This is a genomic window from Pseudomonas sp. NPDC077408 (genome assembly GCF_050269105.1).
GTDB lineage: Bacteria > Pseudomonadota > Gammaproteobacteria > Pseudomonadales > Pseudomonadaceae > Stutzerimonas.
Genome location: NZ_JBNNHS010000008.1, coordinates 93,792 through 183,727, shown reverse-complemented (window position 1 = coordinate 183,727; position 89,936 = coordinate 93,792). Strand labels below are relative to the sequence as shown.

At 61.4% G+C, this 89,936-nt stretch carries 84 protein-coding genes; 46 read left to right on the top strand and 38 right to left on the bottom strand.

The window, feature by feature from the left end; genetic code table 11:
• On the top strand, positions 1 to 429 hold a 429-nt coding region (locus ACQKEK_RS18710), incomplete at its 5' end, for an FAD-dependent oxidoreductase (RefSeq protein ID WP_499167667.1).
• A 69-nt stretch (positions 430 to 498) separates the two neighbouring features.
• Here the strand turns inward: ACQKEK_RS18710 and ACQKEK_RS18705 are convergent.
• The 4 genes from ACQKEK_RS18705 to glyQ are packed head-to-tail and all read right to left on the bottom strand — an operon-like array spanning position 499 to position 4,778.
• Entirely contained in the window at positions 499 to 1,236 is a 738-nt protein-coding gene (locus tag ACQKEK_RS18705) for a lysophospholipid acyltransferase family protein (protein WP_499143978.1), read from the bottom strand.
• Positions 1,233 to 1,775 carry a D-glycero-beta-D-manno-heptose 1,7-bisphosphate 7-phosphatase gene (gene gmhB, locus ACQKEK_RS18700; protein ID WP_499144092.1) on the bottom strand — a complete coding sequence of 181 codons (543 nt, stop codon included), beginning with the start codon at positions 1,773 to 1,775 and terminating at the stop codon, positions 1,233 to 1,235. Before gmhB ends, ACQKEK_RS18705 begins: the two co-directional genes overlap by 4 nt.
• A 4-nt stretch (positions 1,776 to 1,779) precedes the next feature.
• Positions 1,780 to 3,834 (bottom strand): glycine--tRNA ligase subunit beta, encoded by a 2,055-nt coding sequence (gene glyS, locus ACQKEK_RS18695; RefSeq protein WP_499143979.1) that lies wholly within the window; start codon positions 3,832 to 3,834, stop codon positions 1,780 to 1,782.
• Positions 3,831 to 4,778 (bottom strand): glycine--tRNA ligase subunit alpha, encoded by a 948-nt coding sequence (glyQ, locus tag ACQKEK_RS18690; protein ID WP_128122034.1) that lies wholly within the window; start codon positions 4,776 to 4,778, stop codon positions 3,831 to 3,833. Before glyQ ends, glyS begins: the two co-directional genes overlap by 4 nt.
• 140 nt (positions 4,779 to 4,918) lie before the next feature.
• Here glyQ and ACQKEK_RS18685 point away from each other — a divergent pair, with 140 nt between their 5' ends.
• From ACQKEK_RS18685 to ACQKEK_RS18675, 3 genes are read left to right on the top strand one after another with little or no spacing between them, the layout of a single operon-like run.
• Positions 4,919 to 5,503 carry a DNA-3-methyladenine glycosylase I gene (locus ACQKEK_RS18685; RefSeq protein ID WP_499143980.1) on the top strand — a complete coding sequence of 195 codons (585 nt, stop codon included), beginning with the start codon at positions 4,919 to 4,921 and terminating at the stop codon, positions 5,501 to 5,503.
• Between the two features lie 57 nt (positions 5,504 to 5,560).
• Entirely contained in the window at positions 5,561 to 6,448 is an 888-nt protein-coding gene (locus tag ACQKEK_RS18680) for a lysophospholipid acyltransferase (protein WP_499143981.1), read from the top strand.
• A gap of 28 nt (positions 6,449 to 6,476) precedes the next feature.
• A complete protein-coding gene (locus tag ACQKEK_RS18675; protein ID WP_499143982.1) occupies positions 6,477 to 6,749 on the top strand; it encodes a PilZ domain-containing protein in 273 nt (90 codons plus the stop codon).
• A gap of 33 nt (positions 6,750 to 6,782) precedes the next feature.
• Here the strand turns inward: ACQKEK_RS18675 and ACQKEK_RS18670 are convergent, their stop codons facing one another.
• From ACQKEK_RS18670 to ehuB, 5 genes are all read right to left on the bottom strand, one after another.
• Positions 6,783 to 7,100, bottom strand: a complete 318-nt coding sequence (locus tag ACQKEK_RS18670; RefSeq protein ID WP_128122037.1) for a tetratricopeptide repeat protein — start codon at positions 7,098 to 7,100, stop codon at positions 6,783 to 6,785.
• A gap of 65 nt (positions 7,101 to 7,165) precedes the next feature.
• Entirely contained in the window at positions 7,166 to 7,999 is an 834-nt protein-coding gene (ehuA, locus tag ACQKEK_RS18665) for an ectoine/hydroxyectoine ABC transporter ATP-binding protein EhuA (protein ID WP_127838040.1), read from the bottom strand.
• Positions 7,996 to 8,655 (bottom strand): ectoine/hydroxyectoine ABC transporter permease subunit EhuD, encoded by a 660-nt coding sequence (ehuD, locus tag ACQKEK_RS18660; protein ID WP_127838041.1) that lies wholly within the window; start codon positions 8,653 to 8,655, stop codon positions 7,996 to 7,998. Before ehuD ends, ehuA begins: the two co-directional genes overlap by 4 nt.
• Positions 8,652 to 9,311, bottom strand: coding sequence for an ectoine/hydroxyectoine ABC transporter permease subunit EhuC (gene ehuC, locus ACQKEK_RS18655; protein ID WP_128122038.1), 660 nt, complete (start codon positions 9,309 to 9,311; stop codon positions 8,652 to 8,654). Before ehuC ends, ehuD begins: the two co-directional genes overlap by 4 nt.
• A gap of 243 nt (positions 9,312 to 9,554) precedes the next feature.
• Positions 9,555 to 10,409: an ectoine/hydroxyectoine ABC transporter substrate-binding protein EhuB gene (gene ehuB, locus ACQKEK_RS18650; RefSeq protein ID WP_499143983.1), complete on the bottom strand. Its 855-nt coding sequence runs from the start codon at positions 10,407 to 10,409 to the stop codon at positions 9,555 to 9,557.
• Positions 10,410 to 10,657: 248 nt separating this feature from the next.
• Between ehuB and ehuR the strand changes: the two genes are divergently transcribed.
• Positions 10,658 to 12,067 carry a MocR-like ectoine utilization transcription factor EhuR gene (ehuR, locus tag ACQKEK_RS18645; protein ID WP_499143984.1) on the top strand — a complete coding sequence of 470 codons (1,410 nt, stop codon included), beginning with the start codon at positions 10,658 to 10,660 and terminating at the stop codon, positions 12,065 to 12,067.
• A 196-nt stretch (positions 12,068 to 12,263) separates the two neighbouring features.
• Positions 12,264 to 12,917 carry a 7-cyano-7-deazaguanine/7-aminomethyl-7-deazaguanine transporter gene (locus ACQKEK_RS18640; RefSeq protein WP_499143985.1) on the top strand — a complete coding sequence of 218 codons (654 nt, stop codon included), beginning with the start codon at positions 12,264 to 12,266 and terminating at the stop codon, positions 12,915 to 12,917.
• Positions 12,918 to 12,982: 65 nt separating this feature from the next.
• On the opposite strand, the gene trkA is transcribed toward ACQKEK_RS18640, so the two are convergent.
• The 4 genes from trkA to def all read right to left on the bottom strand — a co-directional run bounded on the left by trkA (position 12,983) and on the right by def (position 17,247).
• Positions 12,983 to 14,356 carry a Trk system potassium transporter TrkA gene (gene trkA, locus ACQKEK_RS18635; protein ID WP_128122040.1) on the bottom strand — a complete coding sequence of 458 codons (1,374 nt, stop codon included), beginning with the start codon at positions 14,354 to 14,356 and terminating at the stop codon, positions 12,983 to 12,985.
• 72 nt (positions 14,357 to 14,428) lie between these two features.
• Positions 14,429 to 15,751 (bottom strand): 16S rRNA (cytosine(967)-C(5))-methyltransferase RsmB, encoded by a 1,323-nt coding sequence (rsmB, locus tag ACQKEK_RS18630; protein WP_499144093.1) that lies wholly within the window; start codon positions 15,749 to 15,751, stop codon positions 14,429 to 14,431.
• A gap of 5 nt (positions 15,752 to 15,756) precedes the next feature.
• Positions 15,757 to 16,698: a methionyl-tRNA formyltransferase gene (fmt, locus tag ACQKEK_RS18625; protein WP_499143986.1), complete on the bottom strand. Its 942-nt coding sequence runs from the start codon at positions 16,696 to 16,698 to the stop codon at positions 15,757 to 15,759.
• A gap of 42 nt (positions 16,699 to 16,740) precedes the next feature.
• Complete coding sequence (gene def, locus ACQKEK_RS18620; RefSeq protein WP_499143987.1) at positions 16,741 to 17,247, bottom strand: peptide deformylase; 507 nt, start codon at positions 17,245 to 17,247, stop codon at positions 16,741 to 16,743.
• Between the two features lie 148 nt (positions 17,248 to 17,395).
• Here def and ACQKEK_RS18615 point away from each other — a divergent pair, with 148 nt between their 5' ends.
• The 3 genes from ACQKEK_RS18615 (at position 17,396) to tsaC (ending at position 20,220) form a co-directional block, all read left to right on the top strand.
• Positions 17,396 to 18,421, top strand: a complete 1,026-nt coding sequence (locus ACQKEK_RS18615; protein ID WP_499143988.1) for a LysM peptidoglycan-binding domain-containing protein — start codon at positions 17,396 to 17,398, stop codon at positions 18,419 to 18,421.
• 86 nt (positions 18,422 to 18,507) lie between these two features.
• Positions 18,508 to 19,599, top strand: a complete 1,092-nt coding sequence (gene dprA, locus ACQKEK_RS18610; RefSeq protein WP_499143989.1) for a DNA-processing protein DprA — start codon at positions 18,508 to 18,510, stop codon at positions 19,597 to 19,599.
• 63 nt (positions 19,600 to 19,662) lie between these two features.
• Entirely contained in the window at positions 19,663 to 20,220 is a 558-nt protein-coding gene (tsaC, locus tag ACQKEK_RS18605; protein ID WP_499143990.1) for an L-threonylcarbamoyladenylate synthase type 1 TsaC, read from the top strand.
• 41 nt (positions 20,221 to 20,261) lie between these two features.
• Here tsaC and ACQKEK_RS18600 read toward each other — a convergent pair whose 3' ends face one another.
• Complete coding sequence (locus ACQKEK_RS18600; protein WP_499143991.1) at positions 20,262 to 21,239, bottom strand: quinone oxidoreductase family protein; 978 nt, start codon at positions 21,237 to 21,239, stop codon at positions 20,262 to 20,264.
• A gap of 150 nt (positions 21,240 to 21,389) precedes the next feature.
• Here ACQKEK_RS18600 and hemF point away from each other — a divergent pair, with 150 nt between their 5' ends.
• The gene (hemF, locus tag ACQKEK_RS18595; protein ID WP_499143992.1) at positions 21,390 to 22,301 is read left to right on the top strand and encodes an oxygen-dependent coproporphyrinogen oxidase; all 912 of its coding nucleotides are present in this window, start codon (positions 21,390 to 21,392) and stop codon (positions 22,299 to 22,301) included.
• Positions 22,302 to 22,352: 51 nt separating this feature from the next.
• Entirely contained in the window at positions 22,353 to 23,171 is an 819-nt protein-coding gene (aroE, locus tag ACQKEK_RS18590) for a shikimate dehydrogenase (protein WP_499143993.1), read from the top strand.
• Between the two features lie 7 nt (positions 23,172 to 23,178).
• On the opposite strand, the gene ACQKEK_RS18585 is transcribed toward aroE, so the two are convergent.
• Both ACQKEK_RS18585 and ACQKEK_RS18580 read right to left on the bottom strand, forming a co-directional pair.
• A complete protein-coding gene (locus ACQKEK_RS18585; RefSeq protein WP_499143994.1) occupies positions 23,179 to 23,790 on the bottom strand; it encodes an NAD(P)-dependent oxidoreductase in 612 nt (203 codons plus the stop codon).
• A 15-nt stretch (positions 23,791 to 23,805) separates the two neighbouring features.
• Positions 23,806 to 24,117 (bottom strand): glycine zipper domain-containing protein, encoded by a 312-nt coding sequence (locus tag ACQKEK_RS18580; RefSeq protein ID WP_045422911.1) that lies wholly within the window; start codon positions 24,115 to 24,117, stop codon positions 23,806 to 23,808.
• 416 nt (positions 24,118 to 24,533) lie between these two features.
• Here ACQKEK_RS18580 and pbpG point away from each other — a divergent pair, with 416 nt between their 5' ends.
• The gene (gene pbpG / locus ACQKEK_RS18575; RefSeq protein ID WP_241529723.1) at positions 24,534 to 25,475 is read left to right on the top strand and encodes a D-alanyl-D-alanine endopeptidase; all 942 of its coding nucleotides are present in this window, start codon (positions 24,534 to 24,536) and stop codon (positions 25,473 to 25,475) included.
• 56 nt (positions 25,476 to 25,531) lie between these two features.
• On the opposite strand, the gene ACQKEK_RS18570 is transcribed toward pbpG, so the two are convergent.
• On the bottom strand, positions 25,532 to 27,235 hold the full coding sequence (locus ACQKEK_RS18570; protein WP_499143995.1) for an alpha/beta hydrolase: 1,704 nt from the start codon (positions 27,233 to 27,235) through the stop codon (positions 25,532 to 25,534).
• Between the two features lie 770 nt (positions 27,236 to 28,005).
• Here ACQKEK_RS18570 and treS point away from each other — a divergent pair.
• Entirely contained in the window at positions 28,006 to 30,075 is a 2,070-nt protein-coding gene (treS, locus tag ACQKEK_RS18565) for a maltose alpha-D-glucosyltransferase (RefSeq protein WP_499143996.1), read from the top strand.
• A gap of 74 nt (positions 30,076 to 30,149) precedes the next feature.
• Here treS and ACQKEK_RS18560 read toward each other — a convergent pair whose 3' ends face one another.
• A complete protein-coding gene (locus ACQKEK_RS18560; protein ID WP_499143997.1) occupies positions 30,150 to 31,847 on the bottom strand; it encodes a hybrid sensor histidine kinase/response regulator in 1,698 nt (565 codons plus the stop codon).
• Positions 31,837 to 32,475, bottom strand: coding sequence for an MEDS domain-containing protein (locus ACQKEK_RS18555; RefSeq protein WP_499143998.1), 639 nt, complete (start codon positions 32,473 to 32,475; stop codon positions 31,837 to 31,839). Before ACQKEK_RS18555 ends, ACQKEK_RS18560 begins: the two co-directional genes overlap by 11 nt.
• Before the next feature lie 237 nt (positions 32,476 to 32,712).
• Between ACQKEK_RS18555 and ACQKEK_RS18550 the strand changes: the two genes are divergently transcribed.
• Positions 32,713 to 33,345: an eCIS core domain-containing protein gene (locus tag ACQKEK_RS18550; protein ID WP_499143999.1), complete on the top strand. Its 633-nt coding sequence runs from the start codon at positions 32,713 to 32,715 to the stop codon at positions 33,343 to 33,345.
• A 64-nt stretch (positions 33,346 to 33,409) separates the two neighbouring features.
• Positions 33,410 to 33,592, top strand: a complete 183-nt coding sequence (locus tag ACQKEK_RS18545; RefSeq protein ID WP_499144000.1) for a hypothetical protein — start codon at positions 33,410 to 33,412, stop codon at positions 33,590 to 33,592.
• A gap of 85 nt (positions 33,593 to 33,677) precedes the next feature.
• On the opposite strand, the gene ACQKEK_RS18540 is transcribed toward ACQKEK_RS18545, so the two are convergent.
• The gene (locus ACQKEK_RS18540; protein WP_499144001.1) at positions 33,678 to 35,384 is read right to left on the bottom strand and encodes a sensor domain-containing phosphodiesterase; all 1,707 of its coding nucleotides are present in this window, start codon (positions 35,382 to 35,384) and stop codon (positions 33,678 to 33,680) included.
• Positions 35,385 to 35,762: 378 nt separating this feature from the next.
• Here ACQKEK_RS18540 and ACQKEK_RS18535 point away from each other — a divergent pair, with 378 nt between their 5' ends.
• The 9 genes from ACQKEK_RS18535 to ACQKEK_RS18495 all read left to right on the top strand — a co-directional run bounded on the left by ACQKEK_RS18535 (position 35,763) and on the right by ACQKEK_RS18495 (position 46,431).
• A complete protein-coding gene (locus ACQKEK_RS18535; RefSeq protein ID WP_499144002.1) occupies positions 35,763 to 37,856 on the top strand; it encodes a hybrid sensor histidine kinase/response regulator in 2,094 nt (697 codons plus the stop codon).
• 157 nt (positions 37,857 to 38,013) lie between these two features.
• Positions 38,014 to 38,211: a DUF2934 domain-containing protein gene (locus ACQKEK_RS18530; RefSeq protein ID WP_128119787.1), complete on the top strand. Its 198-nt coding sequence runs from the start codon at positions 38,014 to 38,016 to the stop codon at positions 38,209 to 38,211.
• 159 nt (positions 38,212 to 38,370) lie between these two features.
• Complete coding sequence (locus tag ACQKEK_RS18525; RefSeq protein ID WP_499144003.1) at positions 38,371 to 40,410, top strand: ATP-binding protein; 2,040 nt, start codon at positions 38,371 to 38,373, stop codon at positions 40,408 to 40,410.
• 214 nt (positions 40,411 to 40,624) lie between these two features.
• Entirely contained in the window at positions 40,625 to 41,623 is a 999-nt protein-coding gene (locus ACQKEK_RS18520; protein ID WP_499144004.1) for an NAD(P)H-quinone oxidoreductase, read from the top strand.
• A gap of 296 nt (positions 41,624 to 41,919) precedes the next feature.
• Positions 41,920 to 42,879, top strand: coding sequence for a 5'-nucleotidase (locus tag ACQKEK_RS18515; protein ID WP_148925746.1), 960 nt, complete (start codon positions 41,920 to 41,922; stop codon positions 42,877 to 42,879).
• Between the two features lie 31 nt (positions 42,880 to 42,910).
• Entirely contained in the window at positions 42,911 to 44,530 is a 1,620-nt protein-coding gene (locus ACQKEK_RS18510; RefSeq protein ID WP_499144005.1) for an SIR2 family protein, read from the top strand.
• Entirely contained in the window at positions 44,520 to 44,975 is a 456-nt protein-coding gene (locus ACQKEK_RS18505) for a nucleoside 2-deoxyribosyltransferase (protein ID WP_499144006.1), read from the top strand. Before ACQKEK_RS18510 ends, ACQKEK_RS18505 begins: the two co-directional genes overlap by 11 nt.
• 395 nt (positions 44,976 to 45,370) lie before the next feature.
• Positions 45,371 to 45,754 (top strand): ACT domain-containing protein, encoded by a 384-nt coding sequence (locus tag ACQKEK_RS18500; RefSeq protein WP_499144007.1) that lies wholly within the window; start codon positions 45,371 to 45,373, stop codon positions 45,752 to 45,754.
• A 110-nt stretch (positions 45,755 to 45,864) separates the two neighbouring features.
• Positions 45,865 to 46,431, top strand: a complete 567-nt coding sequence (locus tag ACQKEK_RS18495) for a DUF1993 domain-containing protein (RefSeq protein WP_499144008.1) — start codon at positions 45,865 to 45,867, stop codon at positions 46,429 to 46,431.
• A 58-nt stretch (positions 46,432 to 46,489) separates the two neighbouring features.
• Here the strand turns inward: ACQKEK_RS18495 and ACQKEK_RS18490 are convergent, their stop codons facing one another.
• The 5 genes from ACQKEK_RS18490 to ACQKEK_RS18470 all read right to left on the bottom strand — a co-directional run bounded on the left by ACQKEK_RS18490 (position 46,490) and on the right by ACQKEK_RS18470 (position 49,994).
• Positions 46,490 to 46,876 carry a cupin domain-containing protein gene (locus ACQKEK_RS18490; RefSeq protein ID WP_499144009.1) on the bottom strand — a complete coding sequence of 129 codons (387 nt, stop codon included), beginning with the start codon at positions 46,874 to 46,876 and terminating at the stop codon, positions 46,490 to 46,492.
• 91 nt (positions 46,877 to 46,967) lie between these two features.
• Entirely contained in the window at positions 46,968 to 47,780 is an 813-nt protein-coding gene (locus tag ACQKEK_RS18485) for an AraC family transcriptional regulator (protein ID WP_499144010.1), read from the bottom strand.
• A gap of 101 nt (positions 47,781 to 47,881) precedes the next feature.
• Positions 47,882 to 48,079: a helix-turn-helix transcriptional regulator gene (locus ACQKEK_RS18480; protein WP_499144011.1), complete on the bottom strand. Its 198-nt coding sequence runs from the start codon at positions 48,077 to 48,079 to the stop codon at positions 47,882 to 47,884.
• A complete protein-coding gene (locus ACQKEK_RS18475; protein WP_499144012.1) occupies positions 48,076 to 48,450 on the bottom strand; it encodes a hypothetical protein in 375 nt (124 codons plus the stop codon). Before ACQKEK_RS18475 ends, ACQKEK_RS18480 begins: the two co-directional genes overlap by 4 nt.
• A 362-nt stretch (positions 48,451 to 48,812) precedes the next feature.
• The gene (locus ACQKEK_RS18470) at positions 48,813 to 49,994 is read right to left on the bottom strand and encodes a patatin-like phospholipase family protein (protein WP_499144013.1); all 1,182 of its coding nucleotides are present in this window, start codon (positions 49,992 to 49,994) and stop codon (positions 48,813 to 48,815) included.
• 307 nt (positions 49,995 to 50,301) lie between these two features.
• On the opposite strand from ACQKEK_RS18470, the gene pnuC reads away from it, so the two are divergent.
• From pnuC to ACQKEK_RS18450, 4 genes are all read left to right on the top strand, one after another.
• Entirely contained in the window at positions 50,302 to 50,889 is a 588-nt protein-coding gene (pnuC, locus tag ACQKEK_RS18465) for a nicotinamide riboside transporter PnuC (RefSeq protein WP_499144014.1), read from the top strand.
• Positions 50,890 to 51,266: 377 nt separating this feature from the next.
• Complete coding sequence (locus tag ACQKEK_RS18460) at positions 51,267 to 53,102, top strand: ABC transporter ATP-binding protein (RefSeq protein WP_499144015.1); 1,836 nt, start codon at positions 51,267 to 51,269, stop codon at positions 53,100 to 53,102.
• A 25-nt stretch (positions 53,103 to 53,127) separates the two neighbouring features.
• Positions 53,128 to 53,652, top strand: a complete 525-nt coding sequence (locus ACQKEK_RS18455; protein WP_499144016.1) for an AAA family ATPase — start codon at positions 53,128 to 53,130, stop codon at positions 53,650 to 53,652.
• A gap of 114 nt (positions 53,653 to 53,766) precedes the next feature.
• Positions 53,767 to 54,393, top strand: a complete 627-nt coding sequence (locus ACQKEK_RS18450) for a Type 1 glutamine amidotransferase-like domain-containing protein (protein ID WP_499144017.1) — start codon at positions 53,767 to 53,769, stop codon at positions 54,391 to 54,393.
• A gap of 178 nt (positions 54,394 to 54,571) precedes the next feature.
• Here the strand turns inward: ACQKEK_RS18450 and ACQKEK_RS18445 are convergent, their stop codons facing one another.
• Complete coding sequence (locus tag ACQKEK_RS18445) at positions 54,572 to 55,096, bottom strand: REP-associated tyrosine transposase (protein ID WP_499144018.1); 525 nt, start codon at positions 55,094 to 55,096, stop codon at positions 54,572 to 54,574.
• Positions 55,097 to 55,606: 510 nt separating this feature from the next.
• Between ACQKEK_RS18445 and ACQKEK_RS18440 the strand changes: the two genes are divergently transcribed.
• Entirely contained in the window at positions 55,607 to 57,085 is a 1,479-nt protein-coding gene (locus tag ACQKEK_RS18440; RefSeq protein ID WP_499144019.1) for a YdgA family protein, read from the top strand.
• 95 nt (positions 57,086 to 57,180) lie between these two features.
• On the opposite strand, the gene ACQKEK_RS18435 is transcribed toward ACQKEK_RS18440, so the two are convergent.
• Both ACQKEK_RS18435 and ACQKEK_RS18430 read right to left on the bottom strand, forming a co-directional pair.
• Positions 57,181 to 58,332, bottom strand: coding sequence for an ATP-binding protein (locus ACQKEK_RS18435; protein WP_499144020.1), 1,152 nt, complete (start codon positions 58,330 to 58,332; stop codon positions 57,181 to 57,183).
• Between the two features lie 256 nt (positions 58,333 to 58,588).
• Positions 58,589 to 60,406, bottom strand: coding sequence for a bifunctional metallophosphatase/5'-nucleotidase (locus tag ACQKEK_RS18430; protein WP_499144021.1), 1,818 nt, complete (start codon positions 60,404 to 60,406; stop codon positions 58,589 to 58,591).
• Between the two features lie 378 nt (positions 60,407 to 60,784).
• Here ACQKEK_RS18430 and ACQKEK_RS18425 point away from each other — a divergent pair, with 378 nt between their 5' ends.
• The 3 genes from ACQKEK_RS18425 (at position 60,785) to ACQKEK_RS18415 (ending at position 63,315) form a co-directional block, all read left to right on the top strand.
• Positions 60,785 to 62,053 carry a TrkH family potassium uptake protein gene (locus tag ACQKEK_RS18425; RefSeq protein ID WP_499144022.1) on the top strand — a complete coding sequence of 423 codons (1,269 nt, stop codon included), beginning with the start codon at positions 60,785 to 60,787 and terminating at the stop codon, positions 62,051 to 62,053.
• Positions 62,043 to 62,726 carry a potassium channel family protein gene (locus ACQKEK_RS18420; RefSeq protein WP_499144023.1) on the top strand — a complete coding sequence of 228 codons (684 nt, stop codon included), beginning with the start codon at positions 62,043 to 62,045 and terminating at the stop codon, positions 62,724 to 62,726. Before ACQKEK_RS18425 ends, ACQKEK_RS18420 begins: the two co-directional genes overlap by 11 nt.
• Before the next feature lie 97 nt (positions 62,727 to 62,823).
• Positions 62,824 to 63,315, top strand: a complete 492-nt coding sequence (locus ACQKEK_RS18415) for a DUF4126 domain-containing protein (protein WP_499144024.1) — start codon at positions 62,824 to 62,826, stop codon at positions 63,313 to 63,315.
• Positions 63,316 to 63,398: 83 nt separating this feature from the next.
• Here the strand turns inward: ACQKEK_RS18415 and ACQKEK_RS18410 are convergent, their stop codons facing one another.
• The 5 genes from ACQKEK_RS18410 to trpB form a co-directional block, all read right to left on the bottom strand.
• The gene (locus ACQKEK_RS18410) at positions 63,399 to 64,187 is read right to left on the bottom strand and encodes a hypothetical protein (protein WP_499144025.1); all 789 of its coding nucleotides are present in this window, start codon (positions 64,185 to 64,187) and stop codon (positions 63,399 to 63,401) included.
• 432 nt (positions 64,188 to 64,619) lie between these two features.
• Positions 64,620 to 65,462, bottom strand: coding sequence for a glutathione-dependent disulfide-bond oxidoreductase (gene yghU / locus ACQKEK_RS18405; RefSeq protein WP_499144026.1), 843 nt, complete (start codon positions 65,460 to 65,462; stop codon positions 64,620 to 64,622).
• Between the two features lie 184 nt (positions 65,463 to 65,646).
• Positions 65,647 to 66,831 (bottom strand): sensor histidine kinase, encoded by a 1,185-nt coding sequence (locus tag ACQKEK_RS18400; protein WP_499144027.1) that lies wholly within the window; start codon positions 66,829 to 66,831, stop codon positions 65,647 to 65,649.
• A 1,105-nt stretch (positions 66,832 to 67,936) separates the two neighbouring features.
• Entirely contained in the window at positions 67,937 to 68,746 is an 810-nt protein-coding gene (gene trpA / locus ACQKEK_RS18395) for a tryptophan synthase subunit alpha (RefSeq protein ID WP_499144028.1), read from the bottom strand.
• The gene (trpB, locus tag ACQKEK_RS18390) at positions 68,743 to 69,954 is read right to left on the bottom strand and encodes a tryptophan synthase subunit beta (RefSeq protein WP_196766722.1); all 1,212 of its coding nucleotides are present in this window, start codon (positions 69,952 to 69,954) and stop codon (positions 68,743 to 68,745) included. The genes trpA and trpB overlap by 4 nt, the downstream gene beginning before the upstream one ends.
• 132 nt (positions 69,955 to 70,086) lie before the next feature.
• Between trpB and ACQKEK_RS18385 the strand changes: the two genes are divergently transcribed.
• The 4 genes from ACQKEK_RS18385 to ACQKEK_RS18370 all read left to right on the top strand — a co-directional run bounded on the left by ACQKEK_RS18385 (position 70,087) and on the right by ACQKEK_RS18370 (position 74,048).
• Positions 70,087 to 70,971, top strand: coding sequence for a LysR family transcriptional regulator (locus tag ACQKEK_RS18385; protein ID WP_128119759.1), 885 nt, complete (start codon positions 70,087 to 70,089; stop codon positions 70,969 to 70,971).
• Between the two features lie 313 nt (positions 70,972 to 71,284).
• Complete coding sequence (locus tag ACQKEK_RS18380; RefSeq protein ID WP_128119758.1) at positions 71,285 to 71,614, top strand: EF-hand domain-containing protein; 330 nt, start codon at positions 71,285 to 71,287, stop codon at positions 71,612 to 71,614.
• Between the two features lie 140 nt (positions 71,615 to 71,754).
• Positions 71,755 to 72,417 (top strand): NirD/YgiW/YdeI family stress tolerance protein, encoded by a 663-nt coding sequence (locus ACQKEK_RS18375; RefSeq protein WP_128119757.1) that lies wholly within the window; start codon positions 71,755 to 71,757, stop codon positions 72,415 to 72,417.
• A gap of 239 nt (positions 72,418 to 72,656) precedes the next feature.
• Positions 72,657 to 74,048, top strand: a complete 1,392-nt coding sequence (locus ACQKEK_RS18370) for a S8 family peptidase (RefSeq protein ID WP_499144029.1) — start codon at positions 72,657 to 72,659, stop codon at positions 74,046 to 74,048.
• Between the two features lie 21 nt (positions 74,049 to 74,069).
• On the opposite strand, the gene galE is transcribed toward ACQKEK_RS18370, so the two are convergent.
• Positions 74,070 to 75,140 (bottom strand): UDP-glucose 4-epimerase GalE, encoded by a 1,071-nt coding sequence (gene galE, locus ACQKEK_RS18365; RefSeq protein ID WP_499144030.1) that lies wholly within the window; start codon positions 75,138 to 75,140, stop codon positions 74,070 to 74,072.
• Between the two features lie 406 nt (positions 75,141 to 75,546).
• On the opposite strand from galE, the gene ACQKEK_RS18360 reads away from it, so the two are divergent.
• The 6 genes from ACQKEK_RS18360 to ACQKEK_RS18335 all read left to right on the top strand — a co-directional run bounded on the left by ACQKEK_RS18360 (position 75,547) and on the right by ACQKEK_RS18335 (position 81,698).
• A complete protein-coding gene (locus ACQKEK_RS18360) occupies positions 75,547 to 76,731 on the top strand; it encodes a glycosyltransferase family 1 protein (protein ID WP_499144031.1) in 1,185 nt (394 codons plus the stop codon).
• The gene (gene glf, locus ACQKEK_RS18355; protein WP_499144032.1) at positions 76,719 to 77,960 is read left to right on the top strand and encodes a UDP-galactopyranose mutase; all 1,242 of its coding nucleotides are present in this window, start codon (positions 76,719 to 76,721) and stop codon (positions 77,958 to 77,960) included. The genes ACQKEK_RS18360 and glf overlap by 13 nt, the downstream gene beginning before the upstream one ends.
• Positions 77,961 to 77,973: 13 nt before the next feature.
• Positions 77,974 to 79,128, top strand: a complete 1,155-nt coding sequence (locus ACQKEK_RS18350) for a glycoside hydrolase family 1 protein (protein ID WP_499144033.1) — start codon at positions 77,974 to 77,976, stop codon at positions 79,126 to 79,128.
• A complete protein-coding gene (locus ACQKEK_RS18345) occupies positions 79,125 to 80,924 on the top strand; it encodes an ABC transporter ATP-binding protein (RefSeq protein WP_499144034.1) in 1,800 nt (599 codons plus the stop codon). The genes ACQKEK_RS18350 and ACQKEK_RS18345 overlap by 4 nt, the downstream gene beginning before the upstream one ends.
• The gene (locus tag ACQKEK_RS18340) at positions 80,921 to 81,136 is read left to right on the top strand and encodes a KTSC domain-containing protein (protein WP_046163415.1); all 216 of its coding nucleotides are present in this window, start codon (positions 80,921 to 80,923) and stop codon (positions 81,134 to 81,136) included. Before ACQKEK_RS18345 ends, ACQKEK_RS18340 begins: the two co-directional genes overlap by 4 nt.
• Positions 81,137 to 81,482: 346 nt before the next feature.
• Positions 81,483 to 81,698 (top strand): dodecin, encoded by a 216-nt coding sequence (locus tag ACQKEK_RS18335; protein WP_045422835.1) that lies wholly within the window; start codon positions 81,483 to 81,485, stop codon positions 81,696 to 81,698.
• A gap of 69 nt (positions 81,699 to 81,767) precedes the next feature.
• On the opposite strand, the gene ACQKEK_RS18330 is transcribed toward ACQKEK_RS18335, so the two are convergent.
• The 4 genes from ACQKEK_RS18330 to ACQKEK_RS18315 all read right to left on the bottom strand — a co-directional run bounded on the left by ACQKEK_RS18330 (position 81,768) and on the right by ACQKEK_RS18315 (position 85,469).
• Positions 81,768 to 83,132, bottom strand: a complete 1,365-nt coding sequence (locus ACQKEK_RS18330; protein WP_499144035.1) for a cation:proton antiporter — start codon at positions 83,130 to 83,132, stop codon at positions 81,768 to 81,770.
• Between the two features lie 359 nt (positions 83,133 to 83,491).
• Positions 83,492 to 84,487, bottom strand: a complete 996-nt coding sequence (locus ACQKEK_RS18325) for an LLM class flavin-dependent oxidoreductase (RefSeq protein WP_128119750.1) — start codon at positions 84,485 to 84,487, stop codon at positions 83,492 to 83,494.
• A gap of 25 nt (positions 84,488 to 84,512) precedes the next feature.
• Positions 84,513 to 84,923, bottom strand: a complete 411-nt coding sequence (locus tag ACQKEK_RS18320) for a PA0061/PA0062 family lipoprotein (RefSeq protein ID WP_216707019.1) — start codon at positions 84,921 to 84,923, stop codon at positions 84,513 to 84,515.
• A 120-nt stretch (positions 84,924 to 85,043) separates the two neighbouring features.
• On the bottom strand, positions 85,044 to 85,469 hold the full coding sequence (locus ACQKEK_RS18315; RefSeq protein WP_045422826.1) for a PA0061/PA0062 family lipoprotein: 426 nt from the start codon (positions 85,467 to 85,469) through the stop codon (positions 85,044 to 85,046).
• Between the two features lie 124 nt (positions 85,470 to 85,593).
• Between ACQKEK_RS18315 and ACQKEK_RS18310 the strand changes: the two genes are divergently transcribed.
• The 4 genes from ACQKEK_RS18310 (at position 85,594) to ACQKEK_RS18295 (ending at position 89,570) form a co-directional block, all read left to right on the top strand.
• Positions 85,594 to 86,652: an aminopeptidase gene (locus ACQKEK_RS18310; protein WP_499144094.1), complete on the top strand. Its 1,059-nt coding sequence runs from the start codon at positions 85,594 to 85,596 to the stop codon at positions 86,650 to 86,652.
• 251 nt (positions 86,653 to 86,903) lie between these two features.
• The gene (locus ACQKEK_RS18305) at positions 86,904 to 88,079 is read left to right on the top strand and encodes a hypothetical protein (RefSeq protein WP_499144036.1); all 1,176 of its coding nucleotides are present in this window, start codon (positions 86,904 to 86,906) and stop codon (positions 88,077 to 88,079) included.
• A gap of 11 nt (positions 88,080 to 88,090) precedes the next feature.
• Positions 88,091 to 88,813 (top strand): ferritin-like domain-containing protein, encoded by a 723-nt coding sequence (locus ACQKEK_RS18300; RefSeq protein ID WP_128119748.1) that lies wholly within the window; start codon positions 88,091 to 88,093, stop codon positions 88,811 to 88,813.
• Positions 88,814 to 88,988: 175 nt separating this feature from the next.
• Positions 88,989 to 89,570 (top strand): RBBP9/YdeN family alpha/beta hydrolase, encoded by a 582-nt coding sequence (locus ACQKEK_RS18295; RefSeq protein ID WP_499144037.1) that lies wholly within the window; start codon positions 88,989 to 88,991, stop codon positions 89,568 to 89,570.
• Positions 89,571 to 89,936 lie beyond the last annotated feature (366 nt).

Here is an 89,936-nt window from a genome sequence, read left to right as displayed (position 1 = left end):
GTCACGCTGATCGAATTCGACAGCCAGCTACGCGCCGATGCCGTGCTGCAGAAGAAGCTGCACAGCCTGCCCAACGTCACCGTGGTTACCAGTGCGCTGACCAGTGAAGTCATCGGCGATGGCAAGAAGGTCACTGGGCTGACCTACAAGGACCGTAACTCCAGCGAATTCCATGAGCTGGAGCTGGAAGGCATCTTCGTGCAGATCGGCCTGCTGCCGAACTCAGATTGGTTGAAGGGTACGGTAGAGCTGACGTCGCGCGGCGAGATCATCGTCGATGCGCGTGGGGAGACATCACTGCCGGGTATCTTCGCTGCAGGTGACGTCACCACCGTGCCGTACAAGCAGATCGTCATCGCTGTTGGCGAGGGCGCCAAGGCCTCGCTGAGTGCCTTCGATCACCTGATCCGCAGCTCCGTCGAAGACTGAGCGTCGAGGTAAAAAGAAAGGGGAGCAGGCCATGGTCTGCTCCCCTTTTTATTTGCTGCTTTTCTTGAATCAGACTTTGCGTTCGAGGTCCGCCACGGTCCCATTGATCCAGTCTTCGGCGCGCTGATTGAGCTCAGCTGCTGCACGAGGACCTTCGCTCTCAGCGTGCATGGCTGGGCCGATTACAACCTGGATGGTCCCAGGCCGTTTACCCCACCCTGACTTCGGCCAGAACGTACCGGCATTGTGTGCTACCGGCAAGATCGGGAGTTTGGCGTTGACTGCCAAGGCAGCACCGCTGCGCGAGAACTTGCCAACCTGCCCGACAGGAACGCGCGTCCCCTCTGGAAAAATCAGCACCCAGGCGCCTTGCTCTAGCCGCTCCAGTCCCTGTTTCGCAACTTGGCGCAATGCCTCTTTGGGGTTCTCACGGTCAATCGCAATCGGCTTGAGCAGCCGAATCGCCCAACCAAAAAACGGGACGTTGAGCAATTCACGTTTGAGTACCTGGCTCAACGGCTCGAAGTAGGCGGAAAGAAAAAACGTTTCCCAGGTGCTCTGGTGTTTGGAAAGAATCACGCAGGGCTTTTCCGGAATGTTCTCCGCGCCGCTCACCTCATAGCGCAGGCCTACGATGGTCTGCGCTAACCACACGGCGCTACGACACCAGGTCTGGACCACGAACCGGTAGCGCGTGCGGAACGACATGAAGGGTGCGAAAACCAGACTGACCAAACACCAGGCGAAGGCCGTGAACGACAGCAGCAAATAGAACAACAGGATGCGTATCGGCAGCAAAACGTTCATCGTTTGGCTCCCAACAGATGATCGACCACAGCTGCCAAATCATCGAACACCTGGGTGCCGGTTGGTAGCGGGCCTTTTGCAGTCTTCGAGCCCTTTCCGGTGCGAACCAGGTAAGGAATGCCGCCGAGGCGCATCCCTGCGTGCAGATCGCGCTGGCTGTCGCCCACCACAGGGACACCTGTGAGGCTTTCAAGATGAAAGTGCTCGGCGATCTGCTCGAACAACCCGGGCAGCGGCTTGCGGCAATCACAGCCATCATCGGGGCCATGCGGGCAATGCACGATCAGATCGACGCGGCCGCCCTCCTCCATCACCAGCTGCTGCATTTTGAAATGCATGTCGCCGAGTGTGGTGGCGTCGAACAGGCCGCGGGCAAGGCCGGACTGGTTGGTGGCAACTGCCACCGTCCAGCCAGCCTCGCATAGCCGTGCGATCGCCCTGATCGAGCCCGGGATCGGAATCCATTCTTCCACGCTCTTTACATAGGCGTCGGAGTCCTCGTTGATCACGCCATCGCGATCCAGCACGATCAGCTTCACCGGCTTAGCCAAGTGCGGAAATATCGGCAACGCCAAGGAACAATCCTCTCAACCGGGCAAGTAAGGCATAGCGGTTGGCGCGAACCGAAGCGTCTTCGGCGTTGACCAATACCGCCTCGAAAAAGGCATCCACCGGACCGCGCAGGTGCGCCAGACGCTCGAGCGCCTCGCGATACTGACGATCCGCAGCCAGGGGCTGCACGGCTTGTTCGGCCTGCTGCAGCGCAGAATACAAAGAGAACTCGGTGGCATTGTCGAAGTAACGGGGCTCGACGGTTTCCGGTAGCTTTGCTTCGAACTTGCTCAGCAGATTCGAGACGCGCTTGTTCGCAGCCGCCAAGGCTTCGGCTTCCGGCAGATTGCGGAACGCCTGTACGGCTTGCACGCGCTGATCGAAGTCCAACGCTGAGCCCGGCTGTACGGCACGAACCGATAGATAGGACGCTACCTCGACACCCTCGTCTTCGTACCGCGCACGCAAGCGATCAAAGATGAAATCGAGGACCTGATCGGCCAAGCCTTCAGTCTTGACCTGACTTCCGAACTGGTTAATAGAGAAGCGCACGGCAGCAACCAGATCCAGATCCAGACGCTTTTCAATCAGGATGCGCAGGATGCCCAGGGCCGCGCGGCGAAGCGCGTAAGGGTCCTTGCTGCCGGTGGGAAGCATGCCAATGCCAAAGATGCCTACCAGCGTATCCAGCTTGTCGGCTGCCGCGAGGATGGCACCTGTGTGGGTAGTCGGCAGCTCTGCACCCGCCCCGCGGGGCATGTACTGCTCATTCAATGCCAGGGCGACGTCAGTGGGTTCACCATCGTTGACGGCGTAGTAATAACCCGCAATTCCCTGCATTTCCGGGAATTCGCCGACCATCTCGGTGGCCAGGTCGCATTTGCTCAGCAGGCCCGCGCGCGCCGCCCACTGGGCATTGCCTTCGGTGCGTTCGGCGATGAATGCGGCCAGCCTGGAGACTCGCACCGCCTTGTCGTACACAGTCCCAAGCTGGGCCTGGAATACCACGTTTTTCAAGCGTTCATTGAAGCTGTCGAGCTTCTGTTTCTTGTCCTGCTTGAAGAAAAACTCGGCGTCGGTGAGGCGAGGACGCACCACTTTCTCGTTACCCGCAACGATCTGAGCCGGATCCTTGGATTCAATGTTGGCAACTGTGATGAAGCGCGGCAGCAGCTTGCCGTTGGCGTCCAGCAGGCAGAAGTACTTCTGGTTGTCCTGCATGGTCGTGATCAACGCTTCCTGTGGTACTTCCAGGAAGCGTTCCTCGAACGAACACACCAGCGGTACAGGCCATTCGACCAGCGCGGTCACTTCGTCCAACAGCGCTGGCGGCACGATAGCACTGCCGTTCTGCTCGCTGGCCAGCTGCTCGACACGCTTGGCGATCAGCTCGCGGCGTTCGGCAAAATCGGCAATGACATGAGCGCCGCGCAGGTCTTCCAGATAGCTCGTCGGCTTTGAAATGCGTACTGGGCTCGGGCTATGGAACCGGTGGCCGCGCGATTCGCGACCGGCGCGTTGAGTCAGGATGGTGCAGTCAACGACCTGATCACCGAATAGCATGACCAGCCACTGGGTTGGCCGGACGAATTCTTCCTTGCGAGCGCCCCAGCGCATGCGCTTGGGAATTGGCAGCTCGTTAAGCGATGTCTCGACGATTGCGGGCAGCAGCTCAGCAGTCGCCTGGCCAGGTATCGAGCGGCTGTACCGGAGTTTGGGGCCGCTGCGGTCGACTTCGGCAAGGTCCACGCCGCACTTGCGCGCAAAGCCCAGGGCGGCCTGGGTCGGTTCGCCTTCGGCGTCGAACGCCGCCTGCAGCGGCGGCCCGTCGAGGTTGATGCTGCGATCAGGCTGCTCGGTGTCGAGTTGCTCGATCAGCACGGCGAGGCGTCGGGGTGCGGCAAACGCCTGTACCCGGCCATGCTTGAGACCAGCGTCCTTCAAGCCTTTCTCGATGCCCGTGCGAAACGCGTCGGACAACTTGCCTAAGGCCTTGGGCGGCAGCTCTTCGGTGCCGAGCTCGACCAGGAAATCCAGTGCACTCATTCTGCAGCCTCCAGCTTGGCCAGTACTTCGTCACGCAGGTCCGGGGTGGCCATGGGGAAGCCGAGTTTGGCGCGTGCCTGCAAATAGCTCTGCGCCACCGAGCGAGCCAGTGCCCGCACGCGCAGGATGTACTGCTGCCGCGCAGTCACCGAGATGGCCCGGCGAGCATCCAGCAGGTTGAAAGTATGGGAGGCCTTCAGCACCATTTCATAGGTGGGCAGCGGCAGCTCCAGTTCGATCAACCGGTTGGCTTCCGATTCATAGAAGTCGAAGAGCTCGAACAGCTTGTCGACATTGGCGTGTTCGAAGTTATAGGTGGACTGCTCCACCTCGTTCTGATGGAACACATCGCCATAGGTGACGGTGCCGAACGGGCCGTCCGTCCAGATCAGGTCGTAGACCGAGTCGACGCCCTGCAGATACATCGCGAGTCGCTCGAGACCGTAGGTGATTTCGCCGGTAACGGGATAGCACTCAATGCCGCCGACCTGCTGGAAGTAGGTGAACTGGGTGACCTCCATACCGTTGAGCCAAACCTCCCAGCCGAGCCCCCAGGCGCCCAGCGTCGGCGATTCCCAGTTGTCTTCGACGAAGCGCACGTCGTGTACCGAGGTGTCGACGCCGATGCGACGCAGCGACTCCAGATACAGGTCCTGGATGTTGTCCGGGTTGGGCTTGAGCACGACCTGAAACTGGTAGTAGTGCTGCAGACGGTTGGGGTTCTCGCCATAACGACCATCGGCAGGGCGACGCGAAGGCTGAACATAGGCTGCGTTCCAAGTTTCAGGACCGACAGCACGCAAGAATGTGGCGGTGTGGAAGGTGCCGGCGCCCATTTCCATATCGTAGGGTTGCAGAACCACGCAACCCTGCTCTGCCCAGTAGCTTTGCAGGGCAAGGATCAGGTCTTGGAAGGTGCGCATGGCAGGCGTAGGCTGGGTCAAAAGTTCACCTGTGCTGGCTTCGACAGAAAGCCTCGGAGTATACCCGATAACGGCTCGAACCCGTGGCGACGCGTGCTCTACGGCGTAGCGCCGGTCGCACTTCCGATCTGCTTTTCGCCCCGTTCAAGGATCTGAAAACAATGCCGCGTTGCGCCTGGTGCAGTGACGACCCGTTATACATTGACTACCACGACAGCGAGTGGGGTGTTCCCACCCGTGATCCTCAGGTCCTCTTTGAATTTCTTATTCTTGAAGGCGCACAGGCGGGACTGTCCTGGATCACGGTGTTGCGCAAGCGAGAGCGTTATCGCCAGGTGTTGTTCGGCTTCGATCCGAAGCGTCTGGCACAGATGACCGATGCCGAGATCGACGAACGCATGCTCGACGCCGGCATCATCCGCAACCGTCGAAAACTCGAAGCCGCACGGCGCAACGCCCAGCTCTGGCTGGAGTTGGACGACCCGGTGGGTTGGTTATGGTCCTTCGTCGGGGGCGAGCCGAAGATCAACCATTTCGAGTCGATCAGCCAGATGCCGGCGGTGACCGCCGAAGCCGAGGCCATGAGCCGTGGGTTGAAGAAGGCCGGGTTCGGCTTTGTCGGCCCGACCATCTGTTACGCTTTTATGCAGGCGTGCGGCATGGTCATGGACCACACCACTGACTGTGATCGTTATCCCGCTCTGGCGCGTGTACCGGCCAGGCACCCAAACGGCTGTGATGCCTAAGGGGTAGCCAATCGCGCTAAGCAGTTACAATAGCGTCTTTGATTTCGGGAGAGATCCTTGGACAAGCTCAAAGGTGCGCTGGTGGTTGGCTTTCTGCGCCTGTTCGCCCTACTCCCCTGGCGCGCAGTTCAGGGGTCGGGTCGCTTCATTGGCTGGCTGATGTGGAAGCTGCCGAACCGTTCTCGCGAAGTCGCCCGGATCAATCTTTCCAAGTGTTTTCCAGAACTCGACGCTGCCGAACGCGAGCGTTTGCTCGGACAGAGCCTGCAGCAGATCGGCATGGCTTTTACGGAGAGTGCCTGCGCCTGGATCTGGCCAGCAGACAAGACGCTGCGGCTGGTCAAGGAAGTCGAGGGGCTGGAAGTGCTGGAGCAAGCTTTGGCTTCAGGTAAGGGAGTCGTAGGCATCACCAGCCATCTGGGCAACTGGGAAGTCCTCAATCACTTCTATTGCGCGCAATGCAAACCGATCATTTTCTATCGCCCGCCGAAGCTCAAGGCGGTCGATGATCTCCTGCAACGCCAGCGTGTCCAGCTGGGCAACAAGGTCGCGCCCTCGACCCGAGAGGGCATCATCAGCGTCATCAAGGAAGTCCGAAAGGGCGGTGCCGTGGGCATACCAGCGGATCCGGAACCCAGCGAGGGCGCCGGCGTTTTCGTGCCGTTCCTTGGCACACAAGCGCTGACGAGCAAGTTCGTGCCTGGCATGCTGACGGGCGGCAAAGCGGTAGGTGTGTTCCTTCACGCGTTGCGCTTGGATGATGGTTCGGGCTACAAGGTCATTCTCGAAGCGGCACCTACCGCCATGTACGACGAGGACATCGAGGTCGCAGTGGCAGCCATGAGCGGCGTCATCGAGCGCTACGTGCGGTCTTGGCCGAGCCAATACATGTGGACCATGAAACGCTTCAAAAAGCGGCCAACCGGCGAAAAACGCTGGTACTAACGACAGCTCACCCAGCAAAGGGACTTCCATGGGAAACCCGAATCAGCGGCAGCATCCACGCGCACCCATGAAGTGCCGTATCCGCATTGCCCACGAGTCATTTGGCGAGGTGTTCGCGCACACCCGCGATCTCTCGGATGGCGGTGTCTACGTCAAACATCCGCAGCTGACCGAGTTGCAGCCGGGCATGACGGTCAGTGGGCAGGTGCAGGATCTCCCCATACCCGCCCCTGTGCTGCAGATGGAAGTGATGCGTGTCGATGCTGAGGGTGTTGGCTTGCGCTTCGTCCAGCCCGATTAATAGAAGCTTGGCAGAGTGTGCGACCGGCTGGCGCTAGCTGCCGGCCTGTTTGTTCAGCTTGCGGAGAAACACATCCATTTCCTTCTCGGCCTGCTTGTCGCCGTGTGCCTGCGCCGCGAGCAGGCCTTGTTCCCAGGCACGCCTCGCGCCGTCGAGATCCCCACAGTCCTTTAACGCCTTGCCGAGCAGCTTCCAAGCGGCAGAGTATTTCGGATCCTGTTCGACGCAGCGTTGCAAATGAACCGCTGCTTCAGCTGAGTCCCCAAGATCCAGGTAGCCCTTGCCAAGCCCGAAGCGCAGCATTGGATTGTCCATGCCCTTGCCAAGCATCTTTTGCAGCGATTCGATCATTGCGTTCCCCTGGGAAATCTTTCCTAAAACAGCCGGTGAAGCAGTGACGTACTCTGACCACTAGCCTAGCTCGCCTGGGTTACCGCACTGAGAAACTCTTGTGTGCGGGTCTCCTGGGGGTTGCCGAACAGCTCGTCCGGCGTGCCCTGTTCGTGGATCCTGCCTTCATTGAAAAAGCATACCCGGTCAGCGAATTCCCGAGCGAAGCCCATCTGGTGGGTCACCATCAGCATGGTCAGGCTGTGCGCATCGCCCAGTCTACGGATGACATTGAGCACTTCGCCGCAGAGCTCCGGATCCAGCGCAGAGGTGACCTCGTCGAACAGCATCACCTTGGGTCGCATCGCCAGTGCTCGGGCAATGGCTACGCGCTGTTGCTGACCACCTGACAGTTGCGAGGGATAGTGCTCAAGTTTGTCTTCCAGCCCCACCATGGCCAGCAATTCCTCGGCGCGCTCGCGAGCTTCCTTCTTCGACAGGCCGAGCACCTGCACTGGTGCTTCCATCACGTTCTGCCGGGTGCTCATGTGCGGAAACAGGTTGAAGCTCTGGAATACCATGCCCACCTTGCCGCGGACCCTGCGCAGATGCCGCGCGTTGGCGCGGACCAGATTGCCACTTGCATTCGGCATGTGAGTCAAGGGTTCGTCATCGACCATGATTACGCCCTCGTCGATGTCTTCCAGGGTCATCAGTGCACGCAGCAGGGTTGATTTGCCGGAGCCGCTGGGGCCGATGATGGCGACCTTCTCACCCGTTCGGACATCCAGGTCGAGATGGTTGAGCACCGTCAGGTCGCCGAAGTGTTTGCTCACATCCCGAAACTGCACCATCAGTTCCGGCTCGTTGGCAGGGCTGGTTGAGTTCTGGGTTTCGCCGGCAGGCGTCGATGCGTTCATCGGGCTAGCTCCATACGGTTTTCCAGTCGGCGTACGAACCAGGCGAGGCCGAGGCTGAGAATGAGAAAGAACAGACCGACCATGGTGATCGGTTCCAGATAGCGAAAGTGCTCCGAGCCGATGTTCTTGGCCCGCTGCATGATTTCCACCACGGTGATGGCCGAGAGCACGGGCGTGTCCTTGAGCATCGAGATCATGTAATTGCCCAGTGCTGGCAGGATCGGTCGCAGCGCCTGTGGCAGGATCACCTTGCGGTAGGCGTTGAGCGGCTTCATGTTCAGCGCCGTCACCGCCTCCCATTGCGCGCGGGGTACTGCATCGAGCCCGGCGCGATAGACCTCCGCGGTGTAGCAGGCGTAATGCAGCGCGATGCCGATGATGCCCGCCTGCAACGCGGTCAGATTGAAACCATAATTCGGTAGGACGAAAAACAGGAAGTACACCTGAATCAACAGCGGTGTGCTGCGGATGAACTCGATCAAGCCAGTCATCGGCCAGGACAGCCAGCGATGCCGGCTGCGGCGTCCCACCGCGAGGAACAAGCCCAGCACGATGGCGATGGAAAACCCGGCGATGGTAATGCCGATGGTTTTCAGTGAGGCATCGAGCAATCTGGGCAGGATTTCCCAAGCGAACTCCCAATCGAAGAAATTCATGACATGCCTCCCCGCATACGACCGCGCGCCAGGCGCCGCTCAAGGGTGCGCATGGAGAAATTGATGATTTGGGCGAGAACGAAATACATCACCAGCGCCAGGCCAAAAATTTCAAGGGTCATCAGGGTTGCCTGGTCCAGCTGGCGTGCACGGAACGCCAGATCGGACAGCGTAATCAGCGACACCAACGAGGTGTTTTTCAGCAACTCGATCAGCAGGTTGGTGCCTGGCGGGATCGCCGCCAACAGCGCTTGCGGCAGGATGACCCTGCGCAGACGCTGCCCAGCGGTCATGTTCAGTGCCTGGCAGGCTTCGTACTGCCCTTCGTGCACCGACCGTATGGCACCGCGCAGCACCTCCGCGCCGTAGGCGCCGATGTTCAGCCCGAGGCCGATCACCGCAACATTGAATGCGCTCATGGCGATGTTGAACGGTGGCATCGGCAGCACGAAGTAGAGCCAGAACAGCTGCACCAGCAGCGAACTGCCGCGGAACACTTCAACGTAGACGATGGCCAGCCAGCGCAACGGCTTGATCGGCGACAGTCGACCCAGCGCGCCGATCAGCGCGGCGACTATGGCCAGAAGGGAGCCAAAAAAGGTGATTTGCACGGTCACCCAGGCTCCTTGCAGCATGAGCGGGAGTAGTTCGTTCATCGTGGATTTCCGGTTAGCGGCGCGGCGATAGGAGCAGGTCGCCCGTCAGGCTTGGCTGCTTGGTGGCGAAGATCGTGGCGCCGGGTAGCGTTACGCGACGGGCAACAGGCCAGTCGAAAGCGGTCGCATCGCAGGGTTGCGACGGAGCCGGAGAGAAGGGGTTGAGCTATCTGAAGGCTATTCACGTGGGAGCCCGGCAGGGCTCAAAAGCCCGCGCCGGTTCCTTGTTCATGCGCCATTGGATCAGGCGCTGCAGAGTTCCTCAGCGGTCTTGTCGGTGATGTTCGAGCGGTCGAAGCCAAAGGGCTCGACGGTTTTCAGATGATCATCGCTGCCAAGCCATTTCTTCAGCTCCGCGTTGACGGCGTCACGCAGCGCCTTGTCTTCTGGACGGAACGCCAGCGCGCCGTAACCGGTGTTGGCCGGATCGTCCTTGAAGTCATCCGTGGCCTCGACCTGATCCCCGGCTTTCTCGGCCAGGCCTCTCATGGTCAGCTGCGTGCCCACTGCCGCGTCGGCGCGACCGGTGCGCACAGCCTGCAGTTGCGAGGTGGTGTCTGGGACCTGAACGATCTGCGAATCCTTGATACCCGCCTTGCGCGCGTAGTTGAGGTTGACCGTGCCGGACATGATGGCCAGCTTGATCGACTCATCCTTGGCGATATCTTCGTAGCTCTGCAGTTGCTTGGGGTTGCCAGCCTCGACCAGCAGGGTGTCCTGCAGCTGATAGTGCGGATCGGTAAACAGCACCTGCTTGCAGCGCTCTGGGGTGATGTACATACCGGCGGCGATCAGGTCGAACCGGCTGGCACGAAGACCCGGGATCAGCGAGCCCCATTCGGTCAGCACAGGTTTGATGGTTTCGATACCCATCTTCTGAAAGATCTTCTCGACAATTTCCGGGGATTCGCCGGTCACGCTGCCATCAGTGGCGGTGTAGGCGAACGGTGTTTCGTTGGCATAACCGATCCGGACGCTGCTCTTTGCCTTGATGTCGTCGAGGGTATCGGCCTGGGCCAGGCCGCCGAGGGAAAAGCCGGTCAGTACGGCTGAGGCCAGCAAAAGCTTGCCGAAATGGAAAGGACGTGCGCGATTCATCGTGAATTCTCCTGTGCTTTTTATCATTCGCCGGCAACAGAACCAGCAGTTTGGAGGGCAGCTTCAAGAGCATCAGGACAGGGCATTCCCTGCCTCGACGCGACGTTGGACTTCTTTTTCTATATGAGGTGCGCCGCGTTTCGCTGTCCGAGCATAGCAAAAGCGGTTTTCCCCAAAGGATTGCACTAGGACAATTGCATGACATTGCGCTTCAGCTGATCCTGTCGCCTCGACAGAGGTGGAATGTCATGCACAACTGGAAACAGGCCTTGCTGGCTGCCCATGGCGGCGGATCGAAATACAAGCTGCTGGTCACGGCCATCGCAACCGACATTGAACAGGGCGAGCTCATCGACGGTCAGCGGCTGCCAACCCAACGCTTGCTGGCCGAGCAGCTGGGCATCAGCGTGCAAACGGTGACTAACGCCTACAAGGAACTGGAGCGCCAGGGCTGGGTGCGCTGCGAGGTCGGACGCGGCAGCTTCGTTAGCCGGCGCATCAGCGAGCGGGTCGCCACCTCCATGCTCGACCGCGGCGAACAATCACTGCTCGACTTTTCCACGGCCCGCATCGTTCGCAGCGAACGCCATGACCGCTACTGGCGGCAGACCTGCGCAGAACTGGCCGCCGAGCACGAGCAGCCGTGGATCCATGCCTGCCGGCCAATCGCCGGATTCGAACATCACCGCGAGGCCGGCGTGCAGTGGCTTGCCGGGTTGGGACTGGGTGTTGAGCCGCAGGACCTGCTGCTGACCAATGGCGCTTCTCAGGCGATCTTCCTGGCCCTCGCCTCGCTCGCCGGACCTGACGACCTGGTGCTCTGTGAAAGCTGTACAGATCACGGTGTGATTGGTACCGCTCAGGTGCTCGGCTTCAAACTCCAGGGTGTCGAGGCGGATTGCGACGGTCTCGACCCGGAGCATTTCGAGGATATCTGCGCCAACGAGCGGGTCACCGCGCTGGTCTGCACGCCGAACCTGAATAACCCCACCAGCAGCTTGATGCCCGACACGCGTCGCCGCGAGATTGCTAACATCGCGCGCCGTTATGGTGTCTACGTGATCGAAGACGACGTGTACGGCCCTTTGCTCGGCGGCGACCGAGCGGGCCCACCGCTCAGTCACTACCTGCCGGAGTTGTCGTTTTATTGCACCAGCCTGACCAAGTCGGTGCTGACCGGCTTGCGCCTCGGCTACCTGGCGATGCCTCGGCGGTTGGCGTTGCGTACCGAGAGCATCTTCAGGGTCAACAGCTGGATGGCAGCCCCGTTGCTGGGTGAGATCGCGACGCGCTGGATCGAGCGCGGCCGTGCCAGGGAGCTGGTGAGCCTGCAGCGCGAGCTGGTCGCTGGCCGACAGGCTGCGGTGACCGCCGAGCTGGGTGATTATCTGCGCGGCAGCCATCCTGCCTCGCTCAGTGCCTGGCTAGATGTGCCCGAACACTGGGATCTCGACGCCCTGCAGCATGAGTTGCGAGCGCGTGGGATCGCGCTGACGCTGCCTGATCCCTTTCTTCCCCCTGGCAGCCCGCGGCCCAGGGCAATGCGCTTGTGTATCGGCGCTGAATGCAGCGACCAGCGCTTGCGCACGGGGCTGGCAAGCATACGAGACGTGTTCGAGCAGTACCCGGAAATCCATGAGTTTCGCGGTGCTCGCTAGCCTGTCGGGTTAGATCGCAGCGAATTGAAGAGCATCGGATTCTTCGGCTCCACGGGTTCCCATGTGATGCAACGCGTCCGGCGTTCCGACCGGCGCGCTACCCTCCAGCCTGAAATGACACTAGAATGCGCGCCGCTCGGGCCATGTCGGCACGGCAATGGGTTCCCTAACCCCATCACGTCAAAAAGGAAATTCCATGTTGCAGCTCCCTTCATCGGTCCGCCGAGCCACCTTGGCCGGTCTGATCGCGTTCCACATCGTCATCATCATCGCCAGCAACTATCTGGTGCAGCTGCCGATCACCCTGTTCGGCTGGCACACCACCTGGGGCGCGTTCAGTTTCCCCTTCATCTTTCTCGCCACTGACCTGACTGTGCGCCTGCTCGGTAAGGGACCGGCGCGCCGGGTCATCGCCCAGGTGATGATTCCAGCGCTGGTCGCCTCCTACGTGGTTTCGGTGCTGTTTCAGCAGGGTGCGTTCGCTGGGCTTTCGGCACTGGGCGAGTTCAATCTGTTCGTGTTCCGCATTGCGATTGCCAGCTTCCTGGCCTATGCGTTCGGACAGATCCTCGACATCCAGGTATTCGACCGGCTGCGGCGCTTGCGCCAGTGGTGGATCGCCCCGAGCGCTTCGACCATCTTCGGCAACCTGCTGGACACCTTTCTGTTCTTCTCCATTGCCTTCTGGCACAGCGACGACCCGTTCATGGCGGCGAACTGGGTGGAGATTGCCAGCGTCGATTACGTCATCAAGCTGATCATCAGCCTGGCGTTGTTCGTTCCGCTCTACGGCATGCTGCTGAACTCGATCGTGCGTCTGCTGCCCGATCAGCGGACTGTGACGGCATAACGGTGGCCTGCCACCGCTCGGCCTGTGAGCCCAGGCCGAGCGGGCCGCTCATCAGAAACGGGTCGTCAGAAGAAGGTAAGCCCCGCCTGGAACAGCCGCTCCACGTCGCGGATATGTTTCTTGTCGACAAGAAACAGGATCACGTGATCGCCTGATTCGATGACCGTATTGTCATGGGCGATCAGCACCTCTTCGTCACGGATCACGGCGCCGATGGTGGTGCCGGGCGGCAATGCGATCTTGCCGATGGCCCGGCCAACCACCTTGCTGGAACGAGAGTCACCGTGGGCGATCACCTCGATCGCCTCGGCAGCACCGCGGCGCAAGGAGTGGGCGCTGACGATATCGCCGCGGCGCACGTGGGTCAGCAAGGTGCCGATGGTGGCCATCTGCGGGCTGATGGCGATATCGATCTCACCGCCCTGGACCAGATCGACATAGGCCGGGTTGTTGATGATGCACATCACCTTGCGCGCGCCGAGGCGCTTGGCCAGCAGCGAAGACATGATGTTCGCTTCGTCGTCGTTGGTCAGGGCCAGGAACACGTCCGCGTCGTTGATGTTCTCCTCCACCAGCAGGTCGCGATCAGAAGCGCTGCCCTGCAGGATGATGGTGCTGTCCAGCGTGTCGGACAGGTAGCGGCAGCGCGCCGGGTTCATTTCGATGATCTTGACTTGATAGCGGCTTTCGATGGCTTCGGCGAGGCGCTCCCCAATGTGGCCGCCGCCCGCGATGACGATGCGTTTGTAGTTGTCATCCAGCCGGCGCATCTCACTCATCACCGCGCGGATGTGGCCGCGTGCCGCGATGAAGAACACCTCGTCATCAGCTTCGATGACCGTATCGCCTTGCGGCAGGATCGCCTGGTTGCGGCGGAAGATCGCGGCCACGCGCGTGTCGACATTGGGCATGTGGTTGCGAATCTGGCGCAGCTCCTGGCCTACCAGCGGTCCGCCGTAGTAGGCCCGCACCGCGACCAGCTGCGCCTTGCCGCCCGCGAAGTCGATCACCTGCAGCGAGCCGGGATGTTCTATCAGACGCTTGATGTAGTTGGTCACCACCTGCTCGGGGCTGATCAGCACGTCGACCGGAATCGCCTCGTTGCTGAACAGGCCGGAGCGGGTGAGGTACACCGACTCACGGACTCGGGCAATCTTGGTCGGCGTATGGAACAGGGTGTAGGCGACCTGGCAGGCAACCATGTTGGTTTCGTCGCTGTTGGTTACGGCGACCAGCATGTCGGCGTCATCCGCACCCGCCTGGCGCAATACCGTCGGGAATGAACCGCGGCCCACCACAGTGCGGATGTCCAGCCGATCGCCGAGATCACGCAGGCGATCGGCGTCGGTGTCGACCACTGTGATGTCGTTGGCTTCGCTGGCGAGATTTTCGGCAAGCGTACCGCCCACCTGCCCTGCGCCGAGAATGATGATCTTCACGCGATCGCTCCTGTAAGGCGGCTTGTAACCGCCACAGCATGGGGTGGCCGAGACATTGGCGTCTGGCCCACCTTAGGATGGTCGGCCATTGGGTTGGGCCGCGACTTTTATCAATTTGGCGTAGTAGAAGCCGTCGTGGCCATTGTCCTGAGGCAACAGCTGACGTCCATGCGTCTGTTCGACGCCGAAACCCTTGGGCAGGTCCAATTCCCGGGCGCCGGTCGTGCGCGTCAGGAAGGCTTCGATCACCTCGCGGTTTTCGGTCGGCAGCACCGAACAGGTGGCGTACAGCAGCACCCCGCCCACTGCCAGGGTTGGCCACAGCGCGTCGAGCATCTCGCCCTGCAGCGTGGCCAGCGGCGCGATGTCATCGGCCTGGCGCGCCAGCTTGATGTCCGGATGGCGACGGATCACGCCGGTGGCCGAACACGGCGCGTCGAGCAGGATCCGCTGGAAGGGTTCGCCGTCCCACCAAACGTCGGTGGCTCGGGCATCGGCAGCCACCAGTTTGGCGTCGAGCTGCAAGCGGTTGAGGTTTTCCTGCACACGCTGCAATCGTTTCGGCTCGAGGTCCAGCGCGATGACTTCAGCCAAGGCAGGCTCGCGTTCGAGAATGTGGCAGGTCTTGCCGCCCGGGGCGCAGCAGGCGTCCAACACGCGTAGACCGGGGGCCAGATCGAGCAGACCGGCGGCCAGTTGCGCCGCTTCGTCCTGCACACTAATGCGGCCCTCGGCAAAGCCAGGCAGTTGAGTGACGTCGCAAGCGGCGGCGAGTCGGATGCCGTCTCTGCTGTGGCTGCAGGGAAAGGCCTCGATGCCGGCTTCCTGCAGTTCTGCGAGATAGGTGTCGCGCTCGACCTGACGATGGTTGACCCGCAGCATCATCGGAGGATGCAGGTTGTTTGCGATGCAGATCGCTTCCCACTGCCCAGGCCAATGAGCCTTGAGCGACTTTTGCAGCCAGCGCGGGTGGGCGAAACGAATCACCGGATCGCGTTCGAGCTCTTTGAGCAGCGCTTCACCGTCACGCTGGGCGTTGCGCAGCACCGCGTTGAGCAAGCCTTTCGCCCAAGGCTTCTTCAGTTTATCGGCGCAACCAACGGTTTCACCGATGGCTGCATGGGGCGGAATGCGGGTATAAAACAACTGGTAAAGGCCGACCAGGAGCAAGGCTTCGACATTGCGGTCCGCTGACTTGAACGGCTTCTGTAGCAATCGCTCTGCAAGGCCTGACAGGCGTGGCTGCCAGCGGGCAGTGCCAAACGCCAATTCCTGAGTCAGGCCACGATCGCGAGCGTCCACCTTGGCCAGTACGTCGGGCAGGCTACTGTTCAGCGAAGCCTTGCCGGACAGCACCACGGCCAACGCGCGAGCTGCCGCGAGACGGGGGTTCATCGACATTATTCGAACGCCTTGCCGACCGCAAACTGTTCACGGCGGCTATTGAACAGGTCGCTTACGCCGAGCGCTTTGCCGCCTGGGAGTTGAAGACGAGTAAGCGTCAGTGACCCTTCGCCGCAAGCGACTTCCAGGCCGTCTTTGCTTGCCTCGATGATTTGGCCCGGCGCGCCCTGCCCGCTGGATGAGCGCGCGGCGTGGATTTTTACCGGAACGCCGTCCAGGCTGCTGTGGCAAATCGGCCAAGGATTGAACGCCCGCACCAGGCGTTCAAGCTCGACTGCCGGGCGCTGCCAGTCGAGGCGAGCTTCGTCCTTGTTCAGTTTGTGCGCATAAGTGGCCAGCGTGTCGTCCTGGGCCTCGCCTTTCAGCGTGCCGGCCTCCAGCGCCGATACAGCCTCGACCACGGCATGCGAGCCGAGATCGGCCAGGCGATCATGGAGGGTGCCGCCCGTGTCCTCGCCTGTGATCGGCGTGCTGACCTTTAGCAGCATCGGTCCGGTATCCAGGCCTGCTTCCATCTGCATGACGGTCACGCCGGACTCGGCGTCGCCCGCTTCGATGGCACGCTGGATGGGCGCTGCGCCACGCCAGCGAGGCAGCAGAGAGGCATGGCTGTTGATACAGCCCAGGCGCGGCATGTCCAAGACGGCCTGCGGCAGGATCAAGCCGTAGGCCACCACGACCATCAGGTCCGCTTGTAAACCGGCCAGCTCCGCCTGCGCAGCCGGGTCGCGCAGGGTCTGTGGCTGATACACCGGTATCCCATGCTGCAGCGCAAGCTGCTTGACTGGGCTGGGCATCAGCTTTTGGCCACGGCCTGCTGGGCGATCCGGCTGCGTATACACCGCCACCACCTGACGCTTGGCGTCGAGGAGGGCTTGTAGATGCTGAGCGGCGAATTCCGGCGTGCCGGCGAAAACGATGCGCATAGAAGGACTCATCAATAAAAAAGGCTTGCTGCTGCAAGCCTTTGGGGTAGGAGATCAAGCCTGCTGACGGTGAAGCTTTTCCAGCTTTTTCTTGATCCGGTCGCGCTTGAGATTGGACAGGTAGTCGACGAACAGCTTGCCGTTGAGGTGATCGCATTCGTGCTGGATGCAGACGGCGAGCAGGCCTTCGGCAATCAGCTCATAGGGCTGGCCGTCTCGGTCCAGCGCCTTGATCTTCACCTTCTGCGGCCGATCTACGTTTTCGTAGAAGCCGGGGACCGACAGGCAACCTTCCTGGTACTGCTCCATCTCGTCGGTGAGGAACTCGAACTCGGGATTGATGAAGACCCGAGGCTCGGTCTTGTCTTCGGACAGGTCCATCACCACGACCCGCTTGTGAACGTTGACCTGCGTGGCGGCCAATCCGATGCCGGGCGCGTCGTACATGGTATCGAACATGTCGTCGATCAACTGACGAATGCCGTCGTCGACCACGTCCACCGGTTTGGCGATGGTGCGCAGGCGTGGATCGGGAAATTCTAGGATGTTCAGGATTGCCATATGCGTTTGTGATGCACTTATGGAATAAAGTCAAAAGCCGCTGCTAAGATGCCGAGCAGCTTGTAAACGGCTTAACGCCGCTTTCCACAAGGGTTTCTGCGGCGCTAGGGCGCTTTACGTGAAGGCACATCATAAAGGGATTCACCACATGAGGAAATCACTACTCGCCCTGCTGTTGGTGGCGGTTGGCGGCATGGCGCAGGCCGCTGTGGAGCTGAAGGATGGCCATCCTGAGCAATACACCGTAGTGAAAGGCGACACACTCTGGGACATTTCCGGCCGCTTTCTCAGCGAACCCTGGAAATGGCCTGAACTCTGGCATGCGAACCCGCAGGTGGAAAACCCGCATCTGATCTATCCCGGCGACAGCCTGAGCCTCGTCTACGTCGATGGTCAGCCGCGCCTGATGCTCAACCGTGGCGCATCGCGCGGGACTATAAAACTGTCCCCAACCGTCCGCACCACACCGATGGCCGAAGCCATTGCCACTATTCCGCTCGAGGCGATCAACAGCTTCCTGCTGAACAACCGCATCGTCGACAGCGCCGAAGAATTCCAGGCTGCGCCGTACATCGTCGCAGGCAATGCCGAGCGCGTGATCAGCGGCTCGGGCGACCGCATCTATGGTCGCGGCGAATTCAAGGATGGAATCAATATTTACGGCATCTTCCGTCAGGGCAAAACCTACAAAGACCCAGAGACCGGTGAAGTGCTCGGTATCAATGCTGATGACGTCGGCACCGCGGAGATCGTCGACATGGAGGGCGAAATCGCCACCATGATGCTCACGCGAGTCACCCAGGAAGCACGTATCGGTGACCGCCTGTTCCCCAGTGAAGAACGTGCGGTGAACTCAACTTTCATGCCGAGCGAGCCGGAAGGTGACATCAACGGCGTGATCCTGGACGTGCCACGTGGCGTTACCCAGATTGGACAGCTCGATGTCGTGACGCTGAACAAGGGTGAACGAGACGGCCTGAAAGTCGGTAACGTGCTCGCGGTCTACAAAACTGGCGAAACCGTTCGCGACCGGGTTACCGGCGAAAACGTGAAGATTCCGGACGAGCGTTCGGGCCTGCTGATGGTGTTCCGGACCTACGACAAGCTCAGCTATGGCCTGGTCCTGCAGGCGACTCGCTCGCTGTCCGTAATGGATAAGGTTCGCAACCCCTGATGCCCCCAAGCCCCGCCATGCGGGGCTTGTCATTTCTGCTGTAAGACACCGCAAGGATGCGGTGCGACGAGACAAGGATTGCTCTCATGCCCTCGATTTCCCCTGCCGAACTGGAAGCGCGCCTGCGCCTGCACCTTTTGCCGGAGCTGGGCCCGCGTCGCCTGCATAAATTGCTCAGTGCTTTTCCCGATGCGTCTTCGGCGCTCAGTGCGCCTGCGTCCGCATGGCGCTCGCTGGGCTTACCTGCCAGTTGCGCCGAAGCCAGGCGCAGCCCGACGATACGTGAGCGCGCCGCAGCCAGCCTGAGCTGGCTGGAGGCGCCGGAGCATCACCTGCTTATGTGGGATGACCCTGCTTATCCAGGGCTGCTGGAGGAACTGCCAGACGCCCCGCCGCTGCTGTTCATAGAGGGTGATCCAAGCCTTTTGGAGCGACCGCAGCTGGCCATGGTTGGCAGCCGACGCGCCTCCCGACCGGGGCTGGATAACGCCACCGCCTTTGCTCGCAACCTGGCACGCGGTGGCTTCGTGATCACCAGCGGGTTGGCGCTGGGCATCGATGGTGCTGCTCATCAGGGCGCGTTGGATGCCGGCGGCAAGACAGTAGCGGTGCTGGGGACCGGGCTCGAGCAGCTGTATCCGCGTCGCCATCTGGGGCTGGCTGCACGAATCGTCGAGGGGGGTGGTGCAGTAGTATCCGAGCTGCCACTCGACTGCCCGCCGCAGGCTGCCAACTTTCCCCGCCGTAATCGCATCATCAGCGGCTTGTCACTGGGCGTGCTGGTCGTTGAGGCAAGCCCTTCGAGCGGATCGTTGATCACGGCCCGTCTGGCTGCCGAGCAGGGTCGTGAGGTTTATGCGATTCCAGGCTCGATCCACCATCCCGGCGCCCGCGGCTGCCACCAGCTGATTCGCCAGGGTGCGGCACTGGTGGAATGTGTCGAGGACGTCTTGCAAGCCCTGCGCGGCTGGCAGCAATCGCCGGCCACCCCCGAAACGCAACGATCCGAGCCAACCCACCCGCTTGTCGCACAGCTGCATGCCGCACCCATGAGCAGCGAGGCGCTGGCCGGTGCCGTCAACCAGCCCCTGGCGCAGATCCTCGCAGCGCTCACCGAGCTGGAAGTCGAAGGACTGGTCGCATGCGAGAACGGCCGCTGGATCGCCTGCGCGGGTTGAGGCCTGCTGTGCTGTCATCAGCGCTTGGGTACACTTCGCCGATCAATCTCAGGGGAGGTGGCAATGGTCGGCAATTGGCGTGTGCAGCAGGCGGCGCGGGTCGTCAGGCGTGGCGGGGTGATCGCCTATCCGACCGAGGCGGTCTGGGGCTTGGGCTGCGATCCTTGGGATAGCGACGCGGTACATCGGTTGCTGGCTCTGAAGGAGCGGCCGGTGGAGAAAGGACTGATTCTGGTCGCCGATCGCGTCGAGCAGCTCGATTTTCTGCTGGAAGACCTTCCTGAGCGTTGGCTGGACCGCTTGGTTGGCAGCTGGCCGGGGCCGAATACCTGGCTGGTCCCGCACCGTGATCGCTTGCCAGACTGGATCACCGGCCAACACGACAGTGTCGCACTGCGTGTGACCGATCACCCCCTGGTGGCGAGGCTTTGCACCCTGACCGGCCCATTGGTGTCCACCTCGGCCAACCCGGCCGGCCGACCTTCGGCGCGCTCACGTCTGCGCGTCGAGCAGTACTTCCCCGGGGATCTGGACGGCGTGCTTGGCGGCAGCCTGGGTGGACGTCGGAACCCCTCGACTATCCGTGATATACGCAACGGCGAAGTCATCCGCGCATCCTGACGCCCTGACGCCCTGACGCCAGGGTGCGGTGGTTTGCCAGCTCAGGGCAAGAGGATGGTCGAACCGGTCGTCTTGCCCGCGGCCAGCTGGCGCTGCGCCTCAGCGGCTTCCGCCAATGGGTAGCGTTGGCCGATCTCGACCTTGATCTTGCCGCTGGCGATCATTTCGAACAGATCGGCAGCCATGTCTCGCAGGCGCTCGGCGGAGGTGGCGTAGCCGGCCAGGGTTGGGCGCGTGACATACAGCGAGCCCTTCTGTGCCAGCACACCGAGGTTGACGCCTGTAACCGCGCCGGACGCATTGCCGAAACTGACCAACAGGCCACGTGGTGCGACACAATCGAGCGAGACGTCCCAGCTGCTCTTGCCCACCGAGTCGTAGACGACCGGGCACTTTCTGCCCTCGGTCAGCTCCAGCACCCGCTGGACAACGTCTTCCTGCGTGCGATCGATGGTCGCCCAGGCGCCCAGTGACTTGGCGCGTTCCGCCTTTTCGGTCGAGCCGACCACGCCGATCAGTTTGGCGCCGATGGCCTTGGCCCACTGACAGGCGATCGATCCGACACCACCCGCCGCCGCATGGAACAGTACGATTTCCCCGGCCTTGAGCTCATAGGTCTGGCGCAGCAGGTACTGGGTCGTCAGACCCTTGAGCATGACCGATGCCGCTTGCTCGAAGCTCACGCTTTCAGGCAGCTTGACCAGGTGCCGCGCCGGCAGGGTGTGGTGCTCTCCATAGGAACCCAGAGGTCCGGTCGCGTAAGCCACACGATCGCCCACCTCAAAATCATCGACACCCTCGCCCAGCGCCTCGACCACGCCTGCGCCTTCGGTACCCAGGCCCGACGGCAGGCTCGGCGGCGCGTAGAGGCCGCTGCGGTAGTAGGTGTCGATGAAGTTCAGGCCGATAGCGTGGTTGCGCACGCGGACCTCACCGGCTCCAGGCGCGGCGACCGGAACGTCGACCCGTTCGAGGACTTCGGGACCACCGTGCTGACTGAACTGGATGCGCTGCGACATATTGACTCCTGATAAATACAAAGGAGCCTATCCAACGCTTCCCGGACGCGTCCGTCAATTGGCGGGTGATATGCTTGCCGACCTTCTGTATCAGCATCGCCGCGCTGGTCCCTGCCAGGCGGCGGCGCAGCCACTTGCCAAGGTGAATTCGTGAACGAGCGTACCGAAGCCGTCAAAGCCTACCTGCTCGACTTGCAGGACCGTATCTGCGCCACCCTTGAAGCCGAAGACGGAGGTACCCGCTTCGTCGAGGATGCCTGGACGCGTCCCGCAGGTGGCGGTGGTCGGACCCGTGTCATTGAAAACGGCGCGCTGATCGAAAAGGGTGGTGTCAATTTCTCCCATGTGCACGGGAGCGGCCTGCCGCCTTCGGCCAGTGCCCATCGTCCGGAGCTGGCCGGTCGTGGTTTCGAAGCGCTCGGCGTTTCTCTGGTGATCCACCCGGAGAACCCTTATGTGCCGACCTCGCATGCCAATGTGCGCTTCTTTATCGCCGAAAAGGACGGTGAAGAGCCGGTCTGGTGGTTTGGCGGCGGCTTCGATCTGACGCCCTACTACGGTAATGAAGAGGATTGCGTGCATTGGCACCGCGTCGCCCGGGACGCTTGTGCGCCATTCGGTGCCGATGTCTACCCGCGCTACAAGGCGTGGTGCGACCGCTATTTCCACATTAAGCACCGCAACGAGCCGCGCGGGGTCGGTGGGCTGTTCTTCGACGACCTGAACGAATGGGATTTCGATACCAGCTTCGCCTTCATGCGGGCGGTGGGCGATGCCTACATCGATGCCTACTTGCCGATCATCCAGCGTCGCAAGTCGATAGCCTTCGGCGAGCGCGAGCGCGCTTTCCAGGAGCTGCGCCGTGGACGCTATGTGGAATACAACCTGGTCTACGACCGCGGCACGCTGTTCGGCCTCCAGTCTGGCGGGCGTACCGAGTCGATCCTGATGTCGCTGCCGCCGCTGGTGCGCTGGGGTTACGACAAGCATCCCGAGCCCGGCTCGCCAGAGGCGCGGCTGACCGAGTACTTCCTGCAGGATCGTGACTGGCTGGGCGAATAGCCTTGAATAGCCTATACCACCTCTGAATCGCTACTGCTTTTAGGAGCATCAATGGACCGCTACGGCGTCTTCGGCAACCCCATCGGCCACAGCAAATCGCCTCAGATCCACCGTCTGTTTGCCGAGCAGACCGGCCAGACGCTCAGCTACGAGCCCTTGCTGGCGCCGCTCGATGACTTCCCCGGCTATGCCCGCACATTCTTCAAACAGGGGTTGGGCGCGAATGTCACCGTGCCCTTCAAGGAACAGGCGTTTCGCCTTGCCGACCAGCTGAGCGAGCGCGCCCAGCGTGCCGGCGCGGTGAACACCCTGAAGAAGCTGGAAGATGGTCGCCTGCTGGGCGATAACACCGACGGCATTGGCCTGGTCCGCGACTTGCTGGACAACGCTGGCGTCACGCTGCAAGGCAAGCGGATTCTGTTACTGGGCGCTGGTGGTGCGGTGCGTGGGGTGCTCGAGCCCCTGCTGGCGCAACGCCCGGTAGCATTGGTCATATCCAACCGCACCTTGGCCAAGGCCGAACAGCTGGCCGGCGAGTTCGCCGAGCTGGGGCCGGTCAGTGCAAGCGCCTTCGAGCAGCTGCGAGGCCCGTTCGAAGTGATCATCAACGGCACCTCGGCGAGCCTCGGCGGTGAGCTGCCACCGTTGAGCGATGACCTCATCGAACCTGGCGTTACCCTCTGCTACGACATGATGTACGGCGCGAAGCCGACGCCCTTCTGCCAGTGGGCGGCCGGACGCGGCGCAGCAACCCGCGATGGGCTCGGCATGTTGGTCGAACAGGCGGCGGCGGCCTTCGAGTTGTGGCGCGGGGTACGGCCGGATTCGGGCCCGGTTCTGACGCAGCTGCGCAGCCAGCTCAGCGCTTGAGGGTCGCTCAGATACGGAAGTGAATCTGCTCGTGCAGGTGCTGCGGTGTCTCCAGCTCGTCGACGATTCCCGCAGCGATACGCCGTAGCTGCACACGTCGATCGCTGGGGTCGAGATCGTCAATCACGCTGAAATCCTCGATCGACAGGTCGTCGCCATCAGCGTTGGCATCCACCAGCGTCCATTTCAACGGATGCGCAGCAATGCGTTGCAGCGCGGCGGTGACGGTCGGATCGTCGCCCTTGGCGGACAGATCGGCGACCAGTATCAGCCGTTCGACACCGACCTTTGGCAACCCGGACAGCAAGGCATCGACCGCCTGATACAGGTCATGCGGCTGATGATTGGCTGCTGCGCCAGAGGCTGTGGCCAATGAGGGGCTGTCGTACAGACAGATCACCGCATCCATCCCGGCCACGCTCTGCGAGACACTGACGGCATCGAACAGATCACCGGTCTTGGCGCGCAGTCCTGGGCGGACGGTCATCGAATTGAGATCATCGACCAGGGCCACGGCTTCGTGTTGCCGCGTCAGCAGCTCGCACAGCAGCGCGTTGCCGAGGCTCGAATGCGCGCCATACAGAGCGAATTTGAGCCGCGGCGTTTCAGCGTTGAGCATGACGGCTCGGCCGCATCAGCGACGCGTGGCGAGATAGCCAATCAGCGCAACTGCGCCAGCGGCCAGAGCGACCGTGCTCAGCGGATGCTCGCGAGCGCAGTCCTTGGCCATGCGCCCGGCATCACGGCCGCGGCGGGACAGGTCGTGGCAGTGCTCGTCCCACTTGTTGTCGTTCCACAGCGTCTCGGCGCGCGAACGCAGGGCGTTGAAACGATGACGCGACTCGCGCGAGGCGTCATCCTTGAGATCGTCAAGCGCGGTCATCAAATTCTGGATTTCGCGCTCGATTTCGTCGCGGGTGGTGGGTGTGCGGCTGAAGCGGGACATAGCGTTCTCCCCTTTGAATGTAAGGTTTGGACTCTGCGAAGCGGTGAAGGTGCCTTCGGCCGTGTCAACCAAAACACCAGGACTGCTAAAAGCGGACCTATCAACAGCGACCGGGTTCCGCCGGTCGGCTCGGTTGTGGCGAAAAGTCGCGCTGCCGACAAGCTTATGAGCCGCGGGCCGGCAAACCCAGCAGCGCTACGCATGTTGTTCTACGCTTTGGATTGTGGCCGTTGCGCTGAACGGTCCGTGAGGCGAAACAAGCGAAACGGCCAGAGCCCTGCGGCCGGTTGATACGCTGCAAGCGCCGAAATATAAGGGCTTGCGACCATGTTTGTGCTCGCCTTTTCCGTATAATGCGCGCCGCGTCCGTCTGCTTCGGCGCGCCTTTTTTCACTGCCAATTCATCGGTGTCCATCTTGAAGCTTCGTCATTCCATTCTCGGCTTGCTGCTCGCCTGCAGCAGCGCCATGTTGACCCCCGTTTCCACCGCTGCTGCGAAGGCCCCTGTGCAACAGGAGCTGGCCTCTGGCAGCGCGCTGGTGATCGATCTGAAAACCAATGAAGTGCTCTATTCCAGCAATCCAGACGTGGTGGTGCCGATCGCATCGGTGACCAAGCTGATGACCGCGATGGTGGCGCTCGACGCCAAGCTGCCGCTCGATCAGCGCCTGTCCGTCACCATCCGTGACGCGCGCGAAATGCAGGGGGTGTACTCGCGTGTACGCATCGGCAGCGAAATCAGCCGTCGCGAAATGCTGCTGTTGACCCTGATGTCGTCCGAGAACCGCGCCGCGGCGAGCCTGGCGCACCATTATCCGGGCGGTTACAGCGCCTTCATCCAGGCGATGAACGCCAAAGCCAAGGCGTTGGGAATGACCCGTACGCACTATGTCGAGCCCACCGGCCTGTCCGAGCGGAACGTCTCCAGCGCCAATGACCTGGTCAAACTGCTCAAGGCCAGCCAGGCCTATCCATTGATCGAGCAGTTCAGCACCACCAGCGAAAAGACCGTGGCCTTCCACAAGCCCAACTACACCCTGGGTTTCCGCAATACCAACGCCCTGGTGCGCAAGCCTGACTGGAGCATCCAGCTGACTAAGACCGGCTTTACCAATGCGGCCGGCCATTGCCTAGTGATGCGAACCGTGATGAACAAGCGCCCCGTGGCCTTCGTAGTGCTTGATGCCTTTGGCAAGTACACCCACATGGCCGATGCCAACCGCCTGAAGAAGTGGATGGAAACCGGCAAGGTGACGCCGGTCGCGCCGGCTGCTCTGGCCTATAAGCAGCAGAAGATGGCCCAACGTCAGCTGGCTGGCCAACCGGGCGATGCGGCGACGGTGATCGGCACGCGCTGACCGTTCGCCGCCACGTTTCGTCGCGTGGTGGTTGAACCAGGTGAAGGGCCACCGATCTAGCCGCCACGATTGCCGTAGGCTGCTTCGTTGCCGTCCTGTTCGGCGGCGCTGGCGAGTTCGCGGGTCAGATGGGCTTTCAGGCGGGACAAGGTCTCGTCATTCCAATTGTTGGGCGCAGTCACCAACCGCCAGGCATCGACATAATCGGCAGGCGCATACACATGCCCATGGCCCGGTGGTGTCGGGGTGGTGACTGCCATGTCGACCGCCAGCTGCAGCATGGTCACCAGTGGAAACCAGCGCAGCGCCGGTGTGACGTCCGGGCCGCGCGGCTCGCTCAGCCAGTCCGGTCGGCGCCAGGCGTAGCGGTAGTCGAAAAAGACGATCGGGTCGCTGGCATATTGCAGATAGAGCAACCGCATCGGCCCCCATGAAGCGTCCATCGGCTCGGGCGTGCCGTGCTGATTCATGAAGCGAACGAAACGACCATCGCGAAATTGCGGTAGCCATTCGGGGCTTCCCGGATTGCGGTCGTCCGTGATTCGCCGCCACATCTGGCTCTCAAAAGGGGGGCCGCTCCACAGCGCACCCTGAAAGGGATCGCCGATCAGCTCATGCAACTCCCAGGACGCTTGTGAATGCAACGCGCCGAGGCTCAGGCCGTGCAAGTAGAGCCTTGGCCGTCGTTCGGTCGGCAATTCTCGCCAGTAGTCATAAACCTCCTCGAACAGTGCCCGCGCCACGTCAGCGCCGTACTCGGCTTCCACCAGCAATGACAGCGGGCTGTTCAGGTAGGAGTACTGCAGCGCCGCACTGGCGACATCGCCATGGTGCAGGTACTCGACGCTGTTCATCGCGGCGGGGTCGATCCAGCCGGTGCCGGTCGGCGTGACCAGCACCAGTACCGACCGCTCGAAGGCGCCGGTGCGCAGCAGCTCGCGCAGGGCCAGTCTCGCGCGCGCTTCAGGCGTTTCGGCGGCACGCAAGCCGACGTAGACACGGATCGGCTCACGCGCCGCTCGACCGCTGATGGCCGCTATGTCCCGAGCCGACGGGCCGGATGCAATGAACTCGCGGCCGGTACGCCCCAGCTCGTCCCAGCGCAGCAGCGATTCGCGACTGCCGCTCTTGAGCGGTGAGGCCGGTTGCGCCGCTTCCGGCTCGATCAGCGCGTCGTATTGCGCGAAGGACGCGTCCAATACCTTCAGTGCCCGGGTGACCAGCACATCGGTGACCAGCGACCAGAACAATGTCAGGGCGACCACGACGCCAATGACATTCGCGACCCGGCGCGGCAGGAAGCGATCGGCACGGCGCGAAACGAAGCGCGAAACGAGGCGGTACAGGCGCGCCAGGATCAGCAGGATCAGAAAAGTCGCCAGCGCGGTCAGTATCACTTCCAGCAGGTGCCCGCTGGTGACCGGCGGCATGCCCATCAACGAGCGGATCGAGTTCTGCCAGCCGGTGACTTGGCTGAGAAAATAAGCCGCCAGCGTCGCACTGACGATGGCGATGATGATATTGACCCGGCTGCGCAAACGTTCCGGCGGCTCCGCCAGCTCCATGTAACGCCACAGCCAACGGGCGAATACGCCCAGGCCGTAGCCAGCGGCCAGTGCTGCGCCAGCCAGCACGCCCTGGCTCAGGGTCGAGCGCGGCAACAGCGAGGGCGTCAACGCCGCGCAGAAAAACAGTGTGCCCAACAGCAGGCCAAAACCGGACAGCGAACGCCAGGCGGACAATGGTGTGCGAAGCCTCATTCGAAACCCCATAGCTTCGTCGATGATTGATTCCGCGGCGGCTGCCGCCTGGTCTTTTCGAGGCGTTCGGGCCGTTGCGGTTCCCTTCTCAATCGACTCGCTGCCTCGTAAATGGCCAACGATATCTATCACCCAGTATCGGCATAGCGCCGTCTGTAGGAGCCAGCTTGCTGGCGATCTTTTCGGCACGCCGCGGGGGTCCGGATCGCCATATCGGTACAGCGTCGTCTGTAGGAGCCAGCTTGCTGGCGATCTTTTCGGCACACCGCGGAGGTCCGGATCGCCAGCAAGCTGGCTCCTACGAAAGCCTGGCCTGCGGCTTGACGTTGAGCTGGGTGCAGCCATGCTGCTTTCGTTGAAGGGGTGATCGTAAGGACCAACGATATCTATCACCCAGTATCGGCATAGCGCCGTCTGTAGGAGCCAGCGTGCTGGCGATCTTTTTGGCACACCGCGGAGGTCCGGATCGCCAGCAAGCTGGCTCCTACGAAAGCCTGGCCCGCGGCTTGACGTTGAGCTGGGTGCAGCCACGCTGCTTTCGTTGAAGGGGTGATCGTAAGGACCAACAATATCTATCACCCAGTATCGGCATAGCGCCGTCTGTAGGAGCCAGCTTGCTGGCGATCTTTTCGGCACACCGCGGAGGTCCGGATCGCCAGCAAGCTGGCTCCTACGAAAAAGTGATCCATGCGACTTCGATGCAACGATGCTGGCCCGCTCTACTCAAACGTCTACATTTCCCCTCAGCGCACCGGGAACCAGACATCGTTATGAGCACACCAGACAACACCTATATCGAGTGGCTGGAAAGCCAGTCCATGCTTAAAGCCGCCCGTGATCGGGCCCGACTCTACGCCGGTCAGGCGCGGCTCTGGCAGCGACCTTACGCCCAGGCGCGCCCGCGCGACGCCAGTGCGATTTCCTCGGTGTGGTTCACCGCCTATCCTGCCGCGATCATCACGCCCGAAGGCGGCTCAGTGCTTCAGGCGCTGGGGGACGATCGCCTCTGGAGCGCCTTGTCCGAACTCGGCGTGCAGGGCATTCACAACGGCCCGATGAAACGCTCCGGTGGCCTGCGTGGGCGCGAGTACACCCCCACCATTGACGGCAACTTCGACCGCATCAGCTTCGATATCGACCCCAATCTCGGCACCGAAGCAGAGATGCAGCAGCTCAGCCGCATGGCTGCCGCGCACAACGCCATCGTCATCGATGACGTCGTGCCTGCGCACACCGGCAAGGGGGCGGACTTCCGCCTCGCCGAGATGGCCTACGGCGACTACCCGGGCCTCTATCACATGGTCGAGATCAGCGAGGAAGACTGGCCCCTGCTGCCGGACGTGCCCAAGGGCCGCGATGCGATCAACCTGCCGCCGCCGGTGGTCGACCAGCTCAAGGAAAAGCATTACATCGTCGGCCAGCTACAACGGGTGATCTTCTTCGAGCCGGGCATCAAGGACACCGACTGGAGCGTGACCGGCATCGTGACCGGGGTCGATGGCAAGCGCCGGCGCTGGGTCTACCTGCACTATTTCAAGGAGGGCCAGCCGTCGCTCAACTGGCTGGACCCGACATTCGCCGCCCAGCAGCTGATCATCGGCGATGCGCTGCATGCGATCGACGTCTCCGGTGCGCGGGTGCTGCGCCTGGATGCCAACGGCTTCCTCGGCGTCGAGCGCCGCGCTGAAGGCACAGCCTGGTCCGAGAGCCATCCGCTATCGGTGACCGGCAACCAGCTCATCGCGGGCGCCATTCGTAAGGCCGGCGGCTTCAGCTTTCAGGAGCTGAACCTGACCATCGACGACATCGCCTCGATGTCCCATGGCGGCGCCGACCTGTCTTACGACTTCATCACCCGCCCGGCCTATCATCACGCCCTGGTTACCGGGGATACCGAATTTCTGCGGCTGATGCTGCGTGAGGTCCACGCCTTCGGCATCGACCCGGCTTCGCTGATCCATGCGATGCAGAACCACGACGAGCTGACCCTGGAGCTGGTGCATTTCTGGACGCTGCACGCCTACGACCATTACCACTACCACGGGCAGACGCTTTCGGGCGGCATCCTGCGCGAGCACATCCGCGAGGAGATGTACGAACGTCTGACCGGCGAGCATGCGCCCTACAACCTCAAGTTCGTCACCAACGGCGTGTCCTGCACCACCGTCAGCGTCATCACGGCGGCGCTGGGCATCCGTGACCTCAACACCATCAGCGCGGCCGACATCGAGCAGATCCAGCGCCTGCATATCTTGCTGGTGATGTTCAATGCCATGCAGCCCGGTGTGTTCGCCCTCTCCGGCTGGGATCTGGTCGGTGCGCTGCCGCTGGAAGCCGAACAGGTTGAACACTTGATGACCGAAGGCGATACCCGCTGGCTGCACCGTGGCGGCTACGATCTGGCCGATATTGCACCCGAGGTGGAAACCTCCAGCGAAGGCCTGCCCAAGGCGCGCTCGCTGTACGGGAGCCTGGTCGAGCAGCTTAAGAACACCGGCTCGTTCGCCTGCCAGCTCAAGCGTATCCTCAGCGTGCGCCGCGCCTACGACATCGCCGCCAGCAAGCAGATCCTGATTCCTGACGTGCAGGCGCCGGGTCTGCTGGTCATGGTCCACGAACTGCCTGCAGGCAAGGGTGTGCAGATCACGGCGCTCAACTTCAGCGCTGAGACCATCAGCGAGACGGTCACCCTCCCCGGTGTTGCGCCCGGGCCGGTGGTGGACATCATTCACGAAAGCATCGAAGGCGACCTCACCGAAAACGGCGAGATGACCTTCAACCTCGACCCCTACGAGGGCTTGGCGTTGCGCGTCGTGAGTGCGGCGTCACCGGTGCTCTGACGGCGCAAACCAGGATCACGGCGCGCCGCTACCAGGCGCGCCGTGATCGCTCTGTCGGTCGAGATGCAGTTGGTTCAGGCCGAAGGGCCGGGTGTACGGCCAGGAGGTTGCTCTTCGCCCAGTGCAGTCACGCAGTTGCGCCCGATCGCCGCTTCCAATGCTTCCAGCGAAACCGGCTTGACCAAGTGAGCCTCGAATCCCGCCGCTCGGGACCGCTCGAAATCCTTCGCCTGGCCATAGCCGGTGAGCGCTACAAGGCGTAGCGCGTCTGCCGGAAAGGACTTTCGCAGCGCTTTTGCCAGGGCGTAACCGTCCATTTCAGGCAGGCCGATATCGAGTACGGCAACAGTCGGTCGAAACTGCGCGGCCATGCGCACCGCCTGAAGGGGCTCGCTAGTGGCGATGACCTCGTGGCCCCGATGGATCAGATAGTCGCGCACGCTTTCGAGCGCATCGAGGTTGTCGTCGACCACCAATATGCGAGCTGAAGGGTGGGCTGTAACAGCTGGGCGCTCGAGCGCAACAGGCGCTTCATCCGGCTGGCTGAGCAGCGGGAGCGTGACCGTGAAGGTTGAGCCACAGCCGATCCCGTCGCTGTGGGCCGTCACCGAGCCTTCGTGCAGTTCGACGAAGGTCTTCACCAAGGCCAGGCCAATGCCGAGGCCGCCTTTCGATCGATCGATCGTGGCGGTGCCCTGCTCGAAGATCTTGAACAGCTTCGGATAAAGCGCAGGGCTGATGCCCGAGCCATTGTCCTGAACGGTGACCTTGACCTGCCGGTCACTGGCCGCCATCTGGATATCGATCCTGCCGCCACGGTCGGTGTACTTCGCCGCGTTGGTAAGCAGGTTGGCAAATACCTGCATCAACCGGGTGGGGTCGCCGAACACCCATACCGGCCGTTCCGGCAGCGCGACTTGAAGTGCGTGGCCGCGTTCCTGAAAAAGCGTGCTGGCGGATTCGATGGCACGGGTCAGTAACCCGATCAAGTCCAGCGGCTCAGGCTTGAGCTCGACTTTGCCGCGCACGACGCGTGTCGCATCCAACAGATCATCGAGCAGGCTGGATAAATGTTTGGCCTGGCGTTCGATGATCAGATGCTCGCGGGGCAGCTCCTCGCCCTTGTTACGCAGCCGGAGCAGATCGATCACCGTAATGATGGGTGCCAGCGGATTGCGCAGCTCGTGTCCCAGCATCGCCAGGAACTCGTCCTTGGCACGGCTGGCCTGCTCGCGTTCGTAGTCGACACGGGCCGTCTGCACGCCGGTGGTGGCCAATGAGGCTGCCGCGCTCAGGAAAGCAAGGTGCGGCGCCTGGGGAAAATCAGCGCTGTCACATCCAAACCAGATATCTCCGCCAAAGGTGCCGTAGCCCATGCTCAGGCGCACCACTCGCATGGGCCCGAGCGGTGTCGACAGTTGGTGCGCGCGCCCATCGGGCAGGCGGGTCTGCTCCCACTCAGCCAGCATGGCTTCCCAGTCACGGCATTCACGCTCGCACAGGTATTCACCGTCGAGGCGCAGCACGTGGTATCGAGGCGAATCCGGCAACAGCTGTACGTTCGCCATGGCAAAACGCATCGGCACGATGCGTTCGGCGGCCTCCATGGTGATTTGCAGGATGGACGTGCCGTCGCGCCCGGCCCATAGCGCAGGAAGCGCGAGGAGGCCCATCAGATCACGGATGTTCCGCCCCTCATCTCCGCCATTCGGGCGATCCGATGCTCGCTCAAGCATGGGCTCAGCGAACGGCGAGGGAGGTTCAGTCAGCATGGGTAGCCGAACGTTTGGCTTCGCGGTTGCGCAGCTCCTGAAGCATTTCGGCGGCGGGCGTGTAGAACGGATTCTCCTGAACGACACCGTTGATCAACGTCAGCGGATGGGTGCGAAGCAGGTCCATCATCATCGAGCCGCTCAATTTGGCCGTGTCGTAAACGCAGATGGCTGGCTGGCGATTCTTCGAGAGCACATCGTTGACCTCCGCCTCGTAGGCGAGGATTTCCTGCGCGCCCGGTCGGTCGTCGAAGGCCCAATCCATGTTGCCCATGATTCGAACGCGAGAGTAGCCGGCCTCGGCAGCCGCCTCGCAGGTTGCGTTCAGGGTCACCAGCATGCGGTCCTTGTTGAACGCCCCATTGTCGTCCAGATAGGCGCCTTGCCAGGTTTGCAGCTCAAGCTGTCCGCAGGCTTCGCAGCCGTGGGCGTCGATGCCACCTTGAATCAACCTTTCACGGTGATCGTCCATGTTTGCCGGGTTGAGGATGTGGATGGTCTTTTCGCCCTGATCCAGTGCTTCCTTGAAGAAAGGGATCAGCACGTCGTACTCCTGTTCGCGACTGTCGAAGAACGCGCAAACGTGGAAATGCTCGATGGGCGTTCCAGCGAGGGAAAGCTCGTTCATGAATGGCTCCGGATGTGGGTCTGAGGGTTGCGATCGTGAAATCAATCGGGGCGTTGAAACCGCCGCTCCGGCGGCGTGCCGGGTATCGCTAGGCACCGTAATTCGTGTGCGATTAACGTTTCACTGCAGATTCATCGGCGCCGAATACCAAGCACTTGCTGCTTCATTGCGCACCCCTGTACTGTGCGCCGCCGGTGACCAACCCGAGCCGCCATCGCTATGGTCGAGCGTACCGCCATGCCACTTCGCTGCATTCTAGCCCAGGTTTCGTTGTTTTTAAGTGTGTTGGGCGCAATCCCCGCATGGGCGCAAACCGTATGCTCGACCGGTCAGCAGCCGATCTGTCTCGGCAGCTGCGTATGCGTGCCTGTTTCTCCACAGAACTACGAGGCGTTGTCCGAGCGGGTGCAATGGCTGGCCGCCGCCGGGCTCGAGACCTGGATCCGCCAGTCCCGCGATCAGCTGGCGCTGCTGGAAAGCCAGCCCATTCCGCTGCATATCCGCTCGCAGCTGGAGCCTTATTTCGATATCGAGGTGCTGGAGACGGCGCGTTACCGGGTCGGCGACGACAATGTGCTGACGGCGGCCAACACGCTGCTGCGCAACCCCGACATTGTCGCGGTGACGCTGATCGACATCATCGTCTTCCGCAACGAGGCCGATGCCCTGGACAACGTTGCCCTCTGGGCGCACGAGCTCAAGCATGTCGAGCAATACCTGGAATGGGGCGTAGGCGAATTTGCGCGGCGCTATACCCGCGATTACAGCAGCGTCGAACGGCCGGGTTATGCCATGGAGCTGCAGCTCGAGCGCGAAGCGGCCTTGCGCGAAACCGGCGGAAGCACAGCGTCGCGCCATTCGGCCGAATGACCTAGATCGAGGGATCGGCCAAGGGCAGCTCCGGTCACAACCTTATCGCCATAAGGAGACTGCCATGCCTGTTACCGTGTCCAAGCTCCAGGGCAACGATATCCCCGAGGAGATGCGTGGGCCCGAGGTCGAGGTGGTATTCCGCGTCACTGACCATGAGGGCAAGGTGAAATACCTGCTGGACGATGTCGAAGCCGCACAGAGCGTCGTGCGGGCCAGCGATGAACATCAGGCAGCGAAAGGGTGACCGCTGCGTCAGCTGAACGGCCGCGCAGGGCCTGACAATCCGACAGCTCGTTTTCGGCTGACCGATGCCCTCTCGCCGCGGTGACTCAACCGGCGCTGCCTTGAGTCGCTTGGGTGTTTTCATCAGCCCAACCCAGCAGCAGCTCGGGCGCCATGGGTCGGGCAATGTAATAACCCTGTCCCTCCTCACAGCCCCACTGGGCTACCAGATCGAAGACCGCCTGGGTTTCGATCCCTTCGGCCACGACACGCAGTTCGAGGCGCTTGGCCAAATCGATGATGGTTCGCACCAGCCGACAGTCTTTCTCGTCGTCGCCCAGGTTACGGATGAAGGATTGATCGAGCTTGACCGTCGACGCGGGCAGGTCGCGCAGATAGGTCCAGTTGCTGTAGCCGGTGCCGAAGTCATCGATGGCCACCTCCACGCCCAGTGAGCGCAGGCGCAGCAGCTGGCGACTGACTTCGCCCGGGTTACGCATCAGGGCGCTTTCGGTAAATTCCACCTCCAGACTCGCCGGGTCGACACGTTGATCGTTCAGCAACTCAATGATGCGGTCGACAAAGGCCGGACTATCCAGATCCGACGCCGACACGTTGATGGCGACCTTGAACCTGCCCCCCTGGCGCTGCCAGGTTGCCGCCTGCATGACGGCCTTCTCGGCGACCCACAGGCTCAGCTCGCGGATCAGCGCGGTCTTCTCGGCCAGCGGAATGAATTCAGCCGGGCCGATGGCGCCGAGCGTCGGATGATCCCAGCGCAGCAGCGCCTCGACTGAAGTGCAGTGCCCATCCATCAGGCTGATACGCGGCTGATAGACCAGCCGCAGCTGTCCGTCGCTGTGCAACGCCTCGGCGAGACCGCTGAGCAAGGTGAAGGCACGCTGCTGCACCGCATCGAGTCGGGATTCGTAAGGCGACCAGCCGATGCCACGATCACGCGCGTCGTCCGCCGAGGTGATCGCCAGGCGCAGCCAGTCCTGCTCCAGCACGCCACTGTGCAGCGGCAGCACGCCGAGACCGACCTGGGTCTTGATCGGAATCGAATTGCACTGCACCGGGGCGTCGAACGCCGCGATGATCCGGTCATAGAGCTGGATCAGCTCCTCCTGCGGCCCGTCGGGAATCAGAAAAGCAAAACGACTCGGGCTGATGCAATACAGCCCGCACCGATCTGGAAGCTGCGCTTGCAGGGTCTGTTTCATGCGCAGCATCAGCGCTTGGGCAAAGCTGTGACCGAGCACCTTGATGATGTCGTTCAACAGCATCGGCCCGATACCCGTGGATGCATCGATGAAGTTGGTGTTGCGCAGTGTCAGGATGCGCGCCATCGTCAGTTTGGCGAAATGGCCAAGCATCGACAGTTCCTGCGGAGTCATTGCCCGTCGCGGCTGGGTGTCGATGATGCACAGGCTGCCCAGGCCCAGCCCTTCCGGCGTGATCAGTGGCATGCCCGCATAAAAACGAATGCCTGGCTCGCCCGTGACCAGCGGGTTGTTCTGGAAGCGCACATCCTGGGTGGCATCGAGCACCTGGAGCGGCTCGTTGGCGAGGATTGCATAGGCGCAGAAGGAGTCGTGCCGCGGCGTCTCCTGCGTCAGCAGCCCGATCCGGGCTGTGAACCACTGGCGCTGTTCGTCGACGATCGAGATCAACGCAATCGGCGCCTGGAAATACTCCGCCACCATCGCCACGATGTGCTCGAACACCTCGTCGGGCGCCGTGTCCAGCCGGCACAGCTGCGTCACCTGCAGCTGTCGCTGCGCTTCATTTATCGGGGTTGGAGCACCAGCCATACGATCAACTGCCTGGAAATTCGAATGGGTCCGAGCCGTCGGCGCGGCGTCCGGTATGGGTTGCAACGGATATCTGGACGTCATGCCCGAATGGTCAGCACAACGGGGCCTCTTGCCGGCATATCGACCGGCTCGTTTGTTCCTTGATGAGGTGCCGACGGGAGGTGCAGATGGGTGGGGCATGAGCATCCTCATAGCGGATACACACCAGCATGCCTTGTAGGCTTCTCGCTTATCTGTCGCTCTGGAACGCCTTCGACGCAACGCTTTCCAACCTTCACCCCACTGGTGACTTCAGCTCTGTGCGGTTCATAACCGCCGAAAACCCAGCAGTACGAAGCCGCCTCAGGTGGCGGTTGCAAAGGACGATGGCCGGACATGCCCGATACGATGAATGAGGTGCCTGCTTTTCTCTCCGGTGGAGGGGAAATGGGCGCGTTGATGCGAAACCATGACTGGGCGACCACGCCGTTCGGCCCGGTCGAGTGTTGGCCACAATGCTTGCGCTCCATGGTCGGCGCCTGTCTGAATTCCCCGCTGCTGGGAACGGTGCTCTGGGGGCCAGAGCTGCGAATGCTCTATAACGATGCTTACGTCGCCTCAATGGCTGATCGCCACCCTGCCGCGATAGGGCGGCCGGTAGCAGAGGTATGGGGTGACGTCTGGGACCTGGTGGCGGCCCCGTTTGAACATGCGATGCGCACGGGGGAAGGCTTCGCACAGGACCGGGTCGAGCTGCCAATGGTGCGCAACGGCCAGTCAGAGATCACCTATTGGAACATCAGCGCGACACCGATCTTCGGTGAAGATGGCCGGATTCTTGGCCTGCTGAATCAGGGTATCGAGATCACCGGTCAGGTGGTCGCCGAACAGCAGCGCCTGGTCGCCAAGCAGCAGTTGCGTGACATGAACGAGCAGTTGGCTCACGAGGTTGCCATCCGCACGGAAGAACGCAACCTGATGTGGGACACCTCGCCCGACTTGATGGTGGTGATCAACTTCGAAGGGGTATTCCAGCGTGTGAACCCGGCCTGGACAACCCTGCTCGGCTACCAGCCCGAAGAACTGATCGGGCATCACGTCAACGAATTCATCACCGACGAAGACCACCTGAGTACGGTTGATGCCTACCTGGCTACAGCCGGTGGCGAGCAGGTGCGGATCGTCAATCGCTACCGACACAAGAACGGGGCTGAACACTGGATTTCATGGGTCGCCGCCCCGGCGGGTGACAAGACCTACGCCACCGGCCGGGACATCACCGAAGAGAAAGCGCGTCAGGCACAACTCGAGTCGACCCACGAGCAGCTGCGCCAGGCACAAAAGATGGAAGCAGTCGGCCAGCTTACCGGCGGGCTGGCGCACGACTTCAACAACCTGCTCGCCGGCATCTCGGTCAGCCTGGAAATGATCGAGGCCCGCATTCGGCAGGACCGCACCGGCGAGGTCTCGAAATACCTGCTGGTCGCGCAGGGTGCGACCAAGCGGGCCGCAGCGCTGACCCATCGCTTGCTGGCCTTTTCCCGTCGTCAGACACTGGCCCCCAAAGCCATCAATGCCGGACGGCTGGTCAGCGGCATGCTCGACATGGTCCAGCGCACCGTGGGGCCGAACATCGTCGTAGAGAGTTACTGCACCGCTGATTTGTGGACGGCTCGGGTCGACCCGTCACAGCTGGAAAATGCCCTGCTCAACCTGTGCCTCAATGCCCGCGACGCGATGCCTGAGGGCGGTCGCATCACGGTCGAAACCGGCAACCGCGTGTTCGATGCCGAGAGTGCCCGGCAGCAGGATATTCCCGAGGGCGAATACCTGGCCATCCGCGTCAGCGACAGCGGCACCGGCATGTCGTCCGAGGTGCTGACCAAAGCCTTCGAGCCCTTCTTCACCACTAAGCCGATGGGGGAAGGAACGGGCCTCGGCCTGTCGATGATCTATGGATTTACGCAGCAGTCCGGTGGTCAGGTGCGTATCCGTTCTCAGCTTGGTATCGGCACCACCGTCAGCCTCTACTTGCCGCGATACATCGGCACGGTGGAACGCGATAACGGCCCGCTCGGTTTGGCGCCCGTGCTGTCCGCCCAGCGAGGCGAAACGGTGCTGGTCGTCGATGACGAACCGACGGTGCGGCTGCTGATCACCGATCTACTGGCGGATCTCGGCTATCGCGCCATCGTCGTTGCCGACGGGGTTGCGGCACTCGAAGTGCTGCAATCCGGCGTGCACCTTGATCTGCTGCTGACCGATGTCGGCCTGCCCGGCGGCATGAACGGTCTGCAGCTCGCCAATGCCGGTCAGCTCGCTCGTCCCGATCTGCGCGTGCTGTTCATCACCGGTTATGCCGAGAACGCACTGTTCCACAACGGCCTGCTGGAGCCTGGAATGTCGGTGCTCAGCAAACCGTTTTCGGTTAACAGCCTGGCCGAGCGGATGCGCGAGCTGATCGGACAGCCGCCTGCGCTTCACGGCTGAACTCCTACCCTTTTACTGGGGCTTTCGTCGGCTTCCCGGTTTATTGCCGGAACCATCCGCCTGCTAATCCCCTCTGCTGAATACCCGGTGAGAAACCACCGAACCGAGACGAGACGCCGTGTTAAGGCGTCTCTATCAGCACAAAGAGGGCAAACACATGGCTGACGAACAACGTATCCGCGAACGTGCCCACGAAATCTGGGAAGCCAAGGGCCGTCCCGAAGGCCAGCAAGACGAGCACTGGGCACAAGCCCGCGACGAGATGGAACCGTTCTACAAGGAAGGTGATGCCACCGCTGGCAGCATCGAAAGCAGTGTCGCGATACCCATGCCCAAGCCGGAAGGCGAACGCTGATTCTGACCATTTCGAAGCCCGGCGATACCCGGTTACTAATGGATACAGCGCCTCGCTAGGCGTGGCGCTGCTTTGGGCTAACCACGTGCAGCAGCGAGGCGTTGTATCCGGCGCTCATAGCCTCTATTCGTCGAACCAATTAGCGGACCTACCGTCCTGATGAACCGAACCCTAGACCTGAAGGCAATCTTCGAAGCCTTGCCAAACCTCAACCTGATTCTCTCCGCTGATCCGGAGTTCATCATGTTGGCGGCCAGCGATGCTCGGCTGCAGGCAACCAACTCGACTCGCGAAGCCTGCATTGGTCGGTCGATTTTCGAGGTGTTTGGCAACAACCCGGACGAAACGGCGGCATCTGGTGCAGGTGCATTACGCGCCTCGCTGGAACGTGTGCTGGAAACGCGGGCGCCCGACCGTATGGCGATCACCAAATACGACATCCCGCGACCAGCCACTGAGGGTGGCGGATTCGAGGTGCGCTACTGGAGCCCCATCAACGTGCCGGTGCTGAACGAGCGGAGAGAAGTCATCTGCATCATCCATCAAACGCAGGACGTCACCGAACAAGTGATGGGCCGGGATGCCCCGCCCCGGGGGCATTCTGATGAGCGATTCCGCGCCGCGCTGCTAGCGTCCGGCACCGGAACCTTCAATTGGTATCTCCAGGATGACAGCCTCTACGTTGACCATGCACTGGAGCAGATATTCGGTTTAGGTATGGAGCGAAAGCTCGATACCTTTGAACGTCTCATTGAGCTCGTCCATCCAGCGGATCGATCACGTGTTCGTTTCGCCTTCGGGCGATACGGTCAGGCTCAGGATCTCACGGTTGAATTCCGTCTGGCGCGGCCTGGCGAGGAGCAATGGTTGGCGTGTAAAGCCCGTGTCTTCCGCGACGCCAGTGGCAGTCTTTCGTACGTGGCCGGTGCCTGCACTGACATCAGTGCGCGCAAGCGCGCCGAAGAAGCCCTGCGCGTCAGCGAGAACAGGCTGCGCCAACTCAACGAAACCCTTGAAGCGCGTGTGGCCGCGGAAGTCAGCGAGCGCAGCCGGACCGAACAGGCGCTGCGCCAGGCGCAGAAGATGGAAGCCGTCGGCCAGCTCACTGGCGGTATCGCTCACGACTTCAACAACCTGCTGACCGGCATCATCGGCAGCCTGGATCTCATGCAGCGACGTTTCCGCCGTGGAGAAGTCGCGGACGTGGAGCGCTACATCAATGCGGCGGCGACCTCTGCTCAGCGTGCGTCGGCACTGACGCAACGGCTGCTGGCCTTCTCTCGCCAGCAGGCCCTCGACCTCAAGCCGGTCGACGTCAACCACCTGGTCGCCTCGCTGGAAGATCTGCTCCATCGCACCACCGGCGAGAACATTGCGGTCATCACCCAGCTCAGTGCGGGGCTGCCGCCCGCCTGCATGGACGTGAACCAGCTTGAAAACGCCGTGATCAACCTGGTGATCAACGCGCGCGATGCCATGCCGCACGGTGGCCGAATCACCATCTCCACGGCCAACTTTCAGCTGGGCAGCGAGCCAGATCCCGCTCGGCGCGGGCTGACTGAGGGCGAGTATGTACTGCTGACCGTCAGCGACACCGGCGTCGGCATGACCCCGGACGTCATCGAGCGCGCCTTTGAGCCCTTCTTCACCACCAAGCCCATCGGCAAGGGCACCGGGCTTGGGCTTTCGATGATCTATGGCTACATCAAACAGGCCAAGGGCTACATCCACATCGAGTCCAAGCCTGAAAGCGGCACCCGCGTGCACCTTTACCTGCCTGTTCATCATGGCGAAGCCAGCGCTGTGGAAGTGGCGCAAGAGCGCACCCTACAAGGCACTGGCGAGACAATTCTAGTGGTCGAAGACGAACCCGTGGTCCGCTCGTTGGTGGTCGAAGTGCTCAACGACCTGGGCTACGAGACGCTGGAAGCCGGCGAAGCCTCCGAAGCGCTGTTGATCACCGAAAGCTCGCAGCGGATCGATCTGATGGTCTCGGACGTCGGCCTGCCCGGCATGAACGGCCGGCAACTGGCCGAAATCGTGCGCCAGCAACGCCCCGGCCTGAAAGTGCTCTTCGCCACCGGCTACGCCGAAAGCTTCGCCGCCAATGACATCCTCGGGCCGGACATGGCCGTGATGGCCAAGCCGTTCGCCATCGATGCGTTCGCGCAAAAGGTCGGAGAGATGTTGGGTTCGTAGGCCTGTTGACGGCCGCTCTGCCGAGGCGCTGCCCAACGCTGACTCCGGGCCGCTCAGCGCCCTGCCCTTGCCAAACGCCACCGCGTTGCGGTTCTGGCAAGCCCGCAGATCAACCTGACCTATCAGGGTTGGCTCTGCGACTCGCGGGAACTACCGTGTACCAGCGAGCCACTTCAATCAACGCGGCCATCAGCCGCCTTTGAAAGGAAAATCTATGAGTGCCGAAACCATGCGTCATATCGATCACCGCCCCGGCGGCGGCCCCGAATGCCTGCGAATGACCGAAGGCCCGGTGCCCGAACCCGGCCCGCACGACGTGCTGGTCCGGGTGGCCTACGCCGGCATCAACCGGCCCGATGTGTTTCAGCGCTCTGGCAGCTACCCGCCGCCACCGGACGCCTCGCCGCTGCTCGGCCTGGAAATCTCCGGCGAGATCGTCGCGCTCGGCGCTGAAGTCAGCGGCTGGAAAGTCGGCGATCAGGTCTGCGCGCTGACCCCCGGCGGCGGCTACGCCGAATATTGCGTGGCCCCGGCCGAACACTGCCTGCCAGTGCCCGCCGGGCTGTCATTGCTGGAAGCGGCGGCGCTGCCGGAAACCTACTTCACCGTCTGGAGCAACGTGTTCGAGCGCGGTGCCCTGCAACCCGGCGAAGCCTTCCTCGTGCACGGCGGCTCCAGCGGCATCGGCCTGACCGCCATCCAGCTCGCCAAGCAGTTCGGCGCCACTGTGTACACGACGGTTGGCAGCAGCGAAAAAGCGGATGCCTGCCGGCGTGCCGGTGCGGACCGGGTGATCAACTACCACGAAGAAGACTTCGTCGAGGTGCTCAAGCAGGCCACCGACGGCAGCGGCGTCAACGTCATTCTCGACATGGTGGGCGGCGACTACATCCCCCGCAACATCAAATCCCTCGCTGTGGAAGGCCGCCTGGTGCAGATCGCCTTCCTCAAAGGCAGCCGCGTCGAACTCGACACCGCGCCGATCATGCGCAAGCGCCTCACCTTCACCGGCTCCACCCTGCGCCCCCGCAGCCGTGCGGAAAAAGCCGACATCGCCAAGGCGCTGCAGGACAAGGTCTGGCCACTGCTCGACCAGGGCCTATGCCGCCCCGTCATCCACGCCACCTTCCCCCTTGCCGAAGCCGCCGAAGCGCACCGGCTGATGGAAAGCAGCAAGCACATCGGGAAGATTATGTTGGAGGTTGGGCGGTAGCCCTCCCGTTCAGACCGGTTCGGCACTCGCACCGCTAAAGTCGAGCGCCTTCCGGTCGCCTCATAAGCCAACCCTACAAAAAGTAGTGATTAAGCCTTTTGGACGCTTTACCGAATATGGTGCTGTGGGTAACTTGAGCAGCGCAGCAGGATTTGCGCACAGGATTACGGTGCCCTCCGTGGGCTAAGCCTAATGGCCTGCACAACAGGGTCCATTGCGCTAACGTTCGTTTAGCTTGTGACTTCGTTAGGCATGGTCGTCGCTTCTGAATTTCGTCCATTACTAAGGTTAAGAATATGTCGGTTTCTTTTGATGGAACATTAGTGATCGGGGTATCGTCTAGAGCTTTATTTGACCTTGAAAAAGAAAATGAAATATTCCAGTCCGGGTCAATTGACGATTATCGAAGATTTCAGAGAGAGAACGAGAAAGTTATTCTAGAAAAGGGCGCCGCTTATTACTTGGTAGAGGCGCTCCTCAAGCTAAATAAATATGCTGACAGTCAGCGGCTTGTAGAAGTTATAGTCATGTCGAAAAATAGTCCTGACACAGGACTGCGAATTCATAACAGCATTAAGCATTACAGTTTGGATATTACTCGATCCGCTTTTTCCGGCGGTGAGCCTCTTTCTCCTTTTCTCGAAGCTTTTAATGTGGATCTGCTGCTGACTAAACATAAAGAAGATGTTCAAGCAGCGATTGATATGGATCAATGCGCAGCGGCAGAGATCTATAATCCGCCCAGTGACTACTTGCCTGATGAAGAAAAAATTAGGTTTGCCTTCGACGCAGATGCGGTGATCTTTTCCGAGGAATCGGAGTTCATTTACAAAACTAGTGGGATAGATGAGTTTCAACGAAATGAGGTCGACAACGAAGACGTTGAGCTAAAGGACGGTCCCTTTGCTAAATTAATAAGAGTGCTTTCGACTATTCATCAGCGGATAGGATCGGACAAATCGCCCATAAAATTATCGATCGTGACCGCTCGAAACAGCCCTGCACACGTAAGGGTTATCAAAACACTGCGCAAATGGGATGTGTATGTGGATCAAGCGTTTTTCCTAGGTGGCTTGCCGAAAGATAAAATATTGAAAGCTCTTAGGCCGCATATCTTTTTTGATGACCAGCGGACCCATGTTGAGCCTGCGTCAAGAGTGGTTCCTTCAAGCCAAGTACCGTATAAGACCGCTTCGCCTTTAAAGCGTTTTTTGGATGACCAGGCAAGCCTGGAGCTATCACCGGTCAGTCAATAGGTGACGATTGTATGTCTTGTGAGTTTATTAGATGATCAATGAAATACCCGATAGCGTTAGGGCAGCCTGGAAGTATATATGTCAATTACGTTCACAAGCTGAAAGGAATAGAGCTAGCCTGGTGCTCGGCGCTGGCATCAGTGTTGATTTGAACCTTCCTAATTGGGAAATTTTAATTGAGCGGATCAAAACGGTTGTAGGTAATAGGGTGACTCAAGCCAATCATATAAATGATCCACCAGGGAAGGCGGCGCTGATTCTTTTTGAAATGTTTTGCTCTTACCGCAAGGAAGAAATCCAGAGAATTCCAGAGTACTCGAATTCTTTTCTGGTCGAAAAAAAGTTACTGTCCGAATGGAGGGAAATGATACATGCCGAACTGTATGCTGATGTACAAAACGATAGGAGAGGTCTTGTAGATACGCATCCGTATTTTAAAGAAATTATAAAGTTTGTTCAAAAGTCAGAAATCACGGTCAATTATAACTTTGACGATTTCATTGAGTTTGGTCTTTCGCAAGATGACTTAAATCCAACGAAACATGAACGCCCCTACCAAACTGTTTGGTCCCACCAAGCTCAATTTACAAAAGATCGAAGTGTAATTTATCATCCTAATGGCTTTCTTCCCTTTGATAGCAAAAAGTTCCAAAGCGAAAATATAGTTTTTTCTGACGGTTCGTTTGCAGATCAGCTACTTGAGGGCATGGCTGGTAATTTTTCTACCTTACTACATGTGTTAACTAAAAAAACGAGTGTTTTGATTGGGCATTCGCTTACTGACTCGACACTGCTTCATTTGCTTCGCAAAGCTGCAAGCATTAGCCCAGGAAACTATAATTACTTTATACAGTTTTCAAAGGCTAAGCTAGATGATGGAACCGAGTCGGCTATATTTGAGGCTAACTTTAACAACTATAATTTAATAACTCTTTTCTTTGATAGTAGCGATATTAAGAGCTTTTTAAGCTGTTTAACAATGTCGGAAGTTGACTTTCTTGAAATGTCAGATTTTCTCGGGCTTAAAACCAAATATATATATTATTTGGTTGGTGCCGTTGGTATAGGTAAATCGACAGCTCTTAGTCAATTTGGCAGTTTGACTACGCTTGATGAATGGTTCGACGAGCGTCCAACAGAGATGGCATTTGCGCCCGATTTATTAGGCGAAGAGAGCGCCGCGGCTATCGAAAACTGGACTAATGAACAATTCCGGAAAAAGAACAATTACCTGCACAGAAAGGACGTTGGAGTTATTTTGGTTGACCGGTCCCCCCTTGATCCGCTTTCCTTCGTTGAAGAAAGTGACAGAAGTAAACGTGCGCGCTCAATGATTGAGTATGGGATACGCCCCGGCATGTCAACAATGAAGGTGGTGCCAGGAGTCGTCCTTGTTATGAATGGCGAACCTAATGAGATTTGGTGCAGATTAATTACAAAGCGTAAGGAAGATAGCTGGCCGCCTCTCAAAATTGAAAAATTGCAGAATAGAAGTAACAATATTTACAGCTCGCTCCATCCTGAGTTTATTTACGCAACGCAGCGGCGGGAGGTTGAAGTAATTCGTGATTTAGCGAAAGTGATTTTTTCGAAAACTTACTCGCCTGCAGATCTAGATACAAGGCTCTGCGAGATAGCCAATGAAAATTAAGAAAGCTATCTATCTTGCCGCGCCTTTATTTAATGATATGGAGCTTGAATATAACTTAAAGCTAAAATCACGACTTGATGTTTTTTTTGATGTATTTCTTCCACAGCAAGACGGACTTCTTTTAAGGAGTATGGTCGACAGCGGCGTATCTATAGACACGGCTGAACGTCTCGTGTTTGACGCTGACATCCAAGCTATTAGAGACGCAGATATTGTGCTAGCTGTTCTAAACGGTGCTCACTTAGACGAGGGAGTCGCCTTCGAACTTGGCTTTGGCTTTGCTATTGGCAAGCGTTGCATTGGGCTAAAGAGTGACGTGAGGCAATGCTTACCGACCGGTAGCAATCCAATGATCAGTCAGGGGTGCGAACGTATATTTAACATTGAGGATGATTTGGTTAGATGGCTTACGGTTAACTATACGAAGCAGGGAGTTATACGTTAGCTAAGTCAAATTGACGATGGTTGGTTGGGTCCAGCAAAATGAGAAAAGGGGACAGATTTATTTATTCGGCCCTTTCCCGTCCGCTAACTTCGTTATCTGTTTTAACCGCTGAAAAAATTACCGCGAAAATCCAATGACTCATCGCTGCCCCGTCCAGCGGTAGCCCGGACCTGGCGCGTGGAAAAGGCTCCGCCGTTTTCCACCCTACGTGATGCCGAGGCCCGGCGGAGCAGGCGAGGGTGGTGGCGTAGGGTGGACAACGCTTCGCTTGTCCACGCGCAACTGCCTGATGGTGACGCCAGGGTAAAAGGACCGATTTTTCTCCTGCCGTTATTTGTCGGGTCGTCTATGTCTTACATTCGCGGCCCGCTCGCTTTATCACAAGGTGACATGACATGAACCACTCCTTTTCTGTCCTCCCCCAAAGCTTTGTGATTGCACAGTTAGAGCGGGATGCTGCCCTGCCGAACGCGGTTTTGGCGTCACCAGGCTTTATGTCGATCACCCGGACGGATGATGAGCTTTCGATTGTCTGCGCTGAGGGTGTCGCAACCGGTTTAGCCCGAGTGGACAGCGGTTGGCGCGTGATCAAGGTGCAGGGTCCGTTCGCCTTTGATCAGACGGGTGTCCTGGCCGCCTTCCTTGTCCCGCTCGCGGCTGCCGCTATCGGCATTTTCGCGGTGAGCACGTTCGATACCGACTACATACTGGTCAAATCGATGAATCTCGAAAATGCCGTGCAGGTTTTGAAAGACGCGGGTCACCGCCTCTTGGGCTGATAACTCGCAGCAGGGAAAAGCGAACGGTTATTTACCTTTCAGTTACTTAGCTTCATAACACCCTGTCACTTTCTTCGACGTAGCCGCTCAATCCCACAAGGCGTGAACCCATGCAGCTAACGACACTGCTCATCCCAACCTACACCCAAATGCTCAAAACCCTCTCCGGCTGGCTAAAGAAGGCGCAGGCCCAGCTACCGGAAGCAGAGGCACAAGCACTGTTATCGGCACGTTTGGCGCCCGACATGTATCCGCTGTCGACTCAGGTTCGCTTTGCCTGTGTGCAGGCGCGAGAAGCCGTGTGCCGTCTGAGAGGAGAGGCGTTCCCGCCTACTATCAACGAGCTGCTGAACGAGGGACGTCAGGCTGTCAAACAACCCGGGTCGCTCGCAGAGGCTTATGTCCGGATTGATGAGACGGTGGCGTTGCTAAACAGCCTCGCAGCCGATGCGCTGGATGCGAAGGCAGATATGCCCATAGCCCACGAACTTCCAAACGGGATGGTTTTCGACTTGACCGTGGAGCAATACGCCCGTGACTGGACGTTGGGTCAGTTCTATTTCCACGTCATGACCGCGTATTCGATATTGCGTAACCAGGGGATCAATCTCGGCAAGGCCGATTACGTGGCGCACATGCTGCCCCATCTGCGTCCGGAAACGATTCCAAAGGGCTAGCGGCGGAGAAAGGGGACAGGTCTATTGCTCGGTCCCCTCCGCTTGCGGGTTCCCTCAATCAAATCCAGACATCATTCAAAGCCGTCCGCTCATTCGTTTCTTCGCCGGTGTTCAAAACACCCCTCGGCTCGATCAGCAGCAGCTTCACCTCCTTTGGCGCATGGGGCTTGTGTTCGATTCCCTTCTTCACCACGTACATCTCGCCGGCGCGCACGGTCACCTCGCCGTCTCGAAAATAGATGACCAGCTCGCCCTCCAGCACGATGAAGGTTTCGTCGGTATCGGAATGGGTATGCCAGATGAACTCGCCCTCCAGCCGAGCGAGTTTGAACTGGTAGTCGTTCATTTCGGCGACGACCTTTTGCGTCCACTGGTCATGGAACAGCGCAAATTTGTCGGCGAAGTTGATGGCTAGATAAGGGGAGGGCGTTGGGTGCGTGGTCATACGTGGCTCACTGTTCGTTACGGTTGAGCCGTACGTTAACGGCGCTCCAGCGCGCGGTATTGCATGATCGTGCAAGCCCGGCACGCAGCGGCTAACGGCTTGTCAGCATCCTTAACCAGCGTGCCGGCGATATACCGAAGGCTTGGGTGAACAGGCGGGTCATGTGGCTCTGATCGAAGAAACCGCTCTCCAGCGCCGCATCGATTAGCGGCTGGCCTGCGAGTAGCCTATAACGCGCCTCGGTGAGGCGCCGCTGGGTGATGTAGCGATAGGGGCTGGTGCCATACAACGCACGGAAGTCGCGTGACAGGCTCCAGCGGTCGCGCCCACTGGCCTGCACCAGATCATCCAGCGTGATGCTCTGGTCTAGCGCGTCATGGATAAAAGTACGGGCCCGCTCGGCCGCCACGTAATCAACGGCTTTACGGCCGCGGGGCTTGCCGCCGGCAACTCTGAGCGCCTGCGCCAGATCGTAAATGGCGTCGTCCTCTTCGAGCGGGTCGAGCGCCGTGTCCAGGCTGTGAAGCAGGCGAGTGGTGGCAGCTAGCAGCCGAGGGTCGTGGGACAAGCCGCCTGCTATGAAGGGCAACGGCTCACCGCCCAGTACGTCCTGAATCAAGGACGGTTCGATATAGAGGATCCGGTAGCGAAAGCCCGCATCGGTGCCTGCCTCGCCATCATGGATCTCGTCCGGGTGCAGCACGATGGTGCCGCCGGGCAGGCTATGCCGCATCGATTGCCGATAGTGAAAGCTCTGCACGCCCGCCAGCGTACGGCCGATGGCGTAGGTGTCGTGCCGGTGGGGCGTATAGCCGTGCCCGCGAAAATAGGCCTCGATGCGCTCCATCTTGGTCGATGGCGCGGCGCGCTCAAGCCAGTCGCCTTCAGTGCTGAGTCTGTTCATCGGTCGGCGATATGAGAATGCAAGGCTGAAGCATAACCGGCGAATAGGGCGTGCAGGCATGCGCATCTATGGCAACCCGCATACGTCCCTTGGATTACCCCTTATTCCTCCGGAGGCTCAAACAGCGCCTCGATGCTCGACTCGAACAGCCGGGCAATCTTGAAGGCCAACGGCAGGCTGGGGTCGTATCGGCCGGTCTCGATGGCGTTGATCGTTTGTCGCGAGACGCCCAGCTTTGCGCCTAGGTCCGCCTGAGACCAGCCGCGCTCAGTGCGCCGCTCGCGCACATGGTTGATCACCGGTAGCGCCTCCAGGCGAAGAAGCTGCCCACTGCCCAGAGGGGCCCCATCAGGCTCCAGACCATGAACATCGACAGACGCGGAAAGCCCGCGGTCTCCAGAAAGCCGTAGCTGAAGGTGACCAACGCCGTGCCGACGAATGCGACTGCCAAGCCCTCCAGATGGATTTTCCGGGCCAGCTCGTCGAGGTGCCGAATGTGTCGGATGACCACCGTGGCTACGGCGATCATCGGTAATACCGGAAGCAGCGCCGAGGCGATGCGCAGGGCGCCATCCTGAACTTGGGCAAGGAGGAGGGAGCTGGCTATCACGGCGCCTGCGTAGACGGCCATTGCAAGCCAGAACTGAACTAGAAATCGCTTTTTGCCCATGGCGCATGAACCCTGAATGGAAAGTACGCTTTACATTAGGGCTGGCTAGCAGGGGAGTCAAGGTAACTTTACATCCGATAGGGCTTGGCATCATCCGCAAGAGGTTGGTCGACGGTCATGGGATCAATCGAACTCATGCTCGCAATCGTACGAGCGCTCTCGACGGCTCCATGCGCTTGCAATGATGCGTCCTGGCCCCGGCGCGTGGAAAAGGCTCCGCCGTTTTCCACCCTACGCGGCGCCCGGGCTTCGGCGGAGCAGACGGGTGGAGTGGCGTAGGGTGGACAACGCTTTGCTTGTCCACGCGGGATCCATCGCCCACCGCTGCATGCGCTGTACAAGCGCTTAGCGAAAACAGCAGGCTACGCGTGCTCTGGCCACTCAAGCCCTAGAAAAGCGCTGAGCTCCGCCTTCTTGGCCATGGCATCCTGGTAACCCAGTTCGATCAGCTCGCTGCAGTAGCCGGGTTCGAACAACAGGTAACTCAACAGCCCACCACCGCCTTCTCGCGTGCCGCCGGGGCCGCGCAGGAACAGTCTCAGGGCCGCAGGCAGCTCTCGCCGATGGCGGGCAGCGATCTTGTCCAGCGGCTGGCTTGGGGAAATCACCAGCACTTCGACGGGCGTCAGGCCGTAGGCGCGTTTGCGCAGTTCGATAGGCACCAGTCGCCCCAGCAGATTGAGGCGCTCCAGCAGCTCGATATCATTTTCGACGTTGTCGATGAAGGTGCTGGCAAGCATGTGCCCGGACATTTGCGCCAGGCTCGGGATGGCGCCAGCCGGCCTCGGTGTTGGAGTCGTCTCGGCCTGGTTACCCTCCGGATTGCCGCTCACCCCGACCACCAGCACCCGCGTGGCGCCCAGGTGCAAGGCGGGGCTGATCGGTGCGGTCTGGCGTACCGCGCCATCACCAAAATACTCGCGGTTGATCTTGACCGGCTCAAAGATCAGCGGAATGGCAGAGCTGGCCAGCAAATGGGGAATAGCCAGGCGGGTCGGTACACCCACCCGACGATGGCGGAACCATGGGTCGATGGCTGCACGCCCCTGGTAGAAGGTCACCGCCTGGGCCGACTCGTAGCCGAACGCCGTCACTGCTACCGCACGCAATTGCCGATGGCGTATCGCCGCGGCGATGCCGGAAAAATCCAGCTCGCGCTCGAGCAGCCTGGCCAACGGCGAGCTGTCGAGCAGAGCAACGGGCACCTGCTTGCCGAAACCGAGCACGCTGTGGCCGAGGAAGCGGCTGGCCTGGTGCAATACGCCCGGCCAATCACTGCGGTACACCTGTTCAGTATGAAAACTGCCCCAAATAGTGCTCAGCCGCCGCACCGCCTCGCGAAAATGCAGCGCGCCGCACGCCAGGCTGACGGCATTGATCGCGCCCGCCGAGGTGCCGACGATTACCGGGAACGGATTGCCTGAGGAGTCGGGCAGCAGATCGGCAATCGCCGACAGCACGCCAACCTGATACGCCGCTCGCGCGCCACCGCCCGAGAGGATGAGCCCCGTGGTGCCTGGGTTGGTTGCAGTGTCCTCGGTCATCAATGATTCCAGTTCGGGGTTTTCGGTAGAGCTAGGGCTCGCACATGACAACGCAGAACAGATTACTGAAAAAGGGGGGCAGTCACCCGCCGGCGAAGGCAGTAAACGTAGGGTGGGCTTTAGCCCACCGGAGGGGTGGGGTTTGACGGTGGGCTGAAGCCCACCCTACAAGTACGTGCGTGGCTGACCAAGATTTGTGAACCTGAACTGAATAGCCCAGCCATTCCCACTCACCCGGTGCGCTTCGAACCGTTCCGCATGCTTGCCGTATCATGCCCGCCCCGTAGCCGCTTCTGACCTCCACCCCATGACCACCCTCGAACTCATCGCCTCCGCCCTCGGCGTGCTCGCCGTCTGGCTTACCGTGCGGCAGAACCCGCTGTGCTGGCCCATCGGGTTGGTGATGGTGTCGCTCTATGCCTGGTTCTTTTTCGAGGTGCGGTTGTATTCGCAGGTGCTGCTCAACGGGGTGTTTGCGGCCATGCAGGTTTACGGGTGGTGGCAGTGGACGCGGGGCAGCGGCAGTGAAGGCGGTCGGCCGGTGGTGGGCGCGACGGCCCTGGAGGTAGGCGTTGGGCTTGTTGTCGCGGTGCTGGGGAGTGTCGGGCTGGGTGTGCTGATGGCGACCGCTACCGAAGCGGCATATCCCTGGCCAGATGCAACGCTCACGGCCTTTAGCCTAGTGGCGCAGCTGTGGATGGCGCTTAAGCGCTGGCAATGCTGGGTGCTGTGGATCGTGGTGGACACGCTCTATGTGGCCTTCTTTGTCTTTCAGGAATACTGGCTCACCGCAGGGCTGTATGGGTTGTTCACGTTGCTGGCGGTGATGGGCCTGCGCGAATGGCGGCAGGCGAGGGCGGCGGTTCATGAACACGCGGCGCCCGCAGACAGTTAACGATGTAGGGTGGGCTTTTAGCCCACCGGAACGGTGTTGGGCCGAGGGTGGTGGGCTGAAGCCCACCCTACGGATAAAAGCCAGCGGCCCCGGTGTCGTAGACCTGATGAACAGGCCCAACTAGTCCCAGCCTGGCTGGCGCACTTTAAGCTCTTCTTGCACGCGTAAATTGGCAGGCCTGTCTACTTTCGGCACGAGGCTCATTTCCGACCAGGGTGCCGCCAGGCACTTCGGATACTGCTACGCTGCATCAGCAAAACCCGCGTTTCAGAGCGCCTCGACCCACGTCCAGGTAGACCCCGGTTGCCGCTCTCAAAGATCGGCATCGCCCCTGTCAGCAACAACCCCGCCCATTCGCCAACAGCAGACCGTGTCCCATGTTGTTCAGCCGTTTCGAAAACCCGATCGATGTCTTCAAGCCCAGCCCGGACGTGGAGCCGCCCGCCGGCATGCTGCGGTTCTATGCCCACTACCTGAAGCAGGTCTGGCCGTTGATGGCGGCGGTGCTGGTGATCGGCTTCTTCGCGGCGTTGATCGAGGTGGCGCTGTTCAGCTTCCTTGGCCAGTTGATCGACATGGCCCAGACGACCGATGACGCGCGGACCTTCTTCACCGAACACCGCAACACGCTGCTGTGGATGGCGGTGGTGGCGCTGATCATCCGGCCGCTGGTATTCGGCCTGCACAATCTGCTGACCCATCAGGCGATCAATCCTGGGCTGACCAATCTGGTGCGCTGGCAGAACCACCGCTACGTGCTCAAGCAAAGCCTGAATTTCTTCCAGAATGATTTCGCCGGGCGCATCGCCCAGCGCGTGATGCAGACCGGCCCGTCGCTGCGCGATTCGGCCATGCAGGTGATCGACGCGTTGTGGCATGTGGTGGTCTACGCCGGCAGTGCGCTGTACCTGTTCGCCGCCGCTGATCTGCGCCTGATCGTGCCGCTGGTGCTGTGGATCATTGGCTACAGCGCCGCGCTCTGGTACTTCGTGCCGCGCATCCGGGCCCGCTCGGCTGCTGCCTCAGCGGCGCGCTCTAAGGTCATGGGCCGGGTGGTGGACGGCTACAGCAATGTCGCCACGCTAAAGCTGTTCGCGCATTCCAAGGAAGAAGAAGGTTACGCCCGCGAGGCCATGCAGGAGCTGCTTGGCAAGTTCCGCCTGCAGTCGCGCATCATCACCAGCCTGGATTTCCTGATCACCTGCATGAACGGCCTCTTGATCGTCGGTACCGGCGCGCTGGCGCTGTGGCTGTGGAGCGAGGCGCTGATCACCACCGGCGCCATCGCCCTAGCCTTGGGGCTGGTGATCCGCATCAACAATATGTCCGAGTGGATCATGTGGGTGGTCAACGGCATTTTCGAGAACGTCGGCACCGTGCAGGACGGCATGCAGACCATCGTCCAGCCGCGTCACGTGGTCGACCGCGAAGACGCCGAACCGCTGAAGGTAGAGCAGGGCGGCGTGCGCTTCGAGGACGTGCATTTCCACTACGGCAAAAAGGGTGGCGTGATCAGCGGGCTGAGCATCGATATCCGTCCCGGGGAGAAAATCGGCTTGGTCGGGCCGTCTGGCGCCGGCAAGTCGACGCTGGTCAACCTGCTGCTGCGCCTCTATGACCTGGAAAGCGGGCGCATCCTGATCGACGGGCAAAATGTCGCCGAGGTCAGCCAGGAAAGCCTGCGCGCCAACATCGGCATGGTCACGCAGGACACCTCGCTGCTGCACCGGTCGATCCGCGACAACCTGCGCTACGGCAGGCCCGATGCCACCGATGAACAGCTCTGGGAGGCAGCGCGCAAGGCACGTGCCGATGGCTTCATTGCCACATTGGACGACAGCCTGGGCGGCGTAGGCTTCGAGGCCAAGGTTGGTGAACGGGGCGTCAAACTCTCCGGGGGCCAGCGCCAGCGCATCGCCATTGCCCGCGTGCTGCTCAAGGACGCGCCGATTCTGGTGCTGGACGAAGCCACCTCAGCGCTGGATTCGGAAGTCGAAGCGGCGATTCAGGAAAGCCTCGACACCCTGATGGAGGGCAAGACGGTAATCGCCATCGCGCATCGGCTGTCGACCATCGCACGCATGGATCGCCTGGTGGTGATCGACGAGGGTCGGGTGATCGAGACCGGTACCCACGCCGAGCTGATCGAGCGCGGCGGCCTTTATGCGCGCCTGTGGCAGCACCAGACCGGTGGCTTTGTTGGGGTCGATTGATGCGGGGCGTGAGGATGAGCATGCAATGAAAGTGCTGGTACTGACGGGAGCCGAATCCACCGGCAAGAGCTGGCTCGCCGCTCGCTTGCAGCAGCGCTTCAGTGGTGTGGTGGTGGGTGAGTACGTACGCCATTTCATCGACAGCGAGCAGCGTGAGACCTGCCTGGACGATATCCCAGCCATTGCCCGCGGCCAGCTCATGTGGGAAGACGCCGCGCGGGGCAGAGCGCCTGACCTGCTGATCCTCGATACGCACCTGCTGAGCAACATGCTCTGGAGCCAGACGCTGTTCGGCAGTTGCCCGCCATGGCTGGAAGACGAGCTGCTCGCGCGTCGTTACGACCACCATCTGTTGCTGTCACCCGAAGGCGCCGAGTGGCACGCCGACGGCCAGCGCTGCCAACCTGAGATTGCACAACGTTGGGGTTTCCATGACGCCTGCCGTAGCTGGCTCGAGCGCCACCGTCAGCCATTCGTGGAAATCGCTGGAGACTGGGTCAGCCGGGAAGAGCAGGCGATTGCTCAGGTCCAGGCGCTACTGGAACGGTGAAGCGTAAACCGCACACGCGAGTGAAGCGGCTGTCATCTTTCAACTGCTTGAGCAGATGATTCCAAGCCCGGATTGGACAGGTCCGTTTGGTCAACCCGCTTACCGGAGATTGCTATGAATATTTTCCTGACCTCTTCATTCGCCGACGTCGCTGATTTGTTCGTCGCCTTCACCCAAGGTAAGTGCAGGGGCAAGCGGGTTACGTTGATTCCTACGGCAAGCCTTGCTGAGGAAGTGAATGCCTACCTGATCGCGGCCAAGGATGCGCTGGTTGAAGCGGGCCTGGTAATCGATGAGCTCGAAGTGTCGACCGCCAGCCAGGAAGACATCGTCAATAAGCTCGAACGTAACGAATTCATCTATGTTGCGGGCGGGAACACCTTCTTTCTGCTGCAAGAGTTGAAGCGGACCGGCGCGGACAAGCTGATCGCCGAGCAGGTCAGGGCAGGCAAGTGCTACATCGGCGAGTCCGCCGGTTCCGCCGTGCTGGCGCCCAGCATCGAGTACCTGCAGAGGCTGGATGACCCCAGCGCCGCGCCAGATCTCGAATCGTTTGCGTCGCTCGCATTGATCGATTTCTACCCGCTGCCGCATTACGGCAACGCGCCATTCAAAGAAGCAGTCGAGCAGGTATTGATCGAGTACCGCGATACCCTGGACCTTCGCCCGTTCAGCAATCACCAGGCGATTGCCATCGTGGGCAATGAGGTCGATATCCAGACGGGCGCGAAGCGCCTCTGAGTAACGGGGCTGCGCGATGATCCCTGTTGGCCGGGTTCGAACGGGCAGCGGTGCGGGGCGATTTATGAGTGGTGGGGCATGGTGCACTAGCTATTCGACACCGCAGCGATCTGATGGCTATGTAGCTGCCGTAAGTGGACATGTGGCGTTCCAAGCATGCCCTAGGTTTGGCTGATACCTACTCACCGAACGAGCCGCTGAGCCCTGCGTTACCCGCCCAGTCCTGTGCTAACAGACCTTTCTCCACGTACCGGTTGAAACTCGAATAGGGCCAGTCCGCGACCCGTTCTACCAGCCCATGCTTGACCGGGTTGTAGTGGATGTAATCAACGTGTCGCTGCAAATCCGTTTCGTTCCGAATTTGATGTTCCCAGTAGCGTCGCTGCCAGATGCCTTTCTCTCGCTTACGGATTTGGCTCGCGTTGCGAGGTACGGCCGGAAGTTGTCGAGAGAAGGTGCTCTTGAGCAGGCTCCAGCGGGCGGCAAAGTCGGCGTCGTCGTTCGGGAGTGTCCAGATAGCGTGTAGGTGATCGGGCAGGATGCAGATGGCGAGGGTTTGGAAAGGACGGGCGTGGTGGGTCAGGCCATAGGCCTGTCGGAGCAGTGCTATCTGTTCAATCAGCAAGCGAGATTGGCGGTCGGCCAGGGTCACGGTGAAAAACCATGTGCCGCCAGGTACCAGACTGCGACGGTAGTTGGACATGGAGGCCTCCTTGCCTTCACGAGATGTATGTCGACGCCGTTGCGCCTCTGTCGATTGAGTAAAGATACATGCCGGGCAATGGTGGGCTGAAGCCCACCCTACGGCCGTGGGTCTACGGCATCGGCTTGCGTAACGGGGTGGATGAACTTGTAGGGTGGGCTTTAGCCCACCAATTGGTAGCTGGGCGCGCCCTGACGACCAACCCTACAGCGCAGCATGGTCACCGGGCAACGGTGGGCTGAAGCCCACCCTACGGGCGTGGGTTTCCGGCATCGGCTTGCGTAACGGGGTGGATGAACTTGTAGGGTGGGCTTTAGCCCACCGATTGGTAGCTGGGCGCGCCCTGAGGGCCAACCCTACGGCGCTTAAGCAGTTTTGTCGCCACGTTCTCACCCTGTCGATCCCGCAGCATGGCGTGCTGGAGCCTGTACAGGCGCGCTGCTAGAGTGCCGCCGCTTGCCAACCACCGGCTGACAGGACGTTTGCCCAGCCGCCGCACAGGATGTTTCCATGAAAAAACTCGTACTTGCCGTTGCCGTACCGCTGGCTCTCGTCGGTGCCGCTACCCTTTACACCAGCACCCAGGCTGAATCGACTGCCCGCGATGCCGTCGAGCAGGCCAATATCCAGCTCCGCGAGATGAGCGTTGGGGCCGGTGCTGAGGTAGCCGTCAAAATGCTCAGTTTCGAAAGCGGCCTGCTGTCCAGTAACGCCCGCTATCAGGTCGACATCGAGGCCCAGGACAGTGACGGCGAGCCCCGGCAGTTCACTGTGCTGCTGCAAGACCGCATCGAGCACGGCCCCTTTCCGATGTCGCGCCTGACCCGCGGACAGCTGATGCCGGTTGCCGCCCAGAGCCATTTCCGCCTCGAGCGGTCAGCGCAGACTGAAGCGCTGTTCGAGGCCGCCGCCGGTGAAAATCCGCTGGTCGGCGGTGTCGCCTTCGGCTATGACGGCAGTCAACAAGGCGCGCTGCGCTCGGCCCCCCTCAATCTTGAGAACGAAGACGGCACGGTTCGCGTTGCGGCCGGCACCGTGAACTTCGAAGTGGCCGACGAAACCACGACCGTGCGCCTGGAAGGTCAGCTGCCGGACATCGACATGAACCTGCAACGCCGTGACGATGGCAAGCCGGTGCGGGTGAAGCTAAGCGGTATCGGCATGACCGTCGACAAGCACGACTACGTCAAGGGGTTCGGCCAAGGCCCCTCGGCCATCACGCTTGAACGCATGGAAATCCAGACCGACGACAATCCCGCCGTGGTCATCAAGAACGCCTCCATTGAAGAAGCGTCGAGTCGAAGCAGTGACGGCTTCGACCAGTCGATCGCTTACCGCGTCGGCGAGGTGGGGGCCAACGGTCAGTCCATCCGCAACCTGACGCTCGCCCTCAGCCTGCGCAACCTGGATGAAGGCAGCCTCAAGGCGCTGGTGGAAAGTTACAAGCAGATCCTCGACAGCGCGGCCACCCCGCAGGAGGCACTCGACAACATCACCGACGTTCAGCAGCAGGAGCTGCAGGCGCTTGCCCTGCGATTGCTGGAGCACAAGCCCACCGTGGCGCTCGACGAGTTCGGCTTCGAGACCGCTAACGGTGCGGCCCGCCTGTCCGTGGTGGCCGACCTGCAGGGCCCGAGCGCGGAAGCCTTTACCCCCGATGCGATGATCATCAGCATGCTGGCGTCGCTCAAAGCCGAAGCCGGTATCGATAAAGGCCTGGTTCGTGACGTTGCCAGTCTGATCGCTCAGCGCGAGCCGCAGTACAGCGCCGACCCGGCTGCGCTGCAGCAGCAGGCAGACCTGACGACCGAGTTGTTCAGCGGTATGGCACTCGGTGCGGGCTGGTTCCAGCTGCAAGGCGATCGCCTGGTCAGCTCACTGCATTACGCCGACAACAAGGTGACCTTGAACGGCCAAGATATGACCGTTCAGGAATTCATCGGCTTTGCCTTCGGCTCGGTACTGGGCGCCGGCCTGCTCGGCCAGTAAGTACGGGGCCAGCATGAAAAAGGCGACTTCAGGGTCGCCTTTTCTTCGCGCGTGGATTGCGCACTACGATATGAATGGTCGCTGGCGCCGAGGCGCTAGTCAGTTGCGCGTCGTGATGCGTGCGCAGCCAGCGGCAGTTTCACCGTAAAGGTGGTGCCTAGCTCGGCGGTTGATTCGACGACAATAGTTCCCTTGTGTGCCGCTACGATCTCGCTGGCGATGTACAGCCCCAGGCCCAGCCCCGAGTGCGGGCCGTGTTCTCCTGCAGCGTACTGAGAATGACGGCTCATAGGATTGAAGATGTCTGCGATTGCATCCTTGGCAATGGGTTCTCCCTGGTTATGCACCGTGAACACCGCATGCGCCTGCTCGGCATGCATACCTACCCTGATGGCTCCAGTCTTGCTGCCATGCTGCACCGCGTTGCTGATCATGTTGGAGAACACCTGTTCCATGCGCGAGGCGTCGAACAGGCCAGTCAGGTTTCCACTGGTGTCATAGGTAATCTGGCGTTCGGGGTTGTAGGCCCGCACTTCCTCCACCATGCCTTCGCACACCTCCGCCAGGTTGGCGTCAACCCGATGCAACGGGATGCCCGAGCCGCTCTGGGAGCGGGTGAAATCAAGCAAGTCGGTGACGATCTTGTTGGCTCGCTTGGCACTGGTATAGATCCGCGAGGCGAGCATGGTCGGTTTGGCCGTCAGGTTGTCGTCCAGAAGCAGCACTTCAGCACCGAGTTGGATGGCGCCTAAAGGGGTGCGTAGATCGTGTCCAAGAATGCCGAGAAAGACGTTGCGCGTGCTGGTCACCGTCCGTGAGTAGCTGGTAACGGATTCGGCGAGCGCCTGGTCGATGGCCTCGTTGAAGCGCGTCATATCCTCGACCTCGAAGTCCGTGCCACTCTTGATTTCCTGCAACCACTTTCGAAGGACACTTGAGCGCAGGGCACGGTACTCGGAAACCATCTCGTTAATGCTGAAGCCTGCATCGTGGCGCAGGACGGCGTGGGCTTCCGCCGCCGTTTCGCCGTCGCCCTTGCTTGCCTTGCCTATGGACTTGTCGATCTGCTCGGTCGTCGACTGACGGGTGCGAAGGTCCTCGGCGATGGTACGGAGCATCTGCTCGGCATGGTCGCGCAGGGCGTCAACGTCCATTTTGGGAGAGGCCCCAGGGATGGTTCTGGCGAAGTCTTCCCACGACTGGAGAATGGGCTCGAGGTTATCGAGGATGAAGTCGGCAAGACGCATGGGGCTGCTCCGCAACAAGGTGGACGCCGCACAACGTAAATCGATAACCGAGAGGCTTCTTGGCATCCCCACGCTGTTGCGGCTGTGGCAAGGGCGATCAGGTGGCCCTGTAAAACGTCCCAAAGCGCCCCCATCAGCCCTGGCATGGTGCTCGTAGACCGCTTGGCTGGGGGTAACCGTGCCGCCATGAGCAAAACGGGGAAACAAAAAGGGGACAGATTGAAATCTCTGTCCCCTTTGTCTGCTGCGAGTTCAATCAGTCCACCCGCTCAATCCGTCCCTCAATGCTTCCGCTGAATGGCTGCGGGAGCGACTCGATGTAGTCGACCAGCGCATCCAGATCCACCGGGCCGACGATGCGATTCTTGCCTTCGGTGAGCACGGTGAAGTTGTCGCCGCCGCCGGCGAGGAAGGAGTTGACCGTTACGCGGTAAGTCGCCGCCGGATTGATCAGCGCACCGGTAGCATCGCGCATCTCGATCAGGCGGTTACCCACGGGGCGCCCGGCGGACCAGCTGTACTGAATGCCGGAAGGCTTGAGCAGGCGCGCGTAGCTCTGGCCGAGCCACTGTTGTTCGAGCAGGGTTTTGATCTGCGCGCCGGTCAGGTCCATGGAAACCAGATCGTTGGCGAAGGGCTGGATGGCGAACAGCTCGCCCCAGGTCACTTCACCGCTGTCCAGATCCGCACGAATGCCGCCCGGGTTCATAAAGCTGATTTGCGCGTCGGTAGCCACCCGCTGTGCATCGGCGATCAGGTTGCCCAGTGCCGATTCACCGGCTGGTGTTTCGGTGCGGGTGATGTCGCCCTGGGCCACGCCCACCGCGCGCGCGACCAGGGGTTCGACCCGAGCGTCGGCCTGCGCCACCAGCGCGGCGACCTCCGGGTCCGGCGTCAGGCCGGCGCCCTGGTCGGCCCAGGTGGTCATCACCGCGGCGGACTTCTCGACGATGTCGCGGCTGCGGCGGCTGACCTGGAGCTGGATATCGGCATAGGCGGTGCCGGCCGAGAAGGCTTGAGTCACCAGGATCGGTTTGCCATTGGCATTAGGCACCAACGCATTGGTAAAGCCGTGGGCATGGCCGGAAATCACCACATCCACTTCGTCATCCAGACGCTCGATGATGTCGACTACCGGGCCAGTGACGGTGTCGGCTTCTGGGTTGGTCGGGCCGTCATAGCTGGTCTGCCGGCCACCCTGATGCAGCGCGACGACAATGGCGCGTACACCGTGTCGTCGCAGCTCGGCCACGGATTGGTTGATGGCGTCCGCTTCGTCGACGAAACGCAGCCCGGCGACGCCGGAAGGCGAGACGATGGTTGGCGTCTCCTTGAGCACGGCGCCGATCACGCCGATGCGCACGCCGCCGGCGTAGTAGATGGAGTAGGGCGGCAGCAGAGGCTCGCCGGTGGCCCGATCGATGACGTTGCTCGACACCGTGGGGTAGCGCGCGCCCTTCCACTCGTCTTCGAGGAAAGGCCCTTTGGCGTGGTTGCCGCCGGTGAGCTGGCGCAGCAGCTCCGTCTTGCCGTTATCGAACTCGTGGTTGCCGAGGGTGCCGATCAGGTTGCAGCGTTGCTGGGCGAAGGGCTGCGCATTGCGCGGCATGTCCAGCTGGCGGTTGAATGGCCGGCAGTGCGGGTTGGCCAGCAGGTTGAAGAAGCTGATCGAGGGTTCGTCGCGCAACAGCGCGGAGTTGGGTGGCGAGGCGCCGACCTGGTCACCGTCATGCACGATCAGCGTGTATTCGCCGCTGGCCGATTTCAGGTAGGAAGCGAGCACCGCCGCGCCACCGGCAGGCCGGCCGGCGACAGCGCGCGGCGACAGTTGGCCGTGAAAGTCGTTGATGCTGAGCAGGTTGACCGACACCACCGGCTCGACCCGCCAGTCGGGCGCGCGCCAGCTGCGACGCTCACTGGCGCGCTGTCTGGCGCTCAGGCCTTCCAACGGCTGCTCGCGATAATCCTGTTCGATGGAGCCGTGTTCGGGCAGTGCCTGAGCCTGAGCCAGCGCCGGGCCGGCAAGGCCGATCAGGCTTGCCGCTAACAGCCAATCCAGTGCGCGCGTATGCATTGTTGTGTCCTCGGTGCGGTGGAGTCCGACCGAAACTAGAAAGCGCGCGTGGCAGGTTGATGACTGCTTTTTGGCGTTTTGGCGAGAGGCGACGTGCGGTCTGTTCAGTGCCGGCAGGCTCAGATAGACCGCGCCCGGCGAGCATGCCTGCTCTGGATGTCGCGAGGTTACGCACGTATGCGTGACCGCGCCGTATCGATACGCTTTTGCTATCGTGGCGGCCAGTTCGCCGAGGCTGGCTGTTGTTCGGCAGGCCCAGAACCCACACAGCTCAATGGCCGGACGTTCGGCCTCGCAACCGTTTAGGTGTCGCCTTTGCTACACAACGCTGCCCGCCGACCGGCTCGTCTCATTCCGCTCGCCTTTCTCATCGCGACTTTGCTGGGCACGGCGCTGCTGTCGCTTCCGGCGGCCACGGCCGGGCCTGGTCAGGCACCGCTGCTGACGGCACTGTTCACCGCCGTGTCGGCAGTCTGCGTGACGGGGCTCATCGTGCAGGACACGGCCGTGTATTGGTCGTTTTTCGGGCAATGCGTGATCCTGCTGCTGTTCCAGATCGGCGGCCTGGGCATCATGAGTGGCGCGACGCTGCTCGGCCTGATGGTCAAGCGACGGCTGCAGTTGAGCAGCCGTCTGGTCGCGCAGCAGGAGACACGCTCGCTCGGGCTCGGGGACGTCACGGGCGTGTTGCGGCTGATCCTGCTGGTTACCTTGAGCGTCGAACTGGTCGTGACGGCGATCCTCACCCTGCATTTTCGCCTGAGCTATGACCTGACCTGGTCCAAGGCACTCTGGGACGGGCTTTTCCATGCGGTATCGGCGTTCAACAACGCCGGTTTTTCGACCTATTCCGACAGCCTGATGAGCTTCGCCACGGACCCGGTGGTACTGGTGCCGGTCATGCTGGCGGTGATCATCGGCGGTCTGGGCTTTCCCGTGCTCTACGAGTTCCGCCGCGACCAGCGCGGTAAGCCCTGGACCATCCATACGCGCATCACGCTGTGGGGCTCGGCGGTGCTGCTGTTCGGCGGCATGGTGGCGATCCTGTTCTATGAATGGAGCAACCCAGGCACGCTGGGCGGCATGTCGCTGGGTGACAAGCTATTGTCGGGGCTGTTCACATCGGCAGTGGCGCGCACGGCGGGATTCAACAGCCTGGACGTCAGCCAGTTCGAGGCGCAGACGCTGGCCGTGCACTATTTCCTGATGTTCGTCGGCGGCGGCAGCGCGGGCACCGCGGGCGGAATCAAGGTGACGACCTTCTTCCTGCTGTTCTTTTTCATTTGGGCCGAGATTCGCGGCAACGCCGACACCGTGGCGTTCCGCCGGCGCATCTCCTATGCGACGCAGCGCCAGGCGCTGACCGTGCTGTTCCTCGGTTCGCTCACCGTGGCTATCGGCACCATGATCCTGCTCAGCGTGACGCGGCTGGAGCTGGGCGTCGTGCTGTTCGAAGTCATTTCCGCGTTCGCCACGGTCGGTCTGTCGACCGGTATCACGGCGGACCTGCCAGCGTCCGGTCAGCTGGTGATCATCGCGCTGATGTTCATCGGCCGGGTCGGCACCATCACCCTGGCCACGGCCCTTGCGCTGCGCAGCGTGACCAAACACTACCGCTACCCGGAGGAGCGCCCCATTGTTGGATAATCTGTTCGGAAAGACATTCGAGAACGACAGCGTCGCCGTCATCGGCCTGGGGCGATTCGGTTCGGCCGTCGCCGACTCGCTTACGTCCATGGGCCACGAAGTGCTGGGCATCGACAGCAACAGTGCGAACGTCCAGCAGTGGGTGGATCGTCTGACCCATGTGGCGCAGGCCGACTCGACCGACGTCCGCGCGTTGCGTCAGCTGGGCGTCGATCAGTTTCGTCATGTGGTGGTGAGCATCGGTACCGATCTCGAGGCCAGCGTATTGACCGTGCTCGCGCTGCAGGAGCTGGGCGTGCCGGACATCTGGGCCAAGGCGCTGAGCAAGCGTCACGGGCTGATCCTCGAACGCACCGGTGCCCATCACGTCGTCTATCCGGAAACCTCCATGGGCGAGCGCGTGGCGCACCTAGTCACCGGCAAGATGTTGGAGTTCATCGAATTCGATGACGGTTTCGCCATCGCCTCCACCCACGCGCCACGCAACATCCATGACAAGACGCTGGCGGACGCCGGTGTACACAAGCGCTACGGCGTCACCATCGTCGGGGTGAAACGGGCCCATGAAGACTTCATCTACGCCAAGCCTGAAACCCTGGTACACCCAGGTGACATTCTTATCGTGGCGGGCGAAACCAAGCGGGTGGAAAAATTTGCGGCGGCAAAGGGCTAGCCGCGTGGCCGCTGCGGCTAGCTGACCGCTCGGAGCTGAACATGAACGGCTGATGCCCTATCCCGGTCGCACATAAGAGCAATCGGGAGACACACGCATGACTACTCTGAGCAATGTTTTATGGGGCGCTCTGGCGCTCGGCCTGGTAACCGGGATGCGCAGCACGCTGGCGCCCACCATGACCAGTCGGGCACTGGCTGCGCAGGACGATATCGACGAGGCAGACGAGCCGGCGCGCACCCTGGCCTCGCACCGCGCACAGCAATTTCTGCTGCCCATGGCGACCGGCGAACTGCTGGGCGACAAGATGCCCTTTGCACCGGACAGGACTATCCTGCCGTCGATGATGATTCGCGCCCTGTCGGGAGGGGTGAGTGCTGCGGCGCTGGCCAGCGCACGGCGACAGTCGATATGGCTTCCGGCGTTGATTGGCGCAACGGCCGCGCTTGTCTCGTCGAAGGTCGGGCTCGCCTTGCGCAAACCCTATCAGGCCAATCCTTATGTCAACGCCGCGCTGGGGCTGACGGAAGATTGTGTGGCGCTGGCAATCGGTAGCGCCGGGCTGCGGCGCGCACTGCGTGAGCCCTGAGGCCGCCAGCGCACGCTGATGGCCTTGATAACACACGGGCCGCATTCGCGGCCCGTGATCGTTCAGCAGTCGGCTCTTGGTTCCTACCGCTTGATCACGCACACCCGGTCTGTGCAGGTGCCGGCGTGAGTGGCGTCCAGGCTTTCCGTTGCGTCGCGGGTGCCGACGGTCTCGCCAGCCAGGCCGCCACCGGTCGGTGAGGCAGTGCCGGTGTTTTCCGGGTAGTCCGTACCGGCCCGTTTGGCCGCAGTGCCCACGTCGTAGCGCCCGGTATCGCCGGAGCCGGTGTGAGTGTCGCCGGTACTCGCTGTACCCGTTGTGCCGGTGACCGGGGCAGCCGTATCGCGGGTACCGGTTGAATGGTCCGCAGCCCCGGCTGCATGGCTGGTGGACCCCGCGAAATGCTTGTCCAGGTGACTGTCACCGCCGGTGGCGCCGGCATAGGGGCTGGTTGCACCGGCATAGCCAGGGGTCGAACTTGCACCGGCGCCGTTGTCGTCGATATTGAGCGCGCCGTTGTACTCCAGTGCGTCACGTGCACGGAGCAGTTGGTCTTCGTCGTACACGTCGACTGCGATCACCAGCGAGCCTCGGCGCACGGCCTCCGGATATGCCGTGGCGTGGCGACGGTGCTCTTCATGCGGCTCATGGCCGAACAATGACTTGAAGAAGTGAGCGACTTTGGACTCGTGATGTTCGCGGTCGACGGTCTCGCCAGTGGCGGAATAGGGCTCGTCGTAGGCATGGATTTCCGCGCGGTCGGCGCCTACGGAATGGATCTGTTCTCTGGCGATGCCCCGCGACATCAGGTCACCCTGGGTGCGGTTGGCATCGGTCAGCGTCGCGAACGCTGCTACTAGTGTGTGTTTCATGGTTCACCTCGCGTTGTGTTGAACAACTGGGTAGTCGAGCGCTGCGCTGTCAGTACCGCATGACACGTTGGGTGCGGGTAACCACGGCAGCCTGCTGCTTGATCGGCTGCAACAAGAGCAACGCTCATTGATATTGGGTCGGGACGTACCGCTATAGTTCAGATCAGCGGTCGGAAACTCGGCCAACCTGGCTTGCGCAGGCGCAGGCGCAGGCGCAGGCGCAGGCGCAGGCGCAGGCGCAGGCGATGGCGGCTCAAGGCGAGATGGGCATTGCTTGAGAATGAATGCGCTTGATGATGGCCGTCAGCGCTGCCCACAACGGCGAACGCAGGGGCGGCAGCTGCAGTGTTGCGTCGGCCGGAAGGCGGCTGCGGGTTGGGGCTTCGCTGGTGTGTTCGAAGGCCGGTCAGTTTGCCTGACCGGCCGCGTGGCTTAGTCCAGGTCCGACGCGTCGTGGCGTTCCGGCGCCTGTTCGGACTCATCGCCCCAGGTGCGATTGACCTTGCGTCCGCGTATCACCCCCGGCCGCTCGGCCACTTCAGCGGCCCAGCGCTGTACGTGTTTGTAGTGCTGCACCGAGAGGAATTCACCGGCCTCGTACAGCTCACCGCGGGCCAGCACGCCGTACCAGGGCCAGATCGCCATGTCGGCGATGGTGTAGTCGTCGCCAGCGATGTAACGGTTGTCGGCCAGCTGGCGGTCGAGCACGTCGAGTTGGCGCTTGACCTCCATTGCGTAGCGGTTGATCGGGTACTCGTACTTCTCCGGCGCATAGGCATAGAAATGCCCGAAGCCGCCGCCGAGGAAGGGCGCCGAGCCCATCTGCCAGAACAACCAGTTCAGGGTTTCGGTCCGTGCGCGGGTTTCGGTCGGCAGGAAGGCGCCGAATTTCTCGGCGAGATAGACCAGGATCGAGCCGGACTCGAACACCCGCAGCGGTTTGCCTTCGACGCTGTGGTCGGCGAGTGCAGGAATCTTTGAGTTCGGATTGATCTCGACAAAGCCGCTGCCGAACTGGTCGCCATCGCCGATCTTGATCAGCCAGGCGTCGTATTCGGCACCGCTGTGGCCGAGCGCCAGCAGCTCTTCGAGCATGATCGAGACCTTTACCCCGTTGGGTGTGGCCAGCGAATACAGCTGCAGCGGATGCTTGCCCACCGGCAGCGCCTTCTCTTCCCGCGCTCCGGCGGTAGGCGCGTTGATGCTGGCAAACTTGCCGCCCGAGGGCGCGTCGTGGGTCCAGACTTTTGGCGGTACGTAAGGCGTGTCAGGCATGGGCAATCTCCTCGAGTGGGTTGAACCGGGGATGTGCACAGCATCCTACGCGTTTGCACGGCAGGGTCGAAATCAAGCGGGTTGATAGTGGGCATCAACGTTGCGCAGGCGTGCGCTTTGTTTCGGTGGGCAGGGCTGGTAGTCCGTGGCTAAAAGGGCCTAGTGATCGCCAGCAAGCTGGCGCCTACAGCGGTCTTACCAGGGCGACAGTGGCGAGTCGGGACTCTCTGAGAGGCGGCAGGGCGTGTTCGGTCAGCGGCAGTCGGACGATAAAGGTCGTGCCTTGCTCGGCATTGGATTCGACATGAATGCTGCCCTGGTGGGCGGCCACGATCTCGCTGGCAATATAGAGCCCCAGGCCTAGTCCGGACTGAGGCCCATGCTCACCGGCGGCGTACTGGGAGTGGCGGCTCATGGGGTTGAAGATGTCAGCAAGTGCCTCCCCCGCGATCGGCTCGCCCTGGTTGTGCACGGAAAACACTGCATGCGCCTGTTCGGCGTGCAAGGACACCCTGATCTGTGACGTAGCGCTGCCGTGCTGCACAGCGTTGCCGATCAGATTGGAAAACACCTGCTCCATCCGCGAGGCGTCGAACAGCCCGGTCAGGTTTCCGCTGGTCTCGCAGAGAATATTGCGGTCCGGGTGATAGGCCAGCACTTCTTCGGCCATGCCTTCGCATACTGCGGCCAGATTGGTTTCCATACGGTGCACCGGAATGCCTGCACCGCTCTGCGAGCGGGTGAAATCGAGCAGGTCGTTAACGATCTTGTTGGCACGTTTGACGCTGGTATAGATGCGCGTCGCCAACATGGTCGGTTTGGGCCCGAGGCTGCCGTCGAGCAACAGCACTTCTGCACCGAGCTGAATCGCGCCCAGAGGCGTGCGCAAGTCGTGTCCAAGGATACCCAGAAAGACGTTCCGCGTGCCGTTGACCGTTTGTGAGTAGCTGGCCACGGACTCGGCGAGCGCTTGGTCGATGGCCTCGTTGAAGCGGGTCATGTCCTCGACTTCGAAGTCGGTGCCTAACTTGATTGCCTGCAACCACTTGCTCAGTACGCTGGAGCGCAGGGCGCGGTACTCGGACACCATTTCATCGATGCTGAAGCCGGCGTCATGACGCAACACCGCGTGAGTTTGCGCCGCCGTTTCACCGCCGCTTTTGTGTGACTTGCCGATGGATTTGGTGAACTGCTGGGCTTTCGACTGGCTGGTGCTCAGGTCCTCGGCAATCGTTCGCAGCATCTGCTCGGCATGGTCGCGTAGGGCTTCGGTGTCCATGGAGCGAGTTCCCAGAATGGTTCTGGCGAAGTCTTCCCACGACTGGAGAATGGGCTCGAGGTTATCGAGGATGAAATTGGCAAGGCGCATCGGGCTGCTCCGCAAGGTTGGACGCCGCTAAGCTCACCTGGACAACGGTGGCGTCTTGCCCACGGCTGATGCGGATGTGGCCGACGCGAAATCAAAGGGTCGTGTAACGCGCACTCAGTATGCACCAGCCCTGTCGCAGTTATGGCGCGAACCGCTGCTCGGTCACCGGCGGCGGCCTGGGGAAGTCTAGGGGGAACGGTCAGCAGCGAACACCGGCGACCAGGCGGTGCACCTCGTAAGGTCGATCAAGCAGATTTGATAGGGGGCGTCGGCATCGGATAGCCGAGCGGCTTTTGTAGGAGCCAGCTTGCTGGCGATCCGGGGCTGCAGGGCGTTATTGATCGCCAGCAAGCTGGCTCCTACAGGGGAGATGGCTTATTGCTGATTGCCCATGGCTGATGCGGATGTGACCGACGCGAAATCAAAGGGTCGTGTAACGCGCACTCGGTATGCACCAGCCCTGTCGCAGTTATGGCGCGAACCGCTGCTCGGTCACCGGCGGCGGCCTGGGGAAGTCTAGGGGGAACGGTCAGCAGCGAACACCGGCGAGCAGGCGGTGCACCTCGTAAGGTCGATCAAGCAGATTTGATAGGGGGCGTCGGCATCGGATAGCCGAGCGGCTTTTGTAGGAGCCAGCTTGCTGGCGACCCGGGGTTGCAGGGCGTTATTGATCGCCAGCAAGCTGGCTCCTACAGGGGAAATGACTTACTGCTGATTGCCCATGGCTGATGCGGATGTGGCCGACGCGAAATCAAAGGGTCGTGTAACGCGCACTCAGTATGCACCAGCCCTGTCGCAGTTATGGCGCGAACCGCTGCTCGGTCACCGAGCAGCGCCTGGGGAAGTCTAGGGGGGAACGGTCACAGCGAACACCGGGGACCAGGCGGTGCACCTCGTAAGGTCGATCAAGCAGATTCGATAGGGGTCGTTGGCATTGGATAGGCGAGCAGCTTTGTAGGAGCCAGCTTGCTGGCGACCCGGGGCTGCAGGGCGTTATTGATCGCCAGCAAGTTGGCTCCTACAGGGGAAATGACTTACTGCTGAAACGAAAAAGCCGCTGCCCAGATCACGGTGCAGCGGCTTTAGATTCGTTTTGCGAGAGAGCTTAGCCGCGCGCGCCCCGCACCCCTTCGCTCAACTCACGGCACAGGCCGAGTACGCCTTCGACGGCCTGCTCGGACGTTTCGGCATTGGCGATCTGGTCGATCAGCGCCGAGCCCACCACCACGCCATCGGCGAGTCGGGCGATGGCAGCGGCCTGGTCCGGCGTGCGGATGCCGAAGCCGATGCACAGCGGCAGATCGGTGTGGCGCTTGAGGCGGGCCACGGCTTCTTCGACGTGTTCCAGCGTGGCCGAACCAGCACCGGTGACGCCAGCCACCGAGACGTAATAGACGAAGCCCGAGCTGCCGTTGAGCACCGTGGGCAGGCGCTTGTCGTCGGTGGTCGGGGTGGTCAGGCGAATGAAGTCGATGCCCGCGGCCTGAGCCGGGTCGCAGAGGTCTTCGTTATGCTCCGGCGGCAGGTCAACGACGATCAGGCCGTCGACGCCAGCTTCCACTGCTTCGGCAAGGAAACGCTCGACGCCCATCTTGTGGATGGGGTTGAAGTAGCCCATCAGCACTAGCGGCGTGGTCTGGTTGCCCTCGCGAAACTCACGAACCATCTGCAGCGTCTTGGCCAGATCCTGTTTGGCCGCCAGCGCACGGATGTTTGCCAGCTGGATCGCCGGGCCGTCGGCCATCGGGTCGGTGAAGGGCATGCCCAGTTCGATGACGTCCGCGCCGGCGTCCGGCAAACCCTTGAGGATGGCCAGCGAGGTGGCGTAGTCCGGGTCGCCGCCGGTGACAAAGGTCACCAGGGCCGCACGGTTTTCCTGTTTCAGCTGCTCGAAGCGCGTCTGCAAACGGCTCATATATGTTCTTCCTGTTCGTCGTAGTGATGCATGACGGTCTGCATGTCCTTGTCGCCGCGGCCGGAGAGGTTGATCACCATCAGATGATCCTTCGGCAGGCCGGGCGCGCGTTTGAAGACTTCAGCCAGCGCGTGGGCGCTTTCCAGGGCCGGGATGATGCCTTCCAGGCGGCAGCACTTGTGGAATGCGGCGAGGGCTTCGTCGTCGGTCACCGAGGTGTATTCGACGCGGCCGATGTCGTGCAACCAGGCGTGCTCTGGGCCAATGCCGGGATAGTCGAGGCCTGCAGAAATCGAGTGGGCATCGATGATCTGGCCGTCGTCGTCCTGCAAGAGGAAGGTGCGGTTACCGTGCAGCACGCCCGGCACGCCGCCGTTCAGGCTGGCGGCATGCTTGCCGGATTCGATGCCATGGCCGGCTGCTTCAACGCCAATGATCTTCACGTCTTTGTCGTCGAGGAACGGGTGGAACAGGCCCATGGCATTGGAGCCGCCGCCGATGCAGGCCACCAGTGAATCGGGCAGGCGACCTTCTTGCGCCATCATCTGGTCACGGGTTTCCTTGCCAATTACGGCCTGGAAGTCGCGGACCATGGCCGGGTAGGGGTGCGGGCCGGCGACGGTGCCGATCAGGTAGAAGGTGTCGTGGATGTTGGTCACCCAGTCGCGCAGGGCTTCGTTCATGGCGTCCTTCAGGGTGCCGGTGCCGGCGGTGACCGGGATCACCGTGGCGCCGAGCAGCTTCATGCGGAAGACGTTGGCCTGCTGGCGCTCGATGTCCGTGGTGCCCATGTAGATCACGCACTGCATGCCGAAGCGCGCGGCGACGGTGGCCGTGGCCACACCGTGCATGCCGGCGCCGGTCTCGGCGATGATGCGCTGCTTGCCCATGCGCCGCGCCAGCAGGATCTGGCCGATGCAGTTGTTGATCTTGTGCGCGCCGGTGTGATTCAGCTCTTCGCGCTTGAGGTAGATCTTGGCGCCGCCGCAGAACTCGGTCAGGCGCTCGGCGTAATACAGCGGAGAAGGGCGGCCGACGTAGTCGCGCTGAAAATACGCGAGCTCCTTGGCGAACTCGGGATCGGTCTTGGCTTTTTCGTACTCGGCGGCCAGCTCATGGATGAGCGGCATCAGGGTTTCGGCGACGTACTGACCGCCAAAGTGGCCAAACAGGCCCTTGGCATCAGGGCCGCTGCGGAATGAGGTCATGGTCATCTCCTGCGGAAAAGGGTGGCGGCCATCCAGACGCGAGTAAGGATTGCGCGATGGGCGGAAAATTAACCGACTCTGGCCGGGATAAAAAGCGATAAGATCGCCTAGACCTGTCAGGAAAACTCACTAATGAGCCAAGCCCTTCCTCCCCTCAATGCACTTCGCGCTTTCGAAGCGGCCGCCCGGTTGCAGAGCGTAAGCCAAGCGGCAGCGGAACTCAGCGTGACGCACGGAGCCGTCAGTCGGCAGATCCGGCTGCTCGAAGACGACCTTGGCGTGGCGCTGTTCAGCAAGGAAGGTCGCGGCGTAAAACTCACCGATGCGGGGCTGCGGTTGCGTGATGCAGCAGGCGAGGCGTTCGAGCGGTTAAGGGACAGCTGCGCCGAGCTGCGCCAGCAGACCGCCGATGCGCCGTTCGTGCTCGGCTGTCCGGGCAGCCTGCTGGCGCGCTGGTTCATTCCGCGGCTGGACAGGCTCAACCGCGACCTGCCGGATCTGCATCTGCAACTGTCCGCCAGCGAGGGCGAACTGGACCCGCGCAGGCCGGGGCTGGACGCCACCTTGCTCTATGCCGAGCCGCCGTGGCCAGCCGATATGCAGGTATTCGAGCTGGCCACCGAATGCATCGGCCCGGTACTGAGCCCGCATCATCCGAACTGTGCGGCGTTGCGCCAGGCACCGCCGTCGGCGCTGTTCAACGAAGCGCTGCTCTACACCGCGTCGCGTCCGCAGGCGTGGCCCGCCTGGGCCCAGGGCAATGGGCTTGATCCCAACTTGTTGCGCATGGGGCAGGGCTTCGAGCATCTCTATTTTTTGCTGGAAGCGGCGCTGGCCGGGCTGGGTGTTGCCATCGCACCGCAGCAGCTGGTGGCTGACGACCTGCGTCAGGGCCGCTTGCTGGCGCCCTGGGGATTCGTCGAAACCCGGGCGCGGCTGTCGCTGTGGGTGCCGTCACGGCGCATGGATCGACGCGCTGAGCGATTGGCGGACTGGTTGCGCCAGCAGCTGGCTTGACGGAGCCCCACCCTAGGTGCGACGTGAAAGATCGAGCGGTTTTTGGCTCCGATGACCCCTGCTCGGAACGCTAGCGCGGCGCTCGTAGCGGTTCGTCTCGTAAGATTTCGTAACGTCCTCGCGGGTGCGCTCGGCAACTTTTCCGCAACCCGCACCAGAAGCGCGATCCGCGTTTCGCCTCATTTGTATCGGTGAGGGGCTCGACGGCTGATTCCTCGATTTTCATGAACTCACAAACGGCCCGGGCGCTCGGTATTTATGTGAGCGCCATCCTCTGGTGCTGACTTCCAATCAATCACAGAGGAGAAGCACGATGACTAACAAACTTCACACGATGCTCGGTGGTATCGCACTCGCAACGGCCATGGCAGCCAGCGCTCCGGCTTTCGCAGAAGTAGGCGATTTCAGCGTTTGGGATAAAGACAATTCCGGCGTGGTCACCATGGGCGAATGGGACACCGGTTTCGATAACGACGCCTTGTTCACCAGCTGGGACAGCGACAAGGACGGCATGCTCTCCAACAACGAGTACGGACAAGGTCTCTACGACGCCTATGACACCGACGATAGCGGCGATTGGAGCGAGACTGAATACAACGCCTTCTATGACGACGCGGGCGATGGTGGCTGGCTGGATATCTGACGTATCCGCTCTGCACCATGAAAAGACCACTGATGTACTGGCGGTTTTTTCATGATGCGGGCCGCTCGCCTAGCAGTATCTCGTGAGCGTTGGAGTTAGGTCTGTCGCTCTACAAAGAACCTATCGCAAGAGAGGTTTCCATGAACACGATTACGAAAACGCTGATTGCAACCGCTATCGCCGGATTCGCGACTGCACCTCTTGCAGCGGAATCGGGTAAGGCGCCTAGCCCCTACCAGAAGCACGATGGGACCTGGATCAGCCTGAACGGCACCGTAGAATCGGTGAAGCCCGATTCCTTCATGCTGAACTACGGCAAGGGCAGCATCGTCGTCGAGATGGACGACTGGGACTGGTACTCCGAAGGCACTGCCTTGAAGGCCGGGGACAAAGTCACGGTCTATGGTGATGTGGATGACGACATATTCGAAGTGACGTCGATAGAAGCCAACAGTGTTTACGTCGAGGGCCTGAACAGCTTCTTCTTCGCCAGCGCCAACGATGAAGAAACGCCATGGCGGACCGCAACCTTTGTGCCCTCTGCCGAAACCACGATTCAGGGCACCGTACAATCGGTCAAGGATCGAGAAATCACCCTCGATACGGGTGATGGCTCGCTGACCATCAATACCCTCACCATGTCCTATAACCCTTTGGACAAGGACGGTTTCCAGCAGGTCGAGAAGGGCGACCGCATTAGCGTCATGGGTCAAATGGACCCTGCCTTCTTTGGCAACCGTGAGTTCAACGCGAAGTCGATCATCACGATTTCCGAGGACAGCCAGAAACAGCAGAACAGCTAGTTCGCTTCCTCCGCGCGTCATCTCCTGTTTCGCCCGTTTCGCTAATGTGAAGCGGGTTTTTTTTGGAAAGCTTCCAGCCGCAGTAGCTGAAGTAACTCCCCGCCGTTGCCGATGAGCGGTTGTGCCACTCGTCTGGCGCCACTAAATCGACACCATCATTGCCGATACAGTTCAAACACCCACCGAGCGGCCATGTTGCCTGTCCGTGGGACTGTCTGTAGTCGTTCGGGAGAACAGTGATGGTCTATAAAAAGCGTGTCGGTATCGTGATGTGTGCCCTGCTCGCGGCCGGAGCAGAACAGGTAGCCGCCAAGCCCAACCCTGCGGTTGATGCTTCGCTCAAAGCCGGTCGACCCTTTGTGCAAGGAGAGTTGCTTGTGCAGTTCAAGGCCGGCGCCTCGGAGGCGGCAAAGAATGCCGCTCTGAGCCGTCAGGGCGCCAAGGCCGCACAGAAGCTGCTCGCCAAGGCCGCACGCAAAGATGCTAAAGGCGATCTGGTACACGCGAAGCTGGGCAAAGGCCAAAAAATAAATGCGGCACTGATTGCGCGGCTCGCATCGGATCCGGCGGTGGAATTCGTGGAGCCCAATTGGACCTATCGGCGCCAGCTGGCCAACCCCAAGGACCCCGGCCTGAGCCTGCTCTGGGGTATGCAGGACGCGACCACCTCTCCAACATCGCCGTACGGTAGCGGTGCGCTGGGCGCCTGGAATGCCGGAGCGCTTTGCTCGAACAAGATTCACATCGGCATCATTGATGAGGGCGTCATGACCACTCACGGTGACCTGCGTGCCAATATCTGGATCAATCCTGGCGAGGGTACCCGTGCTGATCGCAGGGACAACGACCGCAACGGTTTCGCCGACGACATCCATGGTTGGGACTTCGCAGCCAATAACGCAAGCGTCTACGACGGCCCGGTAGATGACCACGGTACCCATGTCGCCGGAACCGTCGCGGCCGTGGCCAACAACAGTGTCGGCGTGTTTGGCGTGTGCCCAACCGCAAAGCTCATCACTGCGAAGTTCCTCGGCGCAAACGGCGGCACGACAGTGGGCGCGGTGAAGGCCATCAATTACCTGACCAAGCTGAAGCTGACGAAAAAGATCAACCTCGTCGCTACCAATAATTCCTGGGGCGGGGGCGGCTATTCCCAAGCGCTCTACGATGCGATCAAGGCGGCGGGTAACGCCAATATCCTGTTCATTGCTGCGGCCGGAAACAGCGGTCTCAACATTGATAAGACGCCTAGCTATCCGGCGAGCTACAAATTACCCAACGTAATTTCGGTGGGTGCAATCGACAAATCAGGCCGGCGTGCGAGCTTCTCCAACTTCGGCGTAAATAACGTGCACATCGCTGCGCCTGGGGTGAGCATCGCATCTACGGTTCCTACCCGAACGGGCGCCGCAGGCTATGCCTACATGAGCGGGACCTCGATGGCCGCCCCTCATGTCGCGGGAGCCGCTGCGTTGTATGCCTCGCTGAACCCCTGCGCGACGGCGGCGCAGATTCGCTCCGCGCTGCTGACGCTGGCCGTGCGGGATCCGCAGCTGACCGGAGCGGTTCAGCTGAATCGCCGTCTGAACGTCGCCAAGATCCGTCGTGAGCTGAGCTGCAATAAGACCTAAGGGTTCTCCCGTGGCGGGTGCTCAGCTGGCCATCGCAGTACTGCCGTTCGCCGCCACCGGAGCCGTGGCCGCTGGCTTCTCCGTTCCATAACCTTGCGGATTGCGGCTTTGCCAGCGCCAGGCGTCAGTCAGCATTACCAGCAGGTCACGCTCCGCTTTCCAGACCAGATCGTCACTGGCCTTGCTCGGGTCCGACCAGCACTGTGCGGCGTCACCCGGTCGGCGCGCCTTGAACACATGGGGCAGTGGTTTGCCGATCACTTCTTCGAACGCGGTGATCATCTGGCGTACCGAGTAGCCCCGGCCGGTGCCGAGGTTCCACGTGGAAACACCATGAACCAGGTCGAGGCGCTCCAGTGCCTTGAGGTGCCCCTTGGCCAGATCCACCACGTGAATGTAATCGCGCACTCCCGTGCCGTCCGGCGTCGGGTAGTCCGCTCCGTATACGTTCAATTGCTTACGACGGCCCACGGCTACCTGCAGCATGTAGGGCAGCAGGTTATTGGGGATGCCGTTGGGGTCTTCGCCGATAAGGCCAGACTCGTGAGCGCCAATCGGATTGAAGTAGCGCAGCAGTGCAATCGACCAGCGCGGGTCGGATTCGGCCAGCCCTTTCAGCACGTTCTCCGCCATCAGCTTGGATTGGCCGTAGGGGTTGGTTGGAATGCCGGTGGGGCAGTTCTCGGTGATCGGCATCTTGGGTGAGTCGCCGTAGACAGTCGCCGATGAGCTGAACACCAATTTGAAAACGCCGGCTTCGGCCATGGCCTGACACAACGCGATACTGCCGCTGACGTTGGTTTCGTAATAGCGCAGCGGTTCGCGCACACTTTCACCGACGGCCTTGAGACCGGCGAAGTGCAGCACCGCCGTGATGGGGTAAGAGGCAAACAGCGCCTTGAGCAGCGAGCGGTTACGCACGTCACCCTTGATGAACTGCAGCGTGCGGCCAGCCAGATGCTCCACGCGATCCAGTGCCACTTTCGAACTGTTGCTGAGGTCGTCCAACACCAGCACCTCATGGCCAGCCAGCAGGAGCTCAAGCACCGCATGGGACCCGATATAACCAGCACCACCCGTGACGAGAATCATGTCTCTACCTCATGAACCGAATTATCTGACGCACACGGGAGCGCACGGCTGACCGTATGAGCGCGGCCGCTGCAAGCATCTCCAGGGTTGGGTCGGCGAATCGGGCGGTACTGACTGCAGGAAGCACACAGCACCGATGCCGGGTGAAACAGGCGTCCTGTGATAGGGACGGGGGAAGGTGTGAGCAAGTTCCAACGAAACGGCAGTCACCCGATGACCGACCTCTGCAGTAGGGCATCGGGAACCTTGGCTCATCAGCTGTCGTCCATAGCCGGCGGACAGCGCTTGCGGATTGGTCATTTCTGCCACCGAGCGCCATCAGGTTTTGCTTTGCGCGGGCTGCGCAGGCCTATGCGATGCGGCAGAAGGGACTCTGGAGGGCATTGCCACCCTTTACGAGGTTTCCATGAGCTGGGCCGGCCCCTACCAATACGAAATTGGCAAATCCCCCGATAAACAAGCGACGCCACCTGAAGTCATCTTCGATGAGCTGGTGCCGACCTTGTTGTGTCTTTCCCATTTGCGCTGGAGCTTCGTCTACCAACGCCCGCAGCACCTGATGTCGCGCTTCGCCCGTGACTTCAACGTGCTGTTTGCCGAAGAGCCGATCCCGACCGAAGACGCCCAGCCCTGGCTGGAAGTACGGCCCGAGGAAAATGGCGTTCAGGTACTGATTCCGCGTCTGCCTCAGGGCTGCGAGGGCGAGGCAGCGCTGCGCGTGCAGCGCGATTTGCTCGACGGCTATCTGGAAAAGCTCGGCGTCAATGAGCTGATACTCTGGTACTACACGCCGATGGCGCTCGGCTATGCCGGCCACCTAAAGCCCAAGCTCACCGTGTACGACTGCATGGACGAACTCTCGGCATTCCGTGGCGCACCGCCGGAGCTGGTGCAGCGCGAACGTGAGTTGCTCGAGCGCGCTGATCTGGTCTTCACGGGTGGCTACAGCATCTGGGAAGCCAAGCGCGAACTGCACGACAACGTATTTGCCTTTCCCAGCAGCGTCGATGTCGCGCATTTCGCCGAGGCGCGGCGGACCCAGGCCGACCCCGACGACCAATCCGAGATCCCTCATCCACGGCTGGGCTTCTACGGCGTGATCGACGAGCGTTTCGATATCGAACTGGTGGCCGACATGGCGGAAAAGCGTCCTGACTGGCAGTTCGTGCTGGTTGGGCCGGTGGTCAAGATCGATCCGGCGGAGCTGCCGCAGCGCGACAACATCCACTACCTGGGCGGTAAGACGTACGACGAGTTGCCCAAATACCTGGCCGGCTGGGACGTGGCCATCATGCCGTTCGCGATGAACGAATCGACCCGTTTCATCAGCCCGACCAAGACGCCTGAATACCTGGCCGGCGGCCGGCCCGTGGTGTCCACGCCAATCAAGGACGTGGTGCGCACCTATGGCGACACCGAGATCGTCTACATCGCCGACACACCCGATGCGTTCATCGCGTCTGTGGAAAAGGCACTGGCCGATGCTGAAGACCGCGACCGTTTGTTGAAGACCGCTGACGAAATTCTCGGCGACATGTCCTGGGACCATACCTGGGCGCTGATGAAGGAAAAGATGCAATGCGCGAAGTGAGCCTGCGAGACAGCAATCCCGAATACGCAGGCGGCGGCGCCAGCGACGGCTCGTCCTATGGCCGCCGCGGCTTCGACTACCTGATCGTCGGCGCCGGTTTCGCCGGCAGCGTGCTCGCCGAACGGCTGGCTGCCGGGCTGAACAAGCGCGTGCTGGTGGTCGACCGGCGTCCGCATATCGGCGGCAATGCCTATGATCATTACGACGAAGCCGGCGTATTGATCCACCGTTACGGCCCGCACATCTTCCACACCAACGCCCAGCGCATCGTCGATTACCTCTCCCGGTTCACCGAATGGCGCCCCTACGAGCATCGGGTGCTGGCGCAGGTGGATGGTCAGGAAGTGCCGATCCCGATCAACATGACCACGCTGAACAAGCTCTACGGTCTGAACATGACCACCGAACAGGAAGCGGCGGACTTCCTCGCCAGTCGCGCCGAACCGGTGGAAGACATCCAGACCAGCGAGGACGTGGTGATCAACGGCATCGGCCGTGAGCTGTACCAGAAGTTCTTTCGCGGCTACACGCGCAAGCAGTGGGGCCTGGACCCGTCGCAGCTGGACAAGTCGGTCACCTCGCGCATCCCGACGCGAACCAATACCGACGACCGCTACTTCACCGATACCTTCCAGCAGATGCCCAAGCATGGCTACACCAAAATGTTCGAGAAAATGCTCGCGCACCCGAACATCAAAGTCATGACCAGCACCGATTACCGGGAAATCCGCGACGAGGTGCAGCACGACCACCTGATCTTCTGCGGGCCCATCGACGAATACTTCGACTACCGCTTCGGCAAGCTGCCCTATCGTTCGCTGAAGTTCGAACACAAGCAGCTCGACCAGGAACAGTTCCAGGCGGTCGGTACGGTCAACTACCCGAGTGAAGACGTGCCCTATACGCGCATCAGCGAGTACAAGCACCTGACCGGGCAGGTTCATCCGAAAACCAGCATCACCTACGAATATCCGTCGGCGGAGGGCGATCCCTATTACCCGATTCCGCGGCCGGAGAATGCCGAACTGTACAAGCGCTACCAGAAGCTGGCGGACGAGACCCCCGGTGTGACCTTCGTCGGCCGCCTCGGGACCTACAAGTACTACAACATGGATCAGGTAGTCGGGCAGGCGCTGGCGCTGTACAAGCGCATCGAAGAGGCCGAGCGTGGCCCTGCTGCGGGCGAGAGCGCGGCGCACGGTCAGTCCCTGGCCGAACAGGCCCCCTGAGAGAGGCTCACGGATGCATCAGCCAAGCGTGTTTCAGAGCTTCTTTATGGGCGGCTTCGAATGCTCGAATCACCGCCGCAGCGATGGCCGACGCCTCGATCTGCTGGCCGCCACCGGGCATGACCGCTGGGCCGCCCATGATTACGCAGTGCTGCATCGACATGGCTTGCACAGCGTGCGTGACGGCCTGCGCTGGCACCTGATCGAGACGTCACCAGGCCGCTACGACTGGTCGAGCTTTCTGCCAATGCTGCAGGCGGCCCGGCGCCAGGGCACCCAGGTGATCTGGGATCTGTGCCACTACGGCTGGCCGGACGACATCGACATCTGGCGACCGCAGTTCGTCGAGCGCTTTGCCCGCTATGCGGCCGCGGCTGCGCAGTTGATCAAGGACGAGACCGATACGGTGCCGTTCTACGCGCCGTTGAACGAGATCTCGTTCTGGGCCTGGGCTGGCGGCGACGAGGCCTACTTTAACCCGATGGCACGCGGCCGTGGCTTTGAGCTCAAGCATCAGCTGGTGCGCGCCACCATCGCCGCGTTGCAGGCGATCCGCGAGGTTGAACCGCGGGCGCGTTTTATTCAGGTCGAACCGGCCATTCACGTCGTCGCGCCGAATGATCGGCCCGGCCCGCAGCGCGAGGCCGAGCGCTACCGCCAATCGCAGTTCGAGGCCTGGGACATGCTCTGCGGCGAACTCTGGCCGGGCCTCGGCGGTGCGCCGGAATACCTTGATCTGCTCGGCGTGAACTATTACCCCGACAACCAGTGGTATCACGGCGCAGGTAATACCATCGGCCGGGACAGCCCAGACTATCGACCTTTCAAAGGCATCCTCAGCGAGATCGCGCAGCGCTACAAACGGCCGATCGTGATCGCCGAAACCGGCGCCGAAGGCGATGTACGCGGCGACTGGCTGCGCTACGTCAGCGAGCAAGCCGGCCTGGCGATGCAGCGTGGCGTGCCGGTGGAAGGTATCTGCCTGTACCCGGTGGTGGATTACCCTGGCTGGACCGACGACCGTCACTGCCCGGTGGGGCTGTTGGGTTTTGCGGACGAAAACGGCAACCGTTGTGTTCACCAAGGGCTGGCCGATGAGCTGCGGCTACAGCAGGCGCGCTTCAGCCATTCGACTCCGGTTTCGAACATCGCTGAAGCCTTTTCATGAACGCCCCGGCACTGCGCAAACCGCCCCTGGTGCCGCACCTGCCGGATCGGCCGGTCGCCTTCTTGTGGCACTACGTTTGCGCGCGGCCCTGGCATTTCGGCGGCTTGCTGCTGCTGATCGTCGGTGCGGCGACCTGCGCGGTGGCGGTGCAGTACGGCATGAAGCTGCTGGTCGACGCCATGGCGCAGGGCAGCTCCAACCGGGGCGCCGCCGATGTGTGGTTTCCGCTGGGGCTGTTCATCGGCCTGATCGTCATTGAAAACGTGTTCTGGCGTCTCGGCGGCTGGCTCGGCTGCCGAACAGTCGTGGCGAGCATGGTGGATATTCGGGTTGACCTGTTCAAACACCTGACCGGTCACCCCATGCGTTACTTCACCGAGCATTTCGCCGGTTCGCTGGGTAATCGGATCTCGGCGCTGGGCCAGGCAGCAGGGGCGATCTATGGCGGTCTGGTCTGGAAGATCGTGCCGCCCATCGTCGACTTCATCGGGGCGGTGGTGGTGCTGTTGACCGTCGACTGGCGCATGGCGGTTGCGCTGATCCTGTTCGTGGCCATCGTCGCGGTACTGATCACCGGGTTCGGTATTCGTGGCCGCGCCAAGCATCAACGCTTCGCCGCGCAATCGGCGCGGGTTGGCGGCGAGCTGGTCGATGCGGTGTCCAATGTCTGGACCATCAAGGCGTTTTCCGCACGTGACCGTGAAGCGGAGCGCCTGGCCAACGAGATCGGCTACGAGGCCAAGGCCCAGCGGCGCAGCTGGATGTATCTGGAAAAGGCCCGCGTTATCCACGACATCTGCCTGTCGCTGATGGCCGGGGGCATGCTGGTCTGGGCAATCACTTTATGGGTGGACGGCTCGGTGACCGCCGGCGACGTGGTGCTGGTCAGCGCGCTGACCTTCCGTATCCTGCATGGCTCGCGTGATCTGGCCTTGGCGCTGGTGGACACCACGCAGCAGATCGGTGCCATCGACGACACCCTGCGTATCATCGTCCAACCGCACGGCCTTGAAGACTCCGAAACCCTGCTGTTGCTGGCTGAAGGGGACATCACCTTTGAGGACATCAGCTTCGGCTATCCGAAGCGTGGCATGCTCTTTGAGCACCTCAATCTGCATATCCCGGCTGGGCAGAAGGTCGGCGTGGTCGGGCCGTCCGGGGCGGGCAAGTCGACCCTCATACAATTGCTGCAACGGCTGGACGACGTGCAGGCCGGGCGCATCCTGATCGACGGTCAGGATGTCCGCTCCGTCAGCCAGAACAGCCTGCGCGAGAAGATCGCGGTGGTGCCGCAGGAGACCGCGCTGTTCAACCGGACGATTCGCGAGAACATCCGCTACGGGCGCCCTGATGCGACCGATAACGAAGTAGAGGAAGCGGCCCGCCAGGCCTTCTGCGATGCATTCATCCGCGAGCTTCCGCAGGGCTACGACACTTTGGTCGGCGAGCGCGGCGTGATGCTCTCCGGTGGCCAGCGTCAGCGTCTGGGTATCGCTCGGGCGTTCCTCAAGGATGCGCCGATCCTGATTCTCGACGAGGCGACCTCAGCGCTGGATACCCAGTCGGAAGGCGAGATCCAGGCGGCGCTGAACAACCTGGTACACAACCGCACCGTGGTCGCCGTCGCCCATCGGCTGTCGACGCTGGCGAGCTTCGATCGGATCATCGTGCTGCGCAACGGGCTGATCATCGAAGACGGCGCACCGATGGAGCTGCGCAGCCGCGGCGGTGCTTTCGAGGCGCTTTGGCGGATGCAGGCCGAGGGTTTCAAACACGAGCCCGATCCGGCGGTATGAAGCGAGTCGCGGTGAATTCGAGCAGCCTGCGCGCCTTGGGTTACGACCTGGACGAGCAGGCGCTGGAGGTTGAGTTTCATAACGGCTCGCTGTATCGCTACGAGCAGGTGCCCGCCGACGTGGTGCAGGCGCTGCTGGAGGCTGATTCCCTCGGGCGGTATTTCAATCAGGTGTTCAAGGCGCAGCAGTATCCCTATCGGCGTATCGATTAACCTGCGCTGCGTGTTGCCACTCGGGCTACGAGTGGAAGCGGATCGCGAGCAAGCTCGCTCCTACAGACGCACGAAGCCTACTGCCGGTGGGTTGCAGAGTTTCGTAGGGTGGGCTTCAGCCCACCAACTTGGGCCGAGCGTTCCGGTGGGCTGAAGCCCACCCTACGGCTGTACGTCGATCAACACGGATAACCTTCGAGTTATCCAGGTAGTGGGTGCTGAGATGCGCCGGCCGCCATCGGCGGATCGACCGCTCCGCTGAACTTCCGAGGCCCTTCGCGGGCCTCAATGAACAGGACGCGTCATTACCGAGCGGAGGCTCCTCAGACCAGAAGGGGATTTATTCATGTCGGATCATCACACGTACAAGAAGATTGAAATCGTCGGCTCTTCGCGCAATAGCGTCGATGAAGCGATTCAGAACGGTATCGCCGAGGCCAGCAGCAAACTGCAGAACGTCGAGTGGTTCGAAGTCGGCGAGATCCGCGGCCATGTCGAAAACGGCAAGGTCGGCCATTTCCAGGTCACCATGAAGGTCGGCTTCCGTCTCGCGGACAGCTGATCTGCCGTCCAGGCGGCCCGGCAGCGGCTATCCAGCCAGCTGCCTGGGAGGCCGGCTCGCCTCGCCGTGTCAGGCGTGGTCCGTCGGCGCCTCGCCGCGGCTGCGTTCGTAACGTCGTAGCAATGGCTGAGTGCTCAAGCCGTGCAGGACGATGCTCAACACCACCACTGAAATCACCAGTGAGATGAGCGCTTCGGCCTCTTCCGGCAACAGGCCGTGGGTGACCGCATAGCTCAGGTAGTACAAGCTGCCGATGCCTCGGATGCCGAACCAGCCGACGGTCAGGCGTTGGGTACGGTCCAGGTAGCGGCTTGGCACCAGCAGCCATACGCTCAGCGGCCGGATCACCACGAATAGCGCCAGCGCCAGGGGCACCGCACGCCAGTCCCAGTGCACCGAGACCAACACGCCAAGAATCGTCACCAACAGCACTTCCAGGCTGCGCTCCAGCTGGCCGCCAAAGGTGAGGATGTCACCCACCATCACACCTGCCGCGACCTTGGGTTCGGCGATTTTCTCGTTTTCCATCGGCAGCTCTCGTGGGCTCAGGCCGCCTTCAGCCAAGTGCGGCACAGCGTGTGCGATCAGCTCCTCGGAGGGCGTATCTGATTCCTCTGCTGCGTCCTTCTCCGCGTGGCGCAACCCCAGGCCGGCCGCAAATACCGCGAGGAAGCCCCAGGCGCCGATCAGCTCGGCGCCGACGTAGGCCAGTGCGATCAGCGCAAGCGCCAGCGAATCGTTCGGCGACATGGACGTATCGGCGTGGCGGGCGCGCAGAAAGATCGCCAGCTTGCCGATAAGCCTGCCGAGCAGATAACCAAACCCCAGGCCAGCCGGCACGGCCCAAACCAGCCGATGCAGCGCCCACTCGCTCACCCAGCCGCTAGCCAGGGTTTCCTGCTCGATCAGCAGCAGACCGAACACGACGAATGGAAAGGCGGTGCCATCGTTGAAGCCGGCTTCGCCGGACAGGCCGTAGCGGACGTGATCGCTGTCGCGGGAATTGTTTACCTGTACCAGGCTGGCGAGCACGGGATCGGTGGGGGCGAGGATGGCGCCGATCAACACCGAGAGCCCCCAGCTGAGCCCGAGCAGGTAATGGCAGAGCGCGGCGACGCCCGCGATGCAGGCGAGCATCACCGGGCCTGCGAGTATGTACGCGCTTCTCCATGCCCGGTGATGCAGCGGCATGCGCAGTTTGAGGCCGCTGACAAACAGTGACACCAGCACCGCGATCTCGGTGAGGTGCTCCATCCAGCTGGCGATGTGAATGAACTCCATCTCCCACAAGCCGACGCCGAGCTGGCCGATGAGCAGGCCGAAGCCGAGGTAGATCAGTGACGTGGTGACCGGCAGCCAGCGCAGGTAGGCCGATGCCAAGGCGAGGATCAACAGCAGGATGCCGAGCACGGCCATCCATTCGAGAAAATTCATTCAGTCTTCCGCAAACAAGCGTGACGCGCCGAAGTACGCATGGGCTGCTGTTTTGATCGGCGCGATTGGATGGGGTTCAGCCGCGTTCGTCGAGCGGAACGCCAGCGCGTCCAATGCAGACGCGGCGCTCGCCTTGCCGGCCTCGTGCAGGAGGTGCTTTGCGGGGCGGGGGTGTGCCGATGCTCTGGGTTGTTGGCTTGCGGTCTGGGCGCTGGCTTCCGGCTCTGTGGGAGGCCCGCCTCGGGGCGAAGCTCTTGCGTTTGAGCCGCCCGCACGACCACTTCGCCGCGAGGCGCGCCTCCCGCTGAATGTGTCGTGGCGATGGCGCCGAAAGGTTTCGCCTAGGTGCGCTTTGTTGATCAACGCAGCCCGGCGAGGATTTCGAAGGCGCGGTGGCGGTCGGCGGTTTCGTAAAGGTCGCAGGTGAAAATCAGCTCGTCGGCCTGAGTCTGCTCGAGCAAGACGTCCAGGCGAGCGCGGATCTTTTCCGGCCCACCAATCAGGGCCATGCCGAGGAAGCTGCCGACGGCGTCCTGCTCGTGGGGCAGCCATTTGCCCTGCATGCTCGTCACCGGCGGCACCAGCACCAGGCTCTGGCCGCGGATCAGCGCGAGGATGCGCTGATAGGCGGTGGTCGCCAGGTACTCGGCTTGCTCGTCGGTGTCGGCTGCCATCAGCGGCACGCCGAGCATGACGTACGGCTTGTCCAGCACCTCGGAAGGGCGGAAGTTCTCGCGGTACAGGCGAATCGCGTCGTGCATATAACGCGGCGCGAAATGCGAGGCGAACGCATAGGGCAAGCCTTTGGCAGCAGCCAACTGAGCGCTGAACAGGCTCGAGCCGAGCAGCCAGATCGGGACATTGCTGCCCATGCCAGGCATGGCGATGACGCGTTGGTTGGGCTGGCGCGGACCGAGCAGCAGCTGCAGTTCTTCCACGTCCGCCGGGAAGTCATCGGCGCTGCCCATGCGGTCGCGGCGCAAGGCATGGGCGGTGAACTGATCGGCGCCCGGCGCGCGACCCAGACCCAGCTCGATCCGCCCCGGGTAGAGCGCCTCCAGCGTGCCGAACTGTTCGGCCACCACCAGCGGCGCGTGGTTGGGCAGCATCACCCCGCCCGCGCCCAGGCGAATCCGCGAGGTACCGGATGCCAGATAACCGATCAGCACCGAGGTGGCGGCGCTGGCGATGCCGTCCATGTTGTGGTGCTCGGCAACCCAGAAGCGCTCGAAGCCAAGCTTCTCGACATGCTGCGCCAGGGCCAACGAGTTGCGCAGGGCCAGGCCGACGTCGCCGTCATCGCGGATTGGCGCCAGGTCCAGGGTGGAGAAACGGGTGTGTTCGATACGGGACATCGTCTACCTCTTTGCTGACGGCTGCTCAGTAGCAGTGCTCGGCCTCGGCGCGCGCCAGGACCTTGTAGTCTTCGTCGCGCAGCCAGCCTTGTGGGGTGAAGCCCAGCGAGCGGGCCTGGAATAGGTAGCGCCGGCCGGGCTGGAAATCGTCGTAGTTGATCACCATGGTGCAGCGCAGGTATTGGGTGTCGCCAAAATCGCCAAAGCCGCCACTGCTGATTTCGAATTCGTAGCGCGCTTCGAGTTCATGCGCACCGGGGCTGACCTGGAAATAGCGCCCATCGGGTGTGCGCTCACCGTCCAGCTGGTCGGACATGAAAATGTCACTGGGTTGGGCGGTCAGCTCGACCCAGGCCATGTTCGGGTCGGGTGCGGGCAGGGGGCCGGCACAGCCGGTCAGGCCGAGCGCCAGCAATGGAGCCAATAACAGACGCATGGTGAATCCTCCGGATAACCGCAGGATCAGCGTCTGCTGTCGCGGTCAGCCAATGAGCCTGAGCCAGATAGTGCTCTTTTTCAACGACTGCACCGCAACAGAACGGTTCACAACAGAACGCTAGCGGGTAGCGACCCCGCCGCAGCCACGCTCAGTGGCCTTGGCCAGCACGCGGTCATGCTGGTCGTAAAGTTTGGCCCAGGGGCGGAAGCCGTAGCCGCCAGCCACGAGTCGATAGCGGGCCCCGGCATTGAAGCTGTCATAGCTCAGGGTCAGGCGGCAGTCGCGTGCCAGCGCTTCGCTGTCGCGACCTACGTCGGCTGGGCCGACTTCGAAGCGATAGCGCATGCCCAGCTGATGGCTGCCTGGCTCGACCTGAAAATAGCGACTGTCGTCGAGCGGCTTGTCATCGACCGCCACGGCCACCAGTTCGGTCTCCCCGTGCGGTGCGAGGTCGACCCAGGCCTGGTTCGGGTCCGGTTTGGGCATCCACATGGCGCAACCGCCCAGACTGGATAGCGCAAGAGCAAGCATCAGGATTCGCATGGAACTGGGTCTCCGATCGGTGTCGGCCTGGCTGTTTGGCACCGGCGTGTTCGGTGTTTGGGTGGACTTCGTTGTAGGCTCCGCGCATCGCCCCGCAGGGCATTTAGCCGGTAAGCGTGTGTTCATGTCGAAGTCGAAAATCGCCGCAGTCGACAACCGCAAGCGGCGTTGGGTTCCCCTGCTAATGGTGGTTGGTCTGAGCGGTTGCAGCAGTTACTACGGGCAACTGGCGGTCGGCCAGCTCGAGCTGCTGCGGCTGCGTGAGCCCATCGCAGCGATCATCGACGACCCGCAAAGCGATCCGCAGTTGCGCCAACGACTGACCCTGGCCCTGCAGGCCAGAGGCTTCGCCAGCCGAGCCTTGGCACTGCCGGACAATCGGAGTTATCGGGTATACGCCGAGCTCCAGCGGCCTTATGTGATGTGGAATCTGTTCGTTGCTGAAGAGTTTTCCGTGGCGCAGCAGACCCAGTGCTTTCCGATAGCCGGTTGTGTGGGTTATCGCGGCTACTACCAACAGGGCCGCGCCCGCGGCGCTGCGGCACTGCTGCAAGCCGAGGGCTACGACACGTTGGTGGCCGGCGTGCCGGCTTATTCGACCCTGGGCTGGTTCGACGATCCGCTGCTCAGCTCGATGCTGCGCTGGGACGACGATCGGCTGGCCGGGCTAATTTTCCACGAGTTGGCGCATCAGCGGTTGTATGTCACTGACGATACGTCGTTCAACGAATCCTATGCCTCCTTTGTCGAGCGGGAAGGGCTGCGGCAGTGGCGCGCCAGTCGTGGGCTGCCGCCGTCCAGCGATGCGCTGCGCGATCAATACGCCGACCTCAGCCGGTTGGCGCTGGCGACTCGCGAGCGCTTGGCTGCGCTCTATGCGTCCGGGTTGAGCGAACCGGAAATGCGTGCTGCCAAGGCCGCCGAATTCATGCGCATGCGGCAGGCCTATCGGCGGCTGAGAGACGGGGCGTGGAACGGTGATGATCGTTTCGATCGCTGGATGGCCCAGCCATTAAACAATGCCAGCCTGGTTCCGTTCGGCCTCTACGATCAGTGGGTGTCTGCCTTCGCCGCGCTGTTCGAGCAGGTCGGCGGTGATTGGCCGCGTTTTCATGCGCAAGTCGCTGCCTTGGGTCGACTGCCCGCCGACGAGCGGAAGCGTCAGTTGGAGGCACTTCGCTGAAACACCTCACCGCTTCGCTTGAACGCCGATGCGGCAAGGTTTCGGGGCCGATTGCGCTTCGCTGCACCTGAGCCTGTTCGAAGGGGTTGGCTGCTGCCGCTTGTCGACTCTTTGCATGTTCGCTTCACGTTCTACGGAATTCTTTTCCGCTTGCCTCCGTCCCTTTTTTAAGCCGTCAGCTCAGCTGACCCGTGATTAGGCCGTACGGATTCGTACGCCGAACCAATACAAGCCGTTCAAACGGAGGCTCCATGGACAACCTAACCGGCATTCTCGACAACAAGGGCACGCCGCTCGATAAGCAGAAGTTCACTTGGAAGGAAATGGCGGGCAAGCCCATCAGCAAGCTCGACGATGACGCTTTCACCCGCGTGCGCATCATCCTGATGAACGGGATCGAAACCGATGCGTTGCGCCTCAAGCACGGCATCGCCCGCATCACTGGCCAGCTGCGCGGCCCGCTCGCCGAGATCCGCCGGGTCGAGCAACACCAGGCGACCATGGTCAACTGGCTGATCTCCGCCGACCATTCGCCGCTGGAAACCACTGTCGCCTATGAGCAGGTCGCCATCGAAGTGACCGCGGCCGTCGCCCAGACCGAGCCGGACCCCTACCAGGCGCAGACTTACCGCTTCGGCTTGCTGGAAGACTTCGACCACCTGTATCGCTACTCAGCCATGCTCGATCGCCTCGAAGGCAAGGACGCGAACAATATCCTGCAGGGCTACACCGACATCGTCCCAGGCCGGCAGACCTCCGAGCACCACCGTCATCCGGACAACGACCTGCGCGAAAGCTATGCGAAGGAGCAGGCGGATCTCATCACCAAGATTCATGCGGCCATGATCACCGCGGCTGAGTACCAGACCCACGACTACTACATGAATATCGGCCCGCTGTTCGCCGATCCGGTGGCACGTCAACTGTATGCCGAAATTGCGTCGGTCGAAGAGCAGCACGTCACCCAGTACGGCTCGTTGGCCGACCCGCAGGAATCCTTTATGGAGAAGTGGCTGGTGCACGAGGCGATGGAGGTTTATGCCTATGCCAGCTGTGCCGAGCAGGAAACCAACCCGCGCATCAAGGCCATGTGGGAGCGCTTCCTCGACTACGAGCTGGGCCACCTGAACATCGCCTGCGAGCACTTCAAGAACATCGAGCGTCGCGATCCGGCGGAGATTCTCGGCGGCCCATTGCCGAAGATGATCGAGTTCAAGAGCCAGCGTGAGTTTGTGCGCCAGGTGCTTGCCGCCGAGGTCAACCTTCGCACCAGCGGCACCCAGTACGTCGACAAGAGCCAGGAGCCGCAGAACTCCCTGGATTATCGCGCCCAGCTCAATTCCGAAGGCATCGCCTCGAACATCGTGTCGGCCGGTTACCAGTGGGCACCGGGCGGCGAACTCATGCAGATGCGCAAGGCTTCCTGAGGAGAACAGACATGGCAACTTCAGCAAAACTGGGCACCAATTTCACCGGCGTGCAGATGTCCCCGAAGGACACCAAGCGCCTGCTCGATGCCGTCAACGAGATTCATCCGGACGTTCCGGGCGATTCCAAGGGCATGATGCTCGAACGCACTACCCGCGCCGAGGAAGCCGATCGCATCGGCTCGGTGCCGGTCCCGGGTTCGGCCAAAGGCATGCTCAAATCCACCTTCGACATGGCGCTGGGCAAGAGCCCGGAGCTGCTGGTGGACAAGCTCGGCGAGCGTCTGGCCTTCGAGCGCAGCGGCGTGCGCATGTACGACGCCATGATCGCCAAGGCCAAGGGACTCGAAACCGCCCAATCGGACTTGGTCCAGGTGCTGCAGCACATCCGTGACGAAGAGTTCGAACACATGAACATGGTGGCTGAAGCGATCGAAACCCTGGGTGCCGACCCGACTGCGCAGACGCCATCTGCCGACGTCGTAGGGGTCAAGTCCATGGGCGTGATGCAGGTGCTGACCGACCCGCGGACGAACGTTGCTCAGGGCATCAATGCCTTGCTGACGTTGGAGCTCGAAGACAACGCCGCCTGGGAGCTGCTGATCGAGCTGGCCGAGGCCGGTGGTCACCCACGCATCGCCAAGGGCTTCCATAAGGCCAAGGCGCAGGAAGACGACCATGTAGTGAAGATCAAGTCGCTCTTGCGCAAGGACCTGCTCAGCCAGGTGCAGTGAATACCGCGTGCGCTTCAAACCTTGGCGCGCCTTAGGGCGCGTCTTTTTTTGGGCGCAGCGTCACTCGGGGACTTCCTAACGTTTTTAATGCATAAGCAAATGCATTCTTATTCTTTATGGCGCAGATTCCGCGGGCGATAGACTCGCCGCTCAGCGACCATCGAGAGGCCATCCTATGCGGCGCGGAGCGTTCCACTATCTGATCGTCCCCGGCTGGCATGGCTCGCCTGAGGACCATTGGCAGAGCCATTGGCAGCGCACTCTGGCCAACAGTCGGCGCATTGAGCAGGCCGACTGGATGCAGCCGCAACGTCCCGACTGGGTGACCGAACTGCATCGCGGAATCGTCGCGGCATCAGCGCCAGTGGTGCTGATCGCGCACAGCCTCGGCTGTCCCACCGTCGCGCACTGGGTGGCGCAGGCGTCGCCCGAGGCGTTGCGGTGCGTTGAGGGTGTATTGCTGGTCGCGCCTGCGGATGTGGAGCGACCGGGTTGCCCTGAGCCACTGCGCAACTTCGCTCCGCTGCCCCTGGTGCCGCTGCCATTTCCCAGCGTGCTGGTGGGGTCCGACAACGATCCCGCCGCCAGCGCCGACCGGGCGCGGGCCATGGGTGAAGCCTGGGGCAGCGAGGTGACAGTGCTCAGTGGGGTAGGGCATATCAACGTGGAGTCTGGTCATCATCGCTGGGAGGAGGGGCTGGCCTTTCTCCATCGTCTGCAAACGCTGATCGGCGAGCAGGCGCAACGGCGCGCTTGAGGGCGCTCAGATAGGCGGAACTCTGCTCATCCACCTGGCCACTGCTCGGTGGATCGGTGAAGCGCGATCCACCCTACGACCCCAAGCCTCAGCAAGTAGGGTGGGCTTTAGCCCACCACTTGCATGGAAGCAACCCAGGCGCTGAGCAAGCCCGAAGGGCAGATGATGCTCTTTCATCCACCGTTGGGCACTGCTCGGTGGATCGGTGAAGCGCGATCCACCCTACGACCCCAATCCTCTGCAAGTAGGGTGGGCTTCAGCCCACCACTTGCACGGAAGCAAACCCAGGCGCTGGGCAAGCCCGAAGGGCAGATGATGCTCTTTCATCCACCGTTGGCCACTGCTCGGTGGATCGGTGAAGCGCGA

Coding starts and splice junctions, on each gene's coding strand:
- ACQKEK_RS18340 (WP_046163415.1), top strand. CDS start 80,921: ATGAAGCGAGTCGCGGTGAATTCGAGCAGCCTGCGCGCCTTGGGTTAC.
- treS (WP_499143996.1), top strand. CDS start 28,006: ATGAGCACACCAGACAACACCTATATCGAGTGGCTGGAAAGCCAGTCC.
- ACQKEK_RS18540 (WP_499144001.1), bottom strand. CDS start 35,384: ATGGCTGGTGCTCCAACCCCGATAAATGAAGCGCAGCGACAGCTGCAG.
- ACQKEK_RS18320 (WP_216707019.1), bottom strand. CDS start 84,923: ATGCGTCTGTTATTGGCTCCATTGCTGGCGCTCGGCCTGACCGGCTGT.
- ACQKEK_RS18600 (WP_499143991.1), bottom strand. CDS start 21,239: ATGTCGCAGCGCATCCAGTTCAGTCAGCACGGTGGTCCCGAAGTCCTC.
- ACQKEK_RS18445 (WP_499144018.1), bottom strand. CDS start 55,096: ATGTCCAACTACCGTCGCAGTCTGGTACCTGGCGGCACATGGTTTTTC.
- ACQKEK_RS18335 (WP_045422835.1), top strand. CDS start 81,483: ATGTCGGATCATCACACGTACAAGAAGATTGAAATCGTCGGCTCTTCG.
- ACQKEK_RS18455 (WP_499144016.1), top strand. CDS start 53,128: ATGAAAGTGCTGGTACTGACGGGAGCCGAATCCACCGGCAAGAGCTGG.
- ACQKEK_RS18310 (WP_499144094.1), top strand. CDS start 85,594: ATGTCGAAGTCGAAAATCGCCGCAGTCGACAACCGCAAGCGGCGTTGG.
- ACQKEK_RS18685 (WP_499143980.1), top strand. CDS start 4,919: ATGCCGCGTTGCGCCTGGTGCAGTGACGACCCGTTATACATTGACTAC.
- ACQKEK_RS18360 (WP_499144031.1), top strand. CDS start 75,547: ATGAGCTGGGCCGGCCCCTACCAATACGAAATTGGCAAATCCCCCGAT.
- ACQKEK_RS18530 (WP_128119787.1), top strand. CDS start 38,014: ATGGCTGACGAACAACGTATCCGCGAACGTGCCCACGAAATCTGGGAA.
- ACQKEK_RS18345 (WP_499144034.1), top strand. CDS start 79,125: ATGAACGCCCCGGCACTGCGCAAACCGCCCCTGGTGCCGCACCTGCCG.
- ehuA (WP_127838040.1), bottom strand. CDS start 7,999: ATGAACGCATCGACGCCTGCCGGCGAAACCCAGAACTCAACCAGCCCT.
- ACQKEK_RS18410 (WP_499144025.1), bottom strand. CDS start 64,187: ATGAAACACACACTAGTAGCAGCGTTCGCGACGCTGACCGATGCCAAC.
- ACQKEK_RS18435 (WP_499144020.1), bottom strand. CDS start 58,332: ATGCGTCTTGCCGACTTCATCCTCGATAACCTCGAGCCCATTCTCCAG.
- yghU (WP_499144026.1), bottom strand. CDS start 65,462: ATGCCTGACACGCCTTACGTACCGCCAAAAGTCTGGACCCACGACGCG.
- ehuC (WP_128122038.1), bottom strand. CDS start 9,311: ATGAACGAACTACTCCCGCTCATGCTGCAAGGAGCCTGGGTGACCGTG.
- ACQKEK_RS18475 (WP_499144012.1), bottom strand. CDS start 48,450: ATGGGCAAAAAGCGATTTCTAGTTCAGTTCTGGCTTGCAATGGCCGTC.
- ACQKEK_RS18325 (WP_128119750.1), bottom strand. CDS start 84,487: ATGTCCCGTATCGAACACACCCGTTTCTCCACCCTGGACCTGGCGCCA.
- ACQKEK_RS18535 (WP_499144002.1), top strand. CDS start 35,763: ATGCCCGATACGATGAATGAGGTGCCTGCTTTTCTCTCCGGTGGAGGG.
- ACQKEK_RS18515 (WP_148925746.1), top strand. CDS start 41,920: ATGTCGGTTTCTTTTGATGGAACATTAGTGATCGGGGTATCGTCTAGA.
- ACQKEK_RS18330 (WP_499144035.1), bottom strand. CDS start 83,132: ATGAATTTTCTCGAATGGATGGCCGTGCTCGGCATCCTGCTGTTGATC.
- ACQKEK_RS18580 (WP_045422911.1), bottom strand. CDS start 24,117: ATGTCCCGCTTCAGCCGCACACCCACCACCCGCGACGAAATCGAGCGC.
- def (WP_499143987.1), bottom strand. CDS start 17,247: ATGGCAATCCTGAACATCCTAGAATTTCCCGATCCACGCCTGCGCACC.
- trpB (WP_196766722.1), bottom strand. CDS start 69,954: ATGACCTCATTCCGCAGCGGCCCTGATGCCAAGGGCCTGTTTGGCCAC.
- ACQKEK_RS18670 (WP_128122037.1), bottom strand. CDS start 7,100: ATGATCGAATCGCTGCAAAAGATGCTTGGCAAGGGCATGGACAATCCA.
- ACQKEK_RS18485 (WP_499144010.1), bottom strand. CDS start 47,780: ATGAACAGACTCAGCACTGAAGGCGACTGGCTTGAGCGCGCCGCGCCA.
- ACQKEK_RS18450 (WP_499144017.1), top strand. CDS start 53,767: ATGAATATTTTCCTGACCTCTTCATTCGCCGACGTCGCTGATTTGTTC.
- rsmB (WP_499144093.1), bottom strand. CDS start 15,751: ATGAACCCCCGTCTCGCGGCAGCTCGCGCGTTGGCCGTGGTGCTGTCC.
- ACQKEK_RS18315 (WP_045422826.1), bottom strand. CDS start 85,469: ATGCGAATCCTGATGCTTGCTCTTGCGCTATCCAGTCTGGGCGGTTGC.
- ACQKEK_RS18545 (WP_499144000.1), top strand. CDS start 33,410: ATGCCTGTTACCGTGTCCAAGCTCCAGGGCAACGATATCCCCGAGGAG.
- ACQKEK_RS18505 (WP_499144006.1), top strand. CDS start 44,520: ATGAAAATTAAGAAAGCTATCTATCTTGCCGCGCCTTTATTTAATGAT.
- ACQKEK_RS18615 (WP_499143988.1), top strand. CDS start 17,396: ATGAGGAAATCACTACTCGCCCTGCTGTTGGTGGCGGTTGGCGGCATG.
- ACQKEK_RS18675 (WP_499143982.1), top strand. CDS start 6,477: ATGGGAAACCCGAATCAGCGGCAGCATCCACGCGCACCCATGAAGTGC.
- ACQKEK_RS18295 (WP_499144037.1), top strand. CDS start 88,989: ATGCGGCGCGGAGCGTTCCACTATCTGATCGTCCCCGGCTGGCATGGC.
- ACQKEK_RS18495 (WP_499144008.1), top strand. CDS start 45,865: ATGCAGCTAACGACACTGCTCATCCCAACCTACACCCAAATGCTCAAA.
- ehuR (WP_499143984.1), top strand. CDS start 10,658: ATGCACAACTGGAAACAGGCCTTGCTGGCTGCCCATGGCGGCGGATCG.
- ACQKEK_RS18470 (WP_499144013.1), bottom strand. CDS start 49,994: ATGACCGAGGACACTGCAACCAACCCAGGCACCACGGGGCTCATCCTC.
- ACQKEK_RS18460 (WP_499144015.1), top strand. CDS start 51,267: ATGTTGTTCAGCCGTTTCGAAAACCCGATCGATGTCTTCAAGCCCAGC.
- fmt (WP_499143986.1), bottom strand. CDS start 16,698: ATGAGTCCTTCTATGCGCATCGTTTTCGCCGGCACGCCGGAATTCGCC.
- ACQKEK_RS18440 (WP_499144019.1), top strand. CDS start 55,607: ATGAAAAAACTCGTACTTGCCGTTGCCGTACCGCTGGCTCTCGTCGGT.
- ACQKEK_RS18520 (WP_499144004.1), top strand. CDS start 40,625: ATGAGTGCCGAAACCATGCGTCATATCGATCACCGCCCCGGCGGCGGC.
- ACQKEK_RS18510 (WP_499144005.1), top strand. CDS start 42,911: ATGATCAATGAAATACCCGATAGCGTTAGGGCAGCCTGGAAGTATATA.
- ACQKEK_RS18370 (WP_499144029.1), top strand. CDS start 72,657: ATGGTCTATAAAAAGCGTGTCGGTATCGTGATGTGTGCCCTGCTCGCG.
- ACQKEK_RS18415 (WP_499144024.1), top strand. CDS start 62,824: ATGACTACTCTGAGCAATGTTTTATGGGGCGCTCTGGCGCTCGGCCTG.
- ehuD (WP_127838041.1), bottom strand. CDS start 8,655: ATGAATTTCTTCGATTGGGAGTTCGCTTGGGAAATCCTGCCCAGATTG.
- tsaC (WP_499143990.1), top strand. CDS start 19,663: ATGGTCGGCAATTGGCGTGTGCAGCAGGCGGCGCGGGTCGTCAGGCGT.
- ACQKEK_RS18555 (WP_499143998.1), bottom strand. CDS start 32,475: ATGAACGAGCTTTCCCTCGCTGGAACGCCCATCGAGCATTTCCACGTT.
- pnuC (WP_499144014.1), top strand. CDS start 50,302: ATGACCACCCTCGAACTCATCGCCTCCGCCCTCGGCGTGCTCGCCGTC.
- ACQKEK_RS18550 (WP_499143999.1), top strand. CDS start 32,713: ATGCCACTTCGCTGCATTCTAGCCCAGGTTTCGTTGTTTTTAAGTGTG.
- glf (WP_499144032.1), top strand. CDS start 76,719: ATGCGCGAAGTGAGCCTGCGAGACAGCAATCCCGAATACGCAGGCGGC.
- ACQKEK_RS18585 (WP_499143994.1), bottom strand. CDS start 23,790: ATGCTCAACGCTGAAACGCCGCGGCTCAAATTCGCTCTGTATGGCGCG.
- ACQKEK_RS18375 (WP_128119757.1), top strand. CDS start 71,755: ATGAACACGATTACGAAAACGCTGATTGCAACCGCTATCGCCGGATTC.
- ACQKEK_RS18430 (WP_499144021.1), bottom strand. CDS start 60,406: ATGCATACGCGCGCACTGGATTGGCTGTTAGCGGCAAGCCTGATCGGC.
- ACQKEK_RS18640 (WP_499143985.1), top strand. CDS start 12,264: ATGTTGCAGCTCCCTTCATCGGTCCGCCGAGCCACCTTGGCCGGTCTG.
- ACQKEK_RS18570 (WP_499143995.1), bottom strand. CDS start 27,235: ATGAGGCTTCGCACACCATTGTCCGCCTGGCGTTCGCTGTCCGGTTTT.
- ACQKEK_RS18400 (WP_499144027.1), bottom strand. CDS start 66,831: ATGCGCCTTGCCAATTTCATCCTCGATAACCTCGAGCCCATTCTCCAG.
- ACQKEK_RS18305 (WP_499144036.1), top strand. CDS start 86,904: ATGGACAACCTAACCGGCATTCTCGACAACAAGGGCACGCCGCTCGAT.
- dprA (WP_499143989.1), top strand. CDS start 18,508: ATGCCCTCGATTTCCCCTGCCGAACTGGAAGCGCGCCTGCGCCTGCAC.
- ACQKEK_RS18500 (WP_499144007.1), top strand. CDS start 45,371: ATGAACCACTCCTTTTCTGTCCTCCCCCAAAGCTTTGTGATTGCACAG.
- galE (WP_499144030.1), bottom strand. CDS start 75,140: ATGATTCTCGTCACGGGTGGTGCTGGTTATATCGGGTCCCATGCGGTG.
- ACQKEK_RS18560 (WP_499143997.1), bottom strand. CDS start 31,847: ATGCTGACTGAACCTCCCTCGCCGTTCGCTGAGCCCATGCTTGAGCGA.
- ACQKEK_RS18385 (WP_128119759.1), top strand. CDS start 70,087: ATGAGCCAAGCCCTTCCTCCCCTCAATGCACTTCGCGCTTTCGAAGCG.
- trpA (WP_499144028.1), bottom strand. CDS start 68,746: ATGAGCCGTTTGCAGACGCGCTTCGAGCAGCTGAAACAGGAAAACCGT.
- aroE (WP_499143993.1), top strand. CDS start 22,353: ATGGACCGCTACGGCGTCTTCGGCAACCCCATCGGCCACAGCAAATCG.
- glyS (WP_499143979.1), bottom strand. CDS start 3,834: ATGAGTGCACTGGATTTCCTGGTCGAGCTCGGCACCGAAGAGCTGCCG.
- ACQKEK_RS18350 (WP_499144033.1), top strand. CDS start 77,974: ATGCATCAGCCAAGCGTGTTTCAGAGCTTCTTTATGGGCGGCTTCGAA.
- ACQKEK_RS18380 (WP_128119758.1), top strand. CDS start 71,285: ATGACTAACAAACTTCACACGATGCTCGGTGGTATCGCACTCGCAACG.
- ehuB (WP_499143983.1), bottom strand. CDS start 10,409: ATGAATCGCGCACGTCCTTTCCATTTCGGCAAGCTTTTGCTGGCCTCA.
- ACQKEK_RS18525 (WP_499144003.1), top strand. CDS start 38,371: ATGAACCGAACCCTAGACCTGAAGGCAATCTTCGAAGCCTTGCCAAAC.
- ACQKEK_RS18490 (WP_499144009.1), bottom strand. CDS start 46,876: ATGACCACGCACCCAACGCCCTCCCCTTATCTAGCCATCAACTTCGCC.
- ACQKEK_RS18705 (WP_499143978.1), bottom strand. CDS start 1,236: ATGAACGTTTTGCTGCCGATACGCATCCTGTTGTTCTATTTGCTGCTG.
- ACQKEK_RS18300 (WP_128119748.1), top strand. CDS start 88,091: ATGGCAACTTCAGCAAAACTGGGCACCAATTTCACCGGCGTGCAGATG.